The 115343-nt window shown below is 29.3% G+C and carries 115 protein-coding genes and 2 rRNA genes (2 of these 117 only partly in view); 66 read left to right on the top strand and 51 right to left on the bottom strand.

What is annotated here, in order from left to right; genetic code table 11:
• From J0H68_08495 to J0H68_08485, 3 genes are all read right to left on the bottom strand, one after another.
• Window positions 1–1143, bottom strand: partial view of a hypothetical protein gene (locus tag J0H68_08495; protein MBN8828731.1) — the 5' portion only. Its footprint begins 45 nt before the window's first position; the window shows 1143 of its 1188 coding nt (coding positions 1–1143); it begins with the start codon at window positions 1141–1143; its stop codon lies off the left edge, out of view.
• Between the two features lie 154 nt (window positions 1144–1297).
• A 5S ribosomal RNA gene (rrf, locus tag J0H68_08490) occupies window positions 1298–1412 on the bottom strand.
• 142 nt (window positions 1413–1554) lie between these two features.
• A 23S ribosomal RNA gene (locus J0H68_08485) occupies window positions 1555–4251 on the bottom strand.
• Window positions 4252–4882: 631 nt separating this feature from the next.
• Here J0H68_08485 and J0H68_08480 point away from each other — a divergent pair.
• Window positions 4883–5161: a hypothetical protein gene (locus J0H68_08480; GenBank protein ID MBN8828730.1), complete on the top strand. Its 279-nt coding sequence runs from the start codon at window positions 4883–4885 to the stop codon at window positions 5159–5161.
• Window positions 5076–6902 carry a hypothetical protein gene (locus tag J0H68_08475; GenBank protein MBN8828729.1) on the top strand — a complete coding sequence of 609 codons (1827 nt, stop codon included), beginning with the start codon at window positions 5076–5078 and terminating at the stop codon, window positions 6900–6902. Before J0H68_08480 ends, J0H68_08475 begins: the two co-directional genes overlap by 86 nt.
• A 23-nt stretch (window positions 6903–6925) precedes the next feature.
• Here J0H68_08475 and J0H68_08470 read toward each other — a convergent pair whose 3' ends face one another.
• Complete coding sequence (locus tag J0H68_08470) at window positions 6926–7999, bottom strand: P-loop NTPase (protein MBN8828728.1); 1074 nt, start codon at window positions 7997–7999, stop codon at window positions 6926–6928.
• Window positions 8000–8132: 133 nt separating this feature from the next.
• Between J0H68_08470 and J0H68_08465 the strand changes: the two genes are divergently transcribed.
• The gene (locus J0H68_08465; GenBank protein ID MBN8828727.1) at window positions 8133–9302 is read left to right on the top strand and encodes a hypothetical protein; all 1170 of its coding nucleotides are present in this window, start codon (window positions 8133–8135) and stop codon (window positions 9300–9302) included.
• Between the two features lie 21 nt (window positions 9303–9323).
• Window positions 9324–9611: a hypothetical protein gene (locus J0H68_08460; GenBank protein MBN8828726.1), complete on the top strand. Its 288-nt coding sequence runs from the start codon at window positions 9324–9326 to the stop codon at window positions 9609–9611.
• A gap of 11 nt (window positions 9612–9622) precedes the next feature.
• On the opposite strand, the gene J0H68_08455 is transcribed toward J0H68_08460, so the two are convergent.
• The 8 genes from J0H68_08455 to J0H68_08420 form a co-directional block, all read right to left on the bottom strand.
• Window positions 9623–10243 carry a heme exporter protein CcmB gene (locus J0H68_08455; protein MBN8828725.1) on the bottom strand — a complete coding sequence of 207 codons (621 nt, stop codon included), beginning with the start codon at window positions 10241–10243 and terminating at the stop codon, window positions 9623–9625.
• The gene (gene ccmA, locus J0H68_08450; GenBank protein MBN8828724.1) at window positions 10236–10859 is read right to left on the bottom strand and encodes a heme ABC exporter ATP-binding protein CcmA; all 624 of its coding nucleotides are present in this window, start codon (window positions 10857–10859) and stop codon (window positions 10236–10238) included. Before ccmA ends, J0H68_08455 begins: the two co-directional genes overlap by 8 nt.
• Window positions 10860–10889: 30 nt before the next feature.
• Window positions 10890–12362: an exodeoxyribonuclease VII large subunit gene (locus J0H68_08445; GenBank protein MBN8828723.1), complete on the bottom strand. Its 1473-nt coding sequence runs from the start codon at window positions 12360–12362 to the stop codon at window positions 10890–10892.
• A gap of 3 nt (window positions 12363–12365) precedes the next feature.
• Window positions 12366–13841 carry a sensor histidine kinase gene (locus tag J0H68_08440; protein ID MBN8828722.1) on the bottom strand — a complete coding sequence of 492 codons (1476 nt, stop codon included), beginning with the start codon at window positions 13839–13841 and terminating at the stop codon, window positions 12366–12368.
• A 105-nt stretch (window positions 13842–13946) separates the two neighbouring features.
• Complete coding sequence (locus J0H68_08435; GenBank protein MBN8828721.1) at window positions 13947–15692, bottom strand: hybrid sensor histidine kinase/response regulator; 1746 nt, start codon at window positions 15690–15692, stop codon at window positions 13947–13949.
• A complete protein-coding gene (locus tag J0H68_08430; protein MBN8828720.1) occupies window positions 15676–16572 on the bottom strand; it encodes a class I SAM-dependent methyltransferase in 897 nt (298 codons plus the stop codon). The genes J0H68_08435 and J0H68_08430 overlap by 17 nt, the downstream gene beginning before the upstream one ends.
• Before the next feature lie 8 nt (window positions 16573–16580).
• On the bottom strand, window positions 16581–17267 hold the full coding sequence (locus J0H68_08425) for a queuosine precursor transporter (GenBank protein MBN8828719.1): 687 nt from the start codon (window positions 17265–17267) through the stop codon (window positions 16581–16583).
• A 324-nt stretch (window positions 17268–17591) separates the two neighbouring features.
• Window positions 17592–19520 carry a lytic transglycosylase domain-containing protein gene (locus J0H68_08420; protein ID MBN8828718.1) on the bottom strand — a complete coding sequence of 643 codons (1929 nt, stop codon included), beginning with the start codon at window positions 19518–19520 and terminating at the stop codon, window positions 17592–17594.
• A 90-nt stretch (window positions 19521–19610) separates the two neighbouring features.
• Here J0H68_08420 and fabD point away from each other — a divergent pair, with 90 nt between their 5' ends.
• From fabD to J0H68_08405, 3 genes are all read left to right on the top strand, one after another.
• Window positions 19611–20552 carry an ACP S-malonyltransferase gene (fabD, locus tag J0H68_08415; GenBank protein ID MBN8828717.1) on the top strand — a complete coding sequence of 314 codons (942 nt, stop codon included), beginning with the start codon at window positions 19611–19613 and terminating at the stop codon, window positions 20550–20552.
• Between the two features lie 92 nt (window positions 20553–20644).
• Window positions 20645–22078 (top strand): hypothetical protein, encoded by a 1434-nt coding sequence (locus J0H68_08410; protein MBN8828716.1) that lies wholly within the window; start codon window positions 20645–20647, stop codon window positions 22076–22078.
• A complete protein-coding gene (locus J0H68_08405; protein ID MBN8828715.1) occupies window positions 22079–22651 on the top strand; it encodes a UbiX family flavin prenyltransferase in 573 nt (190 codons plus the stop codon). It abuts the gene before it with no gap.
• Between the two features lie 309 nt (window positions 22652–22960).
• On the opposite strand, the gene J0H68_08400 is transcribed toward J0H68_08405, so the two are convergent.
• The gene (locus J0H68_08400) at window positions 22961–23143 is read right to left on the bottom strand and encodes a hypothetical protein (GenBank protein MBN8828714.1); all 183 of its coding nucleotides are present in this window, start codon (window positions 23141–23143) and stop codon (window positions 22961–22963) included.
• On the opposite strand from J0H68_08400, the gene J0H68_08395 reads away from it, so the two are divergent.
• Window positions 23091–23816, top strand: coding sequence for a response regulator transcription factor (locus tag J0H68_08395; GenBank protein MBN8828713.1), 726 nt, complete (start codon window positions 23091–23093; stop codon window positions 23814–23816). The two genes, J0H68_08400 and J0H68_08395, sit on opposite strands and share 53 nt — an antisense overlap.
• 246 nt (window positions 23817–24062) lie before the next feature.
• Here J0H68_08395 and J0H68_08390 read toward each other — a convergent pair whose 3' ends face one another.
• The 10 genes from J0H68_08390 to glmU all read right to left on the bottom strand — a co-directional run bounded on the left by J0H68_08390 (window position 24063) and on the right by glmU (window position 30566).
• Window positions 24063–24965 (bottom strand): queuosine precursor transporter, encoded by a 903-nt coding sequence (locus J0H68_08390; GenBank protein ID MBN8828712.1) that lies wholly within the window; start codon window positions 24963–24965, stop codon window positions 24063–24065.
• A 136-nt stretch (window positions 24966–25101) separates the two neighbouring features.
• A complete protein-coding gene (locus J0H68_08385) occupies window positions 25102–25491 on the bottom strand; it encodes a hypothetical protein (GenBank protein ID MBN8828711.1) in 390 nt (129 codons plus the stop codon).
• Between the two features lie 337 nt (window positions 25492–25828).
• The gene (locus J0H68_08380) at window positions 25829–26854 is read right to left on the bottom strand and encodes a serine hydrolase (GenBank protein ID MBN8828710.1); all 1026 of its coding nucleotides are present in this window, start codon (window positions 26852–26854) and stop codon (window positions 25829–25831) included.
• Window positions 26855–27007: 153 nt separating this feature from the next.
• On the bottom strand, window positions 27008–27301 hold the full coding sequence (rpmA, locus tag J0H68_08375) for a 50S ribosomal protein L27 (protein MBN8828709.1): 294 nt from the start codon (window positions 27299–27301) through the stop codon (window positions 27008–27010).
• Window positions 27302–27313: 12 nt separating this feature from the next.
• Window positions 27314–27631, bottom strand: coding sequence for a 50S ribosomal protein L21 (gene rplU, locus J0H68_08370; protein ID MBN8828708.1), 318 nt, complete (start codon window positions 27629–27631; stop codon window positions 27314–27316).
• A gap of 135 nt (window positions 27632–27766) precedes the next feature.
• The gene (locus tag J0H68_08365) at window positions 27767–28096 is read right to left on the bottom strand and encodes a hypothetical protein (GenBank protein ID MBN8828707.1); all 330 of its coding nucleotides are present in this window, start codon (window positions 28094–28096) and stop codon (window positions 27767–27769) included.
• Between the two features lie 95 nt (window positions 28097–28191).
• Window positions 28192–28341: a hypothetical protein gene (locus J0H68_08360; GenBank protein ID MBN8828706.1), complete on the bottom strand. Its 150-nt coding sequence runs from the start codon at window positions 28339–28341 to the stop codon at window positions 28192–28194.
• 139 nt (window positions 28342–28480) lie between these two features.
• The gene (locus tag J0H68_08355; protein ID MBN8828705.1) at window positions 28481–28909 is read right to left on the bottom strand and encodes a hypothetical protein; all 429 of its coding nucleotides are present in this window, start codon (window positions 28907–28909) and stop codon (window positions 28481–28483) included.
• A 32-nt stretch (window positions 28910–28941) separates the two neighbouring features.
• Window positions 28942–29217: a hypothetical protein gene (locus J0H68_08350; protein ID MBN8828704.1), complete on the bottom strand. Its 276-nt coding sequence runs from the start codon at window positions 29215–29217 to the stop codon at window positions 28942–28944.
• Window positions 29214–30566: a bifunctional UDP-N-acetylglucosamine diphosphorylase/glucosamine-1-phosphate N-acetyltransferase GlmU gene (glmU, locus tag J0H68_08345; protein MBN8828703.1), complete on the bottom strand. Its 1353-nt coding sequence runs from the start codon at window positions 30564–30566 to the stop codon at window positions 29214–29216. Before glmU ends, J0H68_08350 begins: the two co-directional genes overlap by 4 nt.
• 38 nt (window positions 30567–30604) lie before the next feature.
• Here glmU and rmuC point away from each other — a divergent pair, with 38 nt between their 5' ends.
• The 3 genes from rmuC (at window position 30605) to rpsO (ending at window position 33213) form a co-directional block, all read left to right on the top strand.
• Window positions 30605–31972, top strand: a complete 1368-nt coding sequence (gene rmuC, locus J0H68_08340) for a DNA recombination protein RmuC (protein MBN8828702.1) — start codon at window positions 30605–30607, stop codon at window positions 31970–31972.
• A gap of 99 nt (window positions 31973–32071) precedes the next feature.
• Window positions 32072–32944, top strand: a complete 873-nt coding sequence (truB, locus tag J0H68_08335) for a tRNA pseudouridine(55) synthase TruB (protein MBN8828701.1) — start codon at window positions 32072–32074, stop codon at window positions 32942–32944.
• Window positions 32944–33213, top strand: coding sequence for a 30S ribosomal protein S15 (gene rpsO / locus J0H68_08330; protein ID MBN8828700.1), 270 nt, complete (start codon window positions 32944–32946; stop codon window positions 33211–33213). The genes truB and rpsO overlap by 1 nt, the downstream gene beginning before the upstream one ends.
• 45 nt (window positions 33214–33258) lie before the next feature.
• On the opposite strand, the gene J0H68_08325 is transcribed toward rpsO, so the two are convergent.
• Entirely contained in the window at window positions 33259–34344 is a 1086-nt protein-coding gene (locus J0H68_08325) for a hypothetical protein (protein ID MBN8828699.1), read from the bottom strand.
• Window positions 34345–34498: 154 nt separating this feature from the next.
• Window positions 34499–34663: a hypothetical protein gene (locus J0H68_08320; protein MBN8828698.1), complete on the bottom strand. Its 165-nt coding sequence runs from the start codon at window positions 34661–34663 to the stop codon at window positions 34499–34501.
• Between the two features lie 123 nt (window positions 34664–34786).
• Between J0H68_08320 and J0H68_08315 the strand changes: the two genes are divergently transcribed.
• Window positions 34787–35485: a pirin family protein gene (locus tag J0H68_08315; protein ID MBN8828697.1), complete on the top strand. Its 699-nt coding sequence runs from the start codon at window positions 34787–34789 to the stop codon at window positions 35483–35485.
• A gap of 3 nt (window positions 35486–35488) precedes the next feature.
• Here J0H68_08315 and J0H68_08310 read toward each other — a convergent pair whose 3' ends face one another.
• Window positions 35489–36685, bottom strand: coding sequence for a hypothetical protein (locus J0H68_08310; GenBank protein ID MBN8828696.1), 1197 nt, complete (start codon window positions 36683–36685; stop codon window positions 35489–35491).
• 73 nt (window positions 36686–36758) lie between these two features.
• The gene (locus tag J0H68_08305) at window positions 36759–37718 is read right to left on the bottom strand and encodes a hypothetical protein (GenBank protein ID MBN8828695.1); all 960 of its coding nucleotides are present in this window, start codon (window positions 37716–37718) and stop codon (window positions 36759–36761) included.
• A 455-nt stretch (window positions 37719–38173) separates the two neighbouring features.
• Between J0H68_08305 and pnp the strand changes: the two genes are divergently transcribed.
• The 3 genes from pnp to J0H68_08290 all read left to right on the top strand — a co-directional run bounded on the left by pnp (window position 38174) and on the right by J0H68_08290 (window position 42025).
• Window positions 38174–40309: a polyribonucleotide nucleotidyltransferase gene (gene pnp, locus J0H68_08300; protein MBN8828694.1), complete on the top strand. Its 2136-nt coding sequence runs from the start codon at window positions 38174–38176 to the stop codon at window positions 40307–40309.
• 191 nt (window positions 40310–40500) lie between these two features.
• Complete coding sequence (locus J0H68_08295; protein ID MBN8828693.1) at window positions 40501–41427, top strand: hypothetical protein; 927 nt, start codon at window positions 40501–40503, stop codon at window positions 41425–41427.
• 46 nt (window positions 41428–41473) lie between these two features.
• Window positions 41474–42025: a GNAT family N-acetyltransferase gene (locus J0H68_08290; protein ID MBN8828692.1), complete on the top strand. Its 552-nt coding sequence runs from the start codon at window positions 41474–41476 to the stop codon at window positions 42023–42025.
• Window positions 42026–42049: 24 nt separating this feature from the next.
• Here the strand turns inward: J0H68_08290 and J0H68_08285 are convergent, their stop codons facing one another.
• The 5 genes from J0H68_08285 to J0H68_08265 all read right to left on the bottom strand — a co-directional run bounded on the left by J0H68_08285 (window position 42050) and on the right by J0H68_08265 (window position 48107).
• The gene (locus J0H68_08285) at window positions 42050–44518 is read right to left on the bottom strand and encodes an ankyrin repeat domain-containing protein (protein MBN8828691.1); all 2469 of its coding nucleotides are present in this window, start codon (window positions 44516–44518) and stop codon (window positions 42050–42052) included.
• A 10-nt stretch (window positions 44519–44528) separates the two neighbouring features.
• Window positions 44529–45512, bottom strand: coding sequence for a GTPase ObgE (obgE, locus tag J0H68_08280; GenBank protein MBN8828690.1), 984 nt, complete (start codon window positions 45510–45512; stop codon window positions 44529–44531).
• A gap of 11 nt (window positions 45513–45523) precedes the next feature.
• On the bottom strand, window positions 45524–46075 hold the full coding sequence (locus tag J0H68_08275) for a hypothetical protein (protein MBN8828689.1): 552 nt from the start codon (window positions 46073–46075) through the stop codon (window positions 45524–45526).
• 91 nt (window positions 46076–46166) lie between these two features.
• The gene (locus J0H68_08270) at window positions 46167–46622 is read right to left on the bottom strand and encodes an NUDIX domain-containing protein (GenBank protein ID MBN8828688.1); all 456 of its coding nucleotides are present in this window, start codon (window positions 46620–46622) and stop codon (window positions 46167–46169) included.
• 9 nt (window positions 46623–46631) lie between these two features.
• Window positions 46632–48107 (bottom strand): UbiD family decarboxylase, encoded by a 1476-nt coding sequence (locus J0H68_08265; protein ID MBN8828687.1) that lies wholly within the window; start codon window positions 48105–48107, stop codon window positions 46632–46634.
• A 200-nt stretch (window positions 48108–48307) separates the two neighbouring features.
• Here J0H68_08265 and J0H68_08260 point away from each other — a divergent pair, with 200 nt between their 5' ends.
• From J0H68_08260 to J0H68_08250, 3 genes are all read left to right on the top strand, one after another.
• Entirely contained in the window at window positions 48308–49411 is a 1104-nt protein-coding gene (locus J0H68_08260; protein ID MBN8828686.1) for a hypothetical protein, read from the top strand.
• 244 nt (window positions 49412–49655) lie between these two features.
• Complete coding sequence (locus J0H68_08255; protein MBN8828685.1) at window positions 49656–49937, top strand: hypothetical protein; 282 nt, start codon at window positions 49656–49658, stop codon at window positions 49935–49937.
• Window positions 49938–49973: 36 nt separating this feature from the next.
• Window positions 49974–51149, top strand: coding sequence for a radical SAM protein (locus J0H68_08250; GenBank protein ID MBN8828684.1), 1176 nt, complete (start codon window positions 49974–49976; stop codon window positions 51147–51149).
• Window positions 51150–51207: 58 nt separating this feature from the next.
• Here the strand turns inward: J0H68_08250 and J0H68_08245 are convergent, their stop codons facing one another.
• The 5 genes from J0H68_08245 to tatA form a co-directional block, all read right to left on the bottom strand.
• Complete coding sequence (locus J0H68_08245; GenBank protein MBN8828683.1) at window positions 51208–51795, bottom strand: hypothetical protein; 588 nt, start codon at window positions 51793–51795, stop codon at window positions 51208–51210.
• Window positions 51796–51928: 133 nt separating this feature from the next.
• On the bottom strand, window positions 51929–53110 hold the full coding sequence (locus J0H68_08240) for an EAL domain-containing protein (protein MBN8828682.1): 1182 nt from the start codon (window positions 53108–53110) through the stop codon (window positions 51929–51931).
• Window positions 53111–53239: 129 nt separating this feature from the next.
• Entirely contained in the window at window positions 53240–53908 is a 669-nt protein-coding gene (locus J0H68_08235) for a hypothetical protein (protein ID MBN8828681.1), read from the bottom strand.
• A gap of 134 nt (window positions 53909–54042) precedes the next feature.
• Window positions 54043–54603, bottom strand: coding sequence for an exopolysaccharide biosynthesis protein (locus tag J0H68_08230; GenBank protein MBN8828680.1), 561 nt, complete (start codon window positions 54601–54603; stop codon window positions 54043–54045).
• Between the two features lie 5 nt (window positions 54604–54608).
• The gene (gene tatA / locus J0H68_08225) at window positions 54609–54761 is read right to left on the bottom strand and encodes a twin-arginine translocase TatA/TatE family subunit (protein MBN8828679.1); all 153 of its coding nucleotides are present in this window, start codon (window positions 54759–54761) and stop codon (window positions 54609–54611) included.
• A 159-nt stretch (window positions 54762–54920) separates the two neighbouring features.
• On the opposite strand from tatA, the gene J0H68_08220 reads away from it, so the two are divergent.
• The 8 genes from J0H68_08220 (at window position 54921) to fumC (ending at window position 63500) form a co-directional block, all read left to right on the top strand.
• Window positions 54921–55364, top strand: coding sequence for a hypothetical protein (locus J0H68_08220; protein ID MBN8828678.1), 444 nt, complete (start codon window positions 54921–54923; stop codon window positions 55362–55364).
• Window positions 55365–55499: 135 nt separating this feature from the next.
• Window positions 55500–56885, top strand: coding sequence for an amino acid permease (locus J0H68_08215; GenBank protein ID MBN8828677.1), 1386 nt, complete (start codon window positions 55500–55502; stop codon window positions 56883–56885).
• Window positions 56882–58264 carry an amino acid permease gene (locus tag J0H68_08210; GenBank protein ID MBN8828676.1) on the top strand — a complete coding sequence of 461 codons (1383 nt, stop codon included), beginning with the start codon at window positions 56882–56884 and terminating at the stop codon, window positions 58262–58264. The genes J0H68_08215 and J0H68_08210 overlap by 4 nt, the downstream gene beginning before the upstream one ends.
• A gap of 124 nt (window positions 58265–58388) precedes the next feature.
• Window positions 58389–59639 carry a histidine--tRNA ligase gene (locus J0H68_08205; protein MBN8828675.1) on the top strand — a complete coding sequence of 417 codons (1251 nt, stop codon included), beginning with the start codon at window positions 58389–58391 and terminating at the stop codon, window positions 59637–59639.
• Window positions 59640–59684: 45 nt separating this feature from the next.
• Complete coding sequence (prfA, locus tag J0H68_08200) at window positions 59685–60761, top strand: peptide chain release factor 1 (GenBank protein MBN8828674.1); 1077 nt, start codon at window positions 59685–59687, stop codon at window positions 60759–60761.
• Window positions 60730–61605: a peptide chain release factor N(5)-glutamine methyltransferase gene (prmC, locus tag J0H68_08195; GenBank protein MBN8828673.1), complete on the top strand. Its 876-nt coding sequence runs from the start codon at window positions 60730–60732 to the stop codon at window positions 61603–61605. The genes prfA and prmC overlap by 32 nt, the downstream gene beginning before the upstream one ends.
• Before the next feature lie 28 nt (window positions 61606–61633).
• Window positions 61634–62098: a DUF4167 domain-containing protein gene (locus J0H68_08190; GenBank protein ID MBN8828672.1), complete on the top strand. Its 465-nt coding sequence runs from the start codon at window positions 61634–61636 to the stop codon at window positions 62096–62098.
• 13 nt (window positions 62099–62111) lie between these two features.
• Window positions 62112–63500 (top strand): class II fumarate hydratase, encoded by a 1389-nt coding sequence (gene fumC, locus J0H68_08185; GenBank protein ID MBN8828671.1) that lies wholly within the window; start codon window positions 62112–62114, stop codon window positions 63498–63500.
• A gap of 8 nt (window positions 63501–63508) precedes the next feature.
• Here the strand turns inward: fumC and J0H68_08180 are convergent, their stop codons facing one another.
• Window positions 63509–64312, bottom strand: a complete 804-nt coding sequence (locus J0H68_08180; protein ID MBN8828670.1) for a hypothetical protein — start codon at window positions 64310–64312, stop codon at window positions 63509–63511.
• 200 nt (window positions 64313–64512) lie between these two features.
• Between J0H68_08180 and J0H68_08175 the strand changes: the two genes are divergently transcribed.
• Together J0H68_08175 and J0H68_08170 are read left to right on the top strand one after the other, a co-directional pair.
• The gene (locus J0H68_08175) at window positions 64513–65958 is read left to right on the top strand and encodes a TrkH family potassium uptake protein (GenBank protein MBN8828669.1); all 1446 of its coding nucleotides are present in this window, start codon (window positions 64513–64515) and stop codon (window positions 65956–65958) included.
• A gap of 112 nt (window positions 65959–66070) precedes the next feature.
• Window positions 66071–67369 (top strand): hypothetical protein, encoded by a 1299-nt coding sequence (locus J0H68_08170; protein MBN8828668.1) that lies wholly within the window; start codon window positions 66071–66073, stop codon window positions 67367–67369.
• A gap of 85 nt (window positions 67370–67454) precedes the next feature.
• Here the strand turns inward: J0H68_08170 and J0H68_08165 are convergent, their stop codons facing one another.
• The gene (locus tag J0H68_08165; protein MBN8828667.1) at window positions 67455–67883 is read right to left on the bottom strand and encodes a hypothetical protein; all 429 of its coding nucleotides are present in this window, start codon (window positions 67881–67883) and stop codon (window positions 67455–67457) included.
• A 242-nt stretch (window positions 67884–68125) separates the two neighbouring features.
• Between J0H68_08165 and J0H68_08160 the strand changes: the two genes are divergently transcribed.
• Window positions 68126–70009, top strand: a complete 1884-nt coding sequence (locus J0H68_08160) for a hypothetical protein (protein ID MBN8828666.1) — start codon at window positions 68126–68128, stop codon at window positions 70007–70009.
• Between the two features lie 42 nt (window positions 70010–70051).
• Here J0H68_08160 and J0H68_08155 read toward each other — a convergent pair whose 3' ends face one another.
• From J0H68_08155 to J0H68_08140, 4 genes are all read right to left on the bottom strand, one after another.
• Entirely contained in the window at window positions 70052–71764 is a 1713-nt protein-coding gene (locus J0H68_08155; protein ID MBN8828665.1) for a hypothetical protein, read from the bottom strand.
• 134 nt (window positions 71765–71898) lie between these two features.
• Window positions 71899–72621, bottom strand: coding sequence for an NTP transferase domain-containing protein (locus J0H68_08150; protein MBN8828664.1), 723 nt, complete (start codon window positions 72619–72621; stop codon window positions 71899–71901).
• 45 nt (window positions 72622–72666) lie between these two features.
• Complete coding sequence (locus tag J0H68_08145; protein ID MBN8828663.1) at window positions 72667–73131, bottom strand: DNA polymerase III subunit chi; 465 nt, start codon at window positions 73129–73131, stop codon at window positions 72667–72669.
• Window positions 73118–74602, bottom strand: coding sequence for a leucyl aminopeptidase (locus J0H68_08140; protein ID MBN8828662.1), 1485 nt, complete (start codon window positions 74600–74602; stop codon window positions 73118–73120). Before J0H68_08140 ends, J0H68_08145 begins: the two co-directional genes overlap by 14 nt.
• 212 nt (window positions 74603–74814) lie before the next feature.
• Between J0H68_08140 and J0H68_08135 the strand changes: the two genes are divergently transcribed.
• Window positions 74815–77766: a hypothetical protein gene (locus J0H68_08135; GenBank protein ID MBN8828661.1), complete on the top strand. Its 2952-nt coding sequence runs from the start codon at window positions 74815–74817 to the stop codon at window positions 77764–77766.
• Between the two features lie 39 nt (window positions 77767–77805).
• Here J0H68_08135 and J0H68_08130 read toward each other — a convergent pair whose 3' ends face one another.
• Window positions 77806–78915: a hypothetical protein gene (locus J0H68_08130; GenBank protein ID MBN8828660.1), complete on the bottom strand. Its 1110-nt coding sequence runs from the start codon at window positions 78913–78915 to the stop codon at window positions 77806–77808.
• 170 nt (window positions 78916–79085) lie between these two features.
• Between J0H68_08130 and J0H68_08125 the strand changes: the two genes are divergently transcribed.
• Entirely contained in the window at window positions 79086–80198 is a 1113-nt protein-coding gene (locus J0H68_08125) for a hypothetical protein (GenBank protein ID MBN8828659.1), read from the top strand.
• 33 nt (window positions 80199–80231) lie between these two features.
• On the opposite strand, the gene J0H68_08120 is transcribed toward J0H68_08125, so the two are convergent.
• On the bottom strand, window positions 80232–82151 hold the full coding sequence (locus J0H68_08120) for a type IV secretory system conjugative DNA transfer family protein (protein ID MBN8828658.1): 1920 nt from the start codon (window positions 82149–82151) through the stop codon (window positions 80232–80234).
• Window positions 82152–82301: 150 nt separating this feature from the next.
• Window positions 82302–83135 carry an OmpA family protein gene (locus tag J0H68_08115; protein ID MBN8828657.1) on the bottom strand — a complete coding sequence of 278 codons (834 nt, stop codon included), beginning with the start codon at window positions 83133–83135 and terminating at the stop codon, window positions 82302–82304.
• 231 nt (window positions 83136–83366) lie between these two features.
• Between J0H68_08115 and J0H68_08110 the strand changes: the two genes are divergently transcribed.
• The gene (locus tag J0H68_08110; GenBank protein ID MBN8828656.1) at window positions 83367–84308 is read left to right on the top strand and encodes an LD-carboxypeptidase; all 942 of its coding nucleotides are present in this window, start codon (window positions 83367–83369) and stop codon (window positions 84306–84308) included.
• A 99-nt stretch (window positions 84309–84407) separates the two neighbouring features.
• On the top strand, window positions 84408–85385 hold the full coding sequence (locus tag J0H68_08105) for an LD-carboxypeptidase (protein MBN8828655.1): 978 nt from the start codon (window positions 84408–84410) through the stop codon (window positions 85383–85385).
• Window positions 85386–85440: 55 nt separating this feature from the next.
• On the opposite strand, the gene rpoD is transcribed toward J0H68_08105, so the two are convergent.
• A complete protein-coding gene (gene rpoD, locus J0H68_08100; GenBank protein MBN8828654.1) occupies window positions 85441–87411 on the bottom strand; it encodes an RNA polymerase sigma factor RpoD in 1971 nt (656 codons plus the stop codon).
• Between the two features lie 110 nt (window positions 87412–87521).
• Between rpoD and J0H68_08095 the strand changes: the two genes are divergently transcribed.
• The 7 genes from J0H68_08095 (at window position 87522) to J0H68_08065 (ending at window position 92529) form a co-directional block, all read left to right on the top strand.
• Complete coding sequence (locus tag J0H68_08095; protein MBN8828653.1) at window positions 87522–87992, top strand: Na+/H+ antiporter subunit E; 471 nt, start codon at window positions 87522–87524, stop codon at window positions 87990–87992.
• Between the two features lie 55 nt (window positions 87993–88047).
• Window positions 88048–88239 (top strand): hypothetical protein, encoded by a 192-nt coding sequence (locus J0H68_08090; protein ID MBN8828652.1) that lies wholly within the window; start codon window positions 88048–88050, stop codon window positions 88237–88239.
• Window positions 88240–88244: 5 nt separating this feature from the next.
• On the top strand, window positions 88245–88553 hold the full coding sequence (locus tag J0H68_08085; GenBank protein MBN8828651.1) for a monovalent cation/H(+) antiporter subunit G: 309 nt from the start codon (window positions 88245–88247) through the stop codon (window positions 88551–88553).
• Window positions 88550–89110: a DUF4040 domain-containing protein gene (locus J0H68_08080; GenBank protein MBN8828650.1), complete on the top strand. Its 561-nt coding sequence runs from the start codon at window positions 88550–88552 to the stop codon at window positions 89108–89110. The genes J0H68_08085 and J0H68_08080 overlap by 4 nt, the downstream gene beginning before the upstream one ends.
• Window positions 89107–89766 carry a response regulator transcription factor gene (locus J0H68_08075; GenBank protein MBN8828649.1) on the top strand — a complete coding sequence of 220 codons (660 nt, stop codon included), beginning with the start codon at window positions 89107–89109 and terminating at the stop codon, window positions 89764–89766. Before J0H68_08080 ends, J0H68_08075 begins: the two co-directional genes overlap by 4 nt.
• 21 nt (window positions 89767–89787) lie before the next feature.
• Window positions 89788–91071, top strand: a complete 1284-nt coding sequence (locus J0H68_08070) for an ATP-binding protein (protein ID MBN8828648.1) — start codon at window positions 89788–89790, stop codon at window positions 91069–91071.
• Window positions 91072–91308: 237 nt separating this feature from the next.
• Entirely contained in the window at window positions 91309–92529 is a 1221-nt protein-coding gene (locus J0H68_08065) for a phage portal protein (GenBank protein ID MBN8828647.1), read from the top strand.
• Between the two features lie 99 nt (window positions 92530–92628).
• On the opposite strand, the gene J0H68_08060 is transcribed toward J0H68_08065, so the two are convergent.
• Window positions 92629–92874: a hypothetical protein gene (locus J0H68_08060; protein MBN8828646.1), complete on the bottom strand. Its 246-nt coding sequence runs from the start codon at window positions 92872–92874 to the stop codon at window positions 92629–92631.
• Window positions 92875–93110: 236 nt separating this feature from the next.
• Between J0H68_08060 and J0H68_08055 the strand changes: the two genes are divergently transcribed.
• Genes J0H68_08055 through J0H68_08045 form a run of 3 tightly spaced genes read left to right on the top strand, consistent with a single transcriptional unit; the run spans window position 93111 to window position 95162 of the window.
• Complete coding sequence (locus J0H68_08055; GenBank protein MBN8828645.1) at window positions 93111–93656, top strand: HK97 family phage prohead protease; 546 nt, start codon at window positions 93111–93113, stop codon at window positions 93654–93656.
• Entirely contained in the window at window positions 93653–94843 is a 1191-nt protein-coding gene (locus J0H68_08050) for a phage major capsid protein (GenBank protein ID MBN8828644.1), read from the top strand. Before J0H68_08055 ends, J0H68_08050 begins: the two co-directional genes overlap by 4 nt.
• 7 nt (window positions 94844–94850) lie before the next feature.
• Complete coding sequence (locus J0H68_08045) at window positions 94851–95162, top strand: hypothetical protein (protein ID MBN8828643.1); 312 nt, start codon at window positions 94851–94853, stop codon at window positions 95160–95162.
• 30 nt (window positions 95163–95192) lie between these two features.
• On the opposite strand, the gene J0H68_08040 is transcribed toward J0H68_08045, so the two are convergent.
• Window positions 95193–95663 carry a hypothetical protein gene (locus J0H68_08040; GenBank protein MBN8828642.1) on the bottom strand — a complete coding sequence of 157 codons (471 nt, stop codon included), beginning with the start codon at window positions 95661–95663 and terminating at the stop codon, window positions 95193–95195.
• A gap of 191 nt (window positions 95664–95854) precedes the next feature.
• The gene (locus tag J0H68_08035) at window positions 95855–96307 is read right to left on the bottom strand and encodes a hypothetical protein (protein ID MBN8828641.1); all 453 of its coding nucleotides are present in this window, start codon (window positions 96305–96307) and stop codon (window positions 95855–95857) included.
• Window positions 96308–96345: 38 nt separating this feature from the next.
• Here J0H68_08035 and J0H68_08030 point away from each other — a divergent pair, with 38 nt between their 5' ends.
• The 21 genes from J0H68_08030 to rph all read left to right on the top strand — a co-directional run bounded on the left by J0H68_08030 (window position 96346) and on the right by rph (window position 113524).
• Window positions 96346–97101, top strand: a complete 756-nt coding sequence (locus J0H68_08030) for a hypothetical protein (protein MBN8828640.1) — start codon at window positions 96346–96348, stop codon at window positions 97099–97101.
• A gap of 5 nt (window positions 97102–97106) precedes the next feature.
• Window positions 97107–97292 carry a phage tail assembly chaperone gene (locus J0H68_08025; protein ID MBN8828639.1) on the top strand — a complete coding sequence of 62 codons (186 nt, stop codon included), beginning with the start codon at window positions 97107–97109 and terminating at the stop codon, window positions 97290–97292.
• 11 nt (window positions 97293–97303) lie between these two features.
• Window positions 97304–97828, top strand: coding sequence for a phage gp6-like head-tail connector protein (locus J0H68_08020; GenBank protein ID MBN8828638.1), 525 nt, complete (start codon window positions 97304–97306; stop codon window positions 97826–97828).
• Window positions 97829–97832: 4 nt separating this feature from the next.
• Window positions 97833–98174: a hypothetical protein gene (locus J0H68_08015; GenBank protein ID MBN8828637.1), complete on the top strand. Its 342-nt coding sequence runs from the start codon at window positions 97833–97835 to the stop codon at window positions 98172–98174.
• Complete coding sequence (locus J0H68_08010; protein MBN8828636.1) at window positions 98167–98574, top strand: hypothetical protein; 408 nt, start codon at window positions 98167–98169, stop codon at window positions 98572–98574. Before J0H68_08015 ends, J0H68_08010 begins: the two co-directional genes overlap by 8 nt.
• On the top strand, window positions 98571–98978 hold the full coding sequence (locus J0H68_08005; GenBank protein MBN8828635.1) for a phage major tail protein, TP901-1 family: 408 nt from the start codon (window positions 98571–98573) through the stop codon (window positions 98976–98978). Before J0H68_08010 ends, J0H68_08005 begins: the two co-directional genes overlap by 4 nt.
• Before the next feature lie 113 nt (window positions 98979–99091).
• Window positions 99092–99598, top strand: a complete 507-nt coding sequence (locus J0H68_08000) for a hypothetical protein (GenBank protein MBN8828634.1) — start codon at window positions 99092–99094, stop codon at window positions 99596–99598.
• 78 nt (window positions 99599–99676) lie between these two features.
• Window positions 99677–100885, top strand: coding sequence for a hypothetical protein (locus tag J0H68_07995; GenBank protein MBN8828633.1), 1209 nt, complete (start codon window positions 99677–99679; stop codon window positions 100883–100885).
• A gap of 5 nt (window positions 100886–100890) precedes the next feature.
• Window positions 100891–101127 (top strand): hypothetical protein, encoded by a 237-nt coding sequence (locus tag J0H68_07990; GenBank protein MBN8828632.1) that lies wholly within the window; start codon window positions 100891–100893, stop codon window positions 101125–101127.
• Window positions 101128–101190: 63 nt separating this feature from the next.
• The gene (locus tag J0H68_07985) at window positions 101191–101787 is read left to right on the top strand and encodes a DUF2460 domain-containing protein (GenBank protein ID MBN8828631.1); all 597 of its coding nucleotides are present in this window, start codon (window positions 101191–101193) and stop codon (window positions 101785–101787) included.
• A complete protein-coding gene (locus J0H68_07980) occupies window positions 101787–102626 on the top strand; it encodes a DUF2163 domain-containing protein (protein MBN8828630.1) in 840 nt (279 codons plus the stop codon). Before J0H68_07985 ends, J0H68_07980 begins: the two co-directional genes overlap by 1 nt.
• A 6-nt stretch (window positions 102627–102632) precedes the next feature.
• Window positions 102633–103073 (top strand): hypothetical protein, encoded by a 441-nt coding sequence (locus tag J0H68_07975; protein MBN8828629.1) that lies wholly within the window; start codon window positions 102633–102635, stop codon window positions 103071–103073.
• Between the two features lie 40 nt (window positions 103074–103113).
• Entirely contained in the window at window positions 103114–106719 is a 3606-nt protein-coding gene (locus J0H68_07970; protein ID MBN8828628.1) for a glycoside hydrolase TIM-barrel-like domain-containing protein, read from the top strand.
• 8 nt (window positions 106720–106727) lie between these two features.
• Window positions 106728–107045, top strand: coding sequence for a hypothetical protein (locus J0H68_07965; protein MBN8828627.1), 318 nt, complete (start codon window positions 106728–106730; stop codon window positions 107043–107045).
• Between the two features lie 260 nt (window positions 107046–107305).
• On the top strand, window positions 107306–107494 hold the full coding sequence (locus tag J0H68_07960) for a hypothetical protein (GenBank protein ID MBN8828626.1): 189 nt from the start codon (window positions 107306–107308) through the stop codon (window positions 107492–107494).
• 3 nt (window positions 107495–107497) lie between these two features.
• Window positions 107498–107950 (top strand): lysozyme, encoded by a 453-nt coding sequence (locus tag J0H68_07955; protein MBN8828625.1) that lies wholly within the window; start codon window positions 107498–107500, stop codon window positions 107948–107950.
• 97 nt (window positions 107951–108047) lie between these two features.
• Window positions 108048–108833: a hypothetical protein gene (locus J0H68_07950; GenBank protein MBN8828624.1), complete on the top strand. Its 786-nt coding sequence runs from the start codon at window positions 108048–108050 to the stop codon at window positions 108831–108833.
• A gap of 73 nt (window positions 108834–108906) precedes the next feature.
• Entirely contained in the window at window positions 108907–109473 is a 567-nt protein-coding gene (locus tag J0H68_07945) for a nucleotide exchange factor GrpE (protein ID MBN8828623.1), read from the top strand.
• 174 nt (window positions 109474–109647) lie between these two features.
• Complete coding sequence (locus tag J0H68_07940) at window positions 109648–111108, top strand: sodium:solute symporter family protein (GenBank protein MBN8828622.1); 1461 nt, start codon at window positions 109648–109650, stop codon at window positions 111106–111108.
• 155 nt (window positions 111109–111263) lie between these two features.
• Entirely contained in the window at window positions 111264–112487 is a 1224-nt protein-coding gene (locus J0H68_07935; protein MBN8828621.1) for a HAMP domain-containing histidine kinase, read from the top strand.
• A 320-nt stretch (window positions 112488–112807) separates the two neighbouring features.
• Window positions 112808–113524 (top strand): ribonuclease PH, encoded by a 717-nt coding sequence (rph, locus tag J0H68_07930; protein MBN8828620.1) that lies wholly within the window; start codon window positions 112808–112810, stop codon window positions 113522–113524.
• 24 nt (window positions 113525–113548) lie between these two features.
• Here the strand turns inward: rph and J0H68_07925 are convergent, their stop codons facing one another.
• Window positions 113549–114367: a hypothetical protein gene (locus J0H68_07925; protein ID MBN8828619.1), complete on the bottom strand. Its 819-nt coding sequence runs from the start codon at window positions 114365–114367 to the stop codon at window positions 113549–113551.
• A 139-nt stretch (window positions 114368–114506) separates the two neighbouring features.
• On the opposite strand from J0H68_07925, the gene J0H68_07920 reads away from it, so the two are divergent.
• On the top strand, window positions 114507–115100 hold the full coding sequence (locus J0H68_07920) for a non-canonical purine NTP pyrophosphatase (protein ID MBN8828618.1): 594 nt from the start codon (window positions 114507–114509) through the stop codon (window positions 115098–115100).
• Between the two features lie 19 nt (window positions 115101–115119).
• A protein-coding gene (locus tag J0H68_07915) for a non-canonical purine NTP pyrophosphatase (protein MBN8828617.1) crosses the window boundary here: on the top strand, window positions 115120–115343 show its beginning. 394 nt of this gene lie beyond the right edge of the window; only the first 224 of its 618 coding nucleotides appear in the window; the start codon lies at window positions 115120–115122; the stop codon falls past the right edge of the window.

Below are 115343 nucleotides of genomic sequence, written 5' to 3'. Positions count from 1 at the left end.
ATAATTCCTCCTAATAGAATCAGATTTTTTTAAGACTGCCTTTTTTTTCGCTTCTTCTTTTATATATTCAAAAAAACCATTAATTTGTGGCAAATGAACTTCACCTGCACCTGTCATAACTTTTTCTGAAAAATACGCAACATATGAAATTGCATTTAGTTCTAAATTTTCTATTACATCAGGATAATCGAAAATATCTTTTATTTTATTTAAAGGGAGGTTCTTTTCTTTAGAAATTTCATTTTTAATTTGCGCATAAATTTTAAAACAAATTAAAAATGCTGCAGATCTACCGAATCCATATTTACAATTAGACATGATTCCATATGAATTAGCATTATCAATTGACAATTTATCTATTAAATTATTCTTCAATCTATAGAGTTCATATTCAAATAACTCATTTATAGATTTATCAGCTAATTTTATTAACTTAAATATACCTAAAATATCTTCATATTTATTTTCTTCTTTTAATTTTTTATACGCTTCTGCATCTTCCCAATTTTCATATATTAAATGACAAAGTGTATATGATCTATTATTTTCAGTAACCTTTAAATGCTTAATTAAGATTTCGTGATTATCCCCAACAGGATGTTTCTCATACGCAACACAGGAAATAGTAATTTTATCATTAATTTTAATAGGTCTACTATTTAAACCAATATAATGTTTGTTAACTGAATAACCTTGCCTATATGAAATATTGTCATGTTCAGGTCGTGCAGTACTAACTAGAATGCGCATCCCAGTTTTTAATGCAAGTTCGTAATAATCTTCTGCATAAAAAGGTGCTTCACATATAATAAAGGGTTGTCCATTATCATCAAATTTACTGTAATTAGCTCCCCAGTATTTTTCTTCTCTATTAGGAATAAGAGTTTCAGGATTTACTCTCTCCCATCCTCTTTTTCTCCATTCTACAAATTTATCCTTAACCTCTGAATGTAATGATAATACTGCTTTAGCTCTCGAACCAGGGTGAATAAGTAGTTTATCCATTTCTTTTTCAAAACGTAAAAATAAATCTGATTTTTCAAATTTTTCTGTAATTAAAGAATTGTAATTTAACTCACCATTCTCATTAAATTTAATTAAATTTTTATCATAAGGTAGTTCTAGAATTGTTTTTTTTATCATAACATATTCCTTTATAAATAATTTAAAGTAAGCATCACTTACAATACATTATCCATATAAAAATAAAAAAGAAAATTCTAAACAATTTTTTTATTTAGCATAATTGGAAATAAAAGATAAGAAAATTAAAATAGAAAAAGGGTTTGCTTAACAGGCTTGGCAACGACCTACTTTCCCACGTCTTAAGACGCAGTATCATCGGCGCGATAGGTTTTCACGTCCGAGTTCGGAATGGAATCGGGTGGTTCCCCTACGCCATAATCACCAAGCCAATTAAGCAAACCCTTAAAGCTGCTTAAAAGGTAGATAAAATTAGCAAGTACATAATATTTAGTGTGTATATTGTCTACAAGGTAACTTTTTCATGTTTGAGCAAGTTGTAGTTAGTACTGCTCATAGAAGTTACTCAAGCGATTTAAGACAATCGAGCTATTAGTACTGGTAAGCTAAACACATTACTGTGCTTACACACCCAGCCTATCAACGTGGTAGTCTTCCACGGCTCTAATGGGGAAGTCTAGTTTAAAGGTGGGTTTCACGCTTAGATGCTTTCAGCGTTTATCCCGTCCGTACGTTAGCTACCCAGCCATGCCGCTGGCGCGACAACTGGACCACTAGAGGTACGTCCACCTCGGTCCTTTCGTACTAAAGGCAGATCCTCGCAAACTTCCTACACCCATGGTAGATAGGAACCGAACTGTCTCGCGACGTTCTAAACCCAGCTCACGTACCACTTTAATCGGCGAACAGCCGAACCCTTGGGACCTTCTCCAGCCCCAGGATGTGATGAGCCGACATCGAGGTGCCAAACGATTCCGTCGATATGGACTCTTGGGAATCATCAGCCTGTTATCCCCGGCGTACCTTTTATCCGTTGAGCGATGGCCCTTCCACAGGGAACCACCGGATCACTATGACCTACTTTCGTATCTGTTCGACCTGTCAGTCTCACAGTTAGGCAGGCTTATGCCATTGCACTCTAAAAGCTGATTTCCGACCAGCTTGAGCCTACCATCGCGCGCCTCCGTTACTCTTTGGGAGGCGACCGCCCCAGTCAAACTACCCACCATGCATGGTCCCCGCTCCTGATTCAAGGAGCTAGGTTAGACATCAAAAACCAGAAGGGTGGTATTTCAAGGATGGCTCCACGAAGACTGGCGTCTCCGCTTCATAGCCTCCCACCTATCCTACACATCTAGTTTCTAATGCCAATGCAAAGCTATAGTAAAGGTGCACGGGGTCTTTCCGTCTAGCCGCCATTCGTGCGGGTCGGAACTTACCCGACAAGGAATTTCGCTACCTTAGGACCGTCATAGTTACGGCCGCCGTTCACTGGGGCTTCAATTCAGTGCTTGCACACCTCCTCTTAACCTTCCAGCACTGGGCAGGCGTCAGACCATATACTTCCTCTTAATGAGTTTGCATAGCCCTGTGTTTTTAGTAAACAGTCGCAACCCCCTGCTTTGTGCCACCTCTTTATGGTTGCCCATAAGAGGCCACCCTTCTCCCTAAGTTACAGGTGCAATTTGCCTAGTTCCTTCAGCATCGTTCTCTCAAGCGCCTTGGTATACTCTACCAGTCCACCTGTGTCGGTTTGGGGTACGGTCTATATGTGGGAGCTATTTCCTGGGACAACTAGGCTGCATACTGAATCCAATAACAGCACACAACTTCCGTTATCCGTCACTTCCCACAGGTTCAGGAATATTAACCTGATTCCCATCGACTACGCCTTTCGGCCTTGCCTTAGGGGCCGACTAACCCTGCGCAGATTAGCTTTACGCAGGAACCCTTGGACTTTCGGCGAAGATGATTTTCACATCTTTTGTCGCTACTCATGTCAGCATTCTCACTTCTGATACCTCCAGCAAATCTCACGATTCACCTTCAACGGCCTACAGAACGCTCCGCTACCGCGTGTATCATAGATACACACCCACGTCTTCGGTATATGGCTTTAGCCCCGTTACATTTTCGGCGCAAGAAAACTTATTTAGACTAGTGAGCTGTTACGCTTTCTTTAAATGATGGCTGCTTCTAAGCCAACATCCTAGTTGTTTTGGTTTTCTCACATCCTTTCACACTTAGCCATAATTTGGGGACCTTAGACGGTGGTCTGGACTGTTTTCCTCTCGACCTAGGACCTTAGCACCCTAGGTCTGTCTGCCGTGCTGTACTCACTGGTATTCGGAGTTTAGTTAAGGTTGGTAAGGCTTTGGGCCCCCCTAGCTTATCCAGTGCTCTACCCTCAGTGGTAATTGTCACGACGCTCTACCTAAATAGATTTCGCGGAGAACCAGCTATTTCCGAGTTTGATTGGCCTTTCACCCCTAGCCACAGCTCATCCCATAATTTTTCAACATTAATGGGTTCGGACCTCCAGCGTATGTTACTACACCTTCATCCTGGCCATGGCTAGATCACCCGGTTTCGGGTCTAATGCATCGAACTATACGCCCTATTCAGACTCGCTTTCGCTACGCCTACATCTATTGACTTAAGCTCGCTCGATACACTAACTCGCTGACCCATTATACAAGAGGTACGCCGTCACAAGTCCTTAATGACGAATCATTAAGTCTCGCTCCGACTGCTTGTAAGCACTTGGTTTCAGAAACTATTTCACTCCCCTCTCGGGGTACTTTTCACCTTTCCCTCACGGTACTTGTTCACTATCGGTCACTAGAGAGTACTTAGGCTTGGAGGGTGGTCCCCCCATATTCAGACAGGATTACACGTGTCCCGCCTTACTCGAGGACTTATAAGCTTTCTACCTATACGGGACTATCACCCACTATGGTCAATTTTTCCAAATTGTTCTAGTTCTTACTTATAAGCCACTGGCCTGGTCCGCTTTCGCTCGTCACTACTAACGGAGTCTCGTTTGATGTCCTTTCCTCCGGATACTTAGATATTTCAGTTTTCCGGGTTTGCTTCCTGCAACTATGAATTCATTGCAGAATACCTAATAAATAGGTGGGTTTCCCCATTCAGAAATCTTCGGATCAAAGGCTATTCGCGCCTCCCCGAAGCTTATCGCAGCGTATCACGTCTTTCATCGCCTTCTAGTGCCAAGGCATCCACCAAGTGCCCTTTTTATACTTAAATTCAACTTGAGTAACTTTCTACGTGCAGAACTAACTACACCTAACTTCGACTCAAACAATTTTACCCGTAGTAATCTTTAAGATCACTTACATTTATATAAAATGTTTGCACTTGCTAATTTTATTCACTTTTTTAAACAGCTAGCGCTTGTTAAGGCGCTTATTTCTTCGTTTTTTGTTCGTTTTTTATCGTGCCGAACAGGTCTTGGTTTATATATCCTAACACACCACTTGTCAACACCCAAAAATCACTTTTTTTCATTTTTTTGCATTTTCTTTGATTTTAGATATAAAAAACACATTTAAAAATGCGGAAAACGCTAGACTTTCTGCCTCTAGTTAGATTCTTAAAAAAATTGATTATTTTTTCTGTAAGTAAGACTTAATTAGCTGTTTTTTCGTGTTTAATTAACTATTCTAAAATTGTTTAATTCTTTTTACATAAAATAAATTTAAATATACATAGTAACATATTAATTATATTGATAAATATTTCATATATATTTAAAAATTAACTATATGAATTGTTTTAATTTAACTTAAATGATATCCTTTAAATATACGAATTAATAATTGAGTATAGATTTTAGGCTCTTGAATACCTTTATAATTATTTACACGGAGTATTATATATGAAAGGTGGTAACGATTTTCTTAAAAAAGCTCAAGAAGAAGCTAGAAGAGCAGAAGAAGAAAGAAAAAAAGAATTAGAAGCTCTTGCAAAAGAAAGACAAAGGGTAAAAGAAGCTGCAGAAAAAGCTAAAAAGCAATATCAAGAAGCCGAGTTCGTTAAAGAAAGAAGAGAAGAAGAAGAAAGGGGGCAGCTTGAAGTTAGAGATAATTTTAAGGATTTCCAACAGAAAATTAATAAAAAAACCTATTGCAAACAAAATAGAATCTGCATCTGTTAACAAGATTGGAAATCTCGAAGAAAAATTTGGTAACATTGCGAAGTTAATGGGAAATAAAGCCCAAAATGTAGAGAGAAAAGAACCATCTTTAGCTGATAAAGAAAAATTAGCAAAACTAGCTGAAGAAAGAAAACTACAAAGAGAGCACGAAAAGAAATTAAGAGAAGAAGAACAAAAAAGATTAGAGGAAGAAAAAAGAAAATTTGCTAAAGCCAGCATTCAAACAAAAGATGATACTGAAGATGACTGGGATAGCGATGAAGAAAAACCTAAAACTGTTAAAACACCTGGTAATAAATTAAACTTTGGTTTTCAACAGAAAAAATTAATGCCACGTATTGACCAAGATTATTTATATTCAACTGAAATGTCTGAGAGAATTTTTAAATTATGGCAAAAAGGACATAATGATAAAGCTCAAGAATTTGCAGAAAAATTTAATAATGCTTCAAATGACAAAGAACGTTCAGCTGTTTTTAAAGAAGCTAATGAGTTTTATAATAAAGAAGTATTGGGGATTTCAGCAGCACCAAAAACTGTTGGTAAAGTTAATAATGAACCTATTGTTACATCACCTAAATCTCAGGCTTCGCAAAATTTAACATCTTCTAATAGTACTATATCAAAACCTATTAATAAGATTGCAGGAAATAAGCTGGAATTAAATCAATCTGCAGTTCTACAACAGCCTGCAACTATAAATAAACCGATTACACAACGAAAACCAGTAACTCAAACTCCCCAAGTAACGCAAGTTACTGTAAAGCCTACCCCAAAAGTAGCCATTGCTCAAAATACTATACAACAAAAACCCGGTACTATTAAAAGTAGTGCGCCTACTATTAGCAATGAGAGTAGACCGATTACTACAGTTAAAAATAATCAAATATCAAACTCTCAATCGGTAAATAAAATTGCATCAGAGCCAATAATACAAAACGCTTCCAAAGAGCAGAATGGTATTGAAAAGCAAAGTAATGCTAGAATTCAACCAAGACCACAACAAGTTAATCACAAACCGAAATATGATAATTTTGCTTTAAGAGGAAATGTAAAAACACAACTTTCTCAAGAAGAACAAAAAGCTGCACAACAGACAGTGCAAAAATCTGCTGAAGTTAAAGCTGTTTCCACAAATCTTAAATCTGCATCAATTCCTGAGCCAAAAGCTATTAAAAGCTCTAATTCATTCGCACATAAACCTTTGACGCCAAAAGAGACTCTTGAAAACCATGGAGAAGTAAGGTTTGGTAAAGAAGCTCTAGATCATGATGCAACACGTAGATATAATAATTTTGAAAAAACTATTAGTGGAATAGGAGAAGGAAAAGCTTTAGCACCACATCATTTTGATCAAAGTACATTTATTCGTGATTTCAGAGAATTTGCTAATAAAAAAGCTCAGGAGATAAATAAATTAAGAATCCCTGATGAAGCAAAAACTCAAATGTTATTAGAAAATGTTGATAAACTTACTAAAGTTATGCCTAAAAATTGTAGATTTAAAGAAAGCTTTGAATCTCTAAAAAAAGGTATGCACGAAGTAAGTAAACAGATAGTTCACGGTAATAAAATGAGCTTTAACGAAGTTGCAAACACACTTTCTTTGTCAACTAAAGCGTTATCTGAAGTTTATGATAAAAAATTAAATGAAAAAATTACGAAAGATAAAAGTAATAATAAATACAATCCTAAAAAAATTGCTAAAGTTAAAGTTAGCAAAGGTGAAATAGGTCTATAAGATCTATTTCACAACTGAGATTCTTATTTTTGTTGCTTAAGACGTGGTCTTTTTTCCAAAAACTGAATTACTTTTTCAGCAATTGACTTAAATTCTTTTGCAATGTACGGATTACATTTCTCTTCTAAAATATACGGTTTTCCTACATCTATTGATTGCGCTAATTCTCTACTTATTTCAATCTCACCTAATATTTCAATATTTTTATCTTTGCAGAAATCGTTCAAATGATTAGCCCCAAATGGGCTTTCAATAATTTCATTTCCATTTCTTTCGTAAGCGCAATTATTAATAATACCAATTAATGGCTGTTTCATTTTTTCGCACATTGCAATCGATTTTTTTAAATCAGCTACTGAAAGTTTACTTGGGAAACTTACACCTATTATACCGTCAATAGGATAGTTTTCCATTAAACTTAAGTGAATATCTCCAGTCCCTGGTGGCATGTCAATAATCATAACATCAATATCCTGCCATTTAGTACCCCTAATTAATTGAGATAAAGCCTTAGTTATCATAGGTCCTCGCCAAATTGCTGCTTTTTCAGGATCTACTATATACCCTATTGAAATTGATTTAATCCCATGCACTTCAATTGGTAACATTAAGTTATTTTTAAGCTCAGGATATCTATTTATACCCAATATAGATGGCACAGATGGTCCATAAATATCTGCATCGACTAAGGCTGTACTTAATCCTAATTTTACAAAACTTGCGGCCAAATTAACGGACATAGTAGATTTTCCTACTCCACCCTTACCAGATACTACCACTATAACCTTTTTAACTCCCTTTATAGGTACAATTTGTTTAAGGTTTTCTTTCTGAGATGGTTTAAGAGGTACAATTTTAGGTTCTACAAGTACTTGATTATAAATAAATTTTATTTTTGCATTGATCCCTGATTTAGCTATTTTTTTTGTAACATCTTCTTCTAGCCTGGATTTAACAATACGATTATACAGGTCTTTATCGACATCTATAATAATGGCAATTTCATTTTCACGCTCTACCATTGTTTGGATATTTAAACTTTCTCCTAATTTTTCATAAGAGAGTTTTTCCATAATTTCTGATATTTTATTGTTCATAATTAAAGTAACCTGTAGAATTTATTTAAGAAATAATTAATTTTTTAACTTTTTATATTGCCTTTACTTACTAAAGTGAGTTAAAATTATATTATAGTAAGTAATAAATTTTTAATGAACGAGGCAAAATATCATGTCAAAGAATAAGATAATGATTAATGATACAGAACTCAATACCTCTATTCCAGATATTTTAAAAAATAAATCGAATCAAATTGTATATATAGAAGCTAGTGCTACGAAAAATAATAATCAAATAGTTAATTATCATTCTTATGAAGTTTTTGTAAGAGAAAAAAATGAGATTGTTCCGGTTTATTTATCGGATGAAACTCATAAACAATACACACAATTTTCTAAACAAAATTCTATGAAAATTGAAGCACCTAACGGTGGCCAGGTTATATTTAATAAAGAAGGTGTGGTACAAACTATTCATAAAACCGCTATAACTCCTCCTAAGCGTATAGATCCAAAAAATAAACCATTACCTAAACTTGATTCAGTAAAACTTGCTGATGATTCAAAAACTAATGACAGTAAAATTAATGTATTAGATACGACCTTAGAAATAGCAAGAGATGCAGGTGAAATTGCTACTTTAACTATTGAAGCTCATAAAGAAGCTAAAACAAATCAACATTTTGCAAGTGCAAAAGAAGCTTCAAAAGAATTTAATACTTATGCTCATGCTTTGCATAAAATTACAGAATTCCAAGTAAAAAATGTTACTACACCAAAAATTCTTACAGATAAAACTTTTAATGAATGGAAAAGTAAACTTGATCAAACAACTTCCACTGTATTAGAAAATAATGGTTTCTTTAAAAGAGCAGAAACTATACTTAAGAGTAACGCAATTAGCATTGAAGATAAAAGCTCTAAATTAAAAGCAGAAGTTATTAACACAGCTCATAGTTTAAATACAGAACGTGATAAAGCTGCAGGAAAAGTATTAGAAAATGTTGCGAAAGGTGTTGGAAAAGATATTGCTAAAGGTAGCAAATCTTTACTTAATGCCGTTGAAAAAATTGTTGGTAAAATTGTTAATGCATTTAAGAAACTTGGCAAACATGACAAAAAAGCAGGACAAGATCTCGATACTTTAGGTACAAAAGCAATTGAACTTGGAAATGAAACTAAGGAAAAGGATTCATCTACCAAACTTAAAAAACATGGTAAAGAAGCTAAAGAAATTTCTAAGAAAAGCTCTAAAATGACCACCAGTCAAAAATTCGAACACGCTACTACAACAGCATACCATTATGCTTCGCAAGTTACAGTCAAGCCTCGTGGAAGGTAATTAAAATTTTAGGTAATTAATATGACTAAAGGAAATAAAGGGGATAAAAACAGCAAGAAGAATAAATCTGATAATAAATCTTCTTCAATAATTAGTAGCCCTACAAATACCATCGATTATGAAACAGGTAAGGAATTACCCAAATTTGATAAGGTCACAATAGTAAAAAATCTTAATGAACTCAGGAATGTTTCTAACAAACTTCAAGAAAGTAAAATGGAAAAAGCTGATAATAAAAAGGGTCCTGCAACCACTGCTTTAAGCACAAGTAGAAGACAAGAAATGTTGGACAATAAAAGAGAAAAATAATTTTCTCTAAACTACTTTGAATAAGCTTTAAGTAAAATAAAAGATAAAATTATTATATCCAATCCTAGTAAAATTTTATTAAGATATAACTCTCCAGAACAGGCTAGTATTCCTATTATTAAAACTGGCATCATAATAGGAAAATAAATAATCAATGTTAAGACAGAGCTTTTAAAATTATTAACTAAAAAAGACGTTAGCACTGATAATATGCTAGTTATTGGCGAAATTAAAATTAGCGTTATTAAAAAGTTATATATATGGCTTTTTGCATCAAATAAAAAACATAACAACACTGTAATAAGTGACATAGGAACAAGAGTTATAATAATAAAATTTATAACTTTTGATAAATAAATAGTTAAATATGGGATATTTAAACTTTTTAAAATATCCAACGTGCCATCTTCCATATCTGAAGAAAGTATTTTTTCAATATTAAGTAAACTTACTACTAAATAACTAAGCCATATTCCTGCTACAACACCTTGAGTATTTTTCAAAAAATCTTGGGAAGTGGATATAACTAAAATTGAATTTAATATAATGATAATAACAATATTAATAAGTATATTAATAAAATGATTATTTACCGCAAAATCTCTTTTTGTTATAAGAAAAAATTTATTCATTCGCATTTGTTTCCAATCTAGGAATAAAATCCATTATATCTAATGTAATATAATTTTTTAATGGTAATTCAGAATGAGAGGCAATAAATATAATACCTCCCTCTCCTGCTCTAACATCAATTGCATGAAACAATCTTTGTTTACTATCTTCATCTAAATTTATTTCTGGTTCATCTAGAACCCAAATATCAGCAAAGCAGGCAAGTAGCCTTGCTAAAGCAACTTTTTTCTTCCACCCTTGAGATAGGTATTCACATTTAATATCAATTATTTCTTCTAACCTAAAATAATAAATTGCAGCCTCAAACATTAAAGAAGAATCTGTTAAGCTAGACCAAAAGGCAATATTATTACCTACCGTATCATTTAATTTTAAACCTAAATCATGTCCTACATAATTAATTTTTGCATTTGAATGTTTTAATGGCTTTCCTTGCCAGAAAATTTCTCCTGTATTTGGTTTTAAAATTTGCGCAATAATTTTAAGTAATGTAGTCTTTCCTGCACCGTTAATTCCTTTTACTTTTACAATAGAAGTTTTAGCTAAGTTTATACTTAAGTTTTGAAATATTATTTCATCATTAAAGGAAAGGGATAAATTATCTAAGGTTAGCATGTATAATCTTTTTTAAGTTTAATTAATAGCTTAAAGTGCTTCTACGTCTATTTTACCGTCTTTAAATTCAATTACTAACTTATCATGAGAAGTAATATTAGAAGCTGATGTAACCACATTATTGTTAACATCTCTAACTACAGTATATCCTCTATCAAGAACTGCTGTGTAACTAAGCGATGAAAGCATTTTCGTTACCATTTCCACTCTATGCTCAGAATTAACAATAGCCGTGCTAACAGAAGTAATAATTTTTTGTTTAATTTTACTTAAATGCTCTGCATTTATTTCTATTTTATTTTTAGCGTCTTTTAAATTAATTTTGCTTGCTAAACTGACTAAATGATATGTTCTGTTTTGAATATTATTAGAAATATTTTTATAAATGCTATTATTTATATTATTTAATTTTTTACTTAAATCAGCAATATATTCTGCTGGGTATTTTATTTTAGAAGTAAGATCTGCAAAATAATAAGTTTGTTTTTGTAAAGAATTTAAAGTCAAAGTGTATATATTTTTATTCGCAGCTTCTAACTTTTTATTTAAATCATTTATATATGTTGATGGATGAGGAATTTTAAGAATAGTACCTAAAAAATTACTATTTAAATAAGCTATTTTTTTTAAAATTTGTTCAGCTATTTGTTTTTTGGTATTAGTTATATATTTACATACCTCAATCCTATGAGGGGTAGCAAGTTCAGCTGCCGCTGTAGGAGTTGGAGCGCGTAAATCCGCCACAAAATCTAATAATGTAAAATCAGCTTCATGTCCAATTGCTGAAATAATAGGAATTTTAGAAGCAAAAGCTGCTCTTATAATTTTTTCATCATTAAATGGAAATAAGTCCTCAAACGATCCGCCACCACGCGCTATAATAATTAAATCTATAGAAGCAAGTTTTGTATTATTAACATCGATAATAGCCTGCGTTACTTGTTCTGCACACTTATCACCTTGGACATGAGTTGCATAAATATATAAATTAACTGGATATCTATCTTTTAATCTATGAATAATATCTCTAATTACTACCCCACTTAAAGAGGTAATTACAGCAACGTTTTCAGGATATTTTGGTAAAGCTTTTTTATATTTAGGATCAAATAAACCTTCTTGCTGAAGTTTTTGTTTAAGCAGTTCTAGCTTCGCCATTAAAGCTCCGATTCCTGCTAATTCAACTTTACTTACAATAAGTTGATATTTTGACTGCCCAGCAAAAGTAGTAATAGATCCATGACATATAACTTCTAATCCATCTTCAAGCTTTATTCCTAGGTTTTCACATTTACCACGCCAGCAAGCTGCAGAAATCACAGCATCACTATCTTTAAGAGAAAAATATGCGTGACCTGAGGTTGCAATTTTAAGACCAGAAATTTCACCTCTTACTTTTACATAAGAAAAACTGGAATCGATTGTTTTTTTAATAAGAGAAGAAATTTCTGTAACAGAAAGTTCAACTGCATTCGTATCGCTTATTAACGTTTCGTTCATCATAAATTAAGATACACTTGTACTTGCTAAATGGAATGTCATTACTACAGTGGTGCCTAGACCTGGCTCACTATCAATATGAAACTTTCCTTGCATAAGTTCAACTAATTTTTTTGTTAAAGGAAGGCCTAACCCTGTTCCAGAGTGTTTTTTACTTAAAGAGTTTTCTACTTGAATAAATGGTTGCATAACTTTTGCAATATCTTTAGGAGCAATCCCAATACCTGTATCACTAATCTTAATTGTAATACTTCTTTTATCACCATCAACTTCGGTACTAACTGTAATCGAACCATTTTCAGGCGTAAATTTAATAGCATTTGATAATACATTTAAGAAAACTTGCTTTAAACGCTTTGGATCAGCAATTAATATGTAATGTATATCTGCAGTATTATCTACAAGGCTTAAATGAGCTTCATCAGCTTTAGGAAGCACAATACGTAAGCATTGTTTAATCATTTTTATAACATCAACTTCTATCATTTCTACTTGAAGTCTGTCTGCTTCAGCTTTTGAGAAATCTAATATATCATTAATTAAACTTAAAAGGTGAGTTCCGGCAGAGTTAATATCATTACCATATTCTTTATATTTTTGATCGCCGATAGGTCCTAATCCTTCATTTTTAATAATATCAGAAAACCCAATAATAGAATTTAAAGGAGTTCTAAGCTCATGACTCATATTAGCTAAAAACATTGATTTATGTTGGCTAACCTCTTCGGCTTTCTTTTTAGCTTCTTCAAGCTCAAGATTAATTTCTATTTGCTTATCAATAATTCTTTGCGCTCTAATAGACGTTATAATTAAAACTAAGAATATAATAGTAATAATAGATAAAATAGAAAGACTTACTATAATCTGCAATTTAGATAAAAAATCCCAGGTTTTAGTAATATCATAATAAATTTCTACTACTGCCTGAACTTGATTATTTTTAGTAATTGGGACTAAACTTCTTATTAAAACTAGTTCATTGTTTACACTGTCATTTGTAACTCTAGCTGTACTTATAATTTTTGTAACTTCAATACCTGCAATTGCCCTTCTAAACATTTCATCGTTAGTAAGGTTGTAACTTTTCATAAAATTAACAGTTAAATTATCAAGTAAGGTTCCTTCCTCTTCTTTAATTGCAACTGAATTATTTTCAGCTAATTTTTGCCTTAGGGGCGTGTAAACAGCTAGTTTCACTACAGGACTTTCTTTTGTAAAGTCTTTAACGTAATCCCTAAATAAAATCAGGTATTTATCTGTTTCTAATAATGAAATAGGCTGATTATAAATTTTAACTAAGTAATCTCCGAAACCAGCCCAAAGGTACTTATCATATAAAATTTTAGTGGTTTTATTATTAGTGGTTGTAAGGTTATCAATAATATTTTCTAATTGAATAGATCTTACATAGGAGCCTACAATAGTTAGAAAACCAAAGACAAATACTAAAATTAAAATTACCGAATAACGTAAGAACTTCATAAATATTATTAAAATTTAGATTCCAAATCCTAATAATATCAATCACAAGTGGTAGTTACAAGAATATTTTATTTTAAAATTTTAACTTTAAATTATTTAAAATAATTACAAGCTTTTTATTATATTAAGAATTGAATGTTGAGAATAAGGTTTAGAAAGGCATCCGCTAATTCCCATAGTTTGAGCTTTTTCTAATTCTTCGATATTAGCACCACTTTGTAAAATCACAGGGACATTCAATTGATGAGAGGTGCGAATTTCTTTAAGAACATCTAATCCATAGACATCAGGCATCATTAAATCCAAAAACACTATATCTATTTCTTTTCCTTTTTCTTTTAATACCTCTAAACCTTCTTTACCACCATATGCGTTTACTATTTCGCAATTATCATAAGTTTTGATAAGAAGCTTAAAAAGATCATGAGTTGCTTCTTCATCATCTATTAAAAGGATAGTTTTAGGTTTAGCGTTAACTGACTGAGAAACGACAGGTGTTTCTACAGAAATATTAGGAATAACTTGAATAGCGCTATCTATTGGTAATGTACAATAAAATTTAGCCCCTTTATTTTTATTATTTTCCGCCCAAATTTTACCCTGATGCGCTTCTACTATTTCTTTACATATTGCAAGCCCTAAACCTGTACCACCTGCTTTATTAGCAGTTTTTGTACTTTGATAAAATGGCTCAAAAATCTTTTTTAATTCATTTTCAGGAACACCTATTCCTTCATCTGCAATAGAAACTTCTATGATATTGTCACTCAATTGCTTTATCTCAGCTACTATTTTACCTTTTTCCATATATCTGATTGCATTTGCAAAAAGGTTTCTTAAAACCTGCATTAATCTATCTTGGTCAGCTTTTATATAAATAGTGTCTGAAGTATTTGCATATAGTTTAATCTCAATATCTTTATTCCCTACATACAGATCTTTACATTCATCGATAATTTCCTCTATTAAAGGAATAATATTGATAGTTTTAAATTCAAAAACCATTTTACCAGAAGAAAATTTGGAAAGATCAAGAATGTTATTTATGTAACTAACTAAACGCTCGGTGTTTTTAGCAACTTTTTTTACATTTTCTAAGCGTTCGTTATCAGTAAAAGTTTGCCATTTATCAGCTAAAATTCTTACAATACCCCAAACCCCGTGAAGTGGCGTTTTAACCTCATGACTGATATTATTTAATATACGCGTCTTAACTGCCAAAGCATGTTGAAGTTCTTTAGTTTGCTCAGAAACTATTTTTTCCAGTTCTTCCTTAGAAAATTTAACTATAGCTAATTTTTCTGATTCAATTTTTGTACGTTTATTAGAAAATATTAAGAAGTATATTATAGGTGCAGTGTAACTTCCAATTACACCTATTAAATTATGTGCAAGAAAGAATTCTTTATTTAAACTGCAGTAAAGTATTAAAGCAGCACCTGCTCCTAAGAGTACTAAAATTGTGTACGCAATAAAATCAACAAAGAAGGTTAATAATACTAACCCAACTAATCCATTAACATGCCATACTGTAGAATGTTGATTATTAAGTAACATGAAGCTAAAGAAAAATGGTAAAGTAAATACTAAAATAAAATGCCAATATATTGGTAAAAATTTTTTTAATTTTGCAGGCCAATATTTTTTTAATACAAGGGTTGCACCAAACAACCCAATTATTAAACGTAAACCTAAATTTTCATATCCTGATGGTGTAGCAAGAATAGAATTAAAAAAGTAAAATCCTGGGTAAAAAACCATTAATATATACCCTACAGATACCATGTAGGGTTCAGAATCTTCAGAGTTCTTTAATAGATGAGAGTAAATATTTTTAATAAGTCGAATCATTCTTAATAATTATAAACTTTTGAAACATATTTATCTCATAATAATCATTTTTAAAATGATTGTACATCAAATATTCTTTTAATTTATTTTCTTCAGCAATTGCCTTGGCATCATTTAAACAAATTCCTGCAATGTGCATCATTGTATTAATTGATTTTGTTTTAAAAGTTTCTTTAATTAAATGAGTTTCAACAGTTACATTTACCTTATTAAGAAGATTTTCGATGATAACATCTTCTAGTAAACGTTTCTTTTTAGCACCGAAATGTTGGACTAATTTTTCTCTATCTAGACCTTCATCTATAATAATTAGTATTCGACCATTTTTACTTAATTTTTTACGTAGATTATTAATTAGATCATTTATTTGTAACTGATCAATATAATAAATAATATGAGCTAATAATATAAAATCATATTGCTCAGTTGTAGGAAGATTAACATCAGCAATTGAACCTAATATTTTAGTTACTTTTTTATTGGAAGAAAAGTGATATGGTTGTAAATTGTTTAAAGCAGATTGTTCAACATCTACTGCGGTTATTTTATCAAAATTTTTACCTATAAATCTTGTAAATTTTCCATCACCGCATCCTACATCTAAAAAGGAATTATAAGAAGTTAAATTAGGTAATATCATTTTTGAAATAACATGATATATATGACGAACTTCATCGGTAGAATTAATTAGAAGATTTAAAGTCTTAAAATAATGATCATCGTTAAAAAATGAACCATACATTTCTGGAATAGGTAAGATTTTTGAGGCATTTTCTAAATATTCAAGTCTTTCTTCATTTATGAGATTTCTCATATTATTAAAAAATGAAGATTCAATAAAATGTCGATTATAATTAAAGTTCAGCTTACGTTCAATCATAACTTACCTCAATTGAAAACTTTAAAAAGGTTATAATTTACAGTGGTATCGTAAACATCTAATTTTTCTTTAAGTTTTACATAAGCTACAATGATCGAAACTATAGGTAGGGCGATTAACTCGTAACTAAATTTAAAAATGCTTTCTAAGCTTATAATATTTAAAAGTACTTCATTTGGAATAGTATTATAGAAAGCAAGACTACAGAATATTCCGCTATCAACTAATGAAGCAATAGAAGTACTTGCAAGGACACGTATATAAAAATATTTACCTAGCAATGAAACTTTTAATTTAGATAAAATTATAGAATTTATAAAGCTACTGCAGAGATACCCTAATAATGAAGCAAATAAAATTCTTGGTGATTGTCTAAATATAATTTCCGAAGCTTCCTGATGAGTCCAAAGGCTAGATGCAGGAATATAAGTTGATATCAAACAACCTATAATTACAACAAAATTTACAGAAAATGCTGACCAAATTAGTATTTTACTAACTTGAAATCCGTATATTTCAGTAATTATATTATTCATTATGTAAATTAAGGGAAAAAATAATAAAGATGTAGGAATATTAAAGCTGAATATATTAGCTATTTTTGCTCCTACAAAATTAGAAATCACTAATAAAGAAATATATAATAGAGCAATTACTAGTAAAAAAGGAGAGACTTTTAAATTATTTACTTGCATTATTACCACCATAAGTTGTGTTTAACATTAGTTTCGCATATTAACATTTTATTAACTATTGTAAAGATATATTTAACTGCAGTTAATACATGGTTAGTTAATGCAATTTATTGTTAAGTAATTGATAAATATACAAAATAACTATATTTACTATACAGTTAAAAAATTAATATTCAAATAGTTTACTTAAAATTTTATAAATTTATTTATATTTAACAGTAGGATAGATTTTTTACTTATGATAAAATTTTTTATAGGAAAATTTAAAAAGCCTATAAGCTTTAAAACTTATAGGCTTTTTAAATTATAGATAAAATCAATAGACTAATTTACTATTAAATCTTCATGAATACGCACTTGATGCGTTTTTTGTACCGGATTAACTAAACCCCTATAAATTGACAAATTACCAAGAATAGTATGAACATAATCTCTTGGTTGAGCCCATGGAATACTTTCAATCCAATTAATAATATCATCTACTCTTCTAAGACTTGTTGGATTTCCCATGTTGTTTAGCCACTTTTTAACATTCCCACCGCCAGCATTATATGCCATTAAAGTTAGATAAACATTACTGTCATAATTATTCATAAGTCTATGCAAATAATATTGACCTAACATTACATTATAATTTGGATCAGCTGTAATTTTCTTCAAATTATATTGCAGGCCAACTTTTTTAGCTAATTCCTTAGCGGTTGTTGGTAATAATTGCATAAGACCTAAAGCACCAGCTGAGCTTTTCGCATGTTGATGAAAATTACTCTCTTGTCTAATAACGGACATTATAAGCGCATGTTCTACAAGGTAATTGTCCTTTTTAATTTTAGGATATCCTATATCCACAAATAAATTACCAAATTGTGCAGCTTCTTTCGATAAGCTAACACTTAATGATTTATATAAATTACTATTAATATTTAAAGGTAATTTAGCATATAGATATGATTCTTTTCTGTCTTTAGTATTATGAATTGCAGATGTTAAAAATTTCTTAGCAAGCCATGGATCTTTAGCTTTAAGTAAAACGGTTGCAATTCTATAATGCTGTCGTTTTAAAATATTTTGTCTATCTAATTCTTCAATTTTTGGGCTATGAGGCAAGTGATAATGTTTAATACCAAGTTTTAATAAGGCCACTTGACCATAAAACATTTCGGGATGCTTACTTGCTTCTTTTAGCCAATGATTTGAATGCTCTTCATCATTAAGTTTACGGTAAGCCATGCCTAACCAATAAGCTGCCCTTACCTTACTCATGGAATATTTTACACCTTCATGTAGGTTAGTAAAATGCTTAATCGCGGTGTTTGCATCGTGTAAATAAGTTAAAGCAATCCATCCGGCAAGCCATTCACTGTCTGCAAAATCTTTACCTGCTTTAAGATTATGATTTTTGATAAGATTATAAGCAAGTTTATAATTTTTATGCGTTATCGCTTCTCTTGCTCTAATCTTCCTAATTAAAGCCCATTTATCAGGATATGGAACATTATGCCCTGCCTGAATAATTAAATCATCAACATGATCGTCTTTCTTTTTGCTATTATATATTTTAATTAAATAATATATAGCAAGTGGGTTCTTAGAATGTTCTTGAGGTAACGCAATTAATTTTCCTGATTTTAATTTTAAAATATTATCAACTAAAGCTCTACTATTAGTACTCAATTTAGGTTGTAATCTTTTTAACTGAGTTGTTTTCTCTTCCCATATTAATCTTTGTGCACGCTCTAAATTATCACCTTTAATTAAATATTTACTATATTTATTTAAAAAATCATTTTCTTCTTCTGGTTTGAAATCACCATAAATCCATGCTTTTCTTAAATATATAGCCTTATCTTTTGAATCTTTAAGAATTTCTGCAAAATGAATATTACAAACTCTTTGGGAAGTACCGGTATTTGGTAAATGATTTTTACACCATTTTGCAATTGATTCTTTTTTTACTTTAAAAGAAAGCGCGTTTTCTGCATTTTCAATTACACTTTTATGTTCTGGGAAATGAGGGTGTTTTTCAAGAAAACTTGCAATCTCTTCAAAAGATGCGCCACTTTTACTATCTCTTACATATAGCCATTCTGCAAATGCTTTAGTATCTTGATTAGTAAGTGTGTTTATTTGCTTTTTAATTAGCGACCAATTCTTTGTTTTGCTAGCGTTAATTATAATATTATAAGTACTTTCCGTATCTGCTATTGCAACTTTACTAAGCAGAAGTATAAATAAAACTATTTGTTTAATCATTCTAAAACTTTTCATAAAAATATTATTTGCTAATTATAACATAGATTATATCATATTGGCAAAATCGATTTTTTAAGGAGAAAAAATATTATGTCAATAGCTTTCATCTTTCCTGGTCAAGGTTCACAAGCGGTTGGAATGGGTAAAGAATTATATGAAAACTTTTTAGAAGCTAAAGAGGTTTTTGAGGAAATTGATGAAGTTTTAAAACAAAAACTTTCCCGCATAATTTTTAGCGGCGACTTAGAAGAATTAACTTTAACTACAAATACGCAACCTGCTTTAATGGCTATGTCAATAAGCTTAATTAAAGTTATGGAAAAGCAATTCAATATAAAAATTGCAGACATTGCTAAAGTTTTATTTGGTCATTCATTAGGTGAATATACAGCTCTTACAGCTGCAGGAAGTTTTAGTATACCACAAGCTGCAAGATTATTACGACTACGCGGTCAAGCAATGCAAGAAGCTGCCCCTAAAGGAACTAGCGGAATGGTAGCACTTCTTGGTTGCAATATTAATGAGGCTGAAGGATATGTCGATTTGGCTAAAACAAATGATAAAACATGCGAAATTGCAAATGATAATGCAGAAGGACAAATCGTTGCAAGTGGTCATTTAGCGGCTATCGAAAATTTAATTCAGGTTGCTTTAGAACATGGTAAAAAAGCTGTAAAATTACCTGTAAGCGCAGCTTTCCATAGTAGCTTAATGATTCCAGCACAAAAAGTAATGGAAGAAGCTTTAAATAATGAAGAAGTTAAATCCCCTTCAGTACCAATAATTGCAAATATTACCGCTGATTTAGTAACTAACCCTGAAACAATCAAAGAACTATTAGTTAAGCAAGTAGCAGGCAGGGTAAGATTCAGAGAATCTGTGCTTAAAGCAAAAGAACTTGGCATTGATAGAATATATGAAATTGGAAGTGGTAAGGTTTTAAGCGGCCTTGTAAAGCGCATAACTCCTGATATCCAAGCAAAACCAGTAAGTTCAATAAAAGATATTGAAGAAATGGCTAAAGAAATCTAAATATTTAAAATAGTTAAATATTAATTTAATATTTTAATAAATAGTGATATAATATTATTATAGTCTATAATAATATTAAACAATTGGTTGTTATGAAAAGATATATGTTCGATGGGCAGTTAGTTAAAAATTATGTAAAAGATTTTGAAACTGATAAAGCTGAGAGTTTTGAAGGAGCAAATCCTAGATATTACTTAATGAACGCTTATGATTTTAAAACTTGGTTTAAAATCAATGGTTTAAGCGAGCTATATAATTATGTCAGTAATAATATTGAATATAATTCAACTGAAATCGACCAAATTAGAAGCAAACTTTTACAAGAATTAGAGTTATTGCTAAAAACTGATAAGCAAAAAATTAATGCTGAAGAATATATTCGTCAAATCAGCATTACTGATGAAAATAATAAAAAATATAAATTACCTAATAAGGATTTTGAGAGTTTTTCTCCATTATATGCCACCGCATTTGCAATTAAAATTATCGATAGTTCAACGCCTGAAAATATACATCAAAATCTTAATAACTTTTTTAATGACATAGCAGAGAATTACAAAAAGCAAACTTTAAGAGATATTAGTAATACTCAAGTTGAAATTAATGCAATAAATGCTAAAGAATATATAGATCAAACTTTTAAGGATATTAATACAAAAAGAGAAAATAGCTTAAATTACATTAATGAAACATTAAGTAAAGAACTTACAATTGATAAAGGCAAGGCTGAATTTTTAACATCGATTATCGCCCAAAACACTAGAGTTTTTACAGCTTTAAATTTTCCAGATGATTATATAATGGCAGATGCTAATCCTAAAGTCATTTATAAAAAAATCTCAGAAGAAAATAAAAAAGATAATAATGATATTGAAGTAAGTTTTGAAACAGCCTTCACAGATATACGTGATAATAAAATATTAGGTAAATTTACTTCATCTATTAAAATTGATTCTAGTAAATTAAATAATTATGGCGAAGAAAATAATAACCATAGCTTTCCTATTTTTGGATTATCTGACCAAGAAAATTTACTAAATAACATTACTTTTACAATAGAATGTCAGGATCCAAGTCTTTATAAGCAGTTTGAACACACCCAATTCATGCAATATATTTATAAAGCTAAAATGATACAAAACTTCGTGGATGAGCTTTTAAACACTATTCATCCAAAACCTGACCAAAATTTACCAGAAGAAGTAAATCAATTTGTTGATAACAATATCATTGAAAAGAAAAAACAAATTAAAACGCTATTAAATAATTACAAAGGCCAATCCTTTATGGAAAAGGCTATTGAGTCTTTTGTAGAATGGATTAATGAATTTATGAGCTCATTCGGTTTTAAATCTAATAAAAGCCATGTAAAGGAATTAAGGGATATCGTACATAAAGCAAAGGAAACCTTTGAAAAAGATTTAACACCTGAAAGCATTCAAAAGCTTAACGTTTTAGAAGAAGATCTTGCTAAAATGGTTTCATCTGATAGAAATAGAGGAGATAATGGAAGAGTTGGTCCTTAAATGCCTAATAAAAAATTAATTGTTGCAATAACTGGGGCTTCTGGTGCTATTTATGGTATTAGAATCCTTGAAATTTTAAAAGATTTAAACATAGAAACTCATTTAATAATAAGCAAATCTGCTCTTATTACTATTTCTTCTGAACTTAAAAAAAGCGTGAACGAAATTAAAGAGCTTGCAAGTATTACCTATCAACCTTCTGATATAGCGGCACCTATTGCAAGTGGATCATTTCGTACTGACGGTATGATAATTGCTCCGTGCTCAATTAAAACACTGGCTGGCATCGCAAGTTGCTTTTCTGATTCGTTAATAACACGTGCAGCTGATGTTATTTTAAAAGAACGTAGAAAATTAGTTTTATTATTAAGAGAAACTCCTCTACATGTAGGGCACATTGAGCAAATGCTTAAAGTTTCTCAAATGGGTGGCATAATTGCCCCTCCTGTTCCTGCGTTTTACACTAATCCTAATTCTATTGAAGAAATTGTAAATCATACGGTTATAAGAAGCTTAGATTTATTTGATTTAAATATAGAATATAATAACCGCTGGAAAGGATTAAAAGTATAATTAACCAATACACACAAAATAGTAAATATAATAATATTTAAAATTAATTAATTTTTCAACTATATTAACAATAATCGTAATTTCTCTAAAAAACAAATAAATTAATACTTGACATTCTTAACAATTGTTAATAAAATTATTAATAATTGTTTATTAATAATTAAAAAACAATGGTTTTACATACCATTAAAAAACCATTTGCTTAACTGGTTATGTAGAAATTTTAAAAAAATTGATTTTTTATCTTGATATTTAATTAAAAACTGAAATATTATCATTCAGTTTATGTTTAAATAAATATTAATAAAATCAATTAGTTAATTTGACAAGATCGTCGTCATTATGTAAATCTTGGGTTGAAAAATGATTTTGATCGTATACAATAGTTAACAAATTTTTACTAACTGGTTTTCCAGCTAATTTATAAAAGGAGAATTGAATGAGAGCTTTAATAATTGAAGATGAACCAGCTACGCAAAATGCACTAGGCATTATGTTAACCTCAGCAGGTTATAAATGGGATGTTGCTTCTAATGGTGAAGAAGGCGCACAACTTGCAGAACATTATGATTATGATATTATTATTTTAGATTTAATGCTTTCTGATATTACTGGTTATGAAATTATCCTCAGACTCAGAAGCAAAAAAATTAAAACACCTATTATGATCCTTTCAGGTCTTTCAGGTGCGGATCATAAAGTTAAGGGATTTAGCTTTGGTGCTGATGACTTCGTAAATAAGCCATATGATAAAAATGAATTATTAGCAAGAATTAACGCTATTATCAGACGTTCAAAAGGTCATTCTGATTCAGTTATTAGATTTGACAAAGTTACCATTAATATTGATACCAGAACTGTTGAAGTTGAAGGTACTCCGCTCCACCTTACAAGTAAAGAATACGCTATTCTTGAATTACTTGCTATGCGTAAAGGTACAGTACTTACAAAAGAAATGTTCTTAAATCACCTTTATGGCGGTATTGATGAGCCTGAATTAAAAATTATTGACGTATTCGTATGTAAGCTCCGTAAGAAACTTGCTGATGCTTCAGGCGGATTAAACTATATTGAAACTGTTTGGGGTCGTGGTTATATGTTACGTGAAAACCCAGTTAAAACAGACCAATTAAACGAAACAATGGATTCAATGCACGCTGAATAATTAAGCGAAAAATCCTAATTATTTCAAATGCCTTTAAGATATTTTCTTAAAGGCATTTTTTATTATATACCAAACCTTTTGAAATATTACTATTTTACTTTATAAATTTAGTCATAAATATTGCCTTAATATTTATTCATACGTTAGAAAGATTTTTATAATGAGATGGTAAAGCTATTTACTAGTACGCAGAATTTATTTTAGTTTAAAAAATCAGGTGCAATAAATAAAATTACACCTGATTTTTTATCTCCACGTAAAAGGATTATAGCTAATATTAAAGTCAAATACATCTGAGTTTTCTTTACTTTTAATATATTCAACTATTCTGGTAGTTATAGGAAGCATTATAATTTCATAACTTATTTTAAATATACATTGTAGTATTATCATTGAGATAAGTAAGTTTACGGGCAAAACACCATAAAACGAAATTGTACAAAAGAATATACTATCTATTATAACTGCAATAATTGTACTTGAAATTGCACGTAACCAAAAATGCTTACCAAGAGTTAGAATTTTTAATTTTGATAATATTAATGAATTTATAAACTCACCAAAAAAATAGGAAATTATTGATGCTATAAATATTCTGGGTGTATGACCAAATACGTGTTCAAATGAATGTTGCCCTTCCCAAAGTTGTGAAGCTGGCAATGAAGTCGCTAAAAGGCAGCCAATTGTTATTAGTAAGTTTATACCAAATCCTGCCCATATTATCGAGCGACTAATTCTAAAACCATAAATTTCAGTTAAAATATCATCAAGAATATAAGTAAAAGGAAAGAAATATAACGCAGCAGGAATGTAGTAGCCTAAAAAATTAGTTATTTTTGAGCCCGTTAAATTTGCTATTACCATAAACACTATGTATAAAGAACTAAAAATAAGAAGGTAGCTAGATATTTGTGGCTGATTAGGAGAGTTAATTTTATTAATTAAACTATTTATTTTTTCAACATTATGCGTAGAGTACGCTGCATACATTTCAGAAATTATAGGTATGTAAATCTTTTTAAATCGTGAAATATTCTTTTTTATTTCTTCAATATTCATTTTAAAGAAAATAGCTTTTCCTGTTATTTGAATATCAAAGCTAACTTTTCCATCTTTAAAACTAGCTCCGCATAAGCTATACGTTTCCATGTTATAAACCTACATAAGTTATACATGAAACTTATTTTATACTTATTTTTTTAAATTTTACTAACGAAAAAAATTGAATTAAGGAATTTTCCATACAACTAAGAAATAATAATTAGCAAACTGTATCAGTTTAGAACTATTTTTGAGTATATGATAATGAATTATATTTTAACGCTTCAAATTTATCTTTTAAATTTCTACGTACATTATTTTCATAATTAGAATTAACATTATTTTCGTTTGATGTATTTTTTGTTAAGTAATGATTTAGGAGTAATATTTCATCATCATTTAATTTAAAATTTTTGTCATTGATAGCTTCATTAGGTAAAGTTACATTATCATTTAAATTTACAGAAGAAATTTTGTGAATAATTCCAGCTATCGTTGTCATGATATCTAGTTTTGTAATAAGAGGGTCTTTATTAGAATCGCTTTCTATAATACTATTCATTTCTGAAAGTAATTTATATGAAATATTTTTCACTAAGCCGTTCACTCTTTGATTAATATTATCATCTCTCATTAGTTGCATTACCTATTTGTTATTACCAACTTCAACTTATTAAAAAATAAACTATAACTTATTAATGTTAATATATTAAATAATTTATATGAAAGTTAATATATTGTCAAATTATTAAAGTAGTTATTTTTATATTTATTTAAAATAATTGAATTGAGCACAAACAAAATTTGTTTTTATAGTATTTTATATATTAAAAATTATAAATTTTTGAGCGATTTATAAGTTTTAATTCAATAAATAAAAGAGCTTTATTTAATATCGCTTTGCATACGAAAACAAATAAAAGCGAAATTTCAAACTTAAAATTTTTAAAGAATTATTTTTTATAGATTTTTTAAAAAGTGAAATAGAAATAGTCGTATAATGTTTTAGAAGCTAATGCAATTAAACTTCTCATTTCATCTTTACCAATTCTTTCTTCAGTATCTGCATAAATTGCAATACTTAAATGGTTTCCGTTAGGTAAAGTTATAATACCTACATCTGAGGAGATAGTAAAATAATATTCTTTACCTTCATGGCTAAACATCCCAGGCTTATTAAATATTTGGGCTTGATCTTTAGTTAAAAACCCAGGCAGCATATTCCCTTTAGCTTTTGACATTAAATGTAAAAGGAATTTTACAGTTTTATCTCCAAAGAATTTTTTATTATAAAAATCAGTTATAATTTTATTCATTGCTTCAGGGGTTGTAGTATCTTTTTCGTCTTTCGCTAATTTTCGTGCAAAATTATCTTTATCAGCGCTTGGCCTTACTGCATAAAACTCTTCTTTTATTTTTAGCAAATTAGAATTGTCTGGCACTTTATCATAACCCATATAATCTAAAAATAATTGCGTCATATTTCTATCAATTGATATGCCATTATATTGAGTTGTGAAATACTGCTTCACAGCTGCAATACCCCCTATTTTGTTTAAAATAATATCTGTAGCTGTATTATCACTAGTTGCAATCATGGAATCCATTAAATTTAGAAACGTAACATCCATTTTAGGCCAATTAGCATAATTATTTATATTACTATATGGTATTAATTGATCTTGTTTTACTTCAACTACTTCATTTAAATTTAATTTAGTAGCTTCAACTAAACTTAAGGCATAAATTGCTATCGGCAATTTTACGGTACTTGCCATTTTAAATTTTTCATTCCCGCGATATGAGTAAGTAAGATTTTTTTCAATATGCGTAACGCTAATTCCTAATCTTACTGGATTATTAATATAAAAATTTTCTAAAGCGGCTAATGATTGATCTAATTTTTCTTTATTAATTGAAGTATAAGAATAATTTGCGTCCTGGGCTTGGCTCATATATGAAATTAAAAATATAATTGAAAACCATAATTTAAACATAATCATCCCAAATATCTATATAAAGTTTAGTATAAATTAATATACTAATTTTTGTTTTATATAATCAAGGTAAAAAATGTTTTATAATAAAAAATGGGTTTGTACTAAATAATACAAACCCATTTTTTATTTTATTTAACTAAAAGCTATTTTTTAAGAAGCTTGTCCTTCTATATCTTCTTCAAAGTCTAAATCAATAGGATCAACGTTTATAAAAACTCTTCCCTTGATTTTACGTTCAAATCTAACAAAACCTGGTTCAAGAGCAAAAATTGTATGATCTTTACCCATCCCAACGAATTTACCAGGGTAGAATTTAGTACCTCTTTGACGAACTAAAATAGTACCTGGAAGAACAATTTGACCATCTGATCTCTTTACGCCCAGTCTCCGGCCTTCTGAATCACGACCATTACGTGAACTACCACCTGCTTTCTTTTGTGCCATTGTTCAAACTCCTTAACCTGCGATTATATCTTTAATTTTAACATGAGTTACTGGCTGACGGTGGCCATTTTTTCTACGATAATGCTGACGACGTTGCTTTTTAAAAATTACCACTTTATCATTTCTAGATTGAGCTAAAATCTCAGCAGTAACGATTGCACCTTTTACAAATGGACTACCAATTATAATCCCTTTTTTATCAGAGCCAATCATTAAAACTTCTTCTAATTTTATTTCGCTGCCAGGTGTACCAGCTAATTTTTCTAATTTAACAATATCATTTTTAGATACTTTAAATTGCTTACCACCCGATTTTACGACTGCAAACATTTCTTACTAACCTTAATTGTTTAAATAACTTACTGAATTTCAAGGCAAAACATCAATGAGTAATACGCCATAGATGTGTTTTCATTCCGATGGTTATAAAGGTTTATAATCTCTTTGTCAAACACAATATTAGCCTTACTTCTTTAAAATAACATTAAACCCTCTATTTCTATCTATAGTTATATTATCTACTCTTTTTTCCTCATTTTCTCTATTATTAATTTTATTTATTTTATAATAGGAAGCAAGGAAGGTGGTCATATAAAATATCCAAATTCCTATATCCTTTGAAAGACTATTATCTTCAGACGGCTCATTTGTGTGCTTACATATTTGAAGTGGGACGGCAAAAAATATATTTATTATACTAAACCACTTAACTATTTGAAAAAACCATAAGGCTTTAATAATTGATGTATTTTTTTGAGAGGACTTATTCTTAGCTTCTTTAATAGAAACTTTCATGCCTTACCTGTTTTATTATTTATATATAAAAATATATTAAAATATTAAATATTATGCAAGGTTCGCTTGTTAGTTTTATAATTTACATTAGTAAATTAGTCGGTTGAACTTATAGTTTTAAAAGAAGTTTTAAATATAATTGGCTTTAAATAAGCCTTTCCGTCCGTAATTATAACTTCTTTTCTTACACTTTTAACCTTATCATTATTTGCAAAAGAAGTAGGGTGGTTTATTACTTGCCTCATCTCACTCTCCATTAGTTAACGATTAGTGTATTTGATTCTGACAGAGTAATTTTCTTTTAACAAGAGAAATTTGTTATATGAGATTTTTTATAATAAATCTTATTCTCTCATTACATTTTGCTTATCTAAATTAAACTTTTCAAACATTAGGTAAGCCATTATATGACTTAGGAACATTATTATCAAAATTTCTCATTAATTGATTATTCCTAAACTCAGCTTTTTCACCTTTTAAATCTATTATAATCTCACTTTGTTCTTTTTTTAATTCAGTATCCGAAACCGTAGCATTTGTAATTGGATGTTTAGAAGCTATGCAATTAATCACTGTACATGTAAAGAGGTGTACAAACGATACTACCCCGCCTAACATCCCAAAGAATCCACAAATTAAATTTCTTGCAGTGGAATTAGGGAGAGCTAAAAATGCAAGTGTACCGAGAATGATGCAAGAAGCTATTAATAGCTTCATTACTTTTGATTGTTGGTTATTACTTTCTCTTGAATCTACTTCCCTTGTAATTAAACGTAATTTTTCAGAATATTCCCAAATTTTCTCTTTTGACATTACTAATTCTCCTTATTAATGAATTATTAAAATTACTGTCTAAATCCTCTACTTTGCTGTTTATTTGGGTTATTAGAGCAATTTCTTTTATCATGAATTTCACGTTTACTTGAGCTTTTGTTTATACCATTTCCTAATAAAACTTTTTTTGTATCGACTGTGGAAATTTTTCTTTTTTGATTATTTTGCGCTTGTAAAGAAGCTAGTAGTAAAGTTGTAAGCACAACTTGTTCTGGAGAAACTTCTGAAATATTATTTTCTTTTTCTTCGTCAATTGTAATATTTGCATTATTATTTTCAGAACTCATCGCTTAACTTCCTCTGATTTTCTTTTTTTAATTATTCTAGCTTTGCCTGCATAATGCTTTTCTTCAGCACGTGTTACAACTAATGCTTCTTCCTCAACATTTTTACTAACTACACTACCTGCTGCAATAAAACTTCCATTTGCAATTTCTACAGGTGAAATAATTGTGCTATTAGAACCTACAAACACATCATTACCGATAACAGATTTGTGTTTATTAAACCCATCATAATTGCAAATAATTGTTCCTGCTCCGATGTTAGTTTTTTCACCAATTTCAATATCACCTAAATAAGCTAAATGGTTAGCTTTAGCACCTTTATTAAGCTTTGCTTTTTTGGTTTCAACAAAACTACCAACGTGCACTTCTTCAGTTAATTTAGTTCCTGGTCTAATTCTTGCGAAGGGCCCTACAATTGAATTTTCTCCAATATATGCTCCTTCAATGTGACTAAAAGAATTTATAATTGATCCGGATCTAATAACGCTATTTTTACCAATAAAATTAAATGGGTAAATAGTAACATTAGGTTCAATATTTGCATCATATGAAATATAAGTGTTTTGTGGGTCAATTATCGAAACCCCTGAATCTAAAAACCTATTTTTTATCCGTTCTTGCACAATCTTATTTACGTTTGCAAGTTCCTTTTGTGAATTAACCCCTAAAAATTCTTCAAATTCACCTAGAATATATTTACTTGTAAAACCTTCATTATTTGCAATTTCAACTATATCAGTTAAATAATATTCACCCTTAGAATTATTAGGCTCAACTTTTTCAATACATTTCTTAATTATATTACTTCTTACAAGCATTATACCTGCATTACAAATGGTAAGCTTATCTATTTGTTTATCTTCAAGATCACGAAATTCAATAATTTTTATTACATTATCTTTTTGGCACTCAAGTCTACCGTACTGGTTACTTTCTAAATATTCAAAAGCAAAAACCACAACCGCATTTTTTTCATCAGCAAATAAAACTTCACTTGCTTTTAAAATGGTTTCTTCAGAAATTAAGGGTGTATCACCATAGAGAATTAAAGTTGCATCACTCTCTAAATTTAAATTTTTCAAACCACATTTTACTGCATGGGCTGTACCAAGCTGTTGATTTTGATATGAAGTATTAACTTGATTTTCTTCTAGAAAATCATTAAGTATTATAGCATCACTTCGTGAAACAACCGTAAACTCACTTAAATTTAATTTTTTTGCTGTATTTATAACATATTCTATCATTGGAACTTCAGCAATCTTATGCATTACCTTTGGTAATGGCGATTTCATTCTTGTCCCCTGTCCTGCGGCAAGAATAATTGTTGAGTATGTATAATTGCTCATATAAACTACTTTTGAAAATAAATGATGGTAATAATTATATGGAACTTAGTATAATAATTGTCAATGCAATTTCACTTTTCCTATTATTTTCTGGCTTGATTTATCTAGTTATAAAAAATAATAAATTTAAAACTGCTTTGAACAATGAACTAATAAACAAAGCACAAGCTGCAACACTTTTAGATATTTTAAATAAAGAAAATGAGCAATATAAAGCTCTTCTTGAAGAATTAAAAGAATCAAATAATTTTCTTGATAAAGAAATTGATTTAATGAGATTTAAGCTTCAAGAAAATGAAAACAAATTAAGGGAATGGCAAGAGCTTAAAAAAGAATCAATGGAGCATGCGAAAGCTGCTATTTTTGAAGTAGGGAAATCTCTTTCCGAACAATTAATTGCAAACCATAAGCAAGAGCAAACTTCCATACAGGAAACTAACCAAAAATTTATTCAAGAAACTACTAATAAAATTCATGAGGAATTTTTAAGCGTCGTAAAAACTGTGGCAAGTTTAAGCGATCAGGTTAAAACTTCTACTACCTCTGTAGATTTTATTAAAAATGCACTTTTAAATCCAGCAGGCGCTGGGGCATTAGCAGAAACTACGCTTGAAAATATATTAAGGTCCTTAGGCCTTATTCATGGAATAGATTTTCATATGCAATTTTCAATCGATGCAGGAGATTCACGCTTACGCCCTGATGCAGTAGTGTTTTTACCAGGTAATAATGTTATTGTAATTGATAGTAAAGCCTCCAAATTTTTCATGGAATTTGGTAACGAAAACGTTGAAGAATTTTTTGAAAACAAATTAAGCCAGTCAATGGGTTTACATTTAAAATCCTTATCACAAAAAGATTATAAAGAAGCCATTAGAAAATTTTTAAATAGCTTAAATTCTAATTTTAAAGCTTCACAAATTTCCGTTTTAATGTTCATTCCGAGTGAAACTGCTTTAGAAAGGGTTCAAAAAGTTGACCGTAGCTTTATGACTAAAGCTTGGGAAAGTGATATTTTTCCAATTGGTCCAGCAGGACTTGTAAATATTTTATCACATGCAAAATTTGTTATTAGTGAAACTAAAAAAGCCGGTTACGCTGATGCAATTTTAGAAGAAGTAACTAAACTTGTATCTGCACTTTCTGTTTTACAAGATCATGCAAAAAAACTTGGTAACAGCCTAAAAAGTGCAGCGACAGCCTATGATAAAATGGCTGGCTCATTTAATGCAAACCTTTTACCAAAATTAAACCGTATCGAAAATTATGGTATAACAAATAAAAATAAAATTGAATATTTAGATAGATATCAAATCATTAATCAAGACAAACAACAGGAACTTGAAATTGAAAATTTATCCAATGATAATTTAACAAAAGAAAAAGTTGAATTATTAGAAGAATAATTTTCAAATAGGATTCTAAAACTAGTTAAATTAGAATCTTCCCTTTTGTAGCAGTTTGTTATATATAAATAGCTTAACAACATCCTTATTAAACTATTCATGAACGGCTTCATATTATTAAATAAACCAAAGGGCCTCACCTCGCAACAAGCAGTAAGCCGAGTTAAAAGGATCTTAAAGATAAAAAAAGCAGGCCATGCGGGAACTCTTGACCCCTTTGCTGAAGGGTTACTTCCTATTGCAATAAATGAAGCAACACGCGCTATGGAATATATATTTAATAACGATAAAGAATATGAGTTTACTATAAAATTTGGCGCCATAACTGACACACTTGATTTAGAAGGAAAAATTATCGAAGAAACGAATGTTATTCCAAGTTTAGAATCTATTAAAAATGTTTTACCGGAATTTTTAAGCCCCCTTTCCCAAATCCCCCCAAAATTTTCAGCACTTAAAATTAATGGTAAAAGAGCTTATGAAATGGCTCGAAACGATGTAGAATTTGACCTTGAACCTAGGAATATCGAGGTTTATAATTTAGATATAATAAGCGCTCAACATGGCGAAATTACCTTACGGACTCTAGTTAGCAAAGGTACATATGTAAGGTCACTTGCACGTGACATTGCAATAAAAGCTGGGTCTTTGGGACACGTAAGTTATTTAAAAAGAACGAAATTCGGTAAAATTAATATCAATAAAACAATTACACTAGATTATTTAGAAAAAGTATATTATGATGACCCCGCTTATAAGTTTCTTTACTCAATTGAAGAGATTCTGGACGACATCCCGGTTCTTCAAATAGGGGAAGAAGAGTTTAAAAGACTAAGCTTAGGGCAAAAAATTATGGCAAATCAGCCACTTAGTGAAACCATTTATTTATTGAAATATGAGCTTCACATAGTGTCGATTGCTAAAAACATTGAAAATTATTTACAACCAATAAAAAATTTAAGGAGTTTCTGATGTCGATAACAACAGACAAAAAAGCTGAACTTATTAAATCATATGGCCTCAGCAAAGAAGATACTGGTTCAGTTGAAGTGCAATGCGCAATTCTTACCGAAAGAATTAACAATTTAACAGAACACTTTAAAGCTAACCCAAAAGATCACCATTCACGTAGAGGGCTTTTAATTTTAGTTAGTAGAAGAAGACGTTTACTTGAGTATTTAAAAAGAAATTCTCAAGAGCGTTACGAAGCTTTAATTAAGAGACTAAACTTACGTAAGTAATTTAAAAGCCCCGTTTATAGCGGGGCTTTTTTCTTTTAAATAAATTTACCTACCCTGCTCGCAAGAATTATTATTGGTCTTATTATTACCTCTAAATGTAGTATTAGTATTATTTACCACATCTTCTCTTTCAATATGAATTTGCATTTCTTGAAGCTCTGTTTTTATTATATTTACATTTCTTTTTAGATTATAAATTTTGCTAAAAGCGTCAAAGAAAGCTTGTTTTTCTTCATTATTAAAAAAGTTTATATTTTTAGTAGCATCATTAAACCATTCTCTTAATATTACAGGATCTTCAAAGCTTGGATATTGAACAAAATGTTCAAAAGCCGCTATTAAATTAGAGTCAAAATATGTAGTAAGCTTATTGAATAGACTTAAAATTTTATTACCATTTGATTCAATAAATAAAAGAGAATCTTTAAATTCTTTTATATTTTCATTATTAACATTTTGTTTTAAAAGCTTAAACGTGTTATTTAACCAATTAAATAACATCTCCACCGGTATAACAAATGACCCTTGTAATATTGATATTAACGGAAGATTTTTCTCCCCTTTCAAATAAATTATCGCATTAATAACACCCTCAAGATTAATCAGCTGTTCACTAAGTTTTTCTCGTGATGTTTTGTTATTATTTACATTAGTGTTACGTACATTTTGTCTTTGTTCTTCCAATAATATAGCTGTTGCAGCCATAAATGGTGCCAATTCGTCAGGTATAATTACATTAGTTTTTGGAAATTCTTTCTTAACTATATCAATTTTATTCCAGCTTTCTGTTATAAAAGATTTATTTATTTGTATTAAGGCTTTTATATTTTCATCTTGCTGTAAATTTTCAGGAATTTTTTCTATACAATCATTAAACGACTTACAAATTTTAAACCATACATTTATAAAATCATCTATTTTGTCATCATATCCATTCCAGGCATCAAGGGATAAAGGTTTACCATCCTTTATTTCATCTTTAAATTCCATCAAAAATCTATTTGATAGTTCTGCATTAGCTTCAATTATTTTTTTATAAACTGTTAGAGCTTGAAGTACTGAAGATTTATCATTAGGATTAAATATTACCGCATGATCTTTTCTTGGGTCAAAATTACTATTTAGTGACATAACAATTTATTCCTTACAATGAGTTTAATTTGGCTATTAAAACAGCTTCAATTAAAACTACTACATTGTCATAAACAGTTAAATAACTTTTCTATAGCAATCAAATTATATATTTCTATAAAACTTTTGAAAGTATAGCGTTCTTAAATTACACTTAAATATCACTTACTTTATTTAAAAGCTTTTCATTTAAAAATTGCTGAGGGGTAGCTTGACCCATAAGATATAACAAATATTGTTTTAAATCTTCATCGTCAAAATTTTTATTTGATGAATCCAAAATTTTTCTTAAAAGATCTGGGTCATCACTTTTCATCATAAAGTTTCTCCCTTTTTAATGAATAATACAGCTTCTTAACATTATATTAAAATATCATATATATTATTATCGCGTGTTAGTATATAATTAATTTTATTTTTTTCAACCTTTAGTAGAGCTAAAATGATTTTAATACGTAAATCAAAGGATAGAGGTAATTTTAATCATGGATGGTTACAAACCTCTCATACATTTTCATTTGCAGATTATTACAATTCAAATTTCATACACTTTAGAAATTTGCGAGTTATAAATGAAGATATTGTAAAACCCTCGCAAGGATTTCCTACTCATTCACATAAAAATATGGAAATTATAACTTATGTAATTAATGGAGAATTAGAACATAAAGATAGTTTAGGAAATGGCTCAGTTATAAAAGCTGGAGATGTTCAATATATGAGTGCTGGAAACGGCGTTACACATAGTGAATTTAATTCATCAAATTCTGAAGAGCTTCATTTATTACAAATTTGGATAATGCCAAATGAAAAAGAATCTCACCCAAAATATACACAAATATATATTCCTGATATAGAAAAACAAAATAAGTTACGCCTTATTATTTCAAATGATGGAAGAGATAATTCAATTACTATAAAACAAGATGCAAATATTTATGCTTGTATCTTAGAAAGTGGGTCAGAGTTACTATTTACACCAAAAGAAAATCGTGGCATTTGGATTCAAATTATTAAAGGCACAATCACTGTAAATAATGAAATATTAGAAACCGGTGACGGCGCTAGAATTGAAGAAGAAAAAGAAATTTTAGTTAAAGGAATAGAAGAATCTGAGTTTTTATTATTTGATTTAAAATAACGTTCATTCAGGGTAATTAATAAATTCAGCAGGCATTTCCCCTTTACTATATAATTTGCCATTAATTAGCTCCGCCCAATCAGTAGGAATAGATTCAAAAAATGTTTGCAATTTAAAATCATTCCACTCTTTAACATTATCAAAAGTAAACCCTACATAGCTTTGAAACTCTGCACAACCAAAGTTTTTATAATTCATCATTGTTATAACCACAGAATTATTTTTTCCATAATTGCTAAGTCTTCGCACAAGGTAATTTAATCTTTCTTCTCCTACATAATCTTTGTGAGATAAATTATTTACATCAAGAACTGAAATAATCAAATTGGATTTTTTTATAAAACTAATTAAGTTATCTAAATCTTTATTATTACGAAGGTTAATAGAAAAAGTTTTAATTTTATTATTTAAAGCAAGCTTATGAAGCCTATTATAATTTTTATCATCAAATAAATAATTGCCTGTTTTATAATTTATAAGCTTACCAAGCTCCACTACTTGATTCGGATTATCTAGCCAAAGGTTAGAACAATACATTTCTCTATTTTTACCAAATTTTTCCCACCACTCCCATTCTTCTGCACTAATTTGCAGATTTAATTTATATTTTTTTGCAATTTTTAATAATTGAGCGTAAGAACTATTTTCAATAAATTGATTCAACCTTTTATTAGTAATTGCTTTATGACTATTAATAGACTTATAAAATTCAAATAGATTATCTTTAATTTTCTTAAATTTACTTAAGTATTTCCATTCCCCATATTTATTTAAAAGTTCAGGCAAAGGATATCTACTTTTTTCCAAATCTCTAACATTATTATACCACCATTCAAAATCTTGGTAGGTTAAATACTTACTTACTTTCTTCCATTCGCTAAAAGTAGAATTCCATCTTAAATGTTTATATTGTTCTTTATTTCTAGCTTTTAAAAGCTCAATATTGATATAGTTAAAACGTAAAATTTCTGGAACAATATCTACTAAAATTAAAGAGTCAATATTATCACTCTGTGAAGCAGCTCTAAAGCCTCTTTCACTTCCTACAGTAATATAAGACCCTTTAGGGATATTTTGAATTAAAGGTAAAATTTTCCAAATTTGTATTTCGGTTGAAAGTGGAAAAAATGAATATTTTACAGCAAACGCATCTAACCTTATATTAAATAAGATTATAATTAAGAATAATATTCGTTTCATAAATATTTTAATATAAAAAAATTACTTTATCGATAAGATATATATATAAAGTTATCTAGACAATAAAATTTTTTTATCTTTGAGTATTCTTATTTTTGCTAATCTCTTTTTCATTATTATCCCTAAAATTATTATCCTTTAATGCTCTTTCATTTTTAAGAGATAGATTTAAAGAATTTATCAATATACCTACACAGTGCTGTGTAGCGTGTTTTAAACTTCTGTCAAAATCAAAAAATATAAATATAAATTCAAAAAATGCTTTTTCCTCATTTTTATTTGAAAATTTTATACTTTTTTTATTTTTATCAAACCAAACTTTTAAGTTTTCTTCATCTTCCTTCGCGCTCCTTTTTAAAAACTCTTGAAATTTATCACTAAAATCAGGTGAAAAATTGCATGATATTTGTTTAAAAATATTTGAAAGCGTCGGGGAAATTTTATTAAGAACTAGAATCATTTTATTAAAATTAAGTTGCGTAATCTTGTTTTTTCTACAATTCCAAAACTCTACGGTTATTAAGAGACCATAATATAAATCAAATATAATATTATGAAGATTTTTTAGTAATTTATCTAATTGTTTGCTATTAATTTGTTTTTTTTCAAAACCTTTTAATTCTTTTTGAAGAATATTCATCCTTGCAACAACGTCCGTTACCGTTCTAGCTGGCAAATTATTACATATCCTAATTATGCTATGCGTTTTAAATTTTATTTCACTTATTAGTTTATTTAAATTTTCTAATGAAACACTTATCTCTTGGTCATTTAGTAGTGTGGGTGAAATTTCAGACTCATTAATTTTATAAATTGAGAGTTTATCCAAAAATTTATGAGCTTTATCAAAATTTCCTTTCCAAAAATCTAAAGATAAAGAATTAGGAGCTTGAAGGCTTACTTCAAAACATTTTTTCAACTTATTTATAAAATCATTATTTTCTATACATTCACTATAAAAACAATTTAAAAGCCCTAATACATCATCTTTATTCTCTGATTCAAATAACTCAACGTTTTTACCTAATCCCATAAATTCTCCAAAACTGTTTTTACTAATCTTATTGGATTATTTTTAATTTTTAGCTTTTAGAATTATCCTTATGATTATTAAAAAATAAAATTAATCAAAATTATAAGTGGTTAAGTTTAAAATATTAAAGGAATTAAACCGTTCCTTTTAAATTTTAGGTTAAAAATTATTTATATTCAATGACTTAATGACTTTTGCAAACACATACTAACTTTTAATTTACTTATAATACACATACTTAACTATACAATCATAAAAATATGAAGTTAGCATTTTAATTCACCCCACAAAACTTAATATATAAGCCTTGAATTTGGAGTTTCTAAAAGATTGACATAAAGCCATTAAACCTCTATAAGTTTGGTATATAAACAAATAGATTTTTCAAGGCCAAAAGGCACCTTAGATCTCTATTGAAAAATATAACAAAATAAAACAATTTTTTAGGTACTTAGATGTTTAATGTCGTTAGAAAAGAAATAATTTGGGGTGGTGATAAGTTAAGCCTCGAAACTGGTAAGATTGCCCGCCAGTCAGATGGATCAGTAGTAGTTACATACGGTAAAACTGTAATTTTATGTACGGTGTGCGTATCAAAAGAGCAAAAAGAAGGTATTAATTTCTTACCTTTAACGGTTATTTATCAAGAAAAAACTTTTGCCGCTGGTAAAATTCCAGGAGGTTTTTTCAAAAGAGAAACCAAACCTAGTGAACGTGAAGTGTTAATTTCACGTCTTATTGATAGATCACTCAGACCTTTATTCCCAGATAACTATCATTATGAAACTCAAGTTATTTGTACCCTTCTATCACATGATTTAAAAAACGAACCTGATATGCCCGCTTTAGTCGGAGCTGCTGCCGCTATTCAAATTTCAAGCATACCATTTAATGGTCCAGTTGCAGGTTCAAAAGTTGCGTATGTTGATGGTCGTTTTGAGTTAAATCCAAAAATTAATCAACATTCACATTCTAAACTTGATTTAGTAGTTGCAGGGACAGAAGATTCAATTCTTATGGTTGAATCAGAAGCCTATGAACTCACTGAAGAACAAATGCTTGAAGCAGTAATGTTCGGTCATAGCGGATTCTTACCAGTAATTAATATGGTTAAGGAATTCGCGAAAGAAGTCGGTAAAGAAAAAATGACACTTTCCGATAAAAGCGATCCAGAAATAAATATGCTAGTTACTAATTTTGCAAAATCAAGATTAGAACAAGCTTTTACAGAAGTTAATAAACAAAAACGTCGTGAAGCAATTTTACAAGTTAAGCAAGATACATTAAATCATCTTGAACCATCAGGTTACGATCCTTTCTTAATTTCGAATATTCTTGAAACTATTGAATCTGATATTGTAAGACATGCAATTTTAGACAAAAATAAACGTATCGATGGTCGTACAACTACTGACATTCGCCCTATTTTAGCTGAAGTAAGCTTTTTACCTTGTACTCATGGCTCTGCTCTTTTCACACGTGGTGAAACACAAGCGATTGTTGCAACCACACTTGGAACTGGTCAGGATGAACAAATAGTTGATTCTATTGAAGGTGAATCAAGAGAACACTTTATGCTTCATTATAATTTCCCTCCATATTCTGTAGGGGAAGTGTCACCAATGAGAGCTCCAGGACGTAGAGAAATTGGTCATGGTAAACTCGCTTGGCGTGCAATTCGTCCTTTGATGCCTACTAAATTAGATTTCCCATATACAGTACGTTTAGTATCTGAAATTACAGAATCAAATGGCTCTTCTTCAATGGCAACCGTTTGCGGTTCTTCACTTGCATTAATGGATGCAGGGGTTCCTATTGAACGTCCTATCGCAGGTATTGCTATGGGATTAATTTTAGAAAAAGACAGATTTGCTGTTCTTTCTGATATTTTAGGTGATGAAGATCATCTTGGTGATATGGATTTTAAAGTAGCTGGTACAGAAACAGGTGTTACAGCACTTCAAATGGATATTAAGGTATGCGGAATTACATTTGAAATTATGAAACAAGCTTTAAGTCAAGCTAAACAAGGAAGGCTTCATATATTAAATGAAATGAATAAAGCTATTCGTGAACCAAGAAAAGAATTAAGCTCTTATGCTCCTACAATTACTAAAATCACAATTCCAAAAGATAAAATTCGCGATATTATTGGCGCTGGCGGTAAAGTAATTCGTGAAATTTGCGAATTAACTTCTAGCAAAATTGATATTCAAGATACTGGCGAAGTATTAATTGCAGCTACCAATTCTAAAGATCGTGAATTCGCTATTAAAATAATTAATAGTATAGTTTTTGATTTAGTAGTGGGAGAAGTTTACTACGGTAAAGTAGTTAAACTTATGGACTTTGGTGCATTCGTTACTTTCTTTGGATCTAAAGATGGCTTAGTTCATATTAGTGAAATTAGCACTGAAAGAGTGGCAACTGTTGATTCAGTTCTTAAAGAAGGTCAAATCGTTTGGGTAAAAATGATTGGTTTTGACCGTGGAAAAATTAAACTTTCTATGAAAAACATCAATCAAGAAACAGGCGAAGAACTACAAGCCTTGCCATCTGCAGGGACTGAAACAAGCGCAGAAAGCGCATAAATCTTAAAGATTTAAGCGGTGTAATAACCGCTTAAATCTTTTTTTCAACTAATTTATTCTTAACTTCCTTGAATCATACTTTTAAATTCTTTACTATATCAGCTTGATATTAATTCTAATTATTCTGCTTAGATAACTATTACATATTTAGTTACTTATCGAAACAATAAACTTTCTTATTGGAGATTAAAATGTTATCGAGCATTCAATTAAATAAATTAGAATTTGAAAGTTTCAGACAATTGTTTTTTAAAATAATAAATGGAAAAAACATCCCTTTTTCATTAATAAAATATGCTGGACCTTCTTCTACTACAGATAAATTTAAATATTACAGTTTTGCTTTAATGGCTTTATTACCTGCCGATAGAACAAAACCATTAGAACTTCTAAAAGCGCCTTTAATTAAAATTGCTTTAAGCGTAGAAAGAATGGCCAGTTACAATAATATGCTAAGAAAATTTGCAGAAACTATTATTGAAATTCATGAAATTGAAAAAATGCACGAGAACGACGCTGCACTTGGTGGAACAGGAGAAATAATAAAACATCGTTCAATCAACTCCCCTATTTTAGAAGAATTCCTAAATAATGACGAAAATTTAAATAATATTTTTGATATAATTGTTTATAATCAGGCTATTCAAAATTTGGCCTGTTTAATTCACTTAATCTTTCATAACAAGATACCAGAGAATTTAATAAATACATACTTTAACCTCATAGTATTAAAAAATTACTCTATAGAAGAAATAGAGGGACTTCATCCTAAAGCTCTTCAATTTGCACTAGAATCAAAAAAATTTGATAAATATATTCTTTGTAGAGAAGATAGAGAAAAAGGTGCAGGCACTTCTATTAGAAAATTTATAATAGCACACGAAAAATTTCAAAAATTATTTAAAGCTTTACCAAAAGAACTAAGATATATAATTTTGCAAGGAGTTAATTCTAATATTACGCCTGAAATAGCTGAGAATTATACACCAACTTGTTTTCAAGATTTCCCTAATAATAACTCAAAAGACCAACATTTAATTGATGTTTGTTCAATTAGACATTCAGTAGACAATTTAAGCTATAAAGATTCATTAAGAAAAATTAGTTTGTATTTATAGATAAAATATACTTAAAATAAGATATATAATTTTAAATATAGTAAATATGTTAACAAAACTTGATTATAAATTACTGAGACTAGCTACAATTGCCGATGCACCTGGCATTGCCAATGTTCATGTGACAGGATGGCATGAGACATATTCTAATATTGTAGATCAAAATTATTTAAATGATTTAAGTTATGAAAAATCACTAAATTTTAGAAATCATTTATTTGAAATCGGTAATACGAATACTCTTGTTGCTTTAAACGAAGAAGAAAAAATTATTGCCTTTTGTGATTTTGGTAAAAAGTTAGAGCACGACAATCAAATAATGACTGATACTCAGAAACAAAAAAGAACTGAAGTTGGAGAAATTTCCGCAATTTACGTTCTTAAAAAATATCAACGTCAAGGTATAGGAACAAATCTATTTAAAGAAGCTAATAATTTTATGAAAGAAAATTCTTTTATTCCATTTATAGTTTGGGCTTTAAAAGAAAATAAAAATGCTTGTAAATTTTATGAAAGCTTAGGTGGTATTTTAGTAGAAGAAATCAAAGTAGTAATAGGTGATAAAGAGTATGATGAAATAGGGTACAGGTTTTCATAAACACTCTACCCTATCAAATAACTACTAAAGACCGTTTACTCCCTTTTTTCCAGTCGACGTTTGAGAGGCTTTAATCTCAGTATGTCCTCTATGAGAACCATTATTACCAGTTGCTACGGCTTGTGTTTTGTTATTATTTGCTTTAGACGAAAGTGCTGGGTAATCACTACCGTTATTATTTGCTGAAGTAACATTACCTTTAACTTGATTAGCGTTTATTCCGCTATTTGACTGTTCAAGTATACGCACCTGGTCTTCTTTATTTACTTCTTCTCCAAATGATGATTCAAGTAAGCTATTTGCTTCTTTAAATTTATTACTGATAAGATTTCTAATTTTTATATATCTTACTTTTAAGTTTTCTTTTAAATCTTTTGTCTTCAAAAGAGTTTCAGCATACATAAGATCTTCATGAAGAGGTGAAAAATGCGCAATAATATTTCTTACGCCTTTTTCATTACCTTCTAAAATCAGATGATGTAATACTGAATCTTTACCATCAATTTTTACTTGCGCACCTTGCGAGCGTAAAAATGACAATATATCTTTTCTATTATAGCGCGCAGCGTAAAGTAATGCTATATAACCTACTTCCTTATCTTTATCAGAACCAAATTTGAAATTTTTGGCAAATTCTTTTACTTTTTCAACATGACCTGCATAAATAGCTAAATACAAATCTGTTTTAATATTATTTGATCTAGCATTATTTTGTAAAAGCTTATGAATAATTTTACTATCAAAAGTAAAAATCATATTTTCAAAAGGAATTTTTTTAATAGATAAATTTACAGGAATTTTATCATTCTTTACAAGTGAGGTATAATCTCTAACCCAAATCATACAAAGATCAAGCGCTGTTTGCTTAGAGTTATTTGTGCTATTTATATTAATTCCTGGTGACTTAAGTAAAATATCTAATGTTAAATTAGCTTCTCTTAATTCTTTTTCATTAGAATCCATTTCAGATTCACTATTTAGTAATTTATTTTCTAAACTATTACACTTAAGTGCGATTGAATTTACTGCGAGATGAAGTGCTGTATTACCAAATTTATCACCTAAATTAATATCAAAATTTACATTAGAATCTAATAAAGCTTTTAAAACATAATCTTTTAAATTTTGAGCAGCATTATGTAAGATATTTTGCTCAAGTTCAGTACTTTTAGATAATAAATTTGGCTTAAATTTATTATCTAAAATAGCCTTTAAAACATGAGGTAAATATTCTTCACTACTTTCGCATATTCTAAAAATTACAGGTACAAAAACTTTTTTCTTTTGACCGAAATATTCAATATCATTTTCATCAAATATTTTTAAGTCTGCACCATTATCTAAAAGTGTTTTTAAAATTTCAAATTTAGTATCGTTATCTACTGCTAGCGCATGAAATAAAACTGATTTTTTATTATTAGTAACCCTTGCCCTATCTTTATCCTTTACAACATTAACCTTAGAACCAAGCTCGATTAAGCGTTTAACAAAATCTAACCTTTGATTAATTACCGCTTCAATTAATAAAGAATTACCATTAGGTAACACGGTATTTGGGCATACACCTAATTCAACGAAACTTTCCATTGTTTCAGTTGAAATATTATCACTTAACTCGTTTTGTAGAGTTTTTAAATTTACGAGTATATCTTTTGCATTTTGGTTATTTGCAAAAAATTCTTTAATAATATAAACATTAGAATTAATAATATTTTCAAGAAAATCTATCTCTGGGAATTTAGATTTGCTATAAACTTCTTTAATATACCAAAATTCATAACAATCCTCAGGATTTGGAACTGTCATTTCAATTTTTTGATTATTAACAATAACAGTCTTTTTTTCATTATTTTTAGAAGTAAGCTTATTTAAAGCTAAGACAATAAAATTGTCTATAAATTCAGGATCAGCAATTTTTTCATTTATCTTATTTTTAACGGCAGTAAGTTCACTTAGAATTTCTTTCTTTAATAATAGGAAAAATATATCTACTTTAGTGTCATGTTCAAATAAAACCTCAAAGGCAGTTTTACCGTTTGAATCTTCTCTTGTAAGTTCAGAAACTTTTATTTTTTCCAAAACTAATTGAATGCATTCCTTAATATTATCATATTCTTTTTCCGGAATTACTTCAAATTCATCAGCTAAATCTTTTGTACTTTCCATTAATGTATTTTTTGGAGGAGAACCACCAACTCTACCGCTTGTATAGTAACTTAATGTTGAGCTTAATGTACTAATTACATCACTTGCAAGTTTCTTAGTTTCTTTAACTGCGTATTTTAAGTTTTGTCTTACTATTCTTCTTGTTGTACGTGGTCTATCTTCAAGTTCAGGAGTAGTTAAGTTTTCAGAAAGTAATTGAAGGAAAGTTTTCCCTTTAATACTTATTTCTAACTCCTCTTTAGTTGCATTTTTTATTCTTTCTTTTAATTCATCGTATTTTTTATCGTTTACCGCTTTTACTAAAAGGTTATCAATATTATGCTTCATATATTACTCACTAGATATTTAAGGTTTGCTTTAACGTACGACAAAGCATTGTCACTCCTTCGCCAGTAACTGTTGATATTACCATAACATCTTGATTTGTAAATATTTTTAGACTTTTTGTCTTTTCATTAATTTCTTCTTCAGTTAATGCATCGCTCTTATTTAACACAATAATTTCCTGCTTGTTTGCAAGAATATCAGAGTAAGCATCAAGCTCACCTCTGATTATTCTATAGTTCTCACAAACATCTTCACTAGTACCATCAATTAAATGAACTAAGATTTTACATCTTTCAATATGCTTTAAGAACTTATCCCCAAGCCCTATTCCTTCACTTGCTCCTTCAATTAACCCAGGAATGTCCGCCATTACAAATTCTTGTTGATCAATATATACCACACCTAAATGGGGCTCTAATGTTGTAAATGGATAATCTGCAATTTTTGGTCGCGCGCGGGAGACGCGAGAAAGTAAACTTGATTTTCCAGCATTAGGAAGACCAACAAGCCCTACATCCGAAATAAGTTTTAATTTAAGCCAAACCCACTTTTCTTCTCCAGGCCACCCTTTAGTAGCATGTTTTGGTGCTTGATTAGTTGAACTTTTAAAATGTGCATTGCCAAGTCCACCATCCCCACCTTTTGCAAGAACAAATTCTTGTCCAGGAGCTGCCAAATCACATATTACTTCTTCTCTAAACTCATCCCAAACTTCTGTACCAACTGGAACATTAAGAATAATTGGGTCACGGGATTTACCACTTCTATTTCTTCCCATTCCGTGTTCACCGCCTTGAGCCTTAAAATGTTGTTTATAACGGAAATCAATAAGAGTATTTTGGTTAGTTACAGCGCGAATTATAATATCGCCTCCTTTACCACCATTTCCACCATCAGGACCACCATGCTCTATAAACTTTTCACGACGAAAACTAACGCCACCAGGACCACCATCGCCAGATTTAATATATATTTTTGCTTCATCTATAAACATAAATTTTTCTTCTATTTTGAGTTAACTAAATCGTAATTTTCTTTTTTTACATATATTGTCGAAATTCTACGGGATCTATAATAATTTTTATGTCCAAATTTTTCTAATACACTTCTGTATTCTTTTGTAGTACAGCGTTTTGGTAATTTATTGATATCAAAGCCAAATAATGTATAAGCTTCTATTTTTTGAGGAACATTTATTTGACGAAGTAAATGGGTATTTAGATAATTTATAAAACTATTTTTAAAATACATCCCTTTAATTCTGTTAAGCTCCTTAGGCTCAATATTATTTTTTCTTACTATACTCTCAATGTATTTTTGCATATCTTTAGGTTTAAGCTGAAATTTAGCTAAAACATTTAAATAACATAAGGTTATTGGATAATAGTCTTCTTTTCTTAGTCTTATATGCTTTAATATATTAAAAGCAAAGCGTAAAGCTTCTTCTTTTGTACTAATTTGCTTATCTTTATAGTTTTTTATACAATCAGGAACCAGTCCCCATTTAACACTTTCAAGAAAAAAACTTTTGGGACTTAACAATTCACTTTTTAACATAGAAACCTTAATTTAATTATTTTGTAAATAAATAAATTAAAATGAGCTAAATGTCACTATTTAAACTTCAAAATAAAGCTTATATTAAAGCTTACAACTCGATTTTTTCCCTTAACCATCCGAATTCAGAAAACATATTTTTGCTATTTATCTGATTTAGAACATATTTTATTGCTGGCAAAGTATTTTCTGGTAAACAATCATAGTCAAAAAAAGCTAATTCACCACATTTGTCTGGTTCATTATTAACAATCTCTCCCTGCCAATTTTTACACCTAAGAAAAAAATGTATATTTTCTCTATCACTATATTGGCTCATTACATGAATAATTTCTAACTCTTCCTCTTTAATATCGATTCCTATTTCTTCTTTAGCCTCTCTAATCATTGCCTCTACAATGCGTTCGCCTTCCTCTACGTGACCTGCAACTAAACCGTAGTAACCTTCTCCATATGGAGTATTTCGCCTTAAAGATAATAATATTTTATTATTTACCTCTAAAATTAAAAAAGCACCTGTAAAAGGCCGGGAGTAATTTTCTTCCATACTACAACCTCACTTAAAAATATTTTTCATAAGCTCAGCAATTTTTTGTTCAATTTCCGCATCCATTTCAATTTCTTCACCCCATTCGCGATTTGTTTCAGGGTATATTTTATTGGTAGCATCAAGTCCTAGCTTACCACCTAAACCTGATTCTGGAGAAGCAAAATCAAGATAATCAATTGGAGTATTTTCAATAGTTACAATATCTTTTACAGGATCCATACGTGTTGAAATTGCCCACATTACTTCTTTCCAATCTCGGCAATTAATGTCTTCATCGACTACAATTACTATTTTAGTATAAATAAACTGCCTTAAATACGACCATGCCCCCATCATTATTCTTTTAGCATGACCTGGATATGATTTTTTTATTGAAATAACTGCAATTCTGTAAGAACAACCCTCAGGTGGCAACCAAAAATCAACAATTTCAGGGAATTGCTGCTGAATTAACGGAATAAACACTTCATTTAAAGCTTCCCCTAAAACTGATGGCTCATCCGGTGGATGCCCTGTATAAGTACTTAAATATATTGGGTCTTTACGCATAGTAATAGCGGTAACCTGAAAAACTGGGAATTTTTCAACAGAATTATAATAGCCAGTATGATCTCCAAATGGGCCTTCATCCATATATTCATCAATGCTTACATAACCTTCTATAATTATTTCAGCATTTGCAGGAACAAGTAATGGGACAGTTTTAGCTTTAACTAAAGGTAATTTTTTACCTCTAAGTAATCCTGAAAAATCATATTCAGATACATTATCAGGAATTGGCATGGTTGCAGCAAGAGTAAGAGCAGGATCAGCGCCAATAACCGCAGCTACTGGTAATTTTGTGTTTTTCTCTTTACCCCATCTTTTATGATGCTGCGCTCCTCCTCTATGTTTAAGCCAACGCATAATAAGAGTATTTTTATTTACAAGCTGTAAGCGATATATCCCTAAATTATAATTATCTTCTGCCGTTTCACTTGGGCCTTTGGTAACAATTAATGGCCAGGTAATTAATGGAGAAACATCTTTTGGCCAGCAATGCTGAATTGGTAGAATATTTAAATTAACATCATCTCCTTCATAAACCACTTCTTGGCAAGGCGCATTATTTACTGTTTTAGGTTTAGCTGCAATTATCCTTCGGAGAAGTGGAAGGTATTTAACAGCTTCTTTAAGTTTTTTAGGTGGAGTTGGCGTTCTTAAAAAACTTAATGTCTGCCCTAGTTCTCGTAAACCCTCTTCTTCAATCCCTAACCCCCAGGCGATCCTTCTTTTAGAGCCAAAAAGGTTAACAAATACAGGCATGTGGCTTGGGCCATTTTGTGTTGTCGCATTTTCAACTAATAGCGCCGGACCATTTTTATGAAGAACTTGTTTATGTAATTCAGTAAGTTCAAGGTGGGTTGAGATTTCTTCTTTAACCCTTACTAAATCACCTTTTTGTTCTAAAAACTCTATAAATTCTCTAAGTGATAAAAACATTAGACCTTAACTCATATATAGTTTTAATAGGATTATCTTGGATAATAATTCTTTATTACCCCTTTTCAATATTGAAGTAAATTTATAAATTATCTTGGTTTAATATATTATTAAAATTAATTTAAATAATATATTTTATTGACGATTTATTAATATTTTATATTATATATGAGTCAATTAATTATATTAAGGAAGTAATTATGAAAAAAATTGATTTAAACGAATTACAAGTATTAAATATGTCTCCTGAGTTTAAGTATATATTTAGTAGTTCTGAAGATGATAATATGAAAAATGTTGATTTAAAAGAACCGTTAGTTATTGATGTTCAAGAACTAAGTAAATATTTACCTGAATCTATGTATATAAGCCCCAAAGCTAATCATGATTCAACGTGCCATTCAATAATGCAACGTAATTCTTATAATACAGTTATAGGTTTTGACTTTTTTAGAAATGGTGGTTTTAATAGAATAAGAAGTGAATTTTCTACCTATGAACTAGCTTATATCCTTCATGCTTTACCTGCAGAATTATATCAAAAAATTTATACTGCCTTAAAAGATACAATTTTAGAATTACCTATTTTTAATAGGGCAACTAATAAAAGAATTATTGATAAAATTGAGGAAGAAAAGAGAATTGAAAATGAAAAAGAAACTTTATTAAAAAAATTTCAGCTTACTGGTCTGTTTGAAGAAAATAACACCTTTAATTTAAAGGAATGTAAACGCATTTATCAACGCTTTTATGGTATTACCGCAGCAAATAGTAAGCTTCCTGTTTTAGCTTCATTTGGAGCATTTGATTGCATTATTTTAACTCTTTATAATCCTGAAACAAAAGTCGCAGCTTTAGCACATATAGACACACTTACAGATTTAAATTCTATAGAATCCATGTTAAGAGCAGTTAGACGAAGCAGCTATAGTAAAATTGAAGTTAGTTTAGTTGGTGGCGCTAATTCTACAAAACAATTAGCCATTAATCTAATAGAAACGTTTAATGATGAAACACAATATCTAATTAAATCAACTAATCTAATTAATGGTCAAACAACACAACAATTAGCCATTGACGCACGCACCGGTAAAATTTTCACTACTTTTGATCCTAGCAATCTTAACCTTGGTCCTGATTATAATGCAAAATCGGTACACTTAGAAAACTACATGCGGTGCTTGGTATGTAACTATGATGGTAGGACAGATCTTATTCAAGAAAATAACACTAATATTTCAGCTAACTTTAGAAGCTTAAAAGAAAATGAGCAAAGCGAAGAAGTGGCAAAAACAAGAAATTAAATTTTGTTAATTAAACATACAATAAACTAAATGGATAGTAGAGATTTTATCACTCATTTAGTCTAAATAAAAAACCCTTTATCTTCCTTATCAATTAATCAATCTCTCTCATAAAATTTCAATATTGTTTCAATCAAAATTAATATCCGGATTTTTTACGGATATTATCTAATTTCCGTATTTTATAGAATTGACTTGTTAAGCAAAAAAAACTTAACAAATTAATTCTATAAAGGAGGGTAAAATGAATGATTTTCTTAATAAATATTTTAATTCTAAAAATCTCCAAAAGGTTAAAACCATTAATCCTGAGATTTCAGATAAGTTCCAAGAACTTACACTTAAAAAACAAAATGATTTAATGGATCAATTAGAAAAAACTGGAGTTGAAGCTTCCAAATTTAAAAATGTTTCAAGTTATACAGATAAAATTGAACTTGAAAGTGAGTTAGCTAAATCTGCCATGAAAGGTAAATCGAAAGCTGATGGTTGGGAAGCTTGGGTCGCTTGGAATAAATCTTTTTAATTTTACTTTTACATTTAAAATTATGGAGGAAATATAATGAATAAAATTAAGCGGCTCGAAATAATATTAAAGACAGTTGAAAGATGTAATATTAACTGTACTTACTGTTATTTTTTTCATGGAGGCGATGAAAGTTATAAATTTCATCCTCCTTTTATTGCTCACGAAACTATTGTGGAAATAGCTAAGTTTTTAAAACAGGGTTGTAAAGAACTTAGTATTGAATCCTTACAAATAGATTTTCACGGTGGCGAGCCGCTTATGCAAAAAAAACAAGCATTTGATAAAATGTGCGAATATTTTAAATCTGAACTAGAAAATGTTGTAAATCTTGAGTTTGCACTACAAACAAATGCCATGCTTGTTAATGAAGATTGGATAAAGTTATTTGAAAAATATAATGTAAAAATAGGTATAAGTTTAGACGGACCTAAGAAATATAATGATGTAGCTCGTGTCGATTTTAAAAATAAAAGTACATATGATAAAGTGGTTCAAGGGTTAAATTTATTAAATAAGGCCGCAGATGAAGGTAGAATAGTAAAACCAGGTCTACTTTGCGTAATTAATCCTAAATTTTCAGGCAAAGAAATATATCGCCATTTTGTAGATAATTTAAATGTAACAGCTATGGATTTCTTACTACCAGATTTTACCCATGATAGTTTTATAGAGCATACCGATCTCACTGGCTTAACAGCTATAGATTATGGAAATTACTTATGTAATATATTTGATGAATGGGCAAAAGATGATAATCCAAATATTTCTATAAGGTTATTAGATTCAACCATGCTACTTTTATTAGGCAAAAGACCTACTTTATTAAATTTTGGGTATACAGAATCATTAGTTACAGCTTTTACAATTTCAAGTAATGGTGATCTTGGGCCCGATGACACCTTAAGACCTACTAAATTAATGAATAGTGGTAAAAACGTTAATAACGCTTCCTTAAAAGAATTTTTAGCAGCGCCTATTTATAATATGATTGAAAAAAGCATCAAAACTATGCCTAAAAATTGTACAGAATGTTGCTGGGAAAAAATATGTAAAGGCCATATGTTAGTAAACAGATATAGCAATGATAATGGTTTTAATAATCCTTCTATAATGTGTGAAGGGTTAAAAAAACTATATTCACATGTAAGTAGTTATTTGATAACTAAAGGATTACCTTATAATAAAATTGAACAAGTTTTAGGTATGTAAATATTATTAGGTTTGTTATCTAAATAAGCACTTTAGATAACAAACCTAATACTCAAAACTAATTCAAGTAATTACTTAAATAATTATATATATTCTCTTCAATTTGAGCAGTTGTATCGATTAACATTTTTTGGGTCAATTCATAAAACAATCTTTCTTTTTGCGCTGGAGCATCTTCATTATTTCCTGTTCTTGATCTGACAACAGAGATTTCCATTAATGTTTTTGGAGTAATGTCATCGCCTTCATAAATGTGGAAATGAATATCTAAACGAGCCGTATATTCTCTATTTTGTTCGTACTTAAATTTAGAAGTAAAACTTTTTTCTGTTTCTAAAGTTTTCTCTTTCATACTCGCGTCATTAATAATAATTTTTAATGTAGCATTACCTTTACCAGTCTCAGTAACATTATATTTCACCCAATCTCTAAAAGCTCTTTCTAAAGAAATAGGAGCTAAATGCTCAACATTTGGGTAAGTAATAGGAGAAGAGTAATTAGACTCGATAATAATTTTTTTTACATTAAAATTATATTTAGGAAGTTTATGGTAACTATAATCGCTATATTTTATTGGCTCTTCATAAGCACATGAAGTTATAAAACTAAATACAACCAATACAGATAATATTTTTAAAATACGCATAAATTCTCTCTATTAAAAATTTTATAAAATTAATTTAATTAATAAATAGACTTATACAATAATTTTATTATTTAGAAAAGAAAAAACTAGGCTTAGATTAAGCTCATATTTATATAAAAATATAGAAAGTAAACTATTGCATTAAGAGCCTATCAATATACCACCCTTGATACATTTTAACACCTAAAACTTTACCATATTTAATGGCTTTTTCATCATCACAACGGGTTAAAATGATTTTTTCAGGTCCCGCTTTTTTCACTAAATCAACAAGTCTTTGATTTTCAATTCGATCTAAATTTTTAGCTATATCAGAATTCCATTGTAACTTAATCAAATCAACCCCAAGAGATTCACGATCAATTTGAATAAAGGAAAAATTATTAACACCATCTAAGCAAATTTTTATATTATTTTTATTTAAAAATTCTTTTGCTGTTTTAAAGGCTTGCATATCATAAAACATATCAGCTAACTGAAATTCAATAATTAAAGAACTTTTATAATGATCCGGTATAGCTTCAATAAAGTTTACAAATTCATCTTCAATAACTGTCTTAATATTTAAATTTAAACTTATCGGAGATTTAATAAAATCTTCCTCTTTTTTCTTAATATGTTTTAAAACTAAAAGATCTAATTTCTCGAAAACAAATTGATTAATAATCCTTTCACTACAACCACTAATTTTTTCTTCAAGAATTTGTTTAAAATGCCCAAGGCTTATATATACTTCCTGAAAAACATTTTTAAGATTATTATTATTAAAAGTAACAACAGTCTGTTTCCTCAAGTACTTACTAACATCTAATTTAAATATTTTATTTTCGATATCTCTTATAACATCGCTGGTGATATGAATATCTTCTTTTACTTTTAAAGATTTATGATGCTTAATTTTTTCTTTATAATCACTAACTAGATCATTACAACTTTCAATAAATTTTTTCATCTCGTAATTTAAAAAATAAAGCGAGCAAAAATTATCATCTCCAAAACCTTTTTTATTTGATAACGGGTCATCAATAAATAAATATCTTAAATGGAAAATTACCCTATCAATAATTTCGCTTTTAGTAGTAAAAACAATCACTACCACGTCAAAATTCTCAAGAGCAAATGTAGCACTTTCAAATGGTGCAAAATGCTCACTTATTAAATTGAGCGCAATTTTCAAATGATATTTAGTTTTATAACTGTTAGTTAAGTTTGAGAAATGGAAATGTATTGCTGTATGTCCTTTAGGACGTTTACTTACATCAATAACGTAACGCATTAAATCTCTTTCTGCATCTTCTCTAAGAAATACTGCCACCCAAACCCTCTTAAAGTTTATTAATTTATTTAGATTATAGACATAATTTCATAGTTTAAGCAAGAATAATAGAAATGACTTTTTCCTATAATTAATTTTGTGAAATTTTTATATATTTTTACTGATAAATTAATTATCACATAAACAAGGTAAGTCGCCTGCTTTCTTTTGATTTGCAAGCTCAATAGTTAAATCACGTGCTTTGGTAGGATTCATTTGTGCAAGTATCGGCGCAGATTTAGCTTCTTTCATACGGTTAACCACTTGAAGCAAGGTATCCATATCTAGTTCTTCTAAAATTCGTGCAGCATCTTTAGGTTTCATATTAGAATAAATTTTTACTAAGCTATCAATTTGCTGATCTTGTTCTTTCTTATATTGTTTTACTAATTCTTTAATTTCGTCTCTAACGCCTTTAAGCTCTGCTATTTTTAAACTGATTTTTTTATCACCTAAGGCAGTAATATTTTCACGATCCTTAATAGCTTTTTCTCTAAGGTCTAGCTGTTCTCTTCTTTCTTGTAATTTTGAAAGCATTTCAAAATCTGCAGGTGTGCATTTATCTTGATCGTAAAGTTTTAAAGCATTTTTTGAAGGTTCGCTTTTTACATTATATCTTTTTGGATCAGTTGTTGAAGGCTTTGGCGGCTTTTCATCTTTTTTCTTTGCATCTTCACCATGACCTTCTGATTTACCCTGTGACTCCCCACCTTCATTTGCATATGCATCATAAAAGGATGAAAAATAGTGAGAATATTCTTTTACAATACCATTTATTCCTCCTACCATATCAGCCATTTTGGCGAGGAATACTAATAAACAGACTAAAATTAAAATTGGTAAAACTCGAAAGCTCATTTAAGCAAACATTTTTCTTTTATAATTTTATTAATATTATAACTTTTATAAAAACTTACAAGTTGAAAAGTGAATTATTGAAGGAAAAAGAAAAATTTTGAAGCTACGTTAACACCAAAACATATTACAAACATTGCTACAAACCAGCTTAATATAGAAATAATAACTCCGATAATTACCATAATACCATCCCGCCTAAATAAACCTAAGGACATAAGAAATATTCCAAGCGAAGGTAAAGCATTAGCAAAAAGTAAAGGTAGTAAAATAAAAATTGAGTTTATTAGTGAAATAAAACCTACCACTCGATGAGCTTTATCATTTACAAGCATAAATAATCTAGGACGAGTGATATGCTCTATTTTCGTAAAGAATGGAGTTATTATTTCAATAACGTTTGCCAATTTTTTTCTTTTAAAAGATTTATTTGCAATAAATCTTGGAAACCAAGGAGATTTATTATTTAGTAATAATTGTAATGAAAATAAAAAAATCGGTATTCCTAAAATAGTGGTAAATCCTGGCGGATAAGGTAAAGGAATAGCCATTGGCAAAGCAAAAGCCATTAGAATTACAGCAATGCCTCTAGTTTTTAAAACGTTTTTAATTTCTTTAAGTGTAATGAGATCTTGCATAAAATTTATTCTTCAGTTTTTTCGCCGTTTAAGCCTTTTTTAAAATTCCTTAATCCTTTTCCCACATCCCCCATTACTTTAGGTAATTTACCTGCACCAAAAAGTACTAGAACTATTAAAAGAACGATAACCCAATGCGATAAACTTGTAATTCCCATGACTAAACTCCTAATATTTCAAATATTAAACTACTGAAATATTAATAAAAAATACCCGTAATTTATAAATAATATATATAATATACATATTGATGTTGAAATTTTCAAATTTTTTATTAATATTAAGCTGATATTATTAGTTCTTACATGGAAAAATTTATGCGTAATTTACAGATATTAGCTACAAGTATAGTGATTTTAGCTACTATAATTTGGTACGTTATAACCTCTACCTTTGCTCTCGCACATGAAAATACCAGCAAACCTTTCATTACTATAAAATTAAATAATTCATTACCAGACTTTGAAAAAGTTACACTTGCTGTAAAAAAAGCAAAAAATATAGGTGATGTTAAATTAAAAGTAATATTTAGAACAAGTTCAAAAGATTCAAGCGAAATAAATTTACAATCTGAAGAAACTTTAAAGAAACTAAAGTCAATTTTTGAAACAAACGGCTTTGATAAAAACCATTTCTCTTTCTCTTATAATTTTAATGAAAACGTCTCCAAGGATGAAGTTGTAGTATTTGTACATGAAGCTAATTCATGTTGCGATGAGTCATGTCATGATGACTCTACTACTACAGCCAAACGAATGTAGACGTTTTTATTAAATAGTCCCTTACCACGTCTTATATTTCTTAATCAAACAATTAAGTGGTATTATACCAAAAATTTTCTCTTATAGGTATTGGACTATAAAATTTGTGTTAATTTGTAATGATGAGTAAAACATATGAGTATTTTACGAAAAAAGTTACCTGAGCAAACTACTAAAGGCTCAGAAGAAGGCGGGTTAAAGAAAACTTTAAACGCTTTCGATTTAATAATGTTAGGCATTGGAGCTATTATTGGTGTTGGTATTTTTGTTATCACAGGCACAGTAGCAGCGAAATATTCAGGCCCTGCGATCACAGTTTCTTTCATGCTTGCTGGCATAGTTTGTATTTTTACGGCATTAGCATATGCAGAACTTTCATCGATGTTACCAATTGCAGGTGGAGCATATTCATATTCTTATGTAGTATTAGGTGAAGTTTTTGCGTGGCTTGCCGGTAGCTGCGTGATCATGATTAACGTTTTTGGCGCTTCAACTGTAGCATCCGGATGGTCAAGCTATGTGGTAGGTGTACTTAAATATTTAGGTGTAAATTTGCCAGAAGCATTTATAACTGTACCTGCGCAAGGTGGAATAATTAATTTACCTGCGGTCCTTATTTCTCTATTAATTTCAAGCGTATTAATTAGAGGAACTAAAGAGTCAGCATTAGTAAATACTTTGCTTGTATCTGTTAAAATAGGTGCAATTTTAGTTTTCGTGGTAGCAGCAATTCCACACTTCGATCCAATTAATTGGGAAAATTTTATGCCTAATGGCTTAGATGGAGTGTTAATTGGTACTGGCGCTTTATTCTTAGCTTATTCAGGATTTGATGCAGTTGCATCTTCTGCTGAAGAATGTAAAAACCCAAATCGTGATTTACCAATTGGTATTATTGGCTCTGTATTAATTTGTGCTATTTTATATATTATAGTGTCAGGATTATTAACAGGCATAGTTCCATTCTATGAATTAAACAATTCAGAACCTATGGCTTATGCATTACGTAAAAATGGTAGTAACTTTGGGTATGCACTTGTTGCAATTGGTGGTATTACTGGAATGACTACTGTAATGATGATGCAGCTTTATGGAACTTCACGTGTTCTATTCTCTATGGCACGCGATGGAATGATTCCAAAATTCTTTAATGTCATTCACCCAAAATTTGCAACTCCACACTTAGGAATTATCTTCCTTGGTATTACGGTTGCAATTATTTCTGGTTTCTTACCTACTAAAACACTTGCTAACCTTGCTAGTATGGCTTCTCTTGGTTCATTCATATTTGTAGGAATAAGTGTAATGAAATTAAGGTTAGAGCAACCATATATGAATAGACCATTTAAATGCCCTGCGGTATTTGTAACTTGCACAATTTCGGTGCTTTCATCAGGTTACTTGATATATGGATTAATCCAGCAAGAAGGTGATGCATTCGGACTTTGCGTTATAGCAAGCTTACTAATGTATATTCTTTATGGATATCGTAACAGTAAATTAAATCAGGAAACTGTATGAACTGTTTTCGCAAACAACCTCTTGTCAGAATTAGGCAAGAGGCTGAAGAACTTTCATTAAAAAAATCGTTAAATGTTTATGACCTTATAATGCTTGGTATTGGAGCAATTATTGGTGTCGGCGCTTTTGTATTAACAGGAATTGCAGCTGCACGTTATGCAGGCCCTGCAATTACCACTTCTTATTTAATCTCTGGCTTTGTTTGTTTATTCGTTGGCTTACTTTACGTTGAACTTGCAGGCATTGTACCTGCTTCAGGAAGTTCGTATAGTTATGCATATGCCTCAATGGGTGAAATTGTAGCTTGGTTTGTATTTTGGTTTATGATGATGGAATACACCACAGGCTCAAGTATGATAGCCGTTGGTTGGGGTGGTTACCTTTCAGGTATGCTTAAAACCGCTGGTTTTGCCATTCCTAAATATCTTGAACTAACACCTTTTGAAGGTGGATTATTTAACTTACCTGCTTTTTTAATTGTTTGGTTCGTTACAATTCTTTTAATTAAAGGCACCAAAGAAAGTTCATTATTTAATATTATACTCGTACTTATTAAAGTAATTGCAATTGTTATCTTTTTAATTATCGCCATTCCACATTTCAATTTTGAATATTGGGAAAATTTTATGCCTTACGGCGCTCGTGGTGTTGGTACTGGAGCTGCAACCTTAATACTTGCTTATGCAGGTTTTGATCAGCTAGCAAGCACTACTGAAGAAGCTAAAAACCCTAAAAGAGATTTACCTATTGCAATGTTTTCTTCGCTTGTAATATGCGCATTAATTTACATGTCAATTGCAGCTGCGCTTACATTAATTGTCCCATATAAAACTTTAGATAACGCAGAACCTATGGCTTATGCTTTAAGAGCAAATGGTAGCCTTGTTGGTTCAGGCCTTGTAGCAATTGGTGCGATTGCAGGTATTACTACTTCTTTAATTGTACAAATATTTGGTCAATCAAGAACTATATTTGCAATTTCTAGAGATGGTTTAATTCCGTCAAAACTTAGCAAGGTAAACAAAAAATTTGGAACACCAGTTGTAAGTACAATTTTTGTAGGAATTGTAGTTTCATTAATTGCAGCTCTTGTTCCTCTTGATTTCGTAGGAAAGCTCGCAAATATTGGAACTTTAGTTTCATTTATTACAGTTGCAATTGGGGTTGTTATTATGCGAATAACTTATCCAAATGCAGAACGCAGTTTTAGATGTCCTGCTATTTGGCTTATTGCTCCTATTGCTCTAATTTCATGTATTTATTTACTAGGTGATTTATTAATTACTACTTGGGATGTTTGCTTAATATGGGTAGCTCTTGGTTTAATACTATATTTCGGATATGGCTTTAAACATAGTTTACTTAGTAAAAAACATTAATTAAAATCAATGCACAATTAAGGAAGGTAATATATAAATCTTTAGTATATTTAATGCATAAGATTATTTCCTCCTCCGCATAATAAAAAATGTGAAAAACATAAAATAAAAATTGAGAAATATTATGAGTACAAAACTACAACCTGTAAGAGGAACTAAAGATCTATTTGCAAGTGATTATAGGTTATTCTTACACGTAGTAAATACAGCAAGAAATATCGCAATTAATTATGGCTTTGATGACCTTGCTACACCTATTTTTGAATTTGCTGATGTATTTAGAAAAACACTTGGTGAAGAAACAGACGTTGTAACTAAAGAAATGTATACCTTTCTTGATAAAGGTGGTGAAGAAATAACATTACGTCCTGAATTTACTGCAGGTATTTGTAGAGCTTTTATTTCTAATGGCTACACTCAACACTTACCTTTAAGACTATTTAGTCATGGCCCACTTTTTCGGTATGAAAGACCACAGAAAGGAAGACAAAGACAATTTCACCAAATTAATGCGGAAATTTTAGGGATTAAATCACCAATGCTTGATGCTGAGATTATAATCATGGCATCGCAAATTTTAGAAAAGCTTGGTATTAGTGAATCAATACAATTAAACTTAAATTCACTGGGTGATAAAGAAACTAGAAAAATTTACCGTGATAGTTTAACTGAATATTATCGTGATCATATAAATTCACTTTCAGAAGACAGTAAAGTTAGATTACAAAAAAACCCTTTAAGAATTTTAGATTCAAAAGATGAAAACGATAAAAAAATAAATTTAAATGCACCGCGTATTAGCGAATTTTACAATCAAGAATCTAATGATTATTACGCTGCACTAAAAGAATTGCTTACCTTAAATGCAATTAAATTTACTGAAAATCCATCACTCGTTAGAGGACTCGATTATTACGAACATACTATCTTCGAATTTATCACTGATGCATTAGGTGCGCAAGGAACAGTAATTGGTGGTGGAAGATACGATGGTTTAATCGAAACTATGGGCGGTCCTCCTACACCTGCTATTGGATTTGCTGGCGGAATTGAACGTTTAATGGAATTAGTTGATTTTAAAAATTTTGATGCTAATGTACTTACAGTTACGATTATTGCAATTGGTGAAAGAGCTGAAAAAGAATCTTTAGCTATTGCAACGATCCTTAGAAATAATAATATACGTGTAATTCTTCCTTATCAAAATCAAGTTGGTAAGAAATTTAAATACGCTGACAAAATAAATGCAAAAATTGCTATTGTTATCGGTGAAGAAGAATTAGAAAAAAACGTAGCAAAAATAAAAAATATGCTGACTGGTTCTGAGGAGATTATTTCAATAGACAACCTTTTAGATAAACTTGGACAATATTAAAACCAATAACTAACTTAAAACTAAATTAAAGTTTGGAGACTTCACTTGAGCTTTGAGCAAAACCTAGAAAAAATTATTACCCGCTATAATGAACTTGGTAATAAACTTATGAATCCAGAAGGACTTGGTAAAGATGAGTTTGTTAATTGTTCTAAAGAATATTCTGACCTCGGTCCTGTAGTTGAAAAAGTAAATCATTTTTTACAAACACAAAGAGAGTTAAAAGATCTTACCGAAATGTTACAAGATTCAAATCTTGATGACGAAATGAAAAAAATAGCTGAAGAAGAATTATATGAAATAAAAAGATCACTTCCTGATCTTGAAAGAAATGTAAAAATAGCTTTACTTCCAAAAGATAAAGATGATGAAAAGAATGCTATTCTAGAAGTTCGTGCAGGAACCGGTGGCGAAGAAGCTGCTCTTTTTGCTTCTGTTCTTTTTAGGATGTATCAACGATACGCTGAAAGTAAAGGTTGGCGTTTTGAAATTCTTTCAATTTCTGATACTGGACTTGGCGGATTTAAAGAAGCCTCAGCTTCAATTGCAGGCTCTGGAGTGTTTGCTCGCCTTAAATTTGAATCAGGTGTTCATCGTGTGCAAAGAGTGCCTGAAACTGAATCAAGTGGACGTATTCATACTTCCGCTGCAACTGTTGCCGTTCTTCCTGAAGCAGAAGATATTGATATCCATATTGAAGAAAAAGATTTAAGAATTGACGTATTCAGATCAAGTGGGCCTGGTGGGCAATCAGTAAATACAACTGATAGTGCGGTAAGAATAGTTCACATACCAACAGGTATAGTTGTTCAGCAACAAGATGAAAAATCGCAACATAAAAATAAAGCAAAGGCTTTAAAAATTTTACGTGCTAAATTATATGAAGTTCAAAGGGAACAACAAGAATCAGAAAGAGCTGCCCAAAGAAAAGGCCAAGTAGGTTCTGGTGATAGATCAGAGAGAATTAGAACATATAACTACCCACAAGGTAGAGTAACTGACCATAGAATTAACCTTACATTATATAAAATTAATGAAATTGTTAATGAAGGTGAACTTGATGAATTAATTGAGGCTTTAGTTTCTTACGATGAAGCAAATAAACTTACCGAATCCGTGTAATATCAGACAAGCATTAACTGCAAGTGGCCAATTATTTAGTAAACTTGGTTTTGCTACTCCGCAATTAGATGCACGAGTATTACTTTCATTTGTTACAAATTTAGCAATGGAAGATATAGTAAAAAAATATGAAGATAATTTATCGGATGAACAATTAAAATCATTTACCGAAGTTGTAAATGAAAGAGCTAATGGAAAACCTGTTTCTAAAATTTTAGGTTATAAATATTTTTGGAAATATAAATTTTTTACAAGCGAAGATGTACTAGATCCTAGAAATGATAGCGAAACTTTAATCGAGCATGTTCTTGCTACTTTTCAGGACAAAACAAAAGAATTAAAAATAATTGATTTAGGCGTAGGTTCAGGTTGCCTTATTATTTCATTACTTTTAGAGTATAAAAATAGTAAAGGTACAGGAATAGATATTAGTGATAAAGCTATCGAAATTGCTAAAAAGAATTTGAATGAATATAAATTAAATTCTAGACTTAATATTCTTAAATCAAATTGGTTAGAAAATATAAACGAGAAGTTTGATATAATTATTTCAAACCCTCCTTATATTATTACTAAAGATATTGAGAATTTAAGTGTAGAAGTAAAAAAATTCGATCCTTATTTAGCATTAAATGGAGGTGAAGATGGCCTTGATTGTTATCGCACAATTGCGAAAGAACTTAAAAAAATTGTAAGTGAAACTTCAATAATATTTTTTGAAATTGGTCAAGATCAATTAGATGATTTAATTAATATTATGTCTTCCCAGGGTTTTGAATGTCTTTCTTATTTAGAAGATTTAAATGGCATTATTCGTAGTTGCGCTTTTCAAATAAAACATTAAAATAATAACTAAATTCTAACATTACATTATGAAAAAACAAGTTATGAAAAAAAGGACTCCATACCATCGCTCTAAAAATTATCAAGATCGTAATAACAATCATCAAGTGGTTGAAAACGGTACAGAATATAATGTTTTTCTTGGTTCTAAACAATATCAAAAAGCTATTCAAACGCGTAGCAGGTGTCTTGAACTTGCAAAAGAAAGTGCTTCAAGCGGAGATAAAGTAAAAGCTGAAGAATACTTACAATGCGCAGATCATTATTCCCGAATAATAAATGAAGCACATGAAATTAATAAAAAATCTAAACCTCATGTTGAAACAAATTCGTTAGATACAAAAAGTGAAAATACAAATCAAAACTCTTCAAAAGAATCTGAATTTAATAGTGAGAGTAATGAAAATGCAGTTGAATCAACAATTATAAAAGAATTTCAACCCGATATAAAAGAAGAATCAAAATTACAACCTGAAGAATGCACCTCAAATTAAGGAGAATTTACTAATGGCGACACGAATTGAAAGCGATTCATTTGGTGAAATTGAAGTTGAAAATAGTAAATATTGGGGCGCACAAACAGAACGTTCATTGCATAATTTTAAAATTGGCAAAGATAAGATGCCTATTAAAGTTGTTCATGCAATTGCAATTGTTAAAAAAGCTGCGGCTTTAGTTAATCAAGAGATAGCTGGTTTAGATGAAAATATTGTAAAAAATATTTGTCTTGCAGCGGATGAAGTAATTAATGGTAAACTTGATGATCACTTCCCACTCGTAATTTTTCAAACCGGGTCTGGTACTCAAACTAACATGAATGTTAATGAAGTGATTTCTAACCGTGCTATTGAACTTATGAATGGCGTAATGGGTTCTAAAAAACCTGTTCATCCTAATGACCATGTAAATATGGGTCAATCGTCTAATGATACTTTTCCAACTGGCATGCATGTTGCGACAATGATTGCATTGCATAAGGAATTGTTACCTGCACTTGAATATATGCGTAATGAATTAAAGGAAAAGGTAGAAGCGTTTAAAGATATTATTAAAATTGGCCGCACGCATATGCAAGATGCCACACCTATGACTTTAGGTCAGGAATTTTCAGCATTTCTTACACAAATTGAATATGCTATTGAAAGAGTAAAAACAACAATACCTAGAATTTCTTACATAGCTCAAGGTGGTACAGCCGTTGGTACAGGTCTTAATGCAAAACCAGGATTTGCTGAAAAAATAGCTGAGAAAATTAGCGAATTAACAGGTCTTAAATTCATAACTGCTCCAAATAAATTTGAAGCTTTGGCAAGTAATGACGCTATGGTAGAAGTTTCTGGAGTACTAAATACTATTGCCGTAAGCCTTATGAAAATTGCAAATGATATTAGGCTTCTTGGTTCAGGCCCACGTTCAGGCTTAGGCGAACTTTTATTACCTGAGAATGAGCCTGGTTCATCTATTATGCCAGGTAAAGTAAACCCAACACAATGTGAAGCATTAACAATGCTTGCAGCTCAAGTTATGGGTAATCATGTAGCAGTTACTATTGGCGGATCAAATGGTCATTTACAACTTAATGTGTTTAAACCTCTCATTGTTGCAAATGTACTTAACTCTATAACTTTAATTAGTGATGGTTGTATTAGCTTTGTTGATAATTGCTTAAAAGGTATTGAACCAAATAGAGATAGACTAAAGCAATTAATGGAACAATCTTTAATGCTTGTAACCGCTTTAAACCCTCATATTGGCTATGATAATGCAGCAAAAATTGCAAAAAAAGCTCATAAAGAAGGTACTTCACTTAAAGAAGCAGCTTTAGCTTTAGAGCTTCTTACAAGCGAACAATTTGATGCTTGGGTAAGACCTGAAAACATGATAGGTAAGAAATAATTTATTAGTTATTTATATAAATCTTTTAAACTACTTTCATGAAACACTTGAATTAAATCTGATTTATAACTGCAATTTAGTTTATTTTTCATATAATTTAATCGTGTTTCAAGAGTCCTAGGGGAAATATTCATTATATACGATATTTCTTTGATAGATTTACCTAGCGAGAGATAATATAAATAATCCATTTCTTTCTTTGTAAGCGTTGCAGAGCTGTTTTCTAATTTAAATTTATCTAATGAAGTTTCCGAAAGGAACTGATGAGCTTTTGAATTATCAAAAGCTTGCGGAAGAATAATAGATTTTTTTCTATTTAACCAAATGCCGTTATTTGAAGGGTTAAATATATCCCCTGCTTTATTTTTTACATAGATAATAAATTTTTCAAGTAATGAAAGGTTATTAAGATAAAAATTAAGTATATTTTCGTTATTTTTATATGTAGCAAAATTCCACATTTCTATTAAATCATTTGATCTTTTATAAATGCTTATACCGTGCCAGACATTAAACCTATGCATAGCTTGAACAAATTTGTTATTTCCTTTTCTTAAAACTACATATTTGTCAGAAACTAAATTATTAATTTCAGTTTGGTGATGCGGAGAGTCGAAAAAACCGTTTGTAATATAAAAATCATACCAGTCTACATTATTTGAAATATGAAAAATTTTATTATCATTAAATCTCGCATAAGCAATTGTAGTGATACCAAAATTATCTTTAAGGGGTGAAGATAATTCATCTAATGTTTCTGAAACAACATTATTATATTCTAAAGCATTACTTATAATTTTATTTTTATTCATATATAATCTTCACAAAAAATGAAAATAATAAGCCCTAACAAAAAGTTAGTACCTATATATTATTAAGCATTTTTTTCATTTTTGCAAAAATCATATTGAGGGGTTAATAAACATTATTACAATTTACAAAAAATACCTCAATAACTTGAAGTTTTAATTAAAAGCTAGTATTCATAGTTTAAAATATTTGATGAAAATTTATGAATTTTATTCGCGCCATATTAAAATCTTTTGGATTTTCTTTAGTACTGTTTGGTACAATAATGCTAATTCCAGCAATTATTGATCTTGCTTCGCTTAATCGAAATTATAAAGCTTTTTTATATACTTCGTTAATCGGAGTTACAATTGGGACATTTATTAAAATATTCAATACTGAAGAAGATAGTAAAACCGTTAAATCAGCTTTTTTAATTACAGTTTTTGCTTGGCTTAGCGGAATTTTATATTGCGCAATACCGTTTATAATAATTGAGCCTGAGATTAGTGTGACCGATGCGCTTTTTGAAAGCACTTCTGGCTTAACCTCTTGTGGAGCAACTATATTTACTAATTTACAGGAGAAATCAAAAGGTTTTTTATTTTATCGTATTTTATTAAATTATATTGGTGGAGTTGGGATTGTAATGATAGGCATTGCAATTTTACCAAGCTTACAAATTGGTGGAATGCAGCTTTTTAAAATGGAATATTCTGATCAATCTAAGAAAATTTTACCTAAAGTTGGCCATATAGCTGTTAATGTACTTATTATATATTTTTCAATAACATTACTTGGTGTTCTGTTTTTATACTCTCTGGGTATGAATTTCTTTGATGCCCTATGTCATGGAATGTCGGCAATTTCAACAGGCGGGTTTACTAATTACGATAATTCTATAACTCATTTTAATAATATTAAGGTAGATTTAATTTTAATATTACTAATGATACTCGGTTCGCAGTCTTTTATTCATTATTATAACATTACCCAAGGTAACTTCAAAGAATTTATAAACGACCCACAAACCAAAACATTTTTTACTATCATTATTTTAGCTGTTACTTCACTTACATTTTGGTTACATTATCATCAGCATTTTGATTATAAAACTTCTCTTAGACTTGCAAGCTTTAATGCAGTTTCCATAATGACAACTACAGGATTTAGCCAGGGTAATTATGATGCTTGGGGAGATTTTCCAAGAGTACTTCTATCGGTTCTTTCATTAATCGGCGGTTGTACTGGATCAACTTCCGGGGGAATTAAATTATTTAGGTTAGAAGTAACCTATAAGGTTATTAAATATAATATTAGAACATTACTCCACCCACATGGTGTATTTAAGGTTTATTTTGGCGATAAGCCACTTACAAATAATGCAATTTCAGGAGCAATTTCAATTGTAATCCTATATTTCTTTGGCCTTATCATTGGAAGTTTATTATTAACTTTAAATGGTCTTGATTTTATGACCGCCATAAGCGCCTCTATTTCCGCAATTTCTAATAGCGGGTTTGGTATAGGCGAGATTATCAACCCAGACGGTTCTTATGCCCTTCTACCTTCGTTTACTAAAATTGTTCTTACAGTCCTAATGATATTCGGCAGGTTAGAATTCTTTACTTTACTGGTACTTATAAACCCGCTTTTCTGGCGCAAGTAAATTATTAAAAACATCTTTATATTTATATAAATTTAAATTGACCTTTTTAAAGAAATTTACTAAAGTAAGCTTACAAAAGTAAACAATTTATTAATAAAATTGCAGGTTTTTTATGAACATTTCACAAATTATCAATGCTTTAAGAAGTAAAGCAAGTAGCGTTGTAGTTACAGTTAAGCCAATTTACCAATCAAGCTTAAGTGTATTTACCTCATATTTACCAAGTTTCGGTAAAACAGTTGCTGTTGCAAATAACGTTGCAGACGCAGTTGATGATGCAGAAACTACTGTTGCCATTTCTGAATCTAGTAAAAGTTTCGGAGAATATTTAAGCGATAAGGATAACGTTTTACTAAGAGGCTTAGGAAAAACCATTACTACTATACATACATTCTTAGTTGGTGATGGATTACGCAATAACGGTTTCTTAACATTAGCTGGAATTGCTGGGTTATTAAAAATTGCTTTTTCTAAAACTCCAAAGGAAGCTGTTACCAATGCAGTTTTAAATAAAGATCTAGTAAAAGTTGCAGGTACAGTAGCTTTAAGCGCTTTAAATGATAAAAGTCAAGCTGAAGAAAAAGCTTTAAAGAAGCTTAGAACAGATGTAAAAGTGGCTGAATTAAAGCAATTACCTATGAATTTAAATACAAAAATATTTAAAGATCAAAAGATAAAGCGAGAAGAAAGTATCAAATTAATTAATAAACTTATAAAAATGGTTCAACAGGAATTTAAGAAATCTAAATTAGAAAAACCTGCTAATAGTTTTAAAAAGTTTTACAGAAAATTAAAATATAGTGATAATTATTTTTTAAGCGCTATGGCTGTTTACTTAAAACATAACCCAATTGAATTTCTTGTAAATTTAGTATTTAAAATTGCAACTTTTGCTGCTTTACCTTTCCTTTTACCTTTTGCTTCACGCTTTATGCCAAGCAGATATATGCAGTTAGTTGCAGCACCTATTGGCTATAAAGTTCTTATTGATGCAGTAGATTTTATCCAAAAAACTGCTAAGAAAGTAATTGAAGCTAAAACAAGAAGTGATGAAAGAACTTCTACAAAAGTTTTTGAAAAATTTGTAAAAGAAAATGCCGTTATAAATATTGAATATACTGTTAGTGCAACTGATAAAGATGGAAACCATGTTGTAAAAAAATTAACTTCTGGAGATTTTACTGCACTTAAGGTTAGCACTCAACTTAATGCTATCAACCAAATTGCACCAGGAGCTAGTAATACTTCAATAGAACCTAATACTGTACAGTTTAGTTTAACTGAAATTAAGCTTGCGACTGGAGTAGCTAAACAATTCCGTGATAAACTAGCGACTATAGATAATATGAATACTGAACAAGCAAAAACCCAACTTGTGGAATTATCTAAGCCAATGGAATTAGCATTCTAAATTTTATAAAGGTAATTGGTAAGGTAACTTACTAATTACCTTTTTTCACTACTCTTACCTTATCCCTTTCCTTTCTTATTTCTTTTTATTCCTCATCAACATTTGCAAATTTATCAAGCCTAGAATCACGCTGGTTTGGAATATAAAATTTATAATCATCATTTAAATTTTTTGAATGAGAATTGGGTTTTATAATTTGATGAGAAAGTTTTGAGAAGTTATTTGATTTAAAAGAATTTTTTGATTTCTCTTCTTTAGCCTTTTCTTCTTTAATGTTTTCTTTTGCTTTAGCCTTTTCACTTTTTTCAATTGTTTTATGAGCCTTATGATAAATATTGCTTATTTTCTGCAACACATTGGTCATTTGAGTTACATGTTTCATTTTTGAATTAAATTCTTCTTCGCTTAAATTATCCATATTATCTATAAGATGCTCAGCTTTTATTACCAATTTAGCGCTGGTTTCAAGAATTACATTTGGAATGTTATTTATATCGAAAGAGCTAGAAGTCATACGTATTACCATTTTAAGATTATAGTAATAGATATATATAATAGAAAATTTTTATGTAAGTGGGTGAGTAAAAAAATGATTCCTTGAAAATCAGTAGATTAAAATTTATCAAAATTTTTTATTTTAAAATCAATAAGATATCAAAAATATCTTAATATTTTTATGTTCTTACACATTCTAAACTAGATTATTAACAATTCTTTTGTTATTATTCCTTAATAAATTATTAATAAGTAATAAACATGAAAACTACACCAACTAAAAAAAGCCCTGAGAAAGAAAATAAATTACCAGAAATACCCGTAGATCCTCAAATTAGAGAATCATATAAAGCGTTTTTAGAACATTTACAAAAAAACTTAAATATACATTCAAAAAAGGGTGAGAAAGTTACAAAATTAGAAAGAAGGCTTGATTCTCTCGCAAGACTTATTGAAGGTAATAGTAAATGCACTGCCGTTTATTATGATAATAATAAAATTTACATCGCCTCAAATAAAATTCACGCTAACAGTAAAAAAGGAAATAGCAGTAGTAATTTTGCTAAACATATTATGAGCGTAATGGATTATTTTTCTGATATTGCTAATAGTAAGGGGCATAATTTAATAAACAAAATGCTTTTAATTAAAGAATGCGCTTTTTTAGTTTTAAAAGATAAATTAAGGCCTAATGATGAAATATGTGGCCAGTTAGAAGAGATTTTAGAAACATTCCTTAAAAACTATTTAAGTCAAAAACTTACAATTAAAAAATGGAGAAAAGCTTTAGAAGATGGTGAATTAAAAATTGCGAGTTTAAATAATTATAATGAAAAATTAATTCAAGAATCTATAAAGCAAATTAGTAGAACTATTAGAGATTTTTCAAAAGTTGAAAATTACATAAATAGCAATAAAGATAGAAACCTTACGGATATTTTTAAGAGTAAAGCTTATGAAATTCTTTATATAAGCGCTGAAGATATTCATGCCGAAATTAAAATTCTTGCGCATATAATTAAAACAAAATCTAATCAAAAAATAGAAGATAAGTTAGCTAATCTAAATTTATCGGAAAAATATATTGGAATCGCTAAACTCTGCTGTGGGCATTGCGCACTTACACTACAAGCCTTTTCAAAAGAAGTGAAAACAAGAGGCACCCATGGTCAATTATTTAAATGGAAATTATCAAGTATTATTACCAATAGTGAAATATTTAAAAACTTTATTGGCGAAAAGGCTTATGAAATATTTCTTAAGTTAAATGATGCACAAAAGATACTTGCATTAAAATACATTACTTTTGAACAAGGAGTTCTAACGAAAGGAGCTATAAATAGCTTGTTTGATTATTATGAGCTACCTTCCCGCGATGAAATGTATGCTGATGAATCGAGTAGTGAAGAAGAAAAGGAACCTGAATATTCTTCCACTGTTATAAGGGAATTTAATAAAATTAAATATGCCCATCTTACTGAGGCACGACTAAAATCATTACTCCTTAACTATGAGCTTGACGCTACAGGCTTTGATAGAGAGCATATGTTATATTTACTTAATAATACTGACGTATGCGATATGATTATTTATTTTGATATTCATGAGGCTTTTAAATCAACAAATATGGCTATTATACAAGCTATTTTTGATGACCATGAGCTTAACTCACTTATTGATGCAGGAATTATTGGCTTTACTAAATTAACTAGATTAGGGCTAAATTTTATAAATAATTTAAAAAATACTACGTATATTGAATTGTTAACTATGAAGCAAATAACATTAGAACAAATTTTTGAGTTTTATACAAAATATAAAGATCTCTTTGAAGCTTTAGATAATCAATTTATTGCTAGAATTATCATAGATTATAAAATTCCATTAAGTATCTTTGTTGAAATGTATAATAATAATAGAGAGAAATTTAACGCCTTCACTGAATCTGAAGTATTTGAATTAATTGAGGAAGAGGATTTTGAAGAAATAAATAAACGTTGTGATTCGATTCAAGAAAGACGTAGTAGAAATGGTTTTAGATCAAGCATTGAATTGATTGATGTACTTACGAAGAATTTATCTGGGCATAAAAAACATGCTTGGAATTATATTAGCGACAGTGAAGAAAATAGCCTTTCAATGTAGTTAAGGTTAGTGGGTTAAAGTAAATTTTAAGCCCACTTATTTTTAAAGCTTTTGTATAATCTCGTTGCTATTTACTCTTTCGACAATTAATCGCTCACGCTCTGAAGTAAATGCAAAACCTTTTTCCTTTAATATCGTTTCTAAGCTTTCTTGTTTGGAATTTTCAACTTCAAAAACCCCATCAATAATAAAATCATTAGGAGTATTATTTCTTTTCATTGCCTTACATGTAAACCCAAGCCTTCTACTTAATTTTAAAGCTACTTGATAGTTTTCTGTAATATTCTCTGGTTTATCAATAAATCTTTTATCTTTAACATAATTTTCTAAACTAGAATGTGAGTTTACCGCTTTTTGTATATTTTCTGTTTTAACCGCTAAGTTATATATGGATAGAAGGTTTATTACCTCATCACTATTTATTCTTTCGATAATAATTTTATTAGCATGAGTACTAAATTTGATATTTTTACTGTCTAATACTAATTCTAAACTTTCTTTTTCACTTTGATTTTCAAATTCAAAAATGCCATCGATTATAAAATCATTAGGGGTATTGTGCCTTCTCATAGCCTTAAATTTAAAGCCTAAATCTGCGCTTAGAAGTTTTGCAATCTGATAATTTTCGGTAATATTTTCTGGTTTATCTATAAATTCTTTATTTTCTACGTAATTATCTAATTTGGAATGAGAGAGAATAGTTTCAAAAAATACTTTTTCATCTATTGGGAAATATAATTTGTTACGTGAGGCTTTTAATATTATTTCTTCACTATTTAAATTTCCTACAATAATATTATAACCTCCCTTCTCTTTACGCTTTGTAATAAAAGGGATGTTGTAAGCTTTTAAAACCTCTTCAACTCTATTTTTATCAATTTCATTTTCTTCATTAAATAAATTATCGATTTCAAATATTCCATCAATAATTATATCTTTGCCGGTATTATTTCTTTTAAATGCTCTACAATTAAAGCCTGTGATTTCCGATAACTTATTTGCAATTTGCTCTATAAATGTATCTTTAAAACTATCATTTAATGCCATGTAATTTGACATTTGCTCGAAAAGTTTTTTACTATTTAATTTAAAAATTGAAGCATTTAGGTAAGAGTAAAATAACTTTAAAAATTCTTCTTTTTCCGTAACTGATGTAACATTATGATAGAGTATTAAACCAGTTTCGTCTTTATGAAATCCATTACTTTTAAATTTTTTTAAAGAAATAGCTATCTGCCTATTTATAGTAACATCGTCATATATAAATACTGAAATATAAGGAATTGAATTTTTTTTAAGCTCTTCTTCAATGCCTGCTCTATGACCTCTTCCTACATGAACTATTATATTATGACCTAAACTATGATAATCATGAATATTTTCCGCAAATCTTTTTTCTCTAATTTTATCAATGCCAAATTCATCTATAGAATAAATATTTTTAGCTTCATGATCTAACCCTCTTACAGGCATTTCTAGCGCAAGCGCGTATGTTATGTAATTTAACTCTGATTCACTAGGAGACCATACGCCTGTTACTAAATTTATATTTTTTCCATTATTTTTTTTAATATTTTCTTTGGCTATATTAACATGTTTTAAAGAAATAATTTTATCATCCTCTTCAGTACCAATTATTTCATAACCGTAATTATCTTTTAAATTCTCTAATTGAGTTTTAAATAGCTTATAATTTTCAGTACTTGAGTGAAATTCATAAAAGAGTATAACTGGCTTAGTAATTTTAGAGCGCATAAAATTCTTCTTAGTTAAATTGCAAACTTTTTGGAGCGTAACAATTAACACAAATTTAACTAATTGTAAATAAAAAAATATTTTAATCAATTTTCAATTACTTAGAGTAATTTAAAAGTATGTATGGAAAAGCTTTATGCTAAGGAGGTTTGATTTAAAAACTTTTCTGCTTCCTCTAAACCTTTAACATCCCCTATATGAAGCCAAGGGTTAGGATTTAAAGTACCATATATATTTAAAGCGGGATTACTATAAACATCTCTTAAAGAAAAATAATCTCGTTCGTATTTTGCTATAACGTTTAAATCAATTATTTGAGCCCCATTAAAGGCAAAAAGAGGTTTTTCATCTCTATTAATTCTTCCATATTCATCAAGGCCATAATCGCCTTTTCCATCAAATCCATAAGCATTATGAAAATCATTGAATAGCATTAAAGCATCCATATTTTCTTCATATTTATTGATTAAATATTCAAAGGTATTTTCTTCTTTATCAATATATATGCAATCACCATTAATTATAAGGCCTTTAGAGTTAGTAAAATATTTGATAGCATTTTTGACACCGCCACCACTTTCCATAATCTCTGGTTCAAATGAAAGAACGAAGTTTATATAAAGATATTTATTCTTAATATATTCTAAAAATGTTTCAAATTGCTCAGGTAAATAATGAGCATTAATTATAATTTTTTTTATATTAATTTTAGCTAAAGAATCTATAGTATATTCGATTATAGGTTTAGCATTTACTTTAATTAAAGGTTTTGGAGTTGTTAAAGTTAATGGTTGCAGCCTTTTCCCAAAACCTGCACATAATAACATGGCTTCATCAATAATAATTTTAGAGACCATTTTAAAAACTCCTTTTAGAAGAAAATTGGAGTAAGAGATTTTAGGTTATTTACTTGCCCAATTACCTTTTTCATCTTGAAACCAATATTGCATTTCACATCCTAACTTCTTATAGTGTACCCATCTTTTGCGTGCTTGTTCAACTTCATTTTGATCATTGCCATTAAAAATATCAATTACGCGCTTATATTTTATCGGATCAAAATCAGTTCTACCACTTACCGCTACAATAGCTTCAGGGTTATTTGGAAAATCTGTTACTTCATGTGAAATTAAAATTGGCTGACGTTCACTCTTTGGGTCAGAAATTAGCGCATGGGGAAGAAAACTGTGTCTTCCTTGTAACCATAAAAGCGTATCAACTTCTAATGATTTAAGCTCATTAGAAGTTAATATTACACTTTTTAAATTACTAGCATAAGCTTTACCCATAATAGCCGCTAGCGCCTTTTCAAAGGGGCTAGCACTTAAATGATAAAAACTTACAGTAGTTGCACTATTTGTTGTCATAGTAATCCATTACAAATTGACTTAAAAGTCTTACACCAAAAGCTGTTGGACCTTTCGGAGAAATCTCTAAATCTTTTTTAGTCCATGCCATACTTGCAATATCTAAATGTGCCCATGGAGTATTGTTCACAAAGTGATGTAAGAATTGAGCTGCCGTAATACTACCTGCACCTTTTTCATTACTTGTATGTTGTATATCTGCAATTTCTGAGTGAAGACATTTTTCATATTCTTCACCAAGTGGTAAGCGCCATAATTTTTCAGAAACCTTCTGGCTAGTTTTAAATAATTTATCTGCCAATTCATCATTATTAGAAAAGAGACCTGCATAATAATGACCAAAAGTAATGGTAATAGCTCCTGTTAAAGTTGCTAAATCAACCATAAATTGTGGCTTATATCTATCTTGTGTATACCATAAAATATCTGCTAGAACGAGTCGTCCCTCTGCATCAGTATTAATTACTTCAACAGTTTGACCTGACATAGAAACTACAACATCGCTTGGTCTTTGTGCCGCACCATCAGGCATGTTTTCAACTAAACCTATTACACCAACAACATTTACTTTAGCTTTTCGACTCGCTAAATGGTGCATAAGACCTGTAACAGTTGCAGCACCTGCCATATCGTATTTCATATCTTCCATACCGCCTGCAGATTTTAATGAAAGACCACCACTATCAAAAGTTACACCCTTTCCTAAAAAGGCTATTGGTTTTGTAGTTTTATTACCACCTTTATAATTCATTACTACAACACGTGACTCTCTAATACTTCCTTGGCCTACCCCTAAAAGAGTATTCATACCAAGACTACGCATTTTTTCTTCATCAAGAACTTCTATGTCTACACCAAGTTTTTTAAGTTCAAGACATCTTTCTTCAAAACTTTCAGGATAAAGTACATTTGGTGGTTCACATACTAAATCACGTGCAACGTAAACTGCATCAGATAAAAGTTTTACTTGTTTCCATTCTTTTTGGGCGTCTTTAGCTTTTTCTAAAATAAACGTGATATTGACAAGCTTAACTTTATCTTCAGGTTTTTGGTTAGTTCTGTATTTATCAAATCTATACGCTCTTAGTCTAATACCTGAAGCAAATTTTGCAGCAGCTTCATGATTTTCTAAATGCTGAAGTGGCGCTTGATCAATATAAATAGCAATGTTCGCTAGCTTATAAGCTGCCATTACCGCATAACATTTACCGCCTAAAAGTTCAATATTATCAAGATTAATATCTGATCTTTTTCCTATTCCAAAGAAGATATGGATATTGTTATTAATAGTTGCAACAAAGCTTTCGCCTTTTTTACCGTTAAAATTAAATTGCTTAGCAAGATTTGATAAATTAATACTATGAGAATTGGCAAGTTTAATTAAATCATTAGGGAAATCTAATTTATCACTTACTAAAAACAAGTGAGCAAAGTCTGTCGCATTGACGTTTTGTTCAAAATTAATATCCATGAAATTTTCCTTTATTTTGTTTGGGGCTTTATAAAAATTATTAGCATAAATTTAACAAGGATGTCTAGGATAATATGATGTATTTTTAAAATTACTCCAGATAAATATTATATAAAACAATTAATTACAATAAAATTAAGTATTTATTAATTGTCATTGACAATGGTTAATTTTTTTATATAATTATATTTAAATTTTTATATGGTATTATTATGCTTACTAAAGATCATTCAACCAATATATTTGATACGAATGAGCAAGAATGTTTTTTAAAACAAAAAGTTATTCTTTATAAAAATAATTTTGATAAGTACTTTAAATTACATAAACAAAAGAATAGTACAGCATTCGATTTCAATAAATTTTTTAATCTCATTTTGCAATTAGAAAAAGAAAATGGTGATAATATTGTTGAAGCACTAATACCATTTTTATTTAAAACATTGATTCCGTTTCCTATAGACAATAAAGAATTAATAGAAATAGCAAAAAATCGCTTTAAACGAAATACGGAAGAGAAATTTAACTTAACAGAATTAAATTTCTTTCAGGCTTATTCTTATATTTTTTACTATGTTTGGGAGCAAAATTATACAACTAATGAAATTATTCAAATTTTAGAGATTATAAAAAATCGTTTTTATAGCATTTGCCAAGTTAATTTTAATTCAGATTTTTCTATTTCACTTTTAAATTCCACTATAGTTATTATAATAAATTTTTCTTCGCAGTTCTATAAAAATACTCCTAATTTTACACCGGAAGAACAAAATAAATTAGACGAGTTACTTAGCGAAATACTTCATATTAATTTTAATGCTTATTATAAATTAAATAGTGTAACAACTAAACTTATTACCTCAACCATTCGTGATCCACTATTATCACTCCTAAATCAATATGAAATAATATCCGATTCTCAAAAAATACATTTTAAATTATGGCTAAGAACATATGAAAAATTACTACCTGAATTAGGAGATGAAGATTTAAATTATAAATTAATTTTAAAACTTTATGATATTTCTTTCTTTTTTAAAGAATATGATCTAGCTTTGAGCTTATTAAAAAAAATTAGTACTTGCAAATTTTCTAATAAGTTTCTTACAAAAATAAAAATGTCTCAAGATGAATTAATGGACTTAATAACTATGATGTCTATTTCAACTTTATTATTAAAATTTGATAATAATCGTACAAAAGAAAATTATGAAAGTCTAACGAATGCAGCATTAAAAAATATTAAAGAGCTTGAAACAATAGATATTAACACAAAATCCTTTTATATAAGGCTAAATAATATTATTAGAGTTTTTAGTGTTACTTATTCTAAAAAATTTCTACAAGAAAATATAAAATTACTTAGTCATAAGCGCTTTAAAAATAATAAATTAACTCAAGAATTTTTAAAATTACTTAAATTACTCGAAAGTGATCTTATAACTAAAAACCCTGCTCAATTTGACAAGCAGTTTCTGCAGCTAAATTTAAAACTTTTAAATGATAAAGTATGTGATGTAATTCAAATTACAGAGTTACTTGCCTTTCATAAAAGGTTTGTCTCTTTGAAACATTTTTATGAGATAGAGTTTTCTCCTCATATTATTTATAACGATAATTCAATTAAAGCCTTATTACATACTATTTATAAAACTAATTCTAAAAATTTACTTATAAAATTTTTAAAAGGCATTAAAGAAAAATTTAAAGAATTTACTAATACGGAACTTTCGCATTTAATTATAGGAATTTTTCCATTTATTTCAAATGTATTAGATCTTAAAGCTAACAATGATTTAAATGAACCAGCTATTAAAAAGGACAATCATGAATTATTAAAGTTATATAATGATTTACTGTTTCAATTTGGGTTTAACGAAGAAATTATGGTTAATGCTGCAAAATTTTTAGAGTTACTGGCTAATAAAGAAGATTATAAAACTATTATTAAAAGCCATAAAACCATTTTTTTAATGTATTTATTTAATGATAACAATAACAAAAACCCTGCAATTCATAAAAAAAATATTAGTCCAATTGCATATAATTACTGTGTGCTTAAAATTCATCATTTTGCAGAAGCCCTAATCCATTCAAATGGAAAATGCGATTATGATAGTTACTATAATTTCTTTATTAATAAAAATTTAGAAGAATCTCTAGCTTTTACAAGCGTTATTGATAAAGAGGTAGATGATCCTTTAGCTTTTACGAATGTTATTAAAAATTGTTTAGATGAGGAAACCCAAACTTACTTTAAAGATATATTAAAGCTCAGTAACGAGGAAAATTTTAGTAAAGCAGCTTTATTAAAAGCCATTTATAAATTTTTATATAAGCCTAGATTCCAACATTACCTTTGTCCGCCACTTAACATTTCACCTTTATTAGAAAAGTTTGAAGACAAATTCTTAAATGAGTTAGGTTTTTCTACCCGTGAAGAGTTAAGAGATTATTTTAAACCGCAAGTAAAAGTTATTCAAAAACAAATTGACTATGATGAATTATATTTAGCATTTACTTCAAATAATATAAATAATAGTAATCTTTATAATGAAAATAAAATAGCTGAACATATAGAAGATATATCTTTGATTTCTTTACCTCAAGAAACAGTTATTTCCATGCCTCAAGGAACCGAATTAAAAGAAGTAGAAGTAGTTGAGCAAAAAGCTGTAGAAAATCAGGTTATTACTACTCCAATTATTTCTAAACTTCCTATAAAAAGAAAACAAAACATAATTAACTATGAGCCTATTCCAGAAAATACAAACAGGTTTAGAGAAGTTGTTACAAAAAGAAAATATGAAATAATAGAAATTATTAGTCATTCCAATGATATTAATAAGCCTTGGGGTAATAATTTTCCTGCACGTAGTGAGGTGATAAAAATTGGTAATAGTAATACCTATGCCCATATTAAATTTGATAACCTAAAATTTAATAATGACACTCAGGAAAGAAAATTTAAAGACGCTGCAGAAAAAAAAGAATTTATTAGAGATTACAAACAATCAGGTTTTACTCTAAAAGAAGGTAAAATCCTTAAAATTAAAATCTGTGAGAATGAAGAACTCTATGCTTCAGAATGCGTATATAATCCAGCAACTAATGAAAGGTTATATAGAGGGTTTTATTTAGTAAAAGGTAATAAACATAGGTAGTTTATAGGTATAGGTGAAATTCCACCTATACCTTAAAGTTTACTTAGAATGGCTATTATAAAATTTTGTATTTCCATCCAAAAGAGCCGTTTGTTCTTTATCTCTTTCTTCTCTCACATTAGAAATAACATGTTCGTTATAAATACCCGTTTCTCTATCATTAGTTCTTTCTTTAGGGGCTGGGCTATTTTTAATATAATCTTCATAATAGTCTTTACGGTTAGCAAAACCTACTTTATTTAATTGCATATTTTTATACCATTCTAAGGTTCCCCCACCTTTTTTACCTGGGGAAGATAAAGTTTGCACTATTTCATTAAATCTTTTTAGTACAATACCTTCTATAATTTCTTCTTTTATATTAAGTGGTAAAATAGTTTTATTATAATCAAGATATTCTGCATTCGAGCTTTCAAAAAACCTTTTTAATTCTTCTACACCTTCTTTTCCGTATTTTTGCTCAATTAAAAAAATAACTTCATTAAAAGAGGATCGAGTTTTTTTATCAATTTTAATATCAACAGGTAATCTATAAATATCGTTTATTATAAGAATCCCTTCCATTACACTAATAGAATCTGAGAAGTATTTAGTTAAGCTTTCCAGTGTTGAATTTTCATCAATAATAAAATCTTTATCTCTACCGTTTAGTAAAAAGTTAAAAATTATTGCAAGTACATGAATAGATTTTTTATTGCAATTAACGGCTTCTTTTGAGTCATCCTTAAAAGCGCAACTACGTGCTTTTAAATAATAATGAGATGCTAAATTAAATAGTTTCATAACAGAACCATATTTAACATTATTATTTTTACAAATAGTTTTAATCTCATTTATTAAAGTATCACTAAATACACTTTGTAAAAATTTATTAGGTTCTTCACCTCCTATATCCGCATCTCCTAAATTACTAATTTCTTGCTCGTTCAAAGCATTTATTTTGACTGAAATTTTTACAGAATGCTCTAAAAGATTCATATACCTAAAAGCATTTCTTAAGAACTTCAAAAAGTTTTTTTCTTGGCTTATTTTAAAACTAATAATAGGTTCAAAAATAAAATTATTTAAAAAACCTTTATCCAATTTTTTAGTAAAAAATGAGAAATTATTTGGAACTATAACAGGCTTTTTCTCAGTTGATGCTAACATATTTAACTCCCTAGAAAAATTTATAACTTTAAGTTTAAGAATGGTTTTATCGCAGTCAATGCAAATTTACTTAAGCTATTGTTTTTTAAAGAATTCATGTTGACTCGAAATGTTAAAGCTCATTAAACTTAAATCGCACATTTCGTGTAATTCTCAATCAAGAGGTGAATATGAAAAATAACAACAATACCAAAATAGTTCCAACTAGTCAGTGGTTTTCAGAAATAACTGAACACACTTGGTTTCCAGGTTCTTTTATAGATGTAGGATTTCTTTTAAATCTTGCTCAAACTTATAATCCTGTAAAATTAGCCCGTTCATTTGGGACGCTTAGGTATTTAATGAGCGCCTTTACTGTTATTGATTCAAAGTTAAGAAGTATGTCTGAGGATGAATTTAATAAATTAGGAAAAGTAATTATTGAAGGTAAACCTTCCCCATTTGTTAGAGATATATTTAGTGAAAAATGTGATGCAATATTTTACACAGTTGAAACGCTTTGTAAAAAATCTGGTTCTGATTACCCAACTGTAATGAAATTATTCAATCTAGCTGCCTTTCATTATAAAGAATTTATTAAAAATGGTTTTGAAGGAAATAGACAAAAAAGCTACGAACATAATGTAAAATATTTCAAACTATACGGACCAATTGTAAATTACATAGTTCATGGTCAAAAAGAAGTTACAAACTTTCCAGGTGAATTTACATTTGAAAATATAACATCATTTAAATTCTTTAAAACCTCAATTGATGTTTGCTACACTCAAATGCTAATTAATCACTTATATAGAAGCCTTGCAGATATTCATAACGAAAAAAGAACTGGAAGAATTTCCGGTAATGCTTTTTTATATAAAGCTGGCGAAAAAGGCTTAAGTGAAATTAAAGATGTAAGCGAAGAAATATTTAATTATTTATCTCTTTATAAAAGTAAGTTTCCAGAACATATGCAAAATACATTAACTACTTATTTAGAGGATTTAAATGCTCAGGTAAATAAATTAGGCACTGGCAGATGGACCATGAAATTTATGAAATGGGTAGCACTTTCATGGGAAGGATTTAATAATGAAAGATTCTACTGGGAAAGAAGGGAAATTGAATTTAGAGAGAATGCTGAATATTTAGAAAAACATACTTTAAAAATTCCACCGCAAGCTAAGTCGCAGAATAAAGAACACAGTACTGTTATCAAATATGATTACGAGCCACTTGGTTTACAAAGAGAAGGATACGATAAATCATTATCACTTCCGGAAGCTAATAAAAAAACTATATAGATTCTTTAAATAAATAGTAAGCAATTTTGCTTACTATTTATTTTTATCTTTATTCTCTTCTTCATCAAAATTTAAATCAAAATCATTATTATCTGAACTTGATGAAGAACTATTATCAGTTGATTCATTAAAGCTTAAATTTTCATCTTCAACATCTTCAAGTAAGTTTGTATCTGGTTCATCATCACTTGCTGCAGCTCGTTTACCAACCATAAATTTAGACGCGTCAAATGGTTCCTGTTGTGGAATTGGTGTTGGCGGCAATAAACGTTTAGTAAAGAATTTATCTTCAAAATACTTAATCTTCTTCGATCTAATTGGTGGGAATGATTCAATTAATACGATTTGATCATCTCTAGGAAGATTAATAACTTCTTGTGGAAGTAAAAGCGCTCTTTGAGTTTCAGAAACGTTAACTGTTCTTGCTGAAGGATTAAAGTCAAAGAATTTAGGTTTATTTTGCGATGCTTGTTCAACAGTTTTGTTACCACAAAGCTCGGAAATTAATTTAGCCGTTTCAACGTTATTCGCAGAGAATGTAACACGATAAGTTGAGTTTGAAAGGAATGAATTCATCCCTGCTTCTTCGTAAATACCTTTTAGCTGTTGAGTATCCTGAATAATTAAGAATAACCTTACGTGATAACCACGGAAGTAAGCAATACCATTTAAGAATTGCTCCATTTTTCCAAGAGTTGGGAATTCGTCCATAAGGAATAATACACCATATGGTTCCTCTTCTTTCTTAGGAATTTTTCTGCTAAGGAACTCAGTTGCTTGTTGATAGAACACTTTCATAAGTGGCTCTAAACGCTTAATGTTATCAGGGGTTAAGCCTACATAAACAGTCGTTTTCTCTTTCTTAAACATTTGAATATTAAAGTCACTTTTTGCAGTCGCAGCATCAATTAATGGGTTAGCCCAAAGCTCCAAACCTGAGTTTAATGTTGAAATTACACCCGATCTTTCTTTGTCAGCTTTTTGTAAGAATGCAGCTAAGTTCATATAACCCACAGGGTGAATATATTTACCTATAGTATCTAGTACTACTGCAAAATTATAAATTACATCGTCTGATCTTAATTCTCTTACCACCTGACCAAATGATTTAATTTTATCAGGTACAGCAAGAAGATATAATACAACCCCTACAAATAATGTACGAGCTTCGTTATTCCAGAATTCCTTTTCAGGTAAAATTAAGTTTGCAATTTTTTGTACGTCATCCACCATTTGTCCTGGTTTAGTACTTACCCAGTCAATTGGATTATAACAATGTGTGATACCATCAGGTTCAGCAGGTGACCATACAAAAACTTTTTGGCCACGCTTAGCTCGCCATCCACTAGTAATTTCATGGTTTTCAAGTTTGATATCATGGACAAGTACTGATTCATCCCAGAATAATAAATTCGGAATTACAAACCCTACACCTTTACCAGAACCGGTTGGCGCAAAAAGTAATGCATGTTGATAACCTGGAGCTACATAATAGCCACCGCTATCTTTACCTATGAGTAATCCATCTTTCGATCTTAGGCCTGCACGTTTAACCTCTTCTTCACCAGCCCATTTAGCGTCACCATGAAGCGCTTCTCTCTTTTTAAATGGTCGCCACGTGAGTAATGGATCTCTAAAAATAAATATGATAATTGCTACAATCGTAATTGGGCCAATTGCACATCCGATGATTTTAGGGATTAAATAATTATTTAATTGTATAAGCTGATCAGTTTGACCTGCTTTAACGGTTGTAACAACCCAAGCATAATTTCCAAAAAGCCATTTTATATATGCAAAAAATAAAAGTATGTCTGCATGAGTAAAACTTATATACGCGGTTCCGCTCAGATATATAAACAATACTGAAGAGAAAAACACGGTAAGGAATAGTACGAACGAATATACTAGTGTTAGAACGAATACATTACGAACATGTCGCATGAAATCCATGTGTAAGCCTTGCTAATAAATTTACTATATTTAATTCTAACTAAATTTTTATAATTAGTCTAGAAGCAAGTGTATGATATACATACAAAAAATAAAGGGCAATCAGTTTTAACTAATTGCCCTAAACTTTCTTTATAACTTTGTTAGATATTAGTTAACAAAGTCAATTTCAACACGTCTGTTTTTAACGTGAGATTTACCGGTTTTAACCATAGGTTTACTTTCACCATAGTTAACGATTTCAATGTTTCTTTCATCAACACCGAGTGCAACTAAATGGTTTTTAACCGCAGCAGCTCTTTCTAAAGCAAGATGATAGTTTGAACCATCTGTTCCAACTTTATCAGAATGTGAAGAAATCACAACTCTTGAGAACTTGGTCATACCTTGTTTAGCAAGTTTTTTCACAGCTCTCTGAATAACTTTTTTACCTAATTTACCTAAGTTGTGTGAATTGTTGTTAAAGAACACCATTTCACTTTTCACAACTTTTTGATGTGGTAAGAAAGCTGTTTCACCTAAGAAGAATCTTACATTTCTGATGAACGTATCACGTTTATCAAGTAATTTTTCTATATGATGAGCATCTTCAGCTTGTTGTTCAAGTAATGAATCAAATGAAGAAACTAAATTAGCCAATTGTTTTGGATATAATCTTTTGTTTTCTTCAGTCATTAACATGTCAACTAAGTCTCTATATTCTTGGAATTCAGCTCTGAATTCACCTTTTAAACTCCAATTGTTTGGGTCTTCAGGCATAACATTCTTATTTTGCGAAGCTTTAACTGCTTTACTTGCAAAATTTTCAGCATCAATCCAATCTAATTCGTTAGCTTGTTCTTTTGCCATTTCAGAATAGTTTTTAGCTAATTGCGCTTTATATTCTGGACCGTAAGTGTTAACTTTACCATGCTCAACTTTTGATAAATTTACGCAAGCTGAGATTGCTAAAGCTGGTAATACTACCGCTGTAAGTTTTTTCATTATAATACCTCTCCGTACGTTATATAGTCTTAATAAAAAAAAATGAAAAAATCATTTTCTTAAAATTAATCGTAACATTATTTTAATTATTAATCCAACCATAAAATTTTTAGTTTTTTGTAAATTATTGAAAAATAATGCAACAAAGGTTAAAGATAACACCTTGATTTTAATAATTTATAGATATAAGTTAGTTTTATTAGTTTATATTTTATTAAAATAGCTTTTAAAATGACTTTAAACTCTACATTCTTACCCGCTCCTTTAAAACACAATGATATAGTAGAGATAATAGCCCCTGCAAGTGCAGGATTTAGTCAAGAAAATCTTAAAAAAGCTTCAGATTTTATAGAAAGTATTAATTTAAGACCTAGTATAAACCTTGAAATAGTAGGAAATAATTTACCTTATCATTCAAATACCGATGAAATTAGAGCAGAACAATTAATTAAAGCTCTTTATTCAACAGATTCTAAGGCTATTTGGTGCATGCGTGGAGGATATGGCTCAGCAAAACTTATTAAATATATAGACAATTATATTAAAGATCATGGTTTACCTAATACACCAAAATGGCTAATTGGATTTAGTGATATAACAATTTTACATATTTATCTAAATCAAAAATTTGGCTGGCTTACTTTACATGCTCCCGTACTTAATAGTGTTATAGAAAAAGATTTAAAACAGGAAGATATTGTATTAACAGAGAAAATTATTTTTGGTCAAATACCAAATTTCACTCTTACTTTAGAAGCCTTTAATTATATAGCACTCAATAATAAAGAAGATATCAAAGGAGTAATTACCGGTGGTAATTTATGCGTTATTGATAAAACTATCGGCACTGGGTATGAAATAGAAACTAATAATAAAATCCTGCTTTTGGAAGATATTGGTGAAAAGGGTTATTCGATAGATAGAATGCTTGAACATTTAAAAGATGCAGGTTTACTTAATAACATATTAGCTCTTATTTATGCCGATTTTACTGATTCAGACAAAAACCTTGAATATGCACTTAAATCATTTGCTAAAAAACAAACATTTCCTGTTTATAAATGCAATAATATAGGACATGGAAAAATAAATTACCCATTTTTAGTGGGTAGTACATCAGAAATAACTTACAGCACTAAAGAAAATCCAAGCATTTTATTAAACTACCTTTAAATTTTAATACTTTATTGACATTTTATTAATCGCTACTTAATATAAGCATTAAATTTGAAGTCTTACATATTTTTATAAATATAAAAAGGTATAAATAAAATGAAACTTAACGATAAAAAACTTCACCCTCAATCTTTAAATAAAGGTGATATTGTTGATATAATTGCCCCTGCAGGCTCTTTCAAACCGGAAATCCTAGAAAAAGTTACAAATTATGTAAAAGATCTAGGTTTAACTCCAAGGGTTAAAGAAGGAATTTTAGGAAGTGATATACCTTATCATTCAAATACTAATGAAATTAGAGCTGAGCAATTAATTGAAGCACTTTATTCTACAGATTCTAAAGCCATTTGGTGCGTTAGAGGTGGTTATGGATCAGCTAAATTAGTAAACAAATTAGAAGAAACTTTTGATTCAAAAGGTTTACCTGAAACACCTAAACTTTTTATTGGGTTTAGCGATATTTCAAACCTTCACTCTTTTTTAAGTCAAAAACTTGGATGGCAAACTTTACACGCTCATGTTTTAACTACATTATCTAACACCGCTCATGATCAGATGGATGTGACATTAACAAAACAAGTAATTTTTGGTGAAGCAGAAAAGTTTGAATTGAATTTAGAAGCTTATAATAAAGTGGCACTTGCAAATAATACAAAAATTACCGGTGAAATAGTGGGTGGTAATCTTTGCGTACTTGATAAAACAATTGGTACTAAATATCAAATTAATACTGATGATAAAATCGTTATTTTAGAAGATACAAACGAAGCAGGTTATTCTGTAGATAGAATGCTTGAACATTTTCAAGATTCAAACATATTAAATAAACCAGTAGCATTAATTTATGGCGATTTTACTTATAAAGACCCAACTGGTGAAGAGCAAAAAATCATAACTTATGCACTTAAAGATTTTGCAAGTGATAAAGACTATCCAGTTTACAAATGTACAGGTATTGGACATGGACAGGTTAACTATCCTTTCTTTATTGGGTCAGAAGCAGAAATTAGCGAAAATTTTGATGGAAAGGCTAGTATAACTTTTGATTATGGTTTTAATCAGGAAATCGTATAATAAAAAAATTTAATACAGTTTTAAAAGGAGGAATTAAAATTCCTCCTTTTTTATTTTAAACTTCTGTACCTTCGTTTTTCTTACCATTCTTAAAGTTTAAGAACCCAATAAGTTTCTTAGCACGACTTGGATGCTTTAATTTACGAAGAGCTTTTGCTTCGATTTGTCTAATACGTTCTCTTGTTACCGAGAATTGATGCCCTACTTCTTCTAATGTATGATCAGTGTGCATACCGATACCGAAACGCATTCTTAATACTCTTTCTTCACGTGGAGTTAAACTTGCAAGTATACGGGTTGTAATTTCACGTAAATTTGAAAGAATAGCCGCATCAATTGGAAGAACAGCATTTTTATCTTCAATAAAGTCACCTATACTTCCACCATCTTCATCACCAATTGGGTTTTCAAGACTTACAGGTTCTTTAGCAATTTTCATTACTTTGCGAACTTTTTCTACAGGAATTGAAAGCCTATTAGCAATTTCTTCTGGAGTTGGTTCTTTACCAATTTCATGGAAAATTTGTCTTGAAGTACGGATAATTTTATTAATAGTCTCAATCATATGTACTGGAATACGAATTGTTCTTGCTTGGTCAGCAATAGAACGTGTTATTGCTTGTCTAATCCACCAGGTAGCATATGTAGAGAATTTATAACCACGGCGATATTCAAATTTATCAACCGCCTTCATAAGACCAATATTTCCTTCTTGAATAAGATCTAAAAATTGTAAACCACGGTTTGCATATTTTTTAGCGATAGAAATTACTAACCTTAAGTTAGCTTCAATCATTTCTTTCTTAGCTTTATTAGTAGTTCTTTCACCTTTTTGAACAGTGTTTACTAATTGCTTGAAATCAGTAATGCCCATTCCCACTTCACGTGCAATTAGCATTATTGTTTCTCTGATTTCATTAATTTTAGCTTCATGGTTAGTTACAAAAGTTTTCCAACCCTTTTCTTTTAATTTTGAAATTCTTTCTAACCAATCTTGGTCCATTTCATGACCAAGATAATTATTTAAAAAGCCTTTACGATCAATTTTTTCTGATTCCGCTAATTTTAATAAATTACTTTCATAACTTAGTAATTTTTTATTATAACTATAAAGCGCATCAAGCATTTCTTGAATTCGCTTACTATTTAATCTTAACTCTTTAACTTTTTCTACGATTTCATCTAAAAGTTTTTTATATTTCTTTTCATCGAAAGGTTTTTTATCTGCAGATTCACCTAAAGAAGAAAGTAACTTTTGATTTTGAATATTTAATAATTTTTCAGCATTTTTAGCAATTACTCCTAATATATCTAAAATATTTGGAAGTAATTCCTTCTCCATAGCGATTAATGAAGTATTCCTTGCTGAATCATCATATTCTTCTTCATCAAAACCTTCTGTCTCTTCTTCATCAATTTCTTCTTCTTCAATAAAATCATCAACTTTATCTTCAAATCCTTCTTCAGCACCAAAAGTTGCTTCAAGATCAATAACTTCTCTGAGAAGAATTTTTTCATTTATTAAATTTTCATACCAACCAATAAATGAACGCATAGCAAGAGGACTTTCGCAAAGCGCACTAAGCATTACCTCTTTACCTTCTTCAATACGCTTAGCTATCTCAATCTCACCTTCTCTTGAAAGTAACTCAACCCCACCCATATCACGTAAATACATACGTACGGGATCATCTGTACGAACACCGTCTATTTCTTCTTCGTCTTCAGACAGTTCATCATATTCTTCTTCTATCGGATAATCTGGGTCAATAGCAAGCCCCTCTTCTTCATCATCTTCAACAATTTCGATACCCGCTTCAGACAACGACATCATTGCACTATCTAGTAGATCAGGTGAAACACCTTCGCCGCCAGGCAACATGTCATTAATCTCTTCAAAGCTTAAAGTACTATTTTGGCCCTTAGCTTTAGAGATCATTTTTTTTAAAGCACCCGCCATTTGCTGACCTGGTTCTTTTTCTTCAAAATTTTCTGTATTTTCCTGTGAATTGCTTTTTCTTGCCATAGCGAAATTTTAAAATCCTTTAACAGATTGACATTATTTAATATCCATATAATCTAATATTAATAGTAATTATTTACAAGTAATAGTTTTTTTAATCATTCAAACCTACAATGTTTCTGATTGTTTTAATTTTTAACTTTTTAATATGGTATATCCTATCAGGATTAGATAATATTGTTATATTAACACTTGGAATTACAAGTAGTTTCCTTGCTTCCTTTATTGGGATGAAGTGTACAAAAAAAATTACAATTAATAAAGTAATTTATTCAAAATTATTTTTATATTTTCTATGGTTATTTAAAGAAATAATTCTCTCCACTATATATACTTTAAAAAAAATTCTTCGTAAGAATCAGAAAATAAAGCCTTTTATGAAAAGAATTAAATCTTCTAATGTATATCCTTTAGGAAATGTAATATATGACAATTCTATTACTTTAACTCCCGGTACAGTTTGCGTAGAAGACAATGAACATGGATTAATTATTCATGGTATAGATAAAGAAGTAGTAGAAGCCCTTGAAGAAGGTGTTATGGAGTTAAAAGTTAAAAAGTTATTTAAAAATGATAATATTTAGCATCACCTTAATTATAATTATCATATGCATTGCTCTTATAATGAGTAGAATTATTATGGGACCAAGTGTATATGATCGTTTTTTAGCAACTAATTCACTTAATAGTAAAATTAATTTAATACTCGTAATAATTGGTAGCTTTTCATTTAATCAAAGTTTGATAGATATAGCATATATTTATGTATTGACGAGTTTCATTGGAACTTATGCAATACTAAAATTCGTACGAGATAAAAATTTGGATTAAGTAAAATGATTATTGTAGAATATCTAGCCAATATTTTAATATTAACAGGTACCATTATTTGCTTAATTGGTTCTATTGGACTTATAAAATTGCCAGATTTTTACACAAGGCTACATGCAGCTGGCGTTATTGATAGCCTAGGCACTGTTCTTATAATATTAGGTGTGGCTTTTAAACATGGGTTCAGTATTTTTTCACTTAAAATAATATTATTAGGAATATTTGCTTTTATTACTATTCCTACTAATACTCATGCGCTTGCCAAAGCAGCTTTTATTGGGGGTTTAAAACCAGAAGGAAAGGAAGAATTATGACGGTTTTTCCAGAATTTTTACAAGATATTCTTATTTATGGCTTACTTATTTGTTTAACTATTGTAAGTTTTTGTCTGGCAATTTTTAATAATTTATTTTCAAAAATAGTTTTACTCGCTTCCTTTAGTTTAATTATCACCCTTATTTATGCTTTACTAGATTCTCCTGATGTAGCAATGACAGAAACTGCTGTTAATGCTACCATCGGCACTATATTTTTACTCGCAGCAGCAAGCAGGTTAAATAGTAATTTTGAGAGCGATAAAAAATATAAATTAATTGCAAAAATTCTATGCATAAGCTTATTTGCGCTTTTTGTAAAAGTGTCATTAGATTTACCTGATTTTTCTGATTCCACTTCTCCTGTTTTTTCTGAAGTTTATAAACATTATATAAACAACACATATCAGGAAATTGGAATTCCAAGTTTCGTCACAGCCATTCTTTCAAGCTATCGAGGTTTTGATACTCTTGGTGAAACAATGGTAATATTTGTTGCCGGACTTATAGTTGGCATGATTCTTAAAAAAGATAAACTAGAGGATCAAATATTATGAATAATATTTTAGTAGTTGATGATGATGATAAAATTAGACATTTACTTGGCAAATATTTGAAAGATAACAATTATAATGTTTATGAAGCTGCAAGTACAAAAGAAGCAAGAAATTTTCTTGATAAAGAAATAAATATTATAATTATGGATGTTATGATGCCTGAAGAATCTGGCATAAACCTTACCTCAGAAATAAAATCACAAGCGAGTCTTAAGAATATTCCTATTTTAATGTTAAGCGCTCTTTCAGAAGCTGAAGACCGGATTAATGGTTTAGAAATAGGAGCTGATGATTATTTAACCAAACCTTTTGAACCTAAAGAACTTTTATTAAGAATTCAAAAGTTACTTGAGCGTAATAATCAGCATTACATTATTAAAATTGGTGACTTTACTTTTAATATTGCCAACCAAAAATTAATTAAAGGAAATGAGATTATTACCTTAACTTCAAGTGAACTTAATTTACTTAATATTCTAGCTCAAAACGTTAACAAGGCAGTTCCTAGAGAAGAAATCGCTGTCAAATGTTATGGCATTAGTGAAAGATCAATTGATGTTCAAATAGTACGACTTAGAAATAAAATCGAACCGGACCCTAAAGAGCCGAAATATTTATTAACGGTTAGAAATATAGGCTATGGGTTATATTTATAATTTATTATAGCAGTTAAATAAATGCTGAAAAAATTGAGAATTCTTGCTCCTAAATCATTAAGTAGTAGATTTATTCTAATTATTATTCTTCCCGCTATTTTAATTCAATCAATAACTGCTTATATATTTTATGCTCGTCATTGGGAAGATGTAAGTTATTACATGCAATCATCTTTAACTGACGATGTAAATTTAATAATTAATATGCTAAATGATAAAAAATATACTTTTGCTCAAATTAGTGATTATTCTGCAAATTATCTAAAATTTAAAATCATTAAGAATTCTAAAAATATTTATAAGCATAATAGTAAATTTAACGACCTCGCAAAAAGCATTAAAGGTAAAGACATTACTATCTGGCAACATAATGAAAGAGAAAATATATTTATATATTTAAAGGACAAAAATCTGATTTTTGAAGTACCAAGGAAAAGAATTTATACTCCTACTACAACTATTTTCATGGCTTGGATGTTTACAGTATCAGCTATTTTTATCACCGTATCTCTTATTTTTACTAAAAATCAAATAAGGGCGATAACAAGACTTGCTGAAGCGGCAGAAGCTTTTGGACGTGGTCAAGATATAAGCACTTTCAAACCAGAAGGTGCAAAAGAAGTTAAAAAAGCAGGTTTTGCATTTTTAGATATGAAAGAAAGAATTGAACAACAAGTTAATCAAAGAACTGTAATGCTTGCAGGAGTGTCTCATGATCTTAGAACTCCTTTAACTCGAATAAAACTTGCATTAGCAATGCTTCCTTCAAATGATGAAACTTGCGCTATACAAGAAGATATTAACGAAATGCAACATATGATTAGCGAATATTTAGATTTTGCAAAACGTGATGATTTAGAAAGTTTTCAAGAAATAGATATTATTGAATTCACTAGAAATATTATCAAAAGATATCAAACACAAGATAAGAAAGTTTATTTAATTACGAAATTCAAAAACCTTAATGCTAATATTAAAGCAGTTTCATTTAGGCGCGCTATGGTAAATATCATTGATAATGGATTAAGATTTGGGAATTTAGTTGAAGTCACTATTGAAAAAAAAGGTGATAAGCTTAGGATTTATATAGAAGATAATGGTAATGGCATTCCAGAACAAGAACATGAAAAAATATTTAGTGCTTTCTACAGATCCGATTATGCACGAAATTTAAAACATTCTGGTGCCGGCCTTGGGCTTGCTATTAGCCGTGATATAATAAACTCACATGGTGGAAATATTAAAGTTAATAAAAACAATCTAAAATTAAAGGGAGCATCGATTGCTATAGAAATAAAAATTTAGCCTTTTTTATAAGTTATTGATTTTACGAGAAACATTCTTTTTCAAAATTCCCTTGCCTAAGTTGACAGAAAATTTTTGGTATGTTAAACCTTATTACATCAAGTTAATAAATTTACTATTAACTTCTATTCACTATATTTAACTCTATAAGAAACTTAAATAAAAATTTCCCATTCGTTAAAAATAGAAATTTTAACTTAGCTAGACTGTTTATAATAATTAAATTAAAGGTTTTACATGCTAAATTTATTTAAAAAAGGCATTAACAATACTACCTTCTCTAAAGAAAATAATAAACTAAATTCTAATTTTAACAAAACTTATATAAGTGAACTTGGTGAACCAGTTTGGATGAAACGGGAATATATTCAATTTGCTGATGAAGCTTATTGTAGAAATGTTATTGCTCATAGGTGCATTTCGTTGTTAGCTAAATCTGGATCAAGTGTTGAATGGCAAGCTTTACTACAAAATAATTATAGTAATAAAAAAGAAATAACTAAAAATCACGCCCTTCTTGATTTAATTACTCGACCTAATCCTCTACAATCCGGAAATGAATTTTTTGAATCATTAATAGCGTTTATATTAATTGCTGGAAATTGTTTTATTCAAGTTATAAAAAACGGTAATAAGCCAACCGAATTATTTATTTTACGTCCTGATAGAGTTAGCATAATTTCAAATGGTAAATCTATTCCTCTTGCTTATAGGTATAAAATTAATAACGATGAAAAATATTATCACGTTGATCAATTGACAGGACGCAGTGAGATTTTACATTTAAAACATTTTCATCCACTTGATGATTTTTATGGTTTATCACCCATTGAAGCTGCGGCTTATAGTATCGACCAACATAACCAAGCTGCTAAATGGAACCAATCGCTATTACAAAATTCTGCAAGACCAAGCGGTGCTCTTGTTGTTAAGGGTGAAGGAGGCATGCCTGGTATGCTTAGCGAAACTCAATTTAATAGACTTAGAAATCAAATTGATAAAGAATTTACTGGTGATAGTAAAATTGGTAGACCTTTATTATTAGAAGGTGGGCTTGAATGGCATGAAATGAGTTTAACAAATAAAGATATGGAATTTTTAGAAGCTAAAAATAGCGCTGCCCGTGAAATAGCTTTAGCATTTGGAGTGCCACCTCAGCTATTAGGAATCCCTGGAGATAATACATATAGTAATCTTCAAGAAGCAAGACTTGCGTTATGGGAAGAAACCATTTTTCCATTACTCGATTACATTACTAACGCACTTAATCATTGGTTAGAACCTTATTATAATTATGAAGCTAAACTTATTTATAACAAAGATAATATAAGTGCTTTATCTGCACGTAGAGAAATGTTATGGCAGAAAATTGAACAATCAAATTTTCTTACGGTTAATGAAAAAAGAGAAATTTTAGGATACGGCCCTATTAAAAATGGCGATACTATAAAGCAGTAGAATTAGAAAGAAGTTTGTAGTGAAAATGATAGGTATAGATAAAAAAAAAGGCTGGAAATGCCAGCCCTTTTAGATCACGATGAAAACTAATTTTATAAATTAGTTAGCTACTACAACGTGCTTACCATCTTTAATAGTAATTTTTGTAGAACCATCTTCTAAATCGAAATCACCATCTTTAACTTCAACTTCTTTACCATCTTTGTCGATCATTTTAACTGAAGAATCAGCATTAACGTGAATAATAAAGCCATCTTTTAATTTAATTTCTTTAACTTCTTCAGCCATAGCAACATTTGCAGCGAAAGCAGCAGCTAAAGCAGCAGCAACAAATAATTTTTTCATATTAATGTCTCCCACGAACATTTTAAGTTTTATTAAATTATTATATGTTGCATAATAATTTATGCGACATGTTCTATAATTTATAGAGTTGTTCTAAAAAAGCAAGTAGGCGTTCTATAGAAAATATTATTTTTCTCACAAATTTTTGCATAGTGACATAAAAATCGCATTTTTTTTACAAATAATTTGATTTTTTTCATAGTAAACAATTTTCAACATATAACCTATTAATATTTATGAAACCACAGAGAGAGTTTAAAAGTAAAATCCTTGAACTTAAAAATCCTGGAAAATTTATTGGATACGCAAGTGTTTTTGATATTATTGATCAAAATCATGATATTATTTTACCAGGAGCTTTTAAACACACTTTAAAAAACAAAAACTTACTGGATGTCAAATTACTTTGGCAACATAACCCTAATCAACCAATAGGAAGAATTAATAAATTACTCGAGGATAATTACGGCTTATTTATTGAAGCTGAACTTATCCTTAGTTTAACCCAAGCTAAAGAAGCCTACACCTTAATTAAAGAAAAGATAGTTGTTGGACTTAGCATTGGATATAAAATTAAATCTTCTTATTTTAATAAAAAAATTCAAAAAAGAGTGATTACAGAATTAGACTTATTTGAAATAAGTTTAGTTACCTTTCCTGCTAATCCTAAAGCACTAATAAATGAGGTGAAAAATAACAATAATTCTCCTCTTCTATCTCTTAGCTTTGCACTTGCAAACGCTATACAAATTCTTTCAACAAATAAGGAAAATAAAATATGAATTTAAATGATATAACTAATCAAGTTAATCAACTCGCGAATCACTGGGATGATTTTAAAGAAATAAATAACCGAAGATTAGAACAATTAGAAAAAAAAGGTACAAATGATTGTTTAGATGATGCTTCATTAAATAATTTAAATGTTTTAATTGAAGACTGCCAAAATAAAATTAAATCTCTTGAAACTACATTATCTAGACCAAATGTAAATAATACAGAATTTAAAGGTTTCGACCAAAATTTAGAACACAAAAATGCTTTTAATAATTACTTACGTAAGGGTAATGAACAAAATTTACACTTATTGGAAAAAAAAGCTCTTTCTGTTATCTCTGATCAAGACGGTGGATATTTTGTAACTCATAAAATTAAGCATAATATTTATAATAATATAAATAATATAGTCCCCATGCGACAACTTGCTTCCATACAAAATATCTCAACCGATACCCTTGAAATTATTGAAGATTACCAAAAAGCTGATGCAGGTTGGTCTAATGAAATTTCTTCTATTAATGAAACCTCTACTCCTAAAGTATCAAAAAAATTAATTCCAGTGCACGAAATTTATGCTCAACCAAAAGCTACTCAAAAATTAATTGATGATGCAAGTATCGACATTGAAGCGTGGCTTGAAGATAAATTAACAAAAAGCTTTGCTGATCTGGAAGACCATGCATTTATTAAAGGTGATGGTATTGGTAAACCGAAAGGAATTTTAAGTTATTCGGATGGCAAAGAATGGGGGAAAATTGAGCAAGTAAATAGTGGGTTTAATAATAATCTAACAGCAGGTTCAATAATAAAATTATTATATTCTTTACAGGATATTTACTCTGCAAAAGCAAGCTTTCTTATGAACCGAAATATTACCTTTTTAATTAGAACTTTAAAAAATGAAAGTGGACAGTATTTATGGAGTCCAAGTCTTTCACAAGGACAACCTGAAACATTACTCGGCCTTCCTGTATACCATTCTGATGCAATGCCAGTTCAAGCAAATAATGCTTTAGCTATTGCGGTAGGAGATTTTAAATCAGCTTATCAAATTGTTGATAGGGCTAATATAAAAGTTATGCGTGACCCATTTACCGAAAAACCTTTTGTAAAATTTTATACAACAAAGCGCGTAGGTGGTGATGTTGTAAACTTTAATGCTATTAAATTATTAAAATTATCAGCGTAGGTATTTTATGAATAAAATTCGTGGCGAAGTTAAATTTAAAGCTAACAAATCAGAGTATGTTCTTATTCCAACATTTAATGCGATTGCTGCAATTGAAGGGGAATTAGAGAAAAGCATTATAAGAATCTTAAATGAAATAGAGACGAAAGGATTAACATTACTTGAGCAAAAAGTTATTATTAAACACGGCTTGAAAGCTAGTAATATTGAGATAACTAATGAGGAATTAATTGAGATAATACAAAGCGTTGGTTATATTAATACTTATAAATATTCCTGTGAATTTCTTTCAAATATAATTGCAAAACCTAAAATTTAATTTTTCGTTTAACATTAATTATGTGATTAATTAGAAATAATTAACATATTCTGGTATTGAATCCCACCCTCTTTCACTTATGCAGTGATTCATATAATTTTTTCTTTTATCAAAATCTCGATCTTGTTTGTGGGAAACATGAACCACTGCATATTGTTTAATTGGGCAAATTTCATTATTGCCGAGCTTTACAAATTCTTTAATAGAATAGTAGGTATTTATATGATTATAATTTGCATCGAAACATTCGACTTTCTCGGTTTGTGGAATAGGGTGCACACTTTCAGCCTGTTTACGACAATATTCTAAGTCACGAAAATATTTTTCCCTATCAGATTTCATGCGATGAACTTCACTTTCAACACATGAATTAAATTGGAGAGTTTTATTTTGATAATGGTACGTTCCCAATTTTACATTACAGTTTTTTGTAGCAACACTGTACATACAACCTGATAATAAAAAGGTTAAAAAAGCAACAATTATAAATGGTAAACGCATAAATATAAATCACATAATAGTTGAAAGATTAACCATGTTATAATATTAAAAATACACTAGCAATAAAAAAATTAATAATTTTTATATGATATTAACAAATAAATAAATTTAATGAGTTAATCTTGTTAAAAAAACTACTATAAAAGTAAATTTTAAAAATCAAAATTAGGAAAATAATTTAATATTTTTAATTAGTGGAAGAATTTAGGAATATTTTTCCAGCCGCGTTCTATAAGACATTTTTTTATATATGCTTGTCGATTTTTTTTATGTTTATCATATTCACTTGGAGAGGTGCTATGTCTTTTTATAAAACAATTTGTAGGATTTTCTTTAACAAAATCTTCAATATTATATTCACCTGTAAAAGCGTCAGATTCATCATAACATCTTATTACTTCTACAAATAGAATGGGATATATGGTTTCAGCATTATTTCGGCAAATTTTACAATCATTAGAATATTTTTTTTCTACTTTTCTCATGTAATTATATTCCGCATTTACACATGAAATAAATTCAGAAGTTTTATGTTTAAAATGATAAAAACCAAGAGTAGATTTACAATTTTTAATTGCTTCATCTTTAATAGTTCTACAGCTGGAAAAAGCGAGGAAAAATATGAACAACAATACGATTCGCATAAACTAATAAAACATCAAAATTAACTTTAAGTAAATATATGACAAAAGATTTAACCGAACAAGAAGAAAAAGTTGATATAATTGAGAAAAAAATCAAAGAGATGAAAGATGAATTACGAGCATCTCTTACAACACTTGATAAAATTTTAGAAATTTCTGATAAACCTAAAGAGGATTTTAAAAATTTAAACGAAACCCTTAAAGATACCACTCATCTTACTAATTCTCTTAATAAAAATCTTACAAATTTAGGTAGAGAAATTAGAGAAAACTTTACTAAAAATTTTGAAAATATCCTAAAAGGTGACCTAGTAAACTTTAAAAAAGATATGAGTAGAAATATAAATGATTTTAATAGGAAACTTAAAAATGATTTATTGAGAAATATCTTCATTGGTAACATGGACAAAAATAAAACCGAAATAGGAGGAATTGTAGGCGCTATTTTTCCGTATGATTTTAAATACTCGATAAACAAAAAATTAAATGATGAAAATTCGAAAGGTTTTTATAGCTTACTTAAAAATTTCTGGGGTTCAAAAATGTTTGAAACTCGTGCAATTGGAGGACCTGTAAATTCTAGTACTCCATACCTGGTAGGGGAAAATGGGCCAGAACTCTTTATACCTGAGGGAAATGGTAGAATAGAGCCCAACCATAAATTAGCTTCTAATTCTTCAATAAATATTACTATGAATATTTCTACCCCTGATGCAAATTCATTTAGAAAAAGCCAATCACAAATTATGTCTGAAGCATTAATCGCTTTAACTAAAGCTAAACGTAATATTTAAGTATCATGCATAATGAAAAATTTCCTTGGGAAATTATTTTCAAAATATCTTTCCAAATTTTAAAATTAAAACCAAATGAATTATGGCAAATGACACCTCGCGAATTCATGATTTTACTTGGTGATAATTCACATCATATTTTGAGTAAAAATGAATTCGAACAATTAAAAAAACAATTTCCCGATTATTAAAGGAGTAATTTATGGAATACACTAAATACTATTCCCTTGAAAAAATTGCTGTGGCAAGTAACCCTGTTATTTCACTCGAAGAGGTTAAACAATATCTTCGCGTTGAACATAATGATGAAGATGAAATAATTAAAGATATGATTTTAGCTGCACTACAAACAGCTGAACAATTTTTAAATATTGAGATCATACCAAAAAAATATATTGCAAAATATCAAAACATTCTTTTACGAAAATGCATTTTACCCTTAAATCCAATTAGTAAAATCAATGCTATTCGCATTAAAAATTATAATGAAATAAAGCTAATAACTAACTTTGAAATGACTAATGATAAAATTTTAAATTTTAAAGATCTTATCTACACGAATGAACTCGAAATAGATTTTACCACTGGTTTTGAAAATACTGAAGTTCTACCAAAATTTATTAAGCAAGGTGTACTTTTACATACATTAAAATTATATGAAAGAAAAATTGATGCATTTGATGAAATTTATCTCATTTACCAACCTTATAAAAAAATAAGGATATAATTTTATGCAACCAAGCTTAATTTCCTTATCTCAAAGATTATCTATATTAAAAAAAGTTGAATCAACAAACGAATTTGGAACTAATATTTCTCAATTAGAAAATATAACAAAATTATGGGGGAAAATTGAACCAATATTAGATAATAAAATAGTGTTTAGCGATGGTACAAGTGGAGTAGTACATTTTGAACTACCTTATTACCGTATAATAGTTAGAAAAAATAACTTATTACGCTTAGGTTTTTTTATTAAACATAAAAAATTACTATTTAAAATATGTAAAATTTTAGATCTTCAAAATAATTTCTTCTTATTGATTGCTCAAGAGGTAAATTCATATGAGTAATTTACTTATTGTTTGTCAAAAATATATTATTGAAACTTTAAGCACTAATAGTGAGTTTAAAAAAAATTCTAACGGAGTGTTTATATACACCCCGCAAAACATTGCTTTCCCTTATGTTCATATTAGTAAAATAAAAACAAAAGATTGGTCATCAAAAACTGAAATAGGGCAAATTATTTTTTATAGCTTTACTATTTATACACATCAAAATTCAATTGTTGAATTAACCAATATTTCTAATTGCTTGTATAAAATTTTAAATAATAAATTCTTTGAAACTAATGAATTCAAAATTTCCTCAATAAAATTTTTAAACAGTGAGATAACGCATAAAAATAATGGCACTGCATTTCAAATGACTTGTGAATATAAATTATACATTATGGAGAAAAAAATATGAATGCTTATGCAGGCGCATTAATGCTTCTTAAAATAAAAGATAATTCAAATAAATTTATTACTATAGGTGGCATGCGCACTACCCGCATGGTGCTTAATAATCAAATAATTGATTCTACCCATAAACTTTCTGGTAACTGGAGAGAATTATTAAGTGGAGGTATTAAATCAATTAGCATATCTGGTAGTGGAATTTTTACAAATTCAGAAAGTGAAGAAATTATACGTAAAATATCTTTTAATAGCGAGAATGCAATTTTTCAATTATGCTTTGGAAATGGAGATATTTTAAGTGGATCATTTATCATCACTTCCTACGAAAGATCTGGTAATTATCAAGATGAAGAAAGCTATAATTTAACAATAGAAAGTAGCGGTAAAATTGATTGGCAGAAATTTAAGTAATATTACAAAAAAATTTTTATAGAAATGTTTACTGTTTCTTAATAATTATATGTTAACTCTTCTATATATATCAATAACTTATTGATCCACTAACTGTAATTTTAGGAGTCGAAATGTACGATAGTCCAAGAACAAAACTTATAAAAGAAGTTTTTGATGATGAAACTAATTTCGCAAAGTTTCGTGATTTCTGTATAGCTTTTGAAACTAAGCAAGGTCTTAATAAAATCTTCGAGCGTGAACTAAGAGATTATTATAATGAATTTAAAAAAGAAATTAGAAAGAATTTCAAAAGTTTTTGTGATGCGTATGAAATTGATTTTCACAATAATGAACTTACATCAGTTATTAAAGAACTATTTATTGCATCAATAAATTCTTTTGCGCAAGATTTTTCACAAAATAGGATTATTGAAAATAAATTACATTATAAAATTATTATAAGAAAGATTGCTGAAAATACAGTTAGCGGAATTAAAGCAGACAAACTAATTAATAAATTATTAATCGTTTCAAATAATATTAATAAATACGATCAAATTGTTAGCAAAAATTTAACAAATGAAACTGTTAATAGTAATGTTAAAGAAACAAAGAACAAAGTTTCTGGCGCTGTCTAACATTAGTTAATAAATTAACTAATTCTTAACGTTTTCATGTTTTAATTATATTATGTAGTTAAAACATGGAGACTAATCATGGCTAAAAACAAGAGAAATAATAAGGGAAATATTTTCGGGCCAGAATTTGAAAGTGAACTTGAAGTACAAAACGATATTTCAATTTTTGATAATATTCTCAATACCTTAGGTAGTTATGCTAAAACTTTTACCAACATGTTTGAGCAAGCTAGAGCAGAAAATAAAGGTTTAATTATTGAAAACGATAAACTTAAAGTAGCTATTGATCTTTCTATTTCAAAAACTTCCCAAACACTTAAACCTCAGAAAATAGTTAGAGGTTATGAATTTGTCGGTAAAACCGGTAAAGTTATCGAAAGAAAAGAGAAAGATGGTAAAATAACTGCCCATGTTGAGGGTAATTTTAGTGGAAGTATTAAAGTACCAAACCTTTTGATTGATTCAAACGGTAAAAAAATAAGCGCAAAAGCTGCTGGTACTACTACCGTAATATATAAAAATGGTAAACCTGTTTGTATCACGAGAGACGGTATTGGGCAAAACCCATTTAGTGATAAAATGATGCAACAATTTAAGTCAGAACGTCAGCTACATAGCGGTGAACGCGAAATTAATAGCGATGAACGTGAATTAAATTCTGATACAACGTTGCGCAGCGAAGAAGTAAAAACTAATAACGCTAAAAAGGTTCAAGCAAAGCCTCAACCAATGGTAATGAGTACAGCTAAAAAAGGGTTTAGTGAAGAATTAAGTCCAGTTACTAGTACAGCACAAAATGTACCTAATCAAGAAAATACAAAAAAAACAACCATTCAAGCTAAGATTACAACTATTAAATCTAACGAAATGAGTGTTAAGCCTTTAATTGATTCTGCTAAAAGCATGAGTGACGCAATTCAAAAAGTTAATGATGCTGCAAATCAAAAATCATCAACTCAAGAAAAAGTTGAAACTCCTGAACCTCAAAAAACTACAGAAACTAACGTTAAAAAACCTATTATCCAGGCAAAAATTAACGTTACTCCTTCTAGCGAGATTAGTACAAAACCTTTAATTGAAGCTGCTAAAGATATGAGCCAAGCAATTCACGGAGTGAATAACTCTATTAAAGATGAGCAAATGAAAAAGTTAGCTGATGCTGCTAAAAATATCGATAAAAACTTGCAAAAATTGATAAATGCAGCTAAAAATGTTGGAGATGCTCAAGAAGTTATTCAGGAAAATAACTTACCAAAACCTCCATCGGGTAAACAAAAAGGTAGATAATATATATGGCTAATTTACCAACTACTAAATTACAAAATTCAGTTCCATCTGATGTGGCAAAATATGCAATTGCAGCTGCAAAGGAATTTTTTAATAAAGCTAGTCCCGAAGATTTAAAAATTTTTAATCAAGCCAGTAAAACTCTTCAAGGTAAAAATATTCAGTATACTCATGACCCATCAGCGAGTATCAGATTTGAGAAAACGGTAGGCAGACAACAAAACGAAGCTTTAAGTAGATAATTTTAAAAAGCTAAAGCTTCTTCTTTCTCTTAATAAATTTAACAAAATATAATGATTACTCTTATGAAAAACGATTTAAATAATCGTTTTCCTGAAGATATTTCGTTTGGTGCCATAGGTGGGCCAGAATTTGCCACAAACATCGTTACTATGCAAAATGGTAAAGAGCAAAGAAATATCGTTTGGGAAAGCGCACGATGCAAATACAATTTATCTTATGGAATTAAATCAAAAGAAGACGCTATAAAAGTTCTAAACTTTTTTAGAGCTAAGAAAGGTAAAGCCATTCCTTTTAGATTTAAAGACCATATAGATTACATAGCAACAAACCAATTAATTGGTATCGGAAATGGAATTACGACTTCTTTCCAATTAATAAAGAGATATAAAATTGGAGAAAATGAAGAAGTTAGGGTTATAACAAAACCAGTTCATAATACAGTCAAAATTTTCCTAAATGATAAACTAGAAACAGATAATATTATTGATTATGAAAAGGGTTTAATAAGTTTTAAAACTCCACCTAAAAAAGGTATTTCGATTTTTGCAGACTTTGAATTTGATGTTTTAGTTCGTTTTGATAATGACAAATTAAACATCACTCTCCATTCCGATAATCATTTAATTATTGATGATATTCACTTAATAGAGATTAAATAATGCGCAACATTGGAAAACTTATAAATTCTTATACTAATTCTATTACTACTCTTTGTAATTGCATTGAAATAAAACGAAAGGATGGATTAATTCTTTATTTTACAGATCATGAAAAAGATTTAGTAATAAATGAAATAATATATAATTCCTGTCAAAGTTTTGAAGCTTCTGCGTTTGCAAATGAACTTGGACTAACTCCAAACAATTTAAATATTCAAGGAATATTATCACATGAAAATATTAGAAATGATGAGATTTTAGCAGGAAAATATGATTTTGCTGAAGTTACTATTTTTCAAATTGATTATACAAACCCATCAATTGGCAAAATAATAATTAATCACGGATTTATTGGGGAGATAAATTGTAATAACAATCATTTTTCTGCAGAGCTTAAAAGTTTATCCCAAAAAACCGATCAAGTTTTAGGTGAAATATATTCTCCTATGTGTAGAGCCAAATTTGGCAGTAACGAATGTGGGATTAATACTAATGATTTTAGTAATACATCTAAAGTTATTGCAGTAGATAACCCGTATCTTATATTTAGCACAAACCTTAAAAAACCAATCGGCTTTTTTGATTATGGACTTATTGAATTTATAAGCGGTGATAATAAAAATATAAAAATTGAAATTAGATCATATTTTAATGATCAAATAATATTAGCTACTCCCCTTCCATATAAAATATTAATAGAAGATGAATTTAAAATTACAATAGGATGCGATAAAACTTTTACTACTTGCTGTAATACCTTTAATAACGCAATTAATTTTCGTGGTGAGCCTCACGTACCAGGAATTGACCAAGTTTTTAAAACACCGGGAACATTATAAATCTTTATGAATAAAGAAGACATTATTTTAACCGCTCGTAGCTGGATTGGAACTAAATTTCATCATCAAGGAAGAATAAAACAAAATGGTAATAATAAAGGTGGATGCGATTGCATTGGCTTGATTATAGGCATAGCAAAAGAATTAGGAATTAATATTTATGATGAAAGCGGATATTCAAAACTACCTAATAATTATTTATTAGAAGAAAAATTAAATCACTATCTTATAAAGAAAGATATTAAAGATATTTCTATAAGTGACATAGCCTTATTCAGGATCTCTGAATTTCCTCAGCATGTAGGAATCATAAGTAATTACGATCTACATGAATTAGGTATAATTCATAGCTTTTTACCTGCAAAAAAAGTTGTCGAACATCATTTAAATTACGAATGGAAAGAAAGACTTGTAGCTGTGTATAACTTTCCAACTCTCAAAAAATAATCAGATAATAATTAAAAATTACATTTAGGAATATAATTTTATGGCATCAATAGTACTTGGCACCATAGCTTCATCTGCTTTAGGAGCAAGCTTTGGGATACTTGGTCAGGCTAGTGGATATTTCCTTGGATCGTATTTAGGAAATAGCGTTGACTCTAAAATTTTTGGTACAAGATCAATACCAAAAACCCAAGGTTTTAGATTACAAGATTTATTAATCCAAAGCTCAGCTTATGGTTCTCCTATTCCTCAAGTTTATGGCAATATTAGAATTGCAGGAAATATAATTTGGGCACTACCCATTCATGAATCAATTGAACACCACACCCAATCAGCGCGAGTTGGTAAAGGTGGTGGAAAAAAAATATCTCAAACTTATTCAGAATATAAATATTATGCAACCATTGCTATAAGTATTTGCAAAGGTCCTATTGATAATGTTACTAAAATATGGGCTGATACTAAATTACTAAATCTACAAAATTTAGCTTATCGCTTTTATAAAGGAGATAATAGTCAATTACCTGATTCATTAATTGAATCAATTGAAGGCAAAGGTAAAACACCTTCGTATAGAGGATTATCTTATATTGTAATTGAAAATTTTCCGCTTACTGATTTTGGTAATCGAATTCCTAATTTTACTTTTGAAGTAGCTTACAAACCAAAAATTGATGTTCCTAATTTTGAAGAAGTAGAAAATTTAATTGATGGAATGGTTATAATGCCCGCCTCTGGCGAATTTGTTTATGAAACCGAAAAAGTAACTAAATCATTTGGTGAATATCGAAATAATAAATGGATACAAAAAGGAAAGAGAAATACAATTAATGTAAATAATAATGAATTTAAGCCCGATGCAGTAATTGCACTTAATCAGTTACAAGAAACGTGCCCTAATTTAAAATGGACCTCACTTACTTGTTCTTGGTTTACAAATTCATTAGATATACATACAGCCAAAATATTGCCCGGTGTAGAGTATAAAGATGCAGAAAATTTTCCCTACCCATGGGAAGTTGCAAATTTTACCAGAAAAAAAGCTTACCAAATAAATTTTGATAAAGATAATCTTATAAGGTTTGGTGGAACTCCTAGCGATAGAAGTATTTTAAATCACATAACAGAATTAAAAGCACGGAACCTAAAAGTTTTATTTTACCCATTAATTATGGTTGATATAGAAGGAAAACCATGGCGTGGAAGAATTACTGGTAAAAATGAAGATATAGTAAAATTTTTTAATGATAAAAATGGTTATAACGAATTTATTCTTCATTATGCAAATTTAGTTAAAGGCAAAATTGATGCTTTTGCAATTGGTTCCGAATTAATTGGAATTACAAAAATTAAAGATAAAAACAATAATTTTTTAGCCGTTAAAGAGCTTATTAAACTTGCAAAACAAGTAAAAGAAATTTTAGGGAAAGATGTTCTAGTTACTTATGCTGCTGATTGGTCAGAATACCATCATACAGATGGTGGGTTTTATAACCTAGATGAATTATGGGCAAGTGAACATATTGATATGGTAGGTATTGATGCCTATTTCCCATTAACAGAAGGGCCTCAAAAAGATTATGATATAGATTCCATTATACAAAGTTTTACGAGTGGTGAATGCTATGATTACTACTACGATCATAATATTAAAAAGAAATTAGACTCTAAATATGCTATAAAAAATATTAAATATTGGTGGGAAAATTATCATTATAATCCAAAGGGTGATAGAACAAAGTGGCAACCAAAAATGAAAAAATTTTGGTTTACTGAATTTGGTTTTCCTTCAGTTGACTCTTGCACTAATCAACCCAACGTATTTTATGATCCGAAATCTGTTGATGGCGGTTTACCAAAATATTCTAAAGGAAACATTGATTTTATCGCTCAGCGTACAGCAATTCTTGCTAGTTTAAAATTTATAAAATCACAAGAATATATTGAGCAAAGTTTTTTATGGTGTTTTGATGCTCGCCCCTTCCCTTATTGGCCAGATTTAAAACAACTTTGGAGCGATGGTGATTTATGGGCAACCGGACACTGGGTTAATGGAAAATTAGGTAAAACTTCTTTAGCACAAGTGGTTGCAGATCTTTGTGTGAAATCTGGAATTGATATAAATCATATTGATGTGACAAGGCTTAACCAAACTATTGAAGGGTTTGTTTTACCTGAACAAATGACAGCAAGAAATGCAATTGAAACTCTTGCAAGCGCATTCTTTTTTGATGTTATTGAAAGTGAAGGGATAATTAAATTTATTCCAAGAACAAACAAAATACCTATAGAGATTAATAATGAGGAATTAATATTTACAGATGCAAATACCCCTAATATTACTGCTACGCGTAAACAAGAAATCGATTTACCCTATAAAGTAGATGTTATTTATTTAAGTAAGGAGCTTGATTATCAACAATCAATTAAATCTGCTTCTCGTGATATTAAAAATACCCAAAATAAAGAGAATATAAATTTACCAATTGTTTTAAGTGATCTTCAAGCAAAGCGTGTTGCAGAAATTACCTTATTTACTTCATGGCTTGAGCAAAATAGTTTTAATTTTAAATTACCTATAAAATATATTTTTTTAGAACCAGGCGATATAGTTTCTGTAAAATTTGCAAATAGAGATTTTTTACTTAGAATAATAAAGGTAAGTATTGGTGCAAATTTTGAAATTGAAATTACAGCTTCGCAAGATGAACCAAGCCTTTATGACGCACAAAAACTTTCTAAAAAAAATCATTCTATAAATCTTTTATCAAATAATGAAGATGTAATTTTTCATCTATTTGAGATTCCAAATTTAAATGAAAATAATAATGATAAAATAAAAATTAATTTAAGTGCTTGTTCTTTAGGGTCTTCATGGAATGGTATACAAATATATGAGGCAGATAATTTAGAATATATTACTTCAATACCTATTGAAGGTACCATTGGTCATATTATTTCAGATTTAAAAAAATCTTCAGCCTTTGTAATCAATACTCATGAAAAAATTGAAGTTGTATTAATTAACGGTGAAATTGAAGAAATAGAAAATGAATTTCAATTTGCGGTAATAGGAAACGAAGTAATCGGTTTTCAAAAATGTGAGCTTATAAATGACAATCATTATATTTTATCAAATATTATTCGTGGATTTAATAGTGAAATTTCAAGCGTTCAATCACATGAAATTGGTACACGTTTTATTTTACTTAATAAAGCGGTGGTAACATTAAATTTACCAACTGAGAAAATTAGAGCAAATGTTAAATATAAAATTGCAATTTCAGGTGATGATTTACAATCACTTCCAACCCATGAATATTGTATTAAAGCCTTAAACTTAAAACCCCTTTCTCCAATACTACATAATATTGAATATAATAATGATAAAACTAAAATAACTTGGCTAAGACGCAGCCGAATTCCTATCACATTAAAAGACAATATAAGTGTTCCCTTAGGTGAAACTAGAGAAGAATATTTAATCGAATTTTATAATAACGACACACTTATTTTTTCTGTAAATACACATAATAATTTTCTTGAATTTAACAAATCACAATTTCCTCAAATTCCTACAAAACTTACTATTTACCAAATTTCTGAAAGCTTTGGTAAAGGTGAAAATTTAACAATTAATTTATAAGAGGATTTATGAATCAAACAATTAATTATGGTTTAAAATTTTTAAACATAAACCAAAATGGTAAAGAATTAACAATCAATCATAATATGATAATTATAGACTTTTTACATTCTCGGTTAATCAAAAGTTTTATAAAAAACTTACCTGAAAACCCTGAAAATGGTGACAATTTTATTATTAAAGATGACAAAAAATCTACTAATAATCATATTGCAATTTTTTATGAAGGCTGGAGCTTTATAAAACCAACTAACTTTTTTACTGCTTTTATTAGTAACGAACCTTACCAATTTAAAAATAATAATTGGGAAAAAATAGAGAAATAAATATGATAAGTTTATTTGCAGCCCTTGCAGGTTTCTTAGGCTCTCTTATGCCTTATCTACTTAGTATGTTTCGAGATGTTTCTGATAAAAATCATGAACTAAAAATTCTTGATAAACAAATCGAAATGCAAAAAATGGGCATTAAAGAACATTTAGAAGAAATAAAAATAATAAGTGATTCTATTGAACTTAAAGAACTTTATTCAACTTATAAAACAAATGTAAAATGGGTAGATGCTTTTAATGGCTCAGTAAGGCCAATTCTCGCTTATTCCTTTTTCTTACTTTATGTCTACGTTAAATATCTCCAAGCATCTTTTATTCTTAATTCTGCTCCAGTTTTTAAATATATAGAAATTCTTTGGACAGTTGAAGATCAGGCAATTTTTGCCGGAATAATTAGCTTTTATTTTGGACAAAGAACAATTAGTAAATTCAAAAATAGGTAACAAATGTATGAAATTGATGAAAAGGCAACTAGCTTCATCAAGCAGTTTGAAGGATTATCGCTTACTCCGTATACATGCCCTGCTGGAATTAGAACCATTGGATACGGACACGTTATTACTCAAGAAGAACAATATAAACCAGACTCATTTCAAAAAATTACAAATGACGAGGCTGATCGAATCCTCGAAAATGATTTAAATAAAATAAGGGATTCAATCTTTAGAAATATCTACGCTCCATTAACTCATCCACAATTCATTGCAATTCTATCTTTTACCTTCAATGTCGGGGGTGGTGCTTTACAACGCTCAAGTTTAAGGCAAAAAATTAACCGCTTAGAACATGAAACTGTACCATTTGAACTTAACAAATGGGTTTTCGCAAGCGGTAGAAAACTTCCAGGGCTTATAAAAAGACGCTATTTTGAAGGGTTAATGTATAAAGGTATAATTTAAATTATTGAAATTTATGAAAAACAACAATTAAACATTTATTGACATTTAGTTAATAATTAGTTATTATGTTAACCAATTAATTATATAGGTTTATAATATGAAAAGAAATAAAAGAATGGCTCGGGAGTTTTTTGATTTAGCTGAAAATAAGTCATATCCCGAAAATATACATTATTTAAATAAAGCACTTAAATTAGATCCTTATAAGGCAGATATTTATTTTGTTATGGGTGAAAAATTGGTAGATGCAACCAAAAATAATCAAGCAATTAAATGTTTTGATAATGCATTAAAATATTTTAGTAACGCTTCAAATGAACTGACACTTTTGGATATTTATGCAGGAAAAGCTAAAGCATTAGCTTTTGCACGAAAATACGAACAAGCATTATATTATTTTGATAAAGCATTAAAATATAAAGGTAATATTATTGACCTCCAAACAAACGAGTTATTTAAAGCACGACTTAACTGCTTAGAAAATTTTAAAAGAGCTAATAAATTCAAGCATGATTTATACGGTATTATGCATTCTATAAAAGAAGTAGATCGAAAGGTTAAACTTGGAATAAGCCTTACTGAACAAGATATTACTAACAAAAGTAAAGCTCTTGAAGATTTGAAAAATTTATCAAAGCTAAGATATTATTCATATCAAGTTAACTCTTTCATTTCTAAATTTAATAAGCCTGTAATAAAAGGTATGTTATTAACCTTAGGCTTTATTGGTGGTGGATTTTTATTAAATAGATTCAGGCCCGACCTTGCGCTTCAAATAACCGGTAAGGCTCATGAAATATTTAATAATTTATCAAATAATAATATTAGAGAAAAAATACAGGTAAAAATCAAAAATATTGCTCAAACTTTACCTAAAAAATAATATCACCCCTTGAAAAAACCATTTTTAAATACCATATTAATTAACAAACAGTTTAATTTATATGGTATTTTTTATGGATAATATTAAAGATCAAGAACTTAACTCTTCTGAAGAAAATCAAGAAAAAGAAAATGCAAGCGAAGCTCAACCAGAAGAAGTTTCAGAATCTCCTGAACCTTCAAATAAAGCTCAAGAACAAATAAATCAACTTAAAGATCAATTATTAAGAGCTGTTGCTGAAAGTGAAAACTTACGTAAAAGAATGGAAAAGCAAATTGAAGATACTGCAAAATATGCTGTATCAAGCTTTGCCAAAGATCTTATTAATGTATCTGAAAATCTTTTTAGAGCTCTTTCTAATTTCGATATTGATAAAATTGAAGACAAAGTTATTAAAAGCATATTAGAAGGCGTTGTAATGACTCAAAAAGAATTACATAATGCTTTTGAAAAACACAAAATTATTATTGTTCAACCAAAACTCGGCGATGCTTTTGATCATAACTTACATCAAGCCGTAAGTCAGATCGAAAATAACGAACTTCCCGCCGGCACTATTGGCCAAGTATTACAAAACGGTTATATGCTACACGACCGTGTTCTTCGTCCAGCAATGGTTATGGTTGTAAAAGAAAGCTAATACAAAATTAAAATCATATCATAATAAAAAAGCTTAAAGAAAAATCTTTAAGCTTTTTTAATTTTAACAATCCCAAAAATTAATATATTATTAAATTTTTTCAATCTATTATTGAAAAAAAAATAAAGTTAATTTAATATGAAAAATTATTAACTATTTTATAGGTAGAATCTTATGGAGCATTTAAACTTTGACTCAATAATTGTGCTTCTTTACCTTGCTACAACTCTTTTTATTGGTATGTATGCTGGTCGTAATATCAAAAATATGAAAGAATATGCAGTAGGAGATTATAAATTTTCTACCTCAACTTTAACCGCAACAATTACAGCTACTTGGATTGGAGCTGGTTCTGCAATTGGAACCCATGAAAAAGTTTATCAATTTGGTATTGTTTGGATTTTCATCTTCCTAGGTGGTGTAGTTGCAATTTTTATTTTTCAATTACTCGCTCCTAAAATAATAAAGTTTAAAGGTTCATTAAGTACGGCTGAAATGCTAACGCGTTGGTATGGTCCAAAAGTTAGAACAATTGCTGGTATCTGTGTAGCGATTTGCAGTATTGGAATGGTAGGCTCTCAAATACGTGCAGTTGGTTATTTATTTAATGAGTTTTTTGATATTTCGCCAGTACTTGGAATTATGATCGGAGCAGGTATTGTTGTTGCTTACTCCTCTTTTGGTGGAATAAAAGCTGTAACTTATACTGACGTACTTCAATTTGCATTTTTTGTAGTAGCAATTCCTTTAATTGCAAATGTTGCACTAGGACAAGTTGGTGGATACAAGGTATTACTTGATAATGTACCAGCCGAACATTTTAAATTATTTCCAAATTATGGAAAACCTATTGAATATTTAACTTTATTTTTCTTCTTCGCTATTCCTTTTTGGGATTCCTGTTTGATTCAAAGAGTTTTAATGGCAAGAGATAGAAATCAAATTGTAAGTTCATTTAAAGCTACAGCTTTTGTAATGTTACTTTTCTATATTATATGCGGTCAAACTGCACTTTCTGCGCTTGTTTTAAACCCTAATTTAGATCCAAATAAAGTTTTATATTTTGTAATAAATAATTATCTTCCATTAGGAATAAAAGGATTAGGTATAGCAGGATTACTCGCAGTTGTTATGTCGACTGCAGATTCTTATTTAAATAATTCAAGTGTCGCGATAATTCATGATATTGTTAATCCATCTCGCAAAACTCCTTTAAGTAGTAAGCAAGAATTATTCATTACTAAACTTTCAACTTTAACCATTGGATGTTTATCTATTATATTTGCTATTCAATTCAAAAGTATTACTGAAGCAATGATTAAATCATGGGTATTATGGGGAGCAGTTATGGTAGTACCTCTTTATGGAGCAGTACTAGGAATTAGATCAAATGCTAAAACATTTATTTTAGGCGCACTTGGCGGTCTTACTACTGTAGTGATATGGGCAATTTTTGATATTGAAGCAAGAACTGGTGTAGATAGTGTAATGCCGGCATTAGCTACTAATTTAACGGTATTTACTTTAGCTAGTTTATATTATCATAAATTAGCACCTGAAAAACTTTATAAACCTAATGTACTTCAGGAAAATTTTGAAGGATTTGACCCTCAAAAAAAAATGGTTGGAGTATAACACCTAAGTTAAGATACTTACAAAGCAATTACTACAAATATATTCCTAATTTCAATAATGTATTAAGGTTTTCAAATAGAAGAGTCTCATATTATGGGGCTCACTATAAATCTTTTGGTATATTTGCTATTGCAAGTTTTTTCATTCCTTATTTTATGTGGTCTGCTAATAATTCAATAACTTTTATGCAGCAGGACATATCGATAATATTAAGGTTTATTGCAGGTATTCTTGCCTTTGGGCTTATCATCCACGATATGTGGAGCAAGCCATTTACTAATTACTTACCTTTATATTGGCATTTAACTTTAATGTATTCTTTGCCATTTTTAACTTCATTTTTATTTCTTTATAATAATGGCTCATATGAATGGTTAATAAACATAGCTCTTTCATTATTTCTTCTTGCAATGCTAGTGGATTGGATAAGCTTTATTGCATTACTTGCAGTAGGAATTAGCTTAGGATATATATTATATACAAAATTAGTAGGCTATGAAAATATCAAAATAATATTTAATAACCCCCATAAGTTTTACCTATTCATTTATGTAACATTTTTTTCAACCCTTATAGGCATGTTGTTTTCTCGTAATAGAGAATCTATTCAAAAGTCTGTAGTAGATATGCTTGAAAAAAGAGTAAAAGAAAGAACGCGTGAGCTTGAGGAAGCACTATTAATTAAAAAAGAATTTTTAGCAAATCTCAATCATGAAATTAGAACCCCCATAACAGGCATAATTGCCTATTGTAAAGCTTTATACGAACATTGGAATGATTTTTCTGAAGATAAAAAAATAGAGATTTTAAAAAAACTTAATAATGCAGTTGATAGATTTTATACATTTGTAAGTAATATATTTGATCTTTCCAAATTTGAAACTGGAAAAATTCATTTAAACTTGGAAAAATTTAACCTTGAAGAAATAATAAAAGAGGTAATGGAAGAAAGTGAAATAATAAAATTAAAGAAAAATATTAATATTGCACTTAACTGTAATATACCTTTTCCTATCATTGAAGGAGATAGATTTAAAGTTAAACAAGTAATTAGAAATTTACTTGGAAATGCAATTAAATATACAAGTGAAGGTATTATTTCAATTAATGTTAAATATGGAAAAGAATTAAAAGATGATGGCAGTGTAATTAAAGGGATTATAGTTTCAATTTCAGATGAAGGAATTGGTATTCCTGAAGAAGAACTCGAAGTTATTTTTGACCCATTTTCACAAAGTACTCGTACTAAATCTCCTGCAAGTGGACGAGGCCTTAGTCTTTCAGTTTCACGTAAAATAATTGAAACCCATTTAGGAAAAATTTGGGCTAAAAATAATAAAAATAAAGGAGCAACTTTTTCCTTTATTTTACCATCTTAATTCTAACTATCCTTTTGTACTATCGCTCTATTTTATTTTAAATAATTAGGGTTACATAAGAAGATTAGCACTAGAAGTTATTAGAGATATTTTTAGGTTAACGTGCTTTTCCTAAACTCAATACATCTTTCCAATTTATAATGTTTAATTTGATACTATTCTGTTCCTTAACATAATTAATAGTTCAACACATAATTGTAACATAATAAAAAATGTTTTTACAAAAATTTTCCTCGAAAACCTAACTAATATTATCTTTATAGACATTCTTCCAATATTAATTTATTATGCGCCTTATTAAATTAAAAAAGGTAGGATTTATGCGTTCTTTTAATAGATCTAGTAACGAATTAAGACCAATTAAAATACAAACAAATGTTTCAGCACATGCTGAAGGTTCCTGCCTTATAATGTATGGAAACACACATGTACTTTGTACAGCAAGCGTTGATGAAATGGTCCCTCCATTTTTAAAGAATAAAGGTTATGGTTGGGTTACAGCAGAATATGGAATGCTTCCTCGTTCAACTCATTCACGTATGAAAAGAGAAGCCGCCCAGGGTAAACAATCAGGACGAACTCAAGAAATCCAAAGATTAATAGGCAGATCTTTAAGAAATGCCGTAGATTTAGTTGCTCTAGGCGAAAGACAAATCATTGTTGATTGCGATGTAATACAAGCAGATGGTGGAACACGTACTGCAGCAATTACTGGTGGATATATAGCTTTGTATCAAGCATGTAAAACTCTTCTAAATAGAAAAACAATAAATAAATTTCCAATCATTACTGAAATAGCTGCTGTGTCATGTGGTATTTTAAATAATGAAGTAATAATAGATTTAGATTATCAAGAAGATAGTAAAGCAGAAGTTGATTCTAATTTTGTAATGAATGGAAATGGTGATTTAATTGAAATTCAAGCTACTGGCGAAGAAAACCCTTTCAAAAAAGAACAATTTATGCAAATGTTATCATTTGCTGAAGAAGGAATAAAAAAACTCATTGAAATGCAAAAAGAAGCTTTGAAAAATTAAAATAATATTTTTAAAAATATTATTTTATAAGTAATTAATTGTTTGATTTAATACTTGATTATTATATCTAAAACCTAATTTATTTGATTCACCTTTTAACTGTTTATAACTACGAATAGTAGCATATAATTTTTGTGCAAATTCAAGAACAAATTGTGGATTAAATTCTTTATTTTGTACATAGCTCTTTAGATCATTAGTATATTTATTGAAATCATTTGAGCCTATAGTTTTAATAAGTAATTCTTTATTACAATTTACTTCGGCATCTAATAAATTAACAATACGCGCTTCATTTAAGGTTTGAATCATTAAGGTATACTCATTATTTAATTCTAAATTTTCAAATTGCTTTATATACATATCAATATTTCTTATAGCTTCTAAAGATGCTTTATAATAGTATTTATATCCAAATAATAATCCATAAAAGTAATTAATTAAAACTTCATGCACAATCATATGGATAAGTTTAATTTTCTCGCTTCTAAAAATAGTATTTAAATAATTATAACTGGTAATAATAGTTAACGGATTCATTTTAATAATTTTTGATTCCGGTGCTAATGATAAAAATATATCTTTAGATTTTTCTTTATCATTAATAGGAATTAATCCTCGTTGGTCGTTATATAGTTTATTAAAATTTTTATAATCATCTTTATTTATTGCCCTTAAAGCTGCTTGCTTAAATAAATTGATTTTCATGTCGATATTAAAAGCTTTATAAAGGATCTGAGTTTTTAAATTCTTTTTTTCCTCTGGTTTTAAAATTTTTCTATCAGTAACCATATTATATTCAAAGTTTAAAGCACTAAAAAAACCTATATAACTGCTTAACATACAACCCCCAATAGTTTCTTAATGGTTTAACACTCTACCACTTTTTAATGATTTTGATAAGAGGTTTATAGAAAAATTTATCTTTTATTATTAAAATTACTGTCTATTATGTAATTTTTAATTAAAAAAATATGATATTATGGAACTAAAAGAATTAGTAATAGGTAGTACTAATAAAGGTAAAATCAAAGATTTACTTGCCTTAATCCCTTATAAAAACATTAAAGTTACCCTAGCCTCTGATTTAAACTATCCTGACCCTGAAGAAATAGGAAATACGTTTGAAGAAAATGCTCTTATTAAAGCTATGTATTATGGTAAATTAACTGAATTACCAAGCTTAGGAGATGATTCAGGAATTATATTTAATCAATTAAGTAGCTTCCCCGGAATAAATACAAAAAGATTTGCTGATGAATGTGGTGGCTATAAAGAAGCTTTTGACTCTCTTAATGAAATGCTTAAGAGTCATGCCTCACCTCATCCTGCTGAATTTATTACTTCACTAGTATTATACATGCCTGATAAAAATATAACAATTACTGGAAGCGGTAGTTTAAAAGGTGAATTTTGTTATCCTCCTCGAGGAACAGGATTTGGATATTTACCAGTTTTTATTCCGGAAGGTTATAATAAAACATTAGCTGAACTTGAGGAAGAAGAAAAAAATAAAATTAGTCACAGAAGCTCAGCAGTTAAAGACCTTTTCAGCAAATTAAAAGAGATTAACTAAAAATATTAGGTAAAATTTCATGAAATTACAAAAAATTCTATTTGGAACTAATAGTAAGGGTAAAATAGGAGAAATGCTAAAGCATTTTGGTAATAGAAATTGGCAAATATATTTTACAAAAGATTTTAAAATACCTGAACCTGAGGAAACTGGTGAAACTTTTGAAGAAAATGCAGTCTTAAAAGCTAAATATTATGGTGATTTAGCAAACATTCCAACTATTGCAGATGATTCTGGTTTAGT

The organism is Sphingobacteriia bacterium, assembly GCA_017304685.1.
GTDB lineage: Bacteria > Pseudomonadota > Alphaproteobacteria > Rickettsiales > 33-17 > JAFKLR01.
Note: the sequence above shows the minus strand (reverse complement) of the source record. Positions and strands in the feature narration are given on the sequence as shown.

Bases quoted from the DNA above. Each gene is read 5' to 3' on its own strand.
- J0H68_08480 (MBN8828730.1), top strand. From the start codon at position 4,883: ATGAAAGGTGGTAACGATTTTCTTAAAAAAGCTCAAGAAGAAGCTAGA.
- J0H68_08470 (MBN8828728.1), bottom strand. From the start codon at position 7,999: ATGAACAATAAAATATCAGAAATTATGGAAAAACTCTCTTATGAAAAA.
- J0H68_08465 (MBN8828727.1), top strand. From the start codon at position 8,133: ATGTCAAAGAATAAGATAATGATTAATGATACAGAACTCAATACCTCT.
- J0H68_08460 (MBN8828726.1), top strand. From the start codon at position 9,324: ATGACTAAAGGAAATAAAGGGGATAAAAACAGCAAGAAGAATAAATCT.
- J0H68_08455 (MBN8828725.1), bottom strand. From the start codon at position 10,243: ATGAATAAATTTTTTCTTATAACAAAAAGAGATTTTGCGGTAAATAAT.
- ccmA (MBN8828724.1), bottom strand. From the start codon at position 10,859: ATGCTAACCTTAGATAATTTATCCCTTTCCTTTAATGATGAAATAATA.
- J0H68_08445 (MBN8828723.1), bottom strand. From the start codon at position 12,362: ATGATGAACGAAACGTTAATAAGCGATACGAATGCAGTTGAACTTTCT.
- J0H68_08440 (MBN8828722.1), bottom strand. From the start codon at position 13,841: ATGAAGTTCTTACGTTATTCGGTAATTTTAATTTTAGTATTTGTCTTT.
- J0H68_08435 (MBN8828721.1), bottom strand. From the start codon at position 15,692: ATGATTCGACTTATTAAAAATATTTACTCTCATCTATTAAAGAACTCT.
- J0H68_08430 (MBN8828720.1), bottom strand. From the start codon at position 16,572: ATGATTGAACGTAAGCTGAACTTTAATTATAATCGACATTTTATTGAA.
- J0H68_08425 (MBN8828719.1), bottom strand. From the start codon at position 17,267: ATGCAAGTAAATAATTTAAAAGTCTCTCCTTTTTTACTAGTAATTGCT.
- J0H68_08420 (MBN8828718.1), bottom strand. From the start codon at position 19,520: ATGATTAAACAAATAGTTTTATTTATACTTCTGCTTAGTAAAGTTGCA.
- fabD (MBN8828717.1), top strand. From the start codon at position 19,611: ATGTCAATAGCTTTCATCTTTCCTGGTCAAGGTTCACAAGCGGTTGGA.
- J0H68_08410 (MBN8828716.1), top strand. From the start codon at position 20,645: ATGAAAAGATATATGTTCGATGGGCAGTTAGTTAAAAATTATGTAAAA.
- J0H68_08405 (MBN8828715.1), top strand. From the start codon at position 22,079: ATGCCTAATAAAAAATTAATTGTTGCAATAACTGGGGCTTCTGGTGCT.
- J0H68_08395 (MBN8828713.1), top strand. From the start codon at position 23,091: ATGAGAGCTTTAATAATTGAAGATGAACCAGCTACGCAAAATGCACTA.
- J0H68_08400 (MBN8828714.1), bottom strand. From the start codon at position 23,143: ATGCCTAGTGCATTTTGCGTAGCTGGTTCATCTTCAATTATTAAAGCT.
- J0H68_08390 (MBN8828712.1), bottom strand. From the start codon at position 24,965: ATGGAAACGTATAGCTTATGCGGAGCTAGTTTTAAAGATGGAAAAGTT.
- J0H68_08385 (MBN8828711.1), bottom strand. From the start codon at position 25,491: ATGAGAGATGATAATATTAATCAAAGAGTGAACGGCTTAGTGAAAAAT.
- J0H68_08380 (MBN8828710.1), bottom strand. From the start codon at position 26,854: ATGTTTAAATTATGGTTTTCAATTATATTTTTAATTTCATATATGAGC.
- rpmA (MBN8828709.1), bottom strand. From the start codon at position 27,301: ATGGCACAAAAGAAAGCAGGTGGTAGTTCACGTAATGGTCGTGATTCA.
- rplU (MBN8828708.1), bottom strand. From the start codon at position 27,631: ATGTTTGCAGTCGTAAAATCGGGTGGTAAGCAATTTAAAGTATCTAAA.
- J0H68_08365 (MBN8828707.1), bottom strand. From the start codon at position 28,096: ATGAAAGTTTCTATTAAAGAAGCTAAGAATAAGTCCTCTCAAAAAAAT.
- J0H68_08360 (MBN8828706.1), bottom strand. From the start codon at position 28,341: ATGAGGCAAGTAATAAACCACCCTACTTCTTTTGCAAATAATGATAAG.
- J0H68_08355 (MBN8828705.1), bottom strand. From the start codon at position 28,909: ATGTCAAAAGAGAAAATTTGGGAATATTCTGAAAAATTACGTTTAATT.
- J0H68_08350 (MBN8828704.1), bottom strand. From the start codon at position 29,217: ATGAGTTCTGAAAATAATAATGCAAATATTACAATTGACGAAGAAAAA.
- glmU (MBN8828703.1), bottom strand. From the start codon at position 30,566: ATGAGCAATTATACATACTCAACAATTATTCTTGCCGCAGGACAGGGG.
- rmuC (MBN8828702.1), top strand. From the start codon at position 30,605: ATGGAACTTAGTATAATAATTGTCAATGCAATTTCACTTTTCCTATTA.
- truB (MBN8828701.1), top strand. From the start codon at position 32,072: ATGAACGGCTTCATATTATTAAATAAACCAAAGGGCCTCACCTCGCAA.
- rpsO (MBN8828700.1), top strand. From the start codon at position 32,944: ATGTCGATAACAACAGACAAAAAAGCTGAACTTATTAAATCATATGGC.
- J0H68_08325 (MBN8828699.1), bottom strand. From the start codon at position 34,344: ATGTCACTAAATAGTAATTTTGACCCAAGAAAAGATCATGCGGTAATA.
- J0H68_08320 (MBN8828698.1), bottom strand. From the start codon at position 34,663: ATGATGAAAAGTGATGACCCAGATCTTTTAAGAAAAATTTTGGATTCA.
- J0H68_08315 (MBN8828697.1), top strand. From the start codon at position 34,787: ATGATTTTAATACGTAAATCAAAGGATAGAGGTAATTTTAATCATGGA.
- J0H68_08310 (MBN8828696.1), bottom strand. From the start codon at position 36,685: ATGAAACGAATATTATTCTTAATTATAATCTTATTTAATATAAGGTTA.
- J0H68_08305 (MBN8828695.1), bottom strand. From the start codon at position 37,718: ATGGGATTAGGTAAAAACGTTGAGTTATTTGAATCAGAGAATAAAGAT.
- pnp (MBN8828694.1), top strand. From the start codon at position 38,174: ATGTTTAATGTCGTTAGAAAAGAAATAATTTGGGGTGGTGATAAGTTA.
- J0H68_08295 (MBN8828693.1), top strand. From the start codon at position 40,501: ATGTTATCGAGCATTCAATTAAATAAATTAGAATTTGAAAGTTTCAGA.
- J0H68_08290 (MBN8828692.1), top strand. From the start codon at position 41,474: ATGTTAACAAAACTTGATTATAAATTACTGAGACTAGCTACAATTGCC.
- J0H68_08285 (MBN8828691.1), bottom strand. From the start codon at position 44,518: ATGAAGCATAATATTGATAACCTTTTAGTAAAAGCGGTAAACGATAAA.
- obgE (MBN8828690.1), bottom strand. From the start codon at position 45,512: ATGTTTATAGATGAAGCAAAAATATATATTAAATCTGGCGATGGTGGT.
- J0H68_08275 (MBN8828689.1), bottom strand. From the start codon at position 46,075: ATGTTAAAAAGTGAATTGTTAAGTCCCAAAAGTTTTTTTCTTGAAAGT.
- J0H68_08270 (MBN8828688.1), bottom strand. From the start codon at position 46,622: ATGGAAGAAAATTACTCCCGGCCTTTTACAGGTGCTTTTTTAATTTTA.
- J0H68_08265 (MBN8828687.1), bottom strand. From the start codon at position 48,107: ATGTTTTTATCACTTAGAGAATTTATAGAGTTTTTAGAACAAAAAGGT.
- J0H68_08260 (MBN8828686.1), top strand. From the start codon at position 48,308: ATGAAAAAAATTGATTTAAACGAATTACAAGTATTAAATATGTCTCCT.
- J0H68_08255 (MBN8828685.1), top strand. From the start codon at position 49,656: ATGAATGATTTTCTTAATAAATATTTTAATTCTAAAAATCTCCAAAAG.
- J0H68_08250 (MBN8828684.1), top strand. From the start codon at position 49,974: ATGAATAAAATTAAGCGGCTCGAAATAATATTAAAGACAGTTGAAAGA.
- J0H68_08245 (MBN8828683.1), bottom strand. From the start codon at position 51,795: ATGCGTATTTTAAAAATATTATCTGTATTGGTTGTATTTAGTTTTATA.
- J0H68_08235 (MBN8828681.1), bottom strand. From the start codon at position 53,908: ATGGCTGATATGGTAGGAGGAATAAATGGTATTGTAAAAGAATATTCT.
- J0H68_08230 (MBN8828680.1), bottom strand. From the start codon at position 54,603: ATGCAAGATCTCATTACACTTAAAGAAATTAAAAACGTTTTAAAAACT.
- tatA (MBN8828679.1), bottom strand. From the start codon at position 54,761: ATGGGAATTACAAGTTTATCGCATTGGGTTATCGTTCTTTTAATAGTT.
- J0H68_08220 (MBN8828678.1), top strand. From the start codon at position 54,921: ATGCGTAATTTACAGATATTAGCTACAAGTATAGTGATTTTAGCTACT.
- J0H68_08215 (MBN8828677.1), top strand. From the start codon at position 55,500: ATGAGTATTTTACGAAAAAAGTTACCTGAGCAAACTACTAAAGGCTCA.
- J0H68_08210 (MBN8828676.1), top strand. From the start codon at position 56,882: ATGAACTGTTTTCGCAAACAACCTCTTGTCAGAATTAGGCAAGAGGCT.
- J0H68_08205 (MBN8828675.1), top strand. From the start codon at position 58,389: ATGAGTACAAAACTACAACCTGTAAGAGGAACTAAAGATCTATTTGCA.
- prmC (MBN8828673.1), top strand. From the start codon at position 60,730: ATGAAGCAAATAAACTTACCGAATCCGTGTAATATCAGACAAGCATTA.
- J0H68_08190 (MBN8828672.1), top strand. From the start codon at position 61,634: ATGAAAAAACAAGTTATGAAAAAAAGGACTCCATACCATCGCTCTAAA.
- fumC (MBN8828671.1), top strand. From the start codon at position 62,112: ATGGCGACACGAATTGAAAGCGATTCATTTGGTGAAATTGAAGTTGAA.
- J0H68_08180 (MBN8828670.1), bottom strand. From the start codon at position 64,312: ATGAATAAAAATAAAATTATAAGTAATGCTTTAGAATATAATAATGTT.
- J0H68_08175 (MBN8828669.1), top strand. From the start codon at position 64,513: ATGAATTTTATTCGCGCCATATTAAAATCTTTTGGATTTTCTTTAGTA.
- J0H68_08170 (MBN8828668.1), top strand. From the start codon at position 66,071: ATGAACATTTCACAAATTATCAATGCTTTAAGAAGTAAAGCAAGTAGC.
- J0H68_08165 (MBN8828667.1), bottom strand. From the start codon at position 67,883: ATGACTTCTAGCTCTTTCGATATAAATAACATTCCAAATGTAATTCTT.
- J0H68_08160 (MBN8828666.1), top strand. From the start codon at position 68,126: ATGAAAACTACACCAACTAAAAAAAGCCCTGAGAAAGAAAATAAATTA.
- J0H68_08155 (MBN8828665.1), bottom strand. From the start codon at position 71,764: ATGCGCTCTAAAATTACTAAGCCAGTTATACTCTTTTATGAATTTCAC.
- J0H68_08150 (MBN8828664.1), bottom strand. From the start codon at position 72,621: ATGGTCTCTAAAATTATTATTGATGAAGCCATGTTATTATGTGCAGGT.
- J0H68_08145 (MBN8828663.1), bottom strand. From the start codon at position 73,131: ATGACAACAAATAGTGCAACTACTGTAAGTTTTTATCATTTAAGTGCT.
- J0H68_08140 (MBN8828662.1), bottom strand. From the start codon at position 74,602: ATGGATATTAATTTTGAACAAAACGTCAATGCGACAGACTTTGCTCAC.
- J0H68_08135 (MBN8828661.1), top strand. From the start codon at position 74,815: ATGCTTACTAAAGATCATTCAACCAATATATTTGATACGAATGAGCAA.
- J0H68_08130 (MBN8828660.1), bottom strand. From the start codon at position 78,915: ATGTTAGCATCAACTGAGAAAAAGCCTGTTATAGTTCCAAATAATTTC.
- J0H68_08125 (MBN8828659.1), top strand. From the start codon at position 79,086: ATGAAAAATAACAACAATACCAAAATAGTTCCAACTAGTCAGTGGTTT.
- J0H68_08120 (MBN8828658.1), bottom strand. From the start codon at position 82,151: ATGGATTTCATGCGACATGTTCGTAATGTATTCGTTCTAACACTAGTA.
- J0H68_08115 (MBN8828657.1), bottom strand. From the start codon at position 83,135: ATGAAAAAACTTACAGCGGTAGTATTACCAGCTTTAGCAATCTCAGCT.
- J0H68_08110 (MBN8828656.1), top strand. From the start codon at position 83,367: ATGACTTTAAACTCTACATTCTTACCCGCTCCTTTAAAACACAATGAT.
- J0H68_08105 (MBN8828655.1), top strand. From the start codon at position 84,408: ATGAAACTTAACGATAAAAAACTTCACCCTCAATCTTTAAATAAAGGT.
- rpoD (MBN8828654.1), bottom strand. From the start codon at position 87,411: ATGGCAAGAAAAAGCAATTCACAGGAAAATACAGAAAATTTTGAAGAA.
- J0H68_08095 (MBN8828653.1), top strand. From the start codon at position 87,522: ATGTTTCTGATTGTTTTAATTTTTAACTTTTTAATATGGTATATCCTA.
- J0H68_08090 (MBN8828652.1), top strand. From the start codon at position 88,048: ATGGGACCAAGTGTATATGATCGTTTTTTAGCAACTAATTCACTTAAT.
- J0H68_08085 (MBN8828651.1), top strand. From the start codon at position 88,245: ATGATTATTGTAGAATATCTAGCCAATATTTTAATATTAACAGGTACC.
- J0H68_08080 (MBN8828650.1), top strand. From the start codon at position 88,550: ATGACGGTTTTTCCAGAATTTTTACAAGATATTCTTATTTATGGCTTA.
- J0H68_08075 (MBN8828649.1), top strand. From the start codon at position 89,107: ATGAATAATATTTTAGTAGTTGATGATGATGATAAAATTAGACATTTA.
- J0H68_08070 (MBN8828648.1), top strand. From the start codon at position 89,788: ATGCTGAAAAAATTGAGAATTCTTGCTCCTAAATCATTAAGTAGTAGA.
- J0H68_08065 (MBN8828647.1), top strand. From the start codon at position 91,309: ATGCTAAATTTATTTAAAAAAGGCATTAACAATACTACCTTCTCTAAA.
- J0H68_08060 (MBN8828646.1), bottom strand. From the start codon at position 92,874: ATGAAAAAATTATTTGTTGCTGCTGCTTTAGCTGCTGCTTTCGCTGCA.
- J0H68_08055 (MBN8828645.1), top strand. From the start codon at position 93,111: ATGAAACCACAGAGAGAGTTTAAAAGTAAAATCCTTGAACTTAAAAAT.
- J0H68_08050 (MBN8828644.1), top strand. From the start codon at position 93,653: ATGAATTTAAATGATATAACTAATCAAGTTAATCAACTCGCGAATCAC.
- J0H68_08045 (MBN8828643.1), top strand. From the start codon at position 94,851: ATGAATAAAATTCGTGGCGAAGTTAAATTTAAAGCTAACAAATCAGAG.
- J0H68_08040 (MBN8828642.1), bottom strand. From the start codon at position 95,663: ATGCGTTTACCATTTATAATTGTTGCTTTTTTAACCTTTTTATTATCA.
- J0H68_08035 (MBN8828641.1), bottom strand. From the start codon at position 96,307: ATGCGAATCGTATTGTTGTTCATATTTTTCCTCGCTTTTTCCAGCTGT.
- J0H68_08030 (MBN8828640.1), top strand. From the start codon at position 96,346: ATGACAAAAGATTTAACCGAACAAGAAGAAAAAGTTGATATAATTGAG.
- J0H68_08025 (MBN8828639.1), top strand. From the start codon at position 97,107: ATGCATAATGAAAAATTTCCTTGGGAAATTATTTTCAAAATATCTTTC.
- J0H68_08020 (MBN8828638.1), top strand. From the start codon at position 97,304: ATGGAATACACTAAATACTATTCCCTTGAAAAAATTGCTGTGGCAAGT.
- J0H68_08015 (MBN8828637.1), top strand. From the start codon at position 97,833: ATGCAACCAAGCTTAATTTCCTTATCTCAAAGATTATCTATATTAAAA.
- J0H68_08010 (MBN8828636.1), top strand. From the start codon at position 98,167: ATGAGTAATTTACTTATTGTTTGTCAAAAATATATTATTGAAACTTTA.
- J0H68_08005 (MBN8828635.1), top strand. From the start codon at position 98,571: ATGAATGCTTATGCAGGCGCATTAATGCTTCTTAAAATAAAAGATAAT.
- J0H68_08000 (MBN8828634.1), top strand. From the start codon at position 99,092: ATGTACGATAGTCCAAGAACAAAACTTATAAAAGAAGTTTTTGATGAT.
- J0H68_07995 (MBN8828633.1), top strand. From the start codon at position 99,677: ATGGCTAAAAACAAGAGAAATAATAAGGGAAATATTTTCGGGCCAGAA.
- J0H68_07990 (MBN8828632.1), top strand. From the start codon at position 100,891: ATGGCTAATTTACCAACTACTAAATTACAAAATTCAGTTCCATCTGAT.
- J0H68_07985 (MBN8828631.1), top strand. From the start codon at position 101,191: ATGAAAAACGATTTAAATAATCGTTTTCCTGAAGATATTTCGTTTGGT.
- J0H68_07980 (MBN8828630.1), top strand. From the start codon at position 101,787: ATGCGCAACATTGGAAAACTTATAAATTCTTATACTAATTCTATTACT.
- J0H68_07975 (MBN8828629.1), top strand. From the start codon at position 102,633: ATGAATAAAGAAGACATTATTTTAACCGCTCGTAGCTGGATTGGAACT.
- J0H68_07970 (MBN8828628.1), top strand. From the start codon at position 103,114: ATGGCATCAATAGTACTTGGCACCATAGCTTCATCTGCTTTAGGAGCA.
- J0H68_07965 (MBN8828627.1), top strand. From the start codon at position 106,728: ATGAATCAAACAATTAATTATGGTTTAAAATTTTTAAACATAAACCAA.
- J0H68_07955 (MBN8828625.1), top strand. From the start codon at position 107,498: ATGTATGAAATTGATGAAAAGGCAACTAGCTTCATCAAGCAGTTTGAA.
- J0H68_07950 (MBN8828624.1), top strand. From the start codon at position 108,048: ATGAAAAGAAATAAAAGAATGGCTCGGGAGTTTTTTGATTTAGCTGAA.
- J0H68_07945 (MBN8828623.1), top strand. From the start codon at position 108,907: ATGGATAATATTAAAGATCAAGAACTTAACTCTTCTGAAGAAAATCAA.
- J0H68_07940 (MBN8828622.1), top strand. From the start codon at position 109,648: ATGGAGCATTTAAACTTTGACTCAATAATTGTGCTTCTTTACCTTGCT.
- J0H68_07935 (MBN8828621.1), top strand. From the start codon at position 111,264: ATGTGGTCTGCTAATAATTCAATAACTTTTATGCAGCAGGACATATCG.
- rph (MBN8828620.1), top strand. From the start codon at position 112,808: ATGCGTTCTTTTAATAGATCTAGTAACGAATTAAGACCAATTAAAATA.
- J0H68_07925 (MBN8828619.1), bottom strand. From the start codon at position 114,367: ATGTTAAGCAGTTATATAGGTTTTTTTAGTGCTTTAAACTTTGAATAT.
- J0H68_07920 (MBN8828618.1), top strand. From the start codon at position 114,507: ATGGAACTAAAAGAATTAGTAATAGGTAGTACTAATAAAGGTAAAATC.